This window comes from Spirillospora sp. NPDC029432, assembly GCF_040703975.1.
GTDB lineage: Bacteria > Actinomycetota > Actinomycetes > Streptosporangiales > Streptosporangiaceae > Spirillospora.
In genome coordinates, this window is record NZ_JBEZWH010000010.1 from 54989 (window position 1) to 166914 (window position 111926).

The window sequence follows — 111926 nt, forward strand, 5'->3', positions numbered from 1 at the left end:
GCTGCCCGCTCCGGCCAGCTCGTCCGCGGCGGGGGCCAGTTCCTCGCGCGCGCGTTCCATCGCCGGCCGGTCGCCGACCTCGATCGCCGCACGCGCGACCAGGCACCACAGTGCCTCCTGCAGCAGGTCGCGGGGCGGGTCGGGAACCTCGCGCAGCGCCGCCGCGGCCGCTCCCCGGCGGCCCCGCGCCAGCAGCAGCACCGGCCGCGCCCACGGCTCGTACGGCCCCCAGTCCGCCCCCTCCGCGGGCTCGGCGGGCAGGCCGTACACCAGTCGCAGGCACAGCTGCGCCAGTGGTGACAGGCCGTGCTCCAGGCCGGGCATTCCGGCGCCCTCCAGGCCCGCGGCGGCGTCCCGGTAGGCCGCCTCCGCCTCCTCGTACGGCGCCGTGCCGGACGCGGCGAGCCGCAGCGCCCCGTACCAGCGGGTGAACACGCCCACCAGCGGCAGCTCGTTGCGTTCGGCCAACTGGTCGGCGGCGGCCGCGTGGCGGTCGGCGGCGGCGAAGTCGGCGAGCGCGGCGCGGGACTGGACGCGGATCAGGTGCCCGAGCACCTCGTAGGTGAGCAGCCCGTGGCGGGCGGACAGGGCGACCAGCTCGGCGCCGATCGCGTCCCGGCGCGGCGCCAGCCCGGCCCGCTCGAACGCCTGCATGTACACGCCGTTGAGCGCGAACGCCAGCAGCGCCGGATCGTCCAGCCCCCTGGCCAGCCGCTCCGCCTCGCGCGCCGCCTCGCGGCCGCGCGCCGAGCCGGTGCCGCGCGACTCCAGCGCGATCGTGGCCAGCAGCCGCGCCCGGGACGCCTCGTGCGCGCCCGGCGGGAGCGCCGCCAGCGTCCGCTCGGCCGCCGCGATCACCCGCGCGACCTGCCGCGGATCGTCGGCGCGCGTCCAGTTCGCCGGGACGTCGTACGCGCCGATCACCCGCGCGGTCAGCTCGGCGTCGCCCAGTTCCTCGGCCGCCGCGACGGCCGCGACCCGGTGCTCGCGGGCCGCCGCCAGCCCGCCGCCCCCGGTCACCGCCAGGCCGCGCAGCAGGCCCACCGTCGACTCCAGCCGGGTCCGGGCGGCCGGGCCGACCGTACGGTCGTACGCCGCGGCGGCCCGCGTCCACACCCGTTCCGCGCTCCCCTGGGGATCGAGGTGCTCGGCCTGGTGCAGGATGTCGTCCTCCAGGCGGCGCAGCCGCGGCCCCGGATCCACGCCGAGCTGCTCGACCAGCAGCGTCCGCGCCCTGCGCAGCACCTCCAGCGCGTCGCCCTGCCGGCCCGACCGGTACAGCGCCAGGGCCAGCAGGCGCCAGGCGTCCTCCCGCCAGGGGTGCTCGGCCACGTGCGCGTCCAGATCCGGTACGGCCGCGGCCGCCGGCCCCAGCGCGAGCCGGGCCTCGGCGCGGCGCTCGACGGCGTGCAGCCGCAGCTCGGTCAGCCGCGCGCGGTCGGCGCGGGCCCACGGCTCCTCGGCGAACTCGGCGTACGCCGGCCCGCGCCACCAGCCCAGCGCCTCCTCCAGCCGCGCCAGCGCGTCCCCCGGCGCGAGTCCGGCGGCGGCCGACACCGCGTGCTCGAAGCGCCAGGCGTCCACCGCGTCCGGCTCGGCGCGCAGCGCGTACCCCGGGCCTTCGGTGACCAGCAGGCGTGCCGGGGCGCGCGGCGGGCGGCCGGGCTCCAGCGACCGGCGCAGCGCCGCCACGAACGTGCGGACCGCGCCCACCGCGCCCGCGGGCGGGTCCTCCCACAGGTCGTCGGCCAGCAGGGACGCCGGTACGACGCGGCCGCGGGCCACGATCAGCCGGGCCAGCACCGCCCGGTGCCTCGGCCCCTTCAGGGCGATCGGTTCCCCGGCGCCGTCCCAGGCCGTCACCGGCCCCAGCACCCCGAAAACGACCCGCACCCCCGCGGCCTCCCCTCCTGCTCATCGGATGCTCATCCGTACCCCGCAGGGTGGAAGCACCAGGTCATCTACGGAAAAGAGACGAAACCATGGCAACCGCCATCCCCGGATTCGAGTACCGGCGCGTCCCCGTCGCCGACGGCGTGTCGCTGAACGCGGCCGTCGCCGGGTCGGGCCCCGCGATCGTACTGCTGCACGGCTTCCCCCAGACGCACCTGATGTGGCGGCACGTCGCCGCCGACCTCGCGGCCGACCACACCGTGATCTGCCCCGACCTGCGCGGCTACGGCGCCAGCGACAAGCCGGGCGAGGCCGGGCCGGACACCTACTCCAAGCGCACCATGGCCGCCGACATCGTCGCCCTGGCCCGTGCCCTGGGCCACGACCGATTCGCGCTGGCCGGCCACGACCGCGGCGCCCTGGTCGCGATCCGCGCCGGCCTCGACCACCCCGAGACGATCACCCACCTGGCGATCCTCGACGTGCTGCCGACCCTGGACATGTGGGACGTGATGCACGGCGCGTCCGCCGCCGTCGGCTTCCACCTCTACCTGATGGCCCAGCCGCCCGGCCTGCCGGAGCGGATGATCGCGGCGTCCTCGGACGCGTTCTTCGGCCACTTCCTCGACCTGTGGGCGAACGACCCGGCCGCGATCCCCGCCGACGTCCGGGCCGCCTACCTGGACGCCTGCCGCGGCGCGGTGCCCTCGATCGTCGCCGACTACCGCGCCTCCGCGGGCATCGACGTCGAGCACGACCAGGCCGACCGGGACGCCGGCAACCGGCTGCCGATGCCGGTCACCGTGCTCCAGCAGGACTGGGGCGCCGCCCTCGGCTACGACGCCGTGGGCCTCTGGCGGCCCTGGGCGGCCGACCTGCACCACGCCACCGTCACCTGCGGCCACTTCATGGCCGAGGAGGCCCCCGCCGACATCGTCAAGGCCCTGCGGGACCTCCTCGCCCGCTGATGTCCTCATCGCGCCTTGAGGAACCGCACGTTCCTCAAGGCGTTCTAGGGTTCAGGGAACGGACCTGAGGAGGCCCTGGACCATGATCCTTTTCGAGGACGCCGCCGCGTGGGAAGCATGGCTGGCCGACCACCACGAGACCGAGGGGGGCGTCTGGCTGAAGATCGCCAAGAAGAGGTCGGCCGCCACCTCGATCACCATCGGCGAGGCGCTGGAGGTCGCGCTGTGCTACGGCTGGATCGACAGCCAGCGCAAGTCCCATGACGAGGACTACTACCTCCAGCGCTACTCGCGCCGCCGCAAGGGCAGCCCGTGGTCGCGCGAGAACGTCGAGCGCGTGGAGGCGCTGACCGCCGCCGGCCGGATGCGCCCGCCCGGCCTCGCGGAGGTCGCCGCCGCCCGCGCCGACGGCCGCTGGGACGCCGCGTACGCGGCCCAGCGCAACGCCACCGTCCCGCCCGACCTGGCCGCGGCCCTCGCCGCCGACCCGCGGGCCGCCGCCCGCTTCGAGGCCCTCGACAAGACCGCCCGCTACCTGGTGATCCTGTCCCTGCTCAAGGCCCGTACGCCGGCCGGCCGCGAGGCCCGCCTGAAGAAGGCCCTGGCCGACCTGCGCTGAGATGCCGCCGGGGCTGCCGGTCAAGGCAGGGTGGCCCGGACGGCCTGCCAGGCGCGATCGCTCAGAAGCGCCCGCCAGGAGGCGAACCGTTCGAGGAGATCCGGCCCGTGCTCGGCGCGCAGGTCGCGGTCGGCGCGCATGAGGTCCAGCTCGTTGGCCACGGTGAGTTCGGCGAAGTCGCGCCGGAGCCGCGGCAGGGGGTGGTGCAGCGCGCCGGTGAACCGGTCCCTGAACGGCCCTTCGGGCTCGGCGAGACGGGGATAGGTGTAGCGGCGGTCGCAGGCGGCGTAGAGGTGGACGAGCCGCTCGGCCTCCTCACCGATGAGCGCGGCCAGCTCGTCCCGGCGGGCCGGGTCGCCCAGCGCGGTGGGGAAGCCGTCGGTGCCGTAGAAGGCGTGGCAGAGTCCGGCGAACCGCACCACCGGTCTCGCGCCCCACTCCTCCAGCAGCGCATGGACCCGTTCCAGATGGGCCAGCAAGGTGCCGCCCGGGTGCGTGATCTCGCCTGCGCCACGGGAGGCCAGTGACGCGACCACGGTGGCGACGTCGGGCCCTCCACCGGGACGCTCGCGCAGCATCGAGGTGACCCGCACTGTGCAGACCCGGCGGCCGCGCTCATCGGTGATGACGACGCCGCAGGTCACCAGCGTCCGGCCGGCGTGCGTCACCGTGGCCACGGCCGTGACCTGGCCCGAGCCGGCCGGACGGTGGTGGGTGGCGTTGAGCTCGATGCCGACCGCCATCCGGCCGGGACCGGCATGGAGCGCGGCGGCGCAGGAGCCGACGGCCTCGGCCAGCGCGCACGACGCACCGCCGTGCAGCGTGCCGTACACCTGGGTGTTCCCGCCCACGGGCATCCGGGCCACCACCCGCTCGGCCGTGGCTTCGACGTACTCGATGCCCAGCCGGTCGTCCAGCGCGCTGCTCGCCCCGCCGAGCTCCCGGCTCAGCCTCTCCAGTTCTCCGAGGTCACCGGCCATGTGGCACCTCCTGCACTCGCATCGGTCGGCCACACCATCCTCGAAATCCCCTCAACCCAAGTCAATTCCATAATTTCCTCGCATACACCCAAGGAAATCCTTTGAAGTAGGCCTGGTCATCTGACGGATGCGCGGCCGAGCAGCGCATCCGTAGCGTTCAGTTGTACCGAGCGAGGAGTCGAAATGATGCCAAGGCCCGATGTCCACACCACCCCGGTCGGCGAGCACGACCTGGCGGAATTGCAGGCGCTCGTCCTGGAACTGCAGGAGGGCTTCAACCGCAAGGAGGCGCGCGTGCTGGACCGGCCGTTCGCCGCCGACGCCGTCGTCGTGGTCCCCGACGGGACGATGATCCGCGGCTGGGACGAGCTGTTCGCGTACCACACGGCCCGCCTCGCCACCGCCGCGTCCACCTGGAAGATGCGCTCGGAGACGCTGAGCGTGGTGATGCCCGGACCCGACACGGCCGTCGTGCACTTCAGGCAGGAGATGACCACGCCGAACGGTGACTTCGCCAACCACGGCACCGCCGTCGCCGTCCGCCGGGACGGCCGGTGGTGGATCGGCGCGCTGCACAACACGAACGTCGTGGAATGAAGGAGCCGTCCCTAGACTCGGATCATGCTCAGGCTCGGATTCCCGGTGATCGGAGTGACCGACGTCCCGCGCGCCGTCGCGTTCTGGACGGCCGCGCTGGACCTGGTGCCCACGCCGGAGTGGGAGAGCCCGACCTGGAGGACCCTGGAACACGCGGACGGATCGGGCCGGGCGCTCACCCTGATGCTCAGCGAGTCGCCCGCCCAGGCGCATCCGCGCATCCATCTCGACCTGCTGGTGGACACCACGACCGAGCAGGAGACCGAGGTCGAGCGCCTGATCGGGCTCGGGGCCGCCAGGGCCGGCTGGGACCTGTACCCGCCGGACCCGGACTTCGTCGTCCTCACCGATCCGGACGGCAACGCCTTCTGCGTCGTGGATCTGAGCCGAGCCCCGTCCGGCTCGGCGTGACGCCCGGGTCCCACATCCACCCATCCTCCGACACTGCTTCAACTCGTGTCCGGCAACACCGGTTATGGTGGTTCGATGCGAGCGACGACAACCGGGCGGGTCCTGCACGACCCCAAGGGAGGGTCGTTCCGGTTCGACGCCGGCGCCGTCTGCCTGGACTTCGCCCACACCGGCGGCGAGGGCCGGTACGCGGTGTTCGAGACCCTCCACGAGCCCGCCGACCTGGCGAGATGGCTGGCCGAGCCGCCGCTGGACGCGGCCGTGACCGTCCCGGTGACGGCCGGCGAGCTCGCCGCGGCCAAGACCCTCCGCCAGGCGATCTGGGTCGCGGCGCACGCCCAAGCAGCGCGGCGCACGCTCCCTGCCAGAGCGGTGACCGACATCAACCAGGCCGCGTCCGAACCCCCGCTGGTCCCCCAGCTGGCCGCCGGAACGGCCGGCTGGGCGGCACCGGTACGGGCGACGCAGGCGCTGTCGACCCTGGCCCGGGAAATGATCGAGCTGCTGTCCGGCCCGCTCTCCGGACGCATCCGCGAATGCGCGAGCGACGACTGCCCGCTGGTGTTCGTCGACTCCTCCCGTCCCGGCGCCCGGCGCTGGTGCGCGATGGAACGGTGCGGCAACCGCCACAAACTCCGCGCCCTCCGAGCCCGCCGAGCGACGGACACCTGACCTGCGGGCACGAGACCCGAAACCGTGGGGGCGCCTTTCAGTACCGTCCCTCCGATGAGTTCCGCCACTCCAGCGGGTCTCCACTCCGCACGGTCTCGACGATCAAGGAGGACTTTCGTGGGCACGGTCATCTACTGGATGAACACCTCGATCGACGGCTATATCGAGGCACCCAACGGCGGCATGGACTTCTTCGAGCCGGGCGACGACTTCCACCAGGCGGCGAACGACCACGTTCGCCGGATCTCGGCGTTCCTCTTCGGGCGGCGCCTGTACGAGGCGATGGAAAAGCCCTGGACGCAGGACCTCGGCCAGGAAGGCGCCCCGGCCCTCGAGCGGGAGTTCGCCCAGCTCTACAAGGAGACGCCCCGGTACGTCTTCTCCGACACCCTCCAGACCGCCCCCGAAGGGGTCACGATCGTCCGCCGCAAGGACGCCGTGTCCACGGCGACGCGCCTCAAGCAGGAGATCGACGGCACCCTCCAGCTAGGCGGCCCCGAACTGGCCACGTCCATGCTGGACCTGATCGACGAGTTCTGGGTGTACACGCTCCCCGTGATCGTCGGAGGCGGCAAACCGTACCTGCCCGTCGAAAAGGAACTGCGGCTGCGCCTGGCCGAGCACCGCACCCTGGCCTCGGGCCCCACGTACCAACGCTATGTACGGCCCTGACCGACCAGGAAAATCTTCGCGCGCGGGGTGTACCGGTCCTCAGGGCTGGCATGATGAGGATCATGAAGCCGCTCCGAAGGGATGATGCCGCGTAGGCGGCCTTCCCAGGTCCGGATCTCCAGTTCCTCCCGCGCGCGAGGACGGCCGCGGAATCCGGCCGCGCGACTTCCGCACGCGTCCACCGCGTTGAGGGCGGCGGTCGCACGTGTGGAACACGACCGTCTGTGGCGGGGCGCGATCGCCGACGCCTTGCGCTCGTGGTCGCTGGTGGCCCATCGCCCCAGCCGCGCACTGTCCGGCGGCTGCGGATGCGAACTGTGCCTTCCGGTTCACCGGACCGAAGCGCGAGCGACCCTGGAACTCGCTCTTCACGCGCTCCGTGCGCGACCTGCCCGCGAGCTGCGTCGCCTGGTGGAACCACTCGACGAGCTCTACCGCGCCGGAAGCCACCCCGACCCGCTGGCCTCACACGAGAACGGCTGGTGGGTGCGTCGGTGCTGAGATCGTGCTTGTGGCCGTTCGGCGCTACCTGGGGGGCAGCCAAGATAAGCCTGAAAGGGGCAATGCCCAGGTGAGAGAGGTCTCCCGGCGCCGTCCCTCATGAGCAGTTGCGAGGGGCAGGCTGGTCAGCGGGTGCGGCGGCGTGCGGCGGGGTCGGCGTCGGCGGTGACCTTGGCTGAGGTCTGCTCGCCGAGGCGGACGTAGGTGCCGAGGCTGGCCAGGTGGGCGTGGCGGGATTTGGCCTGGAGTTCGGTGGCGGTGCGGCCGGCGGCTGCCAGATGCTGCAGGGCGGAGTGGCGCAACTGGTGGAGGGTCCAGCCCCGGCCGTGCGGGTCGAGTGCGCGGGTGGCGGTCTTGAACAGGTATTCGGCCCGCGGGTAGGACAGGCGGCCGCGTCCGGTGGCCGGGCAGGTGTCGGCGGCCGCGGGGGCGCGGGGGCCGGAGGTGGGGGCGCGCCGGTCGGCCAGGAACACCGGCCCTGATGTGCGGCCTTTGAGTAGGCGGGGCAGCAGCCGGGCGGTGCCGGTGGCCCAGTGCACGTACTCGATCGCGCCGCCTTTGGAGGTCACGCGGGCGCGGCGGAACTCGGGGTCCAGGTCCTCGATGTTGAGGGAGAGGATTTCTTCGGCGCGGGCGGCGGTCTCGTACAGCATTCGCCACAGCACCCGCTCGCGCAGCCCGTGCGCGTCATCGCCGAACAGCTTGTCGAGGCGGGCGCGGGGGATGGCGCGGTCGCCGCGGCGGGCGGTCTTGCGGCGCTCCAGCCGTCGCGCCGGGTTGGTGGCCAGGAGTTCCCGGCGCTGCGCCCAGGTGGTGAAGGAGGTGAGCGCGGACAGGTGCCGGTTCCAGGTGGCGGCGGCCGCGCCGTTCCACCGGTCCATCACCGCGGCGTAGTCCTCGGGGGCCAGGTCGGCGACGGGGCTGGCGCCGCCGGCGACGTCGATGAGCCGGGCGAGAGTGTCGTCGTAGCTGGCGCGGGTGGTCGCGGCCGGGACCTGGTCCAGGTAGCGGTCGACGGCGGCCGCGAGGGTCGCCGCACCGTGCGGGCCGGGGCGGCCGGGGAAGGCGACGACGGACACGGCGGTGACCTCCGCAGGCCGGTGTGACACATAACGTTGCCGAGTCGCCCCTGCCCGCTCGGCGGCGAGCTGGGCGGACGCGAGCTGCTGCCGGTCAGTGTGACAGGTAATGCAAGTTCTGTGTCACAGCCGCGCGGGGCGTACATGATGACCGCGACGCCGATCAGGCAGACGACGGCGCCGGTGATGTCCCAGCGGTCGGGGCGGAAGCCGTCGGCGACCATGCCCCAGGCCAGGGAGCCGGCGACGAACACGCCGCCGTAGGCGGCCAGGATGCGGCCGAAGTTGGCGTCGGGCTGCAGGGTGGCCACGAAGCCGTAGAGGCCGAGGGCGATGACGCCGGCGCCGATCCAGATCCAGCCGCGGTGTTCGCGGACGCCTTGCCAGACCAGCCAGGCGCCGCCGATCTCGGCGAAGGCGGCCAGCACGAACAGGGCGATGGAGCGGGCGATGAGCATGCAGATGTCACGTTCGGGTTGTTCAGCAGGTACGGGTCAGGATCGCGATGGTCGCCAGCGGTGTCGGGTGGATCGCCCCCGGGCGGGGGGCGGTGGCCCGGGTCAGCCGGCTGGGGCCGGTGCCAGGCGGCCGGTGTGGCTGGGCCGGGGGGTGCCGGTGCGCAGGGCGGGGTCCAGGAAGTGGCAGGCCGGATCGCAGGAGGCGGGCCGGTCGGGTAGGGCGTCCAGGCGGTGCACGGCGGCGCGCAGGGTGGCGGTGAAGGCCCGCAGTTGGGTGATGCGGTGTTCGGCCTGGTCGATCTGGGCGGTGAGCTGGGGGCGTAGCCGGGCGCGGACCTGGGCGCAGGACCCGGTGTCGCGGACCACCAGCAGGCCGGCGATCTCCTCCAGGGACAGGCCGAGGTGTTTGGCGGCCGCGATGAACTCCAGCCGCTCGATGGCCGCGGGTCCGTAGCGGCGGTATCCGGCGGGGGCGCGGTCGGCGGGCAGCAGCCCGGCGTGGTCGTAGTACCGCAGCGTGCTGGCCGAGACACCGGTGTGTTCGGCCAGCTGGGAGATCCGCATCGTGCTCACGGCGCCGACCCTAGACCTTGCAGTCGACTCGAAGGTCAACCCGGTCTCCCCGGCCCGTCGCGGCCGCCCCGGGCAGGGGGCTCGGGGCTTGAGCAGCAACCGAACGGTCAGTGGCGTTAGGGAGCCATGCCGGTTGGGCGTGCCGCCACTCAGCGTTCCGATGCGGGTCGCGCCGACTTCACCGCCGCCGTCGAAGAGGGCGAGCTGGGTCGGGGCGAGGCTGTCGGCGGCGTGCCGGGCGCGGGCGGAGCAGCGCCGGCAGGAGACCGGGGCGGTCGAGACGCGCAGGCGCAGCGGGTCGAGGGTGGAGCGGCAGGCGGCCACGGCGGTGGGCGCCCCATGCCAGACCTGCCCGCCGACGGTGTGGACGACGGTGCGCTCGCCCACGGTGGCGTGTCCGCCGATGAGGTCGCGCGCCTTGTGGAGCAGGCGGACCAGGCGCTCGGCCTCGGCCTGGTTCGGCGGGCATCCCCTCGGGGGCACGGAGGGGTTCATGATCCGGGGTGTGCCCGGCTCTACCGCTAAATCCTGTAGTAATCCTCCTCGCCCCCAGAAGGCGCCTGATTTCTAGTACGCTTGTACTTGTACGGATGTACCAAACATTGGAGTGAAAAAGATGCTGTTCCGCACCTTCGGGCGACGCGCACAGGGGGAGCGCCCATGACCTCCCGCAGGGACCCCGAGGGGCGCCGCCGCGCCATGGTCGAAGCCGCTGTGCAGGAGATGATCGCCAACGGCAGCTCGGCTCTGACACATCGACGGGTGGCCGAACGGGCCCGGGTGCCTCTGGGCGCCACCACCTACTACTTCGCTTCCCTGGACGACCTGCGTGCCGCCGCCCTGCAGGCCATCGTCGGCCAGGCCGACGAGGAGCTGCGCGAGTTGGCGGAGGAGATCCGCGCCTGCGACGGGCGCCCCGAGGGCATCGCCGCCCTGTTCGCCGCCTACCTGGAGGACCGCGAACGGCTGCGCGCCGAGAGCCTGCTCTACTTCGCCGGCATACACAAACCCGAACTGCGCCCGTTCGCCCGGCACTGGGTACTGGGCGCGACCGAGATCCTGCAGGCCTACGCCTCACCCGAAGCAGCTCTGGCCACGGCCGTCTACCTGGACGGTGTCCTCATGCACGCCCTGATCAACGACCAGCCCCTTGACGAGGCATCGCTGAGCATGGCCATCACCGCCCTGATGAGCACTTCCCTGAAGGACCGCACGTGAGTACTCCGCATACCTCCGACGCACCGGGCGCCACCGCCGGACACCTGTCCGCAGGCCGTCGCTGGGGCGCCCTGGCCGTGTTGTCCGCCAGCCTGCTGGTGGTGGTCATGGACATGACCATCCTCAACGTCGCCCTGCCCGACATGGCCGCGGCGCTGTCCCCGACCGCGGCCCAGCAGCTGTGGATCGTCGACATCTACTCGCTGATCCTGGCCGGCCTCCTGGTCACCATGAGCACGCTCGGAGACCGCTGGGGCCGCAAGAAAATCCTCCTTATCGGCTTCGCGATCTTCGGCGGGGCCTCCCTACTGGTCGTCGTGGCCGAGTCGGCCCCCGCAGTGATCGCCGTGCGCGCCCTGCTGGGCGTGGGCGGGGCGATGATCATGCCGGCCACGCTGTCGATGATCCGCAGCCTGTTCACCGACCCCGCCGAACGCGCCATGGCCCTGGGTATCTGGGCGGCCGTCGCCTCCCTGGGAGCGGCCGTGGGACCCATCGTCGGCGGGCTGCTGCTGGAGCACTTCTCCTGGCACGCGGCGTTCCTGGTGAACGTACCCTGGATGGCCGTGGCCGTCGTCGTGAGCCTGTTCCTGCTGCCCGAGGCCCGCAATCCGCACCCCGGACGCTGGGACGCGTTGGCCACCGTCCTGTCGATCGCGGGCATGATCTCCCTGGTGTGGGGCATCAAGCGCATCGCCAAAGAAGGACCGGCCGATACCCTGGCCCTGCTGACGCTGGCTGCGGGACTGGCCCTGCTGGTCTGGTTCGTCCTGCGCTGCCTCAACAGCGACTCGCCGCTGCTGAGGGTGCGCCTGTTCGCCCTTCCCTCCTTCACGGCCGGGACACTGGCGGCGCTGTTCATCATGCTGGCCATGGGATCGGCTCTGCTGCTCGCGGCACAGTGGTTCCAACTGGTGCAGGGGTGGTCGCCCCTGCAGGCGGGGATCGGGCTGCTGCCGATGGCCGTCGCTGCAGCGGTGATCTCCCCGCTGTCGCCGGTGCTGGCCCAGTGGATCGGCGCCCGCACCGTCCTGGTGGGCGGCCTGGCGCTGACGGGTCTGGGCTTCGCAGCCTTGGCCGTGGCTCCCCAACCGCTGTCCTACGTACCGGTCGCGCTCTTCCTGACCCTGCTCGGCGCGGGCATGGGCGCCCTGGCCATCGCCTCGGCGATCATCATGTCGGGAACCCCGGCCGAGCACGCGGGCAGTGCCGCAGCGATCGAGGAGACCTCCTACGAACTGGGCGCGGTCCTGGGCGTGGCCGTGCTGGGTAGCGCAGCGGCTGCCCTCTACCGGGCCGAACTGCCGGCATCCGACCTCGCCGCCGCGGGCCTGGGCCCCAAGGAGGTGGGGACAGCGCAGGAGTCCCTGGGCGGCGCCCTGCACGTCCTGGCCGACCTGGGCCCCGCCGGCGCCGCGGCCGCCGCCCAGGCCCAGGCGGCCTTCACCCACGGCCTGACGCTGGTCGGCGGCCTCGGTGCCGCGATCATGCTGGTTTCGGTGGTCGTGGTGTTCGCCCTGACGCCCAAGGACCTGGACGTGACCAAGGGTCACTGAGGGCTGGAGGGCATCGCGGCCCGGCGAGCACACCGAGCGCTCCCTGATCCTCGACCTGGTACTGGCCCTGGCCGAGGACCGGCGCCGCGACATCGCCCGCAAGACCAAGGACGGCCTGGAGGCGGCCCGCCGCCGGGCCGCGTCGGCGGGCGGCGCCCTGTGGTCGATGACGACAAGCGCGCCGCGATCTGGGCCCGCCGCCGACGCGGGGAATCCATCCGCACCATCGCCGCCGACGTCAAGGTCTCGGTCGGCGTCGTCCACAAGACCCTCGCGGCCGCCGAGGACGCGTAGCCGACTCTGCGGATCCCCGGATCGGAACGGCCGGTGGCGGTTAACCGCGTGTCGACGGCGCGCTAACGCCACTGGCCGTTCGGTTGCTGCTCAAGCCCCGGCTCAGCGAGCGCCGGTGGGTGATGCCGAGCAGGAGCAGCCGCTCGCGCAGCCGCCCCCGGCGGCCTTGCCGGCGGCGCGGCAGGTGCGTCGGCGGCTGCGGTGCACCGCCCAGCCGAAGGTGATCGCGGCGGCGATCGCCAGCACGGCCGCGATCTGCGGCATCGCCGAAGCCAGCGCGGCGGCCGCGCCGCCGCCGATCAGTCCAGCGGCGATCAGGACGGGCAGCGCGCAGCAGGCCACGCACGCCAGTCCCGCCAGCCCGGTGCCGGCGCGCTTGCCGGTTCGCCCGGCCTGGTCCCCGGCGCCGGGCGTGGGGCGGGGTGTGGCCGGTTCTGGGGGCCGATCATGAGCGCGTCTCCACCGCATCGGGGGCGGGCAGGGCGAGGTGCCGCAGGCGGGTCAGGGTGTCCTCCAGCGTCCAGGAGTCGGTGATGCGGCCGCCGGTGATGCGGTAGATGCCGACCTCGTCGATGTTCTCGAACCGGCGGCCGGTGGGCGGGTGCCCGCGCCAGGTCCCGGTGTGGGTCCCCGAGCAGGTGAACCGGCCCACCACCGTCTCCTTTCCGGTGCCGGCGGGTGCGGGTTCGGCGATCAGCTCGACGATGTCCATGTGCACGTCGGGGAACGAGGTGCGGAACGCGCCGATCCAGGCCCGGGCCTCCTCGGCCTGCGCGGGCGCGTACAGCTGGTCGACCAGTTCCAGGTGGCCGCCGTTGAGGACCTCGGTCACCAGCCGCTGCACCACCACCTTGCCGGTCAGCACCCGCACCCCGCCCCGGCGCACCCGGCCGCGCCCTTCGGACCGGTGGTGCCGTCCAGGCCTGCCGGGTCGGCGGGGGCGGGTTGCTGGGCCAGGTCGGCGAACGGCAGCGGGCACTGCTGTTCGGCGGCGCAGGCGATCAGGTCGTCGCATCCGGCTGCCAGGGCCTGGCGCAGCGTGCCCGCGATGACCTGCAGGTCGCCGATCTTGTTTTCGACCTCGGTGAGTTTGGCGCGGGCGCGTTCGGCCAGCCCGGTATCGGGCCGGCGGTGCCGGTGCGTGCCGGCCTCCAGCAGCTCGGCGACCTCGTCCAGGGTGAACCCCAGCCGCTGCGCGGTCTTGATCACCCGCAGCAGCGTCACCGCCTGCACCGGATACAGCCGGTGCCCGCCCGGGGTGCGGTCCGGCCTGGCCAGCAGGCCGCGCCGCTCGTAGTAGCGCAGCGTCTGCCGGCCGATCCCGGCCGCGGCCGCGACCTGCCCGCTGCGTAACCGCCCGCCCGAACCGCCGGTGGGGGAAGAACCGGTCACGGCCGCGCCCCCGTCGCCGCCGTGCTTATCGCGGTGGCGCGGGCGGCCAGCGCGTCCAGGACCTCGATGTGCCGGTCGCCGACACTGACCTGCAGGGCCAGCTCACCGCCGGTGGCGGTCAGGGTGAAGGTGAAGAACGAGCAGCACCCGGTCTCACGCGCCGCCAGCACGGCCACCCGCCCGGCCACCTGCGGCTCGGGCCGCAGCACCATGCGAACCCGGCCCGGCCGCCTGCACGTCGGTTACCGCCTCGGCGAACAGCGCATCGAACTCCGCCACCCGCAGCGGCCACTCGGCCGTCGGCAACGTGCACGCCTCCGGCGCCCACCCCTCGCCCTGACCTGCGCCGACCGGCCCCGCCTGTACCTGATTCAGTTCCATACCTTGACGGTAAACCTGTACCCCAGTACCGGATGCAACCCCCAGCTCCCGGCGGCTTCCCCAACGACCGGTCACGCCACCCCGGCCGCCTGAGCTCCTTAAGTGCTTGTCTTTGAATGGTGATCTTGGAGCTGGCACACTGTCCGGGCCTGAGCAAAAGGACCTTGTGCGCGAGTATTGTCACGATTGGTGATCAGAGGGAAGCTGGTTGTGCCGCGCCTTCACTCGCTTGCGAGGAGGAGCTGGCATGTCTGGGAGCGCGGCCGAGATGGTCGGGAAGGTGACCGCGGACCGGTACCGGGAGTTGGTGGAGCAGGCGCGTCGGCTGGTGGATGAGGCCACCCGGGCGCAGTTCCGGATCGGTGATATCGCGTTGGAGATCGCGCCGATGCAGCGGCATGGCGGCGCGCACCCGGGGGCGGGCGAGGAATCGTACGAGGTGACCGCGGTGCTGGGCGCCTTCGCCCAGGACGTGGGGCTAGCGGCCAGTACCGTCCGCGATTACCGGTGGGTGTCGGCGCGTTGGCCGGAGCCGCGCCGCGCGGCGGGAGTATCGCATCGGGTGCACAGCATCCTGGCGGCGATCTCTGACGAGCGGGCTCGGTGGGAGCGGATCACGCGGCCGCCGGTGCTGGAGCGCACCGGGGAGCGTCGGTGGACCACGGATGCGGCCAGCCGTGTGCTGGGCTGGCAGGTGCAGCGGCCCGAGTCGGCGGGCGAGAAGGTCCGGGCCATTCACGATCTGGCGCGCGATGAGGAGGTGGCGGCTGCGGTGGCGACGGACTTGCTGCGGCGGCCGGCGGTGGCGCGGCAGGCGATGGCCGATGACACCGCCCGTCACCTGGTCAACCGCGCGCAGACCGAGCAGGCGCAGCGGGCGGCCGGGCCGGCGCGCAAGGCGGTCGGGCCCGCCTTGGAGCGGATCCAGCACAGTTTGGGGTTCGTGGATCTGGTGGGGGCGTGCGCGGCGTTCGTGGCCTCGACCGGGCGGATCGTGCCGGGCTTGCGCGGGCAGTCGTTCACCGAGGAGGAGCGTGCCGTGGTGCACCGCAACCTGGCACGGCTGCGGGGCGCGGCCGACTGGGTGGAGGCGGCCGTGGACACCGGCAACACCAGCTTGGACGATGGCCTGGCCGCGCTGCTGCGCGACCAGTAGCCCGCCTGGTCTGGGGCATCACGATGGGCCGCAGCAGACTGGCGGAGAACGTGTGCGGTGAGCAGGTCCGGGTCGCGTTGATGGAGGCGCGGCCGGCCGGGCTGACCATCCCGCAACTGACCGCCGCGACCGGGCTGACGCCGTATCAGGTCCGCAAGGGGCTGCTGTTCATCCGGGAGGTGGGCGCGATGGCGCACCTGACACCGCTGACCTGGTCTCGCGCGAGCGGTTACGCCTTCGCCGATGATCCGGCGGTCTGGCTGGCTTACACCATGGCGGTGCTGCGCGCCGAGCTGACGCGGGTGAACCGGCTGATCACCGCCACGATCGCGCCCTGCGCCCAGTCCTACCCGCATGATGAGGACATTGCGATCGTGATGGGCCAGATCAACGGGGTCCAGGCCACGCTGCGCGCGCTGACCCGGGCGCGCTGAGGCGTGCCTGCGCGTTGCCGGCGGCGCCGCTATCCCTCCGACACCACCGCGGCCGAGTGGGCGCTGATCGAGCCGCTGCTGCCGGTCCCGGCCTGCCTGACCGGGCGAGGCGGGCGGCCGGAGAAGCATCACCGCCGCGACATTGTCGACGCGATCCGCTACCTGGTCGACAACGGTTGCAAATGGCGGGCGCTGCCCGCCGATTTCCCGCCGTTCCAGACGGTGTTCGGCTTCTTCGCCCGGTGGGCGCGCGCCGGCGTGCTCGCCCGCATCCGCGACCGGTTGCGGGCCCGGATCCGTACTGGCCGCGGCTACTGCCGCAACCCGGTCGCGGTCATCATCGACTCCCAGACGGTCCGGGCGGCCGAGACCGTCGGGAAGGCCACCCGCGGCTGGGACCCGGCCAAGAAGATCAATGGCAGGAAGCGTCACCTGGCCTGTGACCTGGGCGGGTTACCGATGGCGGTGATGGTGACCGCGGCCGACCGCACCGACCGCGACATCGCCCGGGAGATGCTGGCGCGGCTGCGGCTGATGCATCCCGAACTCGCCTGCGCCTGGGCCGACAGCGCCTACGCCGGAACCCTGGTCACCTGGGCACACGGCTTTCTGAACCTGACGGTGACGATCGTCGCCCGTCCGGCCGGGACGGCCGGGTTTGTCGTGCTGCCCCGCCGGTGGATCGTGGAACGCACGCTGAGCTGGATTACCCAGGCCCGCCGCAACGTCCGCGACTACGAACGCCTCCCCGCCCATTCCGAAGCGCACATCACCTGGGCGGCGATCACGCTCATGACCCGCCGGCTGGCCCGCACTCTGCTGCCCAGAACATCTTGACTGACCACATTCGAGGGATACCAACATCAACTTCCTGGGCCGCTGTGCCTTCACCCGCGCCGGCTCAGGTACCGGCCTGCGGCCCTTCCACGACCCGGCCCACGAAGCGGATGCTCCCGGCACTTCGATGACAGCGGGCGGCATTCAGGGGCGGAGCCGTTTGGCCCCGCCCCTGGATGCGCGCTAGGGGGCAGGCGACCACGGTGCCGGGGGCGTGGTCGGGGTGGTCATGGGCAGGGGGAGTGATCGGGGTCTGGGCCGGTGGCGCGCAGGGGGATGACGGCGCGGACTTTGCCGCCGGTGCTGTGCTGGACCGGTTCGGTGGCGCGTTCGAGGCGCACATGGCCCAGGTCGTGGCGGGACAGCAGGTCGCGGAGGCGGGTGTCGATCTGGTGCCAGAGGGTGTCGGGGTCGGTGCCGGGGGCGGGGTGTATCCGGATGCGCAGGGTGGTCGGTGCGGTGTGGACGATCTGGAACAGCTCCAGGCCGGGCACCGCTTCCAGCAGCGTGGCCAGCGGCAGCGGGGCCAGCGTGACCGGCGCCTGGTGGTGGCTGCAGGGGCGGGGGAAGGTGAGCAGGTCGGCGGCGCGGCCCTGGACGCGGACGGCCGGGCCGGGCAGGCCGCACGGGCACCGATCGGGCCGGACCACGACGCTGTCGCCGAGGTCGTAGCGCAGGATCGGCTGCAGGTGGTTGGCCAGGTTGGTCAGCAGCACGGTGTGCGAGGGCTCGCCCGGCGGCACCGGCCGGTACTGGGCGTCGACGGGTTCGAGGACGGCCCAGTCGGCGTTGAGGTGCATCCAGTTCTCACCGCAGCCGTAGGACAGGAAGGGGCACTCGTTGCAGGCGTAGCTGGTGCGCACCGTGGCCTTCAGCGCGGCGGCGATGCGCGCGTACTCGCCGACCGGCAGGCCCTCGGCGGTGAGCATCACCAGGGCGGGGTCGATGTGCAGCCGTCCGGCTTCGGCCTCGCCGGCCAGCAGCGCGCCGATGCTGGCGTAGGGGGCCAGCACCGCCGGGCGGAAGGCGTTGAGCTCGGCCACCAGGTCGGCCAGCGGCTGGTGCACGCTGAAGGCGGCGACGTGGGAGCGGCCGCGCAGCCGGGCGGCGGCCACGGTGGAGGCGAAATGCCCGCCCTGGGGGATCACCAGCGCCATCCGGGCGCCGCCGCGCGCGATCTGGGCCACCTCCCGCATGCTCAGCCAGCCGGCCAGCATCCGCGCCATCATCGCCGAGGTCACCGCGGACGCGCGGGCGTCTTGCAGGAAGATGCCGTGCGTGCCGGTGGTGCCCGAGGTGGTGGTCAGTGTGTAGCGGCCGGCGAACCGCTGCCCGATGCGCGCCGGGTCGTCGGCGAAGGCCCGGGCCTGCGCCAGGGTGACGGCCGGGTCGGTGACCCAGTCATCGAAGGCCGCCATCAGCTCGGGCTTGGTCGTGGGCGGCAGCAGCGCCAGGTCGCTCACCGTGGCCGGCAGGTCCCGGTACAGGTGCCGGTAGAAGCGGGAACGGGTGCGCGCCCAGGCCACGAGCTGGGCCAGGCGATCCCGCTGCCGGGCGGCCATCGCCTGCTCGCCGCCCGCCTTGGCGGAGCGGGCGTCGGTGATCAGCCGCAATGTCGAGGTGCTTACAGGAGCCAACTGGAGAAGTCCTTCCCGGGCGGTGGACAACCCGGCCGGGCACCCACAGGGAGACTCGGCCAGGCATGACTGCGTGGCCGAAGGTCTCGCCCACCGGCCGGTGACCGGTCCCCGCCGCCGGAGAACGCGAGGTTCTCAGCGTGTCGACGTGCGGGCGTTGCGGACTACTCCCCTTCGGAGCGCCTCCATCCTTCACACGTTTCGGACATCGCGCAAGTATCAAAATGTGGGCCGGGCGGGCAGGCCGCCGGCGCGAGACAATGCACAGACGATGCCGACCTCCCCCGCGCCCGATGAACCCGGCGCCGAGCCCCCACCGCCGCCCGCCCAGCTCCAGGCGGCGGCCGAGACGTTCGCGCTGCTGGCCAGCCCGGTACGGCTGCACCTGATGTGGCTGATCACCCACCGCTCCTACGACGTCAGCACGCTGGCCGCGCACGCAGGCACCGGCATCGCCACGGTCTCCCAGCACCTGGCCAAGCTCCGCCTGGCCGGCCTGATCACCGCACGCCGGGACGGCCGCCGCACGCTGTATGCGGTGGAAGACCCGCATGTGATCACGCTGATCGGCCAGATCTTCGATCACATCGCCCCCGACGGGAGCCTGGCACCCGACCCTCCCCGGTAAGAGGCCGTGCCCGCCGAGGGTTCGAAGACACCCTCTAAGGCCAACCGGAGGCCGAGCGAGAACAGCGCTGACGGCCAAGAGGCCGTCGAGCCGTCAGGCGGCAAGGTCCAGGGTGGTGAAGTCGACCTCTTTGAGCACCGGGTCGAAGGCTGCGGGGATGAGCGCGAGTTCGTCGGTGGCGTAGGCGCCGAACCGGGTGATGTGGGAGCGCAGGTAGGGCGAGAGGGCGGCGAGCTGGTCGGCGGTAATGGTCCAGCCCTCGGCGACCAGCTGCCGGACGACGTCCATGATGTCCAGCGCGTTGTGGAAGATGACCAGGTTCGCCAGCAAGGTGTTGAGCTTGATCAGCTTCTCCTGTTCGTCGGGATCGTTGTTGGCCAGGATCCCGTTGTTGCCGAAGCTCAGCCAGTGCGCGAACCCGTTGTAGGACTCGACCTTGTTGGTCGCGGCCGTGACCCGGGCGCGAAGCTGCGGGTCGGCCAGGTACCGCAGCAGCGCGACCGTGCGGACGCTGCGGCCGACCTCACGGAAGACCTTGTAGATGCGGTTCTTGCGGGAGTTGGACCGCAGCCGGCGCATCAGCGTCGACGACGACAGTTCGCCCTCGCTGATGGAGATGGCGACCTGCATCAGGTCGCGCCAGTGCCGTTCGATGAGATTCCAGTCGATCACGTTGCGGCCGTTCCCGGCGGTGGTGCGCTCGCCGAACAGCTCGTCGATGTGCCGGTAGACCAGGTGGGAGTTGGCGCGGAAGAAGGTCAGGTCGGCGAAGTTGCGGATGCGGGGCATCAGGTCGAACCCGAACAACGTGGCGAGGGTGAACACCGGCGCCGACTGCCCTTGGGTATCGGCGTGCACGGTGGTGGGCTGGACGGCCGAGTCGTTGGCCAGCAGGCCCTCGATCAGGTGCACCGCCTCCCACACCCCGCACGGAATGAATCGTGAGAACAGAGCGACGTAGGTGTCGGCGACGTAGTGGTAGGCGATGCCGCCCACGCCCCCGTACCGGATCGAGGTCTCGGCCAGCAGGTTGTCGATGTAGGTCTCCACCTGCGTGCCGTCGGCGGCCACCGCGGTCCCGTCGCCCCACGCCTTGACCACGTCCAGCTCGGCGAACGCGTTGACCACGGTGGCGATCGCGGCGTTGAGCTTGGCCAGGTCGATGTGCCGGTTGCGGACCATCGACAGTTCCCGCGCCGACACCCCGGCGATGTGCTTGGCCGCCTCATACGGGCCCATGTTCACCCCGCCGATGAACACCGCCATGCAGTACCGGTCCAGCGGATCGGAGATCTTGGGGTCCGAGCCCGAAGCCGGGCCGAAGTGGTGGTGCCAGCCCAGCCAGTGCGCGGTCCGCGACACGATGCCCAGCAGCGACCGCTCCGGCATCCGCCGCACGATCGCCTCCCCCAGTTGCTCCACCGCGGCCGGCGCACCGGACCCGCGCCGGCGCTTGAGCGTCGGGACACCACCTTCCCCGATCACCAGGTCGGCGTTGTCGGCGTACCCGGCGTCCAGCTCGGCGGCCGCGTCCAGATGCGCGCTGCGCAGCCGCTCGGTGAATCCCGCGGCAGTGTTCGGCAGGCCGACCTCGGCGCAGAACTCATCCAGCAGCGGCAGGCACTGCTCCCAGGTCAGCAGGTTGGCGCGCCAGTCGGCGTACGCCCCGGCCCCGGCCACCGCCACGTCCCCGGTCCGCAGTTCCTCGGCCAAGTAGGTGAACACCATCGCCTCGAAATGCTTGCGCGCCACCATCCCCGGACGGCGCCGGTCGGTGACCGCGCGCTGCCAGTTCCCCGAGGCGAACGCGATCCCCGACATGTCCCACCCCGCCGCGCCGACACCGCCGCCGTCGCAGTCATCGGAGTCCTCGTCGACGAACCGGTCCGCCCCCGCGGGGTCGATCGGGGGCGGGACCGGGATGAAGTCGCGGCGCAGCGCCCAGTGCGCCCGCGCGTGCTCCAACGCCGCCAGCACCGAGTCGTCGGTGGAGGTGGCCACCAGCTCCAGCTTGTCGACCAGCTCGAACATCACCGCCCGGTCCTTGCGGAAGAACCGGTGCACCAGCACCTCGTAGTTGTCGCCGTGGAAGGCCGACACCTCCTCGATGTCGGCCAGCTGGGCGGCGAACCCGCCCGCCCGCCGGACCGCCTCCACCGCGCGCCACGCCCCGTCCTCCCGTTCCGGGGCCGGCCCGGAACCGCTGGCCCCCTCACCAGTGACGTCGCCGTGCCGGGCGTCCTGGTCCACGGCCGCCTCGTCGGGGCGGTCGGGATCCAGGTGCTCCAGCACGCTGCGGTAGGTGCCGATCAACCGCTCGGAAGTCGCGCGCTGCCGCTGGTGGATCTCCTCCAGCTCGGTCTTGGCCTTCTTGAGGTTGCCCGCCACCCGCTTGCAGAACATCTCGGCCAGGTCGTCACGGGCCTGCATCCGCGCGGTGTGCACCAGACACGCCACCAGCGCCAGCCGCTTGGCCGGCTCGTAGTCGCCCATCGCCGCCGCGTCCTGGGCCGCCGCCTCCCCGGCGAAATCGGCAATCTTGCCCGGGGAGATCCCCTCCATCCACGCCGCCGTGTCGCCCAGCTCCTCGACCTGGTCCAGATACTCCGCCTGGGCCTTGAACCGCGACCAGCTCGCGCGCTGCGCGGGCTTCTTGAGCCGGTTGAACATCGACCGGCCACCCGACCCGGCCCCGCCGCTGGAGGTGGACAGCAGGTCCTGCATCCGCTGCTGCCCCTCCGGGCCCATCCGCATCACGACCTGCGCGAAGAGCCCGGCGTTCACCTCCGCGCGGATCCGCGTGGCCATCTCATCCAGCGTCGAGAACCCCGGCAGCTCCAACGACGCCTCCAGCAGCTTCTCCAACGCAATGTTGATCAGGTCCGGTGGGTGGTTCTTCTTCTCGGCCGTCTTGTGGATCGCGACCGCCGCGATCGCCCGCGCACGCTGCTTGTCGTACTTCACGCCCTGCCGCGCCCGGATCTGCTTGCGGTGCAGCTTGGCCGTCCGCGACGCCCCGTGATCCGGATCCACGTCCGGTCCCAGCTCCAGACAGCGCCGGACGTGGTCGACCACCACCTCCGGGATCTCCTCCAGCGAGCAGAACCGCGCCATCTTCTGGAAGCACTTCAGATCCAGCACCTGCGCGAACCACGCCTCAGGCGTTCCGGTCCGCTCCCGCGCCCAAGCGACCTCCTCCTCCGCCGCCGGGGTGAAGAACACGTGCAGCACCCGCGTCGAGGTCAACTTCTTGAACTGCGGGTAGGCAGTGCGCTCGATCGACGTCACTCGCGGGGACCCTTCCGAACCGTGCCGAACCAGGACCCGCGCACCGTAACGAACCGCAACGATCCAACATCACACAGTTCACTGAACTGTGATCAAACCAACGCACACGGTCACCCATCGCCTGCTGGGCCCTTCGCTGACCAGCCCGTTGCCCCTTTCCGGCTTACCTTGGCTGGCCCCCTACCTGCGTTGGGCCGCTTGCTCCTGGTCGTGCGGTTCCAGCGGCGGGCCCGTGAGGGCGGCCAGGGCGGCGGCGAGTTCGGTGGTGTCCGGCGGCCTGCCGTCGACCAGGGCGTGCAGTAGCGCCCCGTCGATGAACGTGGTGACGGCGCGCGCGGCTTGGGGCCCGATGCGGGGTGCGAGGACCTCGGCCAGTCCCTGCGACCACACGCGTGCCGACGCCTGGAGGTCGGGACGCCGGGACGCGGCGGCGCCCCTCGGGATCGCGGCGCCGGCGTCCGGTCAATGCGCACCGCTCAGGTTGAGTGTCACCACCCCGGCCACCACCAGGCCGATCCCGGCGACCTTGGCGGCGGAGAGCGGCTCGTCCAGGAACGCCACCCCGATGATCACAATCAGGGTGGTGCCGAGCGCCGACCACAGCGCGTACCCCACGCCGACCTGCATGCCGCGCGCGATGGCCTGCGACAGCAGCACGAACGCCGCCCCGTACCCGGCCAGGCACGCCACCGACGGCCACAGCCGGGTGAAGCCCTCGGTGCTCTTGAGCAGGCTGGTGGCGATCACCTCGGCGATGATCGCGATGATCAGCAGCAGGTAGGCCATGGGCGCGCCCCTAATGTACGAACGTACATGTGCAAGCGCACGCTACATGACGGCGCCGCCGCGGTCGGGTCGCGTGATGCGTTCGAGCCATCGCCGCAGGAGGGCGGTCTCGGCCGGTTCGAGGGCGTCGCTCCCGGCGAGGTCGAGTTGCGCGTGCAGGCGCAGGGCTGCGGTGTGCAGCGGGTCGGGGTCGTTCCGGACGGGCGGCTCGGTGAGCACGTACGAGAACACGGCGTCGCGCATGCGGTGCGACGGCGCGGGGTCGTCGAACAGGGCGGGCCTGGCGATGTGGTCGAGGGCGCTGCCGACGTTCGCCGACAGGATCAGCTCGGCGGCGCTGCGCGGCTCCAGCTTCAGCGCACCCGCCGCCGCGCACCGCGTGAGCGTGGCCACCAGCAGGTCCATCACGCGGTCTCGCGCCGTTGAGCGCGACCACGGCCGGGGAGTGAACATCAGCTGGTAGAGGGCCGGGTTGTCCCGAGCGAAGGCCATGTGGCCGTCCCAGCCGACGTGCAGATCGGCCACCGGGTCGTTCGTTCGCTCCTGAGCGGCCTTGAGCTCGGCGTACCGCTCGTACCCATGCTCGGCGACGGCGTCGAGGAGGCCGCGCTTGTCGCCGAACAGCCGGTAGAGCACGGGCTGGCTCACGCCGGCCGCCTCGCAGACCGCGCGGGTGGCGATCTCGTGGTCCGAGGAGGTCGCCAGCTGCCGCTCCGCGGCCTCGATCAGCTTCACGCGAAGCGGGTCCGTAGCTGTCATGAATCAATGATACCGCCGGACGATAGCAACGATTCGAAGCTGTGTTATCGTCGGCTTGTAGCAACGATATGGCCGTTTCGTATCAGCGATAGGAGTGATCTCGCATGAGTGATCAGCGTGTGGCCGTCGTCAGCGGCGGCTCCCGCGGGATCGGCAGGGCCATCGCGGTGGCGCTGGCGGCGCAGGGCTACCCGGTCGCGGTGGGATTCCAAGGATCGGCCGCCGCCGCGGCGGAGGTCGTGGAGGAGATCACGGCCGCCGGCGGCCGGGCGATCCCGGTCCAGGCGGACGTGGCGGACGAGGGCGCGGTGGCGGCGATGTTCGACGCGGCGGAGAAGTCCTTCGGCGGCGTCGACGTGGTCGTCAACTCGGCGGGACGGATGTCGCTGTCCCCGATCGCCGAACTCGACCTCGACGATCTGGACGAGCTGCACCGCACCAACATCCGCGGCGCGTTCGTGATGGCGCGGGAGGCCGCCAGGCGCCTGCGCGCCGGAGGCGCGATCGTCAACCTCTCCACGTCCGTGGTCGGCCTGCAGTTCCCGAACTACGGCGCGTACGCCGCCAGCAAGGGCGCCGTCGAGGCGATGACGCTGGTGCTCGCCCGCGAGCTGCGCGGCCGCGACATCACGGTCAACGCCGTCGCACCCGGCCCGACCGCCACCGAGATGTTCCTGGACGGCAAGGACGAGGCCACGATCGACCGGCTCGCCAAGCAGCCGCCGCTGGAACGGCTCGGCACCCCGCGGGACATCGCCGAAGTCGTCTCCTTCCTGGCGGGTCCGGCCGGCCACTGGGTCAACGGGCAGGTCGTCCGGGCGAACGGCGGAATCATCTGAGCCGCCGCCTCACTCTGAACATCCACCCACAGCGCACAATCGGAGAGTCGTCATGCCGTTTGCCAGCCTGAAGGTGCCCGCCGGCACCCTGACGCCCGAATCGAAGAGGAAGCTCATCGACGCCGTGACCGACGCTTATGTCGACGTCTACGGAGAGCGGGCGCGCGCCACCACGCTGGTCCTCGTGGACGAGGTTCCCGACGGCGGCTGGGGTCTGGGCGGAAACGTCCTCACCGCGGAGATGCTCGGCCGGAGCTGACCCCGCGTCCCGGCCGGAAGGAGCCGCGGTCAGTTGGTGATCTTGGTGAGGAAGGCGTTCAGGTTGGCGTGGAGGCGGGCGACCTTCTCGTCCAGGGTGAGGGACTCCTCCATGACTCCCCCGGCCACGGACTCCTTCCTCCCTCGCACGTACAGCGAGCAGTCCAGGTCGCCGCACAGGTACTGCCCCACGGTGTTGCCCTGGCGCCCGGCCTCGCCGGTACGGCGCGCGGTCATCAGCGCCACGCCGCCGCCGGTCCGCGTGGTCAGGCACAGGGAGCACATGCTGCGCGTGGTGAAGCCGCGGCCGCCGCCGGAGGTCACCCGCAGCGCGATGCCGACCAGGCGATCACCACTCTCGGTGATCAGATACGAGCGTCCGGGCGCCCCCGGATCTCGCCAGCCGAGGAAGTCCAGGTGTTCCCACGGCTGGTCATCGAGGTCCTTGGGCAGGCCCAGCCGCTTGGCCTCACCCTTGGAGCAGTTGACGAAGGATGTGCGGATGTCGCTCTCGGTGAGGGGTCTCATGGGTGGCGAGGCTAGTTATCCTGAAGCTATTATGCAAATTCCTAAGTCATTTAGCTTCGGAGGAGGGCCGGATGGCGCGCGCGGGCGTGACCGTCGAGCGACTGATCCAGGTGGCGGCGGACCTGGCGGACGAGATCGGCTTCGAGAACGTGACGGTCACGACGCTGGCGCGCAGCTTCGGCGTCAAGGAGGGCAGCCTCTACTCCCACATCAAGAACATGCGGGATCTGCGGGCCAAGGTGGCGCTGTTCGCGCTCGCCGAGCTCGCCGACGACGCCGGTGAGGCGCTGGCCGGGCGTTCGGGCAAGGACGCCCTGGTGGCGTTCGCGAACGCCTATCGGGACTACGCCAGGAAGCACCCGGGCCGGTACGCCGCCACCCACTTCAGCCTCGACCCGGAGACCGCGGCCGCCAGCGCCGGTGGCCGCCACGTCGAGATGAGCCGGGCGATCCTGCGCGGCTACCCGGTGCCGGAATCCGACCAGATCGACGCGATCCGGCTGCTGGGCAGCACCTTCCACGGGTTCGTGAGCCTGGAGGCGGCGGACGCGTTCCGGCACTCCAGCGACGCGCGCGGCACGGACGCCTCATGGGCGCGGATCCTGGACACCCTGCACTCCGCGCTGTCCAACTGGCCTCCGGCCTGACGCCGCGCCACCGCGGAAGGAGGCGGGCTGGCCGCGTACGGCCGATGCCCGTAGGGTTCCGATCATGGCTTGCCGCATTTCCGAGCTGGTGATCGATTGCCGGGACCCGCAACGGCTGGCGGAGTTCTGGTGCCAGGTGCTGGATTTCGTCGTGCTCGACACCGACGACGACGGCTCGGTGGAGATCGGACCACGGGAGGGGTTCGGCGGGTTGCAGCCGACCCTCGTCTTCAGCCCCAGCACCGAGCCCAGGACGGGCCTGCTGCGGCTGCACTTCGACGTCAACGCCACCGACCGCGATCAGGACGCCGAGCTCGAGCGCCTCCTGGCCCTCGGGGCGCGCCCGGCCGACGTCGGCCAGACCGGCGAGGAGCCCTGGCACGTCCTCGCCGACCCCGAAGGCAACGAGTTCTGCCTCCTGCGAAGGCGCCTGAGCTGACCGCGGCCGGCGGCGCGGACGCCGCCGGCCAACCGGCCTAGGTGAGGAGGTCGGCCAGGGCGCGCGTGCGGGTGGGATGGCGCAGCTTGTTCATCCCCTTGGCCTCGATCTGGCGGATGCGCTCCCGCGTGACCCCGAACTCCCGGCCGATCTCGTCGAGGGTGCGGGGACGGTCGTCGGCCAGGCCGTACCGCAGCGAGATCACGGCCGCCTCCCGTTCCGGCAGGGTGGTGAGCACCGTGTCCAGCGAGCGCCGCAGCGAGGACGCGGCGACCGTGTCGGCGGGGCCGGGCGCGCCGTCGGGGACCACGTCGCCCAACTCGCCGCCACCCTCGCCGCCGTCGTCGAACGGGGTGTGCAGGGAGATCGGCTCCCGGGCGTGCCCGAGGATCTGCTCGACCTTCTCGGCGGTCAGGTCGAGCTCGGCCGCCAGTTCCGCGGTCGTCGGCTCCCGGCCCAGGTCGTGCCGCATGGTGCGGCGGGTGCGGTTCACCCGGTTGAGGACCTCGACCACGTGCGCGGGGAGCCGGATGGTGCGGGCCTGGTCGGCCAGCGCGCGGCCGATCGCCTGCTTGATCCACCAGGTGGCGTACGTGGAGAACTTCAGCCCGCGCCGGTGGTCGAACTTCTCCACCGCCCGCATCATCCCGATGGTCCCCTCCTGGACGAGGTCCAGCAGCGGCAGCCCGCCCGCGGCCGCGTAGCGGCGGGCGATCGAGACGACCAGCCGCAGGTTCGCCTCGATCATGTGGTCCTTGGCGCGGCGGCCGTCGCCGACCTGCCGCTCAAGCGCGGCCCGCTCGTCCGCGGTGAGACGGTCCGCCTCCGCGTCGAGGCGGCGGCCGGCCAGCGTCCCGGCCTCGATGCGGGCACCGAGTTCCACCTCCTGCTGCGCGGTCAGCAGCGGCGTGCGGGCGATCTGCTTGAGGTAGTCGCTCACCGGGTCGGCGGTACGTGCGGTAGCGGTCAAAGAGCGAGTCCCTTCGGTCCTGCCGTACGGCGGGCTCGGAGCGCTCACCGTACGTTGCGACCTAAACTTAGGGCAGACCCACAACCATGTCAAGCATAAATTTATACTCGACCTATGTATAGTGGCCGCATGAGCGAACCGACCACCGGCCTGCGGGCCATGAAGAAGCGCCGGACCAGGGAGAACATCTCGAACCAGGCCACCCGGCTCTTCCTGGAGCGGGGCTTCGACAACGTGACGATCGCCGACGTGGCCGCCGCGGCGCAGGTGGCCAAGATGACCGTCACCAACTACTTCCCCCGCAAGGAGGACCTGGCCCTCGACCTGCAGGACGTCTTCATCGAGATGCCCGTGGCGACCATCCGCGGGCGCGAGCCCGGCGAGTCCGCCCTGGCCGCGCTGCGCCGCGCCTACCTGACCGCGGTCGCCGGACACGACCCGGTCATCGGCTTCTCCGGCCCGCCCTTCGCGCGCATGATCACCGGCAGCCCCGTACTGGTCGCCCGCCTGCGCGACTTCCACGACGAGCGCGAGAAGGCCATGGCCCGCGTCCTCGCCGAGGAGACCGGCGCCGAACCCGGTGCCGTCCTCCCCCGCGTCGCGGCCGCCCAGCTCGGCGGCGTCCACCGGCTGCTGTTCGAGGAGACGCTGCGCCTGACCCTCGAAGAACGCACCAACGACGACATCGCCGCGACCGTCGCCGAGGACGCCCGCATCGCCTTCGGCGCCCTGGAACCCTCCCTCGCCGACTACGCCGTCCGCCCGCCCGCCTGACCGGCGGCCGGAGCACCCGCGCAGCAGGGGAGGGAGTAGTCCCGCCGTCCCTGGTGAGCGCGCCTCACCCCGGGACCGCCCGGGCACCACGGCCACGGACGGGTCGGCTACTCCGGGGTCCGTTCGGGGGCGTGCGCGCGTTCCCGGGCCCTGGCCGCCGCCCGTACCCCCTTCGGCTTGCCCTGGTGCTCCGCGAAGTCGCACGCCCTGAGCAGTTCCCGCCGTACGTACCCGGTGTCGGGATGGTCGGCGCCGAGCGCCCGCTCGGAGCGTTCCAGCGTCCCCTCCAGCACCTCCAGCGCCCGCACCGTGCGGGAGCCGATCGTCAGGGCGACGCCCAGAGCGCACGCCGTGCGCAGGGCGTCCGGATGGTCCGGGCCCACGGCGCGTTCCAGCGCGGCGAGTTCCGCCTCCAGCGCCTTGGCCTCTTCGCGGGACGTCCCGAGCACGCTGCGCGCGTTGGTCGTGTCGTCGAGCGCGCGGAGGGTGTCCGGGTGGTTCGGGCCGAGCACGCGGCCGAGGTGGGCGTGCGTCTGCGCGAGCAGTGCCAGGGCGGTCGCCGGGCGGCCGACCGCCAGGTACGCCTCCCCCACTCGCTGGCGCAAGCGGAGCGTCTCGGTGTCATCGGCCGGCAGCACCGCCTCGTGCTCGGCGAGCACCTCCTCGTACATCGGGAGTGCGCGCTCGGCGGAGCCGGACTCCCAGTGGTGTTCGGCCGCGTGGAAGAGCCGCCCGCGCAGCCCGGGATGGTCGGCCAGCCGGGACGGCGGCGGTTCGGGCCATGACTCCTGGGCCTTCTCGGCCTCGGCCTCCACCTGCGCCAGCAGCGCGGCGGTCTTCCCGCCGAAGCCGTACGGGTTGGCGGCACTGCGAGGGAGCCGGCGGCCGACGTAACGCGTCCGCGAGCCGGTGAGCGAACGGCCGAGCGTGATGATGCGGAAGCGGCCCATCGGCCAGACCGGCACCCAGAGAACGCAGAAGAACAGCCGCTTGACGACGGAGCCGCACCGCGGGCACGGGTCGGCCGCGCCGTAGAAGAGCGAGCCGATCCCGTTGACGGTGTCCGTGTCCGGGGCGAGCCACGCGATGGTCTCGTCCGTGCACGGCCCGCAGAATGGGTGGACGCCCTGCCGGGCCCCCTGACCGGTCGTCTCCATGTCACTCCCGTCACTCCCGTCACTCCCGTGGCTCGCCCGCTCGGCCTGCTGGCGCCGCCGACTCTGCCACGCCTCCGCCCGGCCGTGAAGCGGGTCCGCGCACCGGATCCAGCGGGCGGCGGTCCACGGCGACCGTGACTCGGGTCAGTGCAGGCCGCGCTTGCCCACGGCCCAGAACGGCTTGACCTTGATGGAGCGGCGGTCCCAGCCGCGGTCGCGGACGAGGTGGTCGCGGATCCGCTGGCAGGTGCGCGCCTCCCCGGCCAGGTAGGCGGCGCCTTCGCCGGCGGGCAGGTCAAGATCGGCGACGGCGGCGAGGAGCGTCGGTGAGGAGACGGCCGGTGCGCCGTGGCGGTGGACGCGGCGCAGCCGGTGCGGGCCGGGCATCGGCGGGTCGTGCTCGGGGGACTCGCTCTCCAGCACCCCGTACACGGGGGCGGAGGGTTCCAGCGCCCGCAGCATCGGCCCGAACGCGGCGCTCGCGGTCTCCTCGCCGACGAACAGGTGGAACGGCGCCTCCCGGGTGTGGAAGTCGCCCTGCGGCCACCAGATCGGCACCCGGTCGCCCGGCGCGGCCGTGCGCGCCCATCTCAGGCCGATGCCGTCCCCGTCGTACAGGTGGGCGCGCAGCTCGACCGCGCGCTCGTCCGGGTCGAACTCCCAGATCGTGTAGGTGCGCAGCGTCTCACCGGGACGCAGCAGTCCCGACATCGACCGCGGGTCGTTGAGTTCGACGCGCACGTGCTGCCCCGCGGTGTAGGGGAAGCCGATCGGCTCGTCGGCGACCAGCCGGATGCGCCGCATCGTCGGCGTGATCGTCGCGGTGTCGGTGACCGTGGTCTCCAGGCGGTACTTGGCGAACGCGCCGCCCAGCGGGTTGCGGATGCGGTTTCCCATGTCAGCCCTTCCCTGCGCCGCACCGGCGGCTACTTAGAAGCTCTAGATCTTTTAGAGCCTCTAAGGAAACATAGAGCCGCTAGGCTGTCAACGTCGTCAGGAAGGATCACCAATGGCCGCCCACCCCGCCCGCCGGCGCGAGAGGCTCCGCGAGGCCACGCTCGCCGAGATCCGCGAGGCCGCCCGCGGGCTACTGACCACCAAGGGGGCCGCCGCGGTGACGGTGAACGCCGTCGCCCGCGAGATCGGGATGAGCGGACCGGCGCTGTACCACTACTTCGCCTCGCACGACGACCTGGTCGCGGCCGTGACCGCCGACTTCCTGCACGAGCTCACCACGGCGCTGGAGACCGCCCGCGACGCCCACGCCACCGGCTCGGCCGCCGACCGCCTGCTGGCCACCTGCCGCGCCATGCGCCACTGGGCCACCGCCCACCCCGCCGAGTTCGGATGGATCTTCGCCAGCCCGATCCCGGCCACCGCGTCCGCCCGCCGGCGTCCCGGCACGCCTCGCAACCAGGCCGGCCGCGACTTCGAACTGGTCTTCCTGCGCCAGATCGAAGAACTCTGGGCCCACCGGCCCTTCCCCGTCCCCGAGGATCTGGATCCGTCCGTACGCGAGCAGCTGCGCGCCTACTCCGCCACCCTGGGGTGCGATCTGCCCATCGAAGCACTCCACGTCGCCCTGACCTGCTGGATAAGGCTGTACGGGCTGCTGTGCATGGAGGTCCTCAACCAGCTCGACTTCGCCTACTCCGACGTCGGCCCCATCTACGAGGAGACCCTCCGCGACCTGGCCAAGATGCTCGACCTCGAATACCGCCCCCCCGTCCCCGGTTGAGACCAGCGCCCGACAGGTTCCCCGGCGGTGTGGCGGCGGACGTGGTCGAGTCCGCCGCCACACCGCGGCGCGGGCGTGCGCGCGCTATCGGCGACGCCGGAGGCGCATCACGCGACGGCGGTGCCCTCGAGTTCGACCATCAGGTCGGGGATGGCCAAGCGTGTCACCCCGAGCATCGTGGTGGTCGGCGCCACGCCGGCGGCGCCCAGCCGCGCCGCCAGCACGCCGTAGTGCTGGAACAGCAGGTCGACGTCGGTGGTGTAGACGTTCAGCCGGACGAGGTTCGCCAGGGACATCCCGGCCTCGCCGAGCACGGCCTCCAGGTTGCCGAGGCTCAGCGCCAGCTGCGCCGCCATGTCACCGGCATGCTGGGGCTTGCCCTCGTCGCTCATCGCGGTCTGCCCGGAGCAGTACAGCGTCCGGCTGTGCCCGGAGACGACCTCGCCCTGGTTGAAACCCATCTCCGTCGACCACGTCACCGGGTTGATCGCCGTTCGTTCCATCGCCATATCGGCTCCAATCGATTTCGCTGGGAGGTTGGAAACACGTACGTCCGCGGCACGGAGGCCGCCTCGGACGTCGTGGTGACGAGCCTGCCAACGAATCACGACATCCTTGGTCGTGTATTTCTGGCACAGTCGGTCCTATGCGTGCGGACCGGTTGATCTCGCTGCTGCTTCTGCTGCGCCAGCGCGGCCGGCTGACCGCGGCCACCCTGGCCAGCGAGCTGGAGGTGTCCACGCGCACCGTGCTGCGCGACATCGAGGCGCTGTCCGCGGCGGGCGTCCCGGTCTACGCCGAACGCGGCCGCAACGGCGGTTTCGCCCTGCTGCCCGACTTCCGGACCGACCTCACTGGACTGAACCACGACGAGGCCCTCGCCCTGCTGGTCGCCGGAACGGGCCGCGCCGACCACGTGTACGGCCTCGGCTCGGCGCTCGCTTCGGCCATGCGCAAGGTGGTCGACGCGCTCCCCGAAGGCCATCGGGCCATCGCGAGCGACGCGGCGCGGCGCCTGCTCATCGACCCCGAGACCGACCTGCTCTCACGCCGGTCGGCCGGCCAGGAGGTGCCCGACGCCACCATGGTCGAGGTCCGGCGCGCGGTGCTGACCGGGCGCCGGCTCCGCATGCACTACGCGGCCGCGGGCCAGGCGCCGCAGTGGCGCACGGTGGACCCGATCGGCCTGGTCACCGTACGGGAGCGGGGCTACCTGCTGGCCACGAGAGCCGGTGAGGACCGCACCTACCGGCTGTCGCGGGTGCTGGCCGCCGAGGCGCTCCCCGAACCCGCGCAGCGACCGAACCGGGTCGATCTGGACCGGATCTGGCGGGAACGCTGCGCGCAGTTCCTGTCCGGCGACCAGATCACCGTGCGGGTACGGGTGATCCCGGCGCGCCGCGAGGACCTGCTGAGCACCGCGCTGGCCGTCCGCGCCGAGGAACCCGACGCGGACGGCTGGCTGCGACTGGAGGTGGCCTTCCAGGATTCCTGGCACGCCGAATGGGCGCTGTGGCAGCTCGGCACGAGCGCCGAAGCCCTGGCCCCGCAGTCGCTGCGCACCGCCCTGCACGACCGCGCCGCCGCGGTCGCCGCCCGCTACAAAGTCCCCTCCTGAACGTCGCCGGGTGAACAAGCTCCGCGTCAGCCCCGCCCGAGGACGCAGAACTCGTTGCCCTCCGGGTCGGCGAGGACCGTCCACGGAGCATCACCCTGGCCGATGTCGACGCCGGCGGCGCCGAGACCCTTCAGCCGGGCCACCTCCGCCGCCTGCTCGTCACCGGGATACGGCAGCACGTCGAGATGGACGCGGGTCCACACGGTCCGCTCGCCGGGCGTGCGAACGAACTCCAGGTACGGACCGACGCCCTGGGCCGAGCGCAGCACCGCGCGGTCGTCGGTCAGCTCGTGCAGGGTCCAGTCGATCGCCTCGCCCCAGAACCGGGCCATGGCCCGCGGATCCGCGCAGTCGACCACGACCCTGGCGATCGGTCCGGTGTCCCGGTAGACGTCCCGGGGCTCCAGCACGCAGAACACGTTCCCCTCCGGGTCGGCCAGGACCGTCCACGGAACGTCCCCCTGGCCCACGTCCGCGGGCGTGGCGCCGAGATCCTTCAGGCGCGCGACCAATTCCGCCTGATGGGCCGCGGACGTGGTGGCGAGATCGAGGTGCACGCGATACTTCACGGTCTCGGGGTCCGGGACGGTGACGACATCGACGCAGACGGCGACGGGGTCCGGCCAGGAGAAGCCCACGGGTTCGACGTTCGTTACACCGGGGCCCTCGCTGGAGACCCCCCAGCCGAGCGCATCGGCCCAGAACCGGCCGAGGGCCGAGTCGTTCCGGGCCTTGAAATTCACCTGTACCAGTCGCAGCGCCATGCCGCACAACCCTAAGGCCAGGTGGGAGGGCCCGATGACGCAGCCTGTGGACCCTCCGTCACACCGGGTCGGGCAGGTCCATGAGCGCGAGTTCGGCCGGATCGACCACGGCGATCATCTCGGTGATGCGGCCGCCGGCGACGGTGAACGCGAGGAGGGAAAGCGGGGTGCCGTCCTCGCTCCAGGAGATGACGCCGGGCCGGCCGTCGACGGTCGCCGCGCGGGCTCGTGCCATGCCGCCGGCCAGCCGGGCGCGGGTGGCCACCTCGGTCGCTCCGATCGTGACGAACCTGCCGTCCGGGGTGTGGACGGTGAACCTCACCTCCGGGTGGAGAACCCGCAGCAGCTCCTCGAACCGGCCGTCGCGGGCGGCGGCCAGGAAGGCCCGGACGACCTCGCGCTGCTGCCGTCCCGCGCTCGCCGGCTGCCCGCCGGCCCGCACTTTCCTGCGGGCGCGGCTGGCGAGCATCTTGGCCGCGGCGGCGGACTTGCCGAGAATGGTGCCGATCTCCTCGTGGGGGACGGCGAACACGTCGTGCAGCACGAACGCCAGCCGTTCGTCCGGGCCCAGCGCGTCGAGGACCGTGAGGAGCGCGAGGCCGACCGAGTCCTCCAGCGCCACGAGGTCTTCCGGATCGGGAGCGTCGTCGAGCGTCACGGTGAAGTCGGCCGGCCGGTCGTCGAAGGGGACCGCCGGGCGGGTCCGCCCCGACCGCAGGACATCGAGGCTGAGCCGGCCGACCACGGTCGTCAGCCAGCCGCCGAGGTTGTCGATGGTGCCGACGTCCTGCCGGGACAGGCGCAGCCACGCCTCCTGGACCACGTCCTCCGCGTCGGCGTGCGAACCGAGCACCCGGTACGCGACGGCCCGGAGCCGGTCACGCTGGGCCTCGAAGGCATCGGTGATCGGATCCGTGGGATGCGTGCCTGCCATGTCGTTACCTTCCTCGAAGCGCCTTCGTCACTGGGATGACGGGCACACGCCCCGAAACGTAACCGACGAAGGAGAGCACTCCCCCATGGAGAACCGTCTCAAGAGCAAGAACTCCCTCAACCCCGATCTGTGGACCGCCATCCAGCACCTCCAGAAGGCGATCGCCGCCGGGGGCGTCGATCCGAAGCTGCTCGCACTGGTCCACCTGCGCGCCAGCCAGATCAACGGCTGCTCGGCCTGCGTCCACGCCAGTGTCGCCGGTGCGAAGAGGGCCGGTGACACCGACGAGCGGCTGCACAACGTGGCGGCGTGGCGGGAGGCGCCGTTCTACACAGACGCGGAGCGCGCGGCCCTGGCACTGGCCGAGGCCGCTACCCGGCTGCAGGACGGCGCGGAGGGCGTCACCGACGAGATCTGGGAAGACGCCAACGCCCACTTCACCGAGGAGCAGATCGGCGCGATCAACCTGGAGATCGCGCTGACCAACTTCTTCAACCGGATCAACCGCACCATCAAGGAGCCGGCCGGCAAGACCTGGGGCTGACCCCGGCGCGGCCCTCGACCACCGACCGGGCTCGCCGGGAAAGTCCGTCCCGGCGAGCCCGAGTACCGGTACGGCTCCGGCCCCGACAGCACGCGCAACCCCACCCTCCTGCGCAAGGTCGGACTGCCGCACCTGCCGCCCGCGGTGGCGTGGTCGCCCGACTCCACCAAGGTGCCGGCGCACCGTACCGACGGGCGCGGCGTCCGGCTGACCCACCTGCTGGAGTCCAGGCCCGCCGACGGCGGTGTGCGCGAGCTGCGCCCCCAGCGGTACGCCTGCCCCGGAGACGAGCACCTGCCGCGCGCCGAACTGGTCGTCTTCGATGTGGCGTCCGGAACCGCGGTCCACGCGCAGGCCGAGCCGCTGATCATGTCCCAGCTATCGGCCCTGGAGCCGTTCAGGCCGGCCCGCGCCTCCCGCTCAAGGAGGCTCACGCCCTGTTCCCTGTTCCCTGTTCCCTGTTTTCTCCCAGGGAGGGCAAGGGCCGTGACGTCCTGAAGCAGATTCCTCAAAATTCTGCGCGTTCGGATGTCGAGAACGCGATGGTGGCTCCGTCCCAGGCGTACAAGCGGCCACGACGGGCCGCGCGACCGAGAAGGAGCCCACCATGGCGCTCAAGCGGATGGACAACATCGGCATCGTCGTCGACGACCTCGACGCCGTGATCGCGTTCTTCGCGGAACTCGGCATGGAGCTGGAGGGCAGGACCGTGGTCGAGGGGCAGTGGGCGGCCAGCCTCGTCGGGCTCGACGACCAGCGGGTCGACGTGGCGATGATGCGGACCCCGGACGGCCACGGGCGGGTCGAGCTGGCGAAGTACCACCTGCCGGAGGCGGTCGCCGGCGTACCGGACGCCCCGCCGAACACGCTCGGCATTCGCCGCATCATGTTCGCGGTCGACGACATCGACGACACCATCGCCCGCCTGCGCGGCCACGACGCCGAACTCCTCGGCGAGGTGGTGCGGTACGAGGACGTCTACCGGCTCTGCTACATCCGCGGCCCCGAGGGCATCGTCATCGCCCTGGCCGAGGAGCTCGGCTGACGACCCGCTGGACGAACCGGAAACGACAACGGCAGGAGCGACCATGCGCCCCAATGAGATCACCGAGGTTCTGAACCGGCCGATCAGCCGGGAGCTGCTGGCTCGGGACCTCGCCCGCCTGGCCTACGTCGCCAAGGACGGCACGCCTCGAAGCATCCCGATCAGCTTCACCTGGAACGGCTCGGAACTCGTCATGTGCACGTCGAAGAACGCTCCGAAGCTCCGGGCCCTGAGCGAGAACCCGATGGTCGCCCTGACGATCGACACCGAGGTGCACCCGCCCAAGATCCTCCTCATCCGGGGCCGGGCCGAGCTGGACTTCGTCGACGGCATCCCGGACGAGTACCTCCAGGCGACCAGCTCGTACGAGATGACGCCCGAGCAGCGGGTCGAGTGGGAGGCGGAGGTGCGTTCGCTGTACGGCGACGGCATGGTCCGGATCGTCGTGACCCCGACCTGGGCGAAGCTGATCGACTTCGAGACGACCCTGCCGAGCGCGGTCGAGGAACTGGTCCGCCGGCGGGAGGAGCGCCGGCGCGGTTGAACGGCACGCCCCGGATCGTGCGGGCCTGCCCCGCGCGCCGGGGGCGGCCAGAACGGGGACTCGGCCGCGGACGGCCGGCGCAAGGCGCCGGTGGCCATGTCCACCCGGTCCGTCAAGCCCGGCGACCGGGCACTGCTACTTGACACGTCGAAGCAAGTACTTGCTATCGTGCGTCAAGTGACGACCCCGGAAGACCACATCGAGCTGGTGGCCGAACTGGTCAGGGTGCTGGAAACGCGGCTCCTCGACCCTCTGGAGATCCTGCTGACCTCCGATGAGCCGCTCGAACCGATCCGGGCACGGCTGCGCGTGGAGGCCGAGGTCTGGGCCGTCCAGCTCCTCGGCCCCGACCGGGAACGGGCGACCCTGACCGCGGCCCGCCTCATCGGCGCGCTGTTCCCCGGCGACGCGCCCTTCGACCCGCCCGCCTCGTGGTGGCGTACCGCGCTGGGACGGGCCGTGGCCCGCTCGGCCGGTCACCCCGCGGCGGCGGCCGTGCCGTACTCCACCGCGGGAGCGATGCTGGGCATCACCCGGCAAGGCGTCCACGACCTGGTCAAACGCGGCAAGCTCGACAAGGACCCCAACGGCGGCGTCACCACCTCCTCCATCCGCGACCGGCTCAACCGTCCCCAGGAGAGCATCCGTGCCACCGCAAGAAGTGATCATCGATGACCGTCCGGTGCATCTGGCCGTCCGCGACCACGGCGGCCACGGGTCTCCCGTCCTGCTGCTCCACGGCCTGGGCGGCACGCTCCTGCACTGGGACGCGGTCGCACCGCTGCTGACCGGCGCGCACCGGGTCGTCGCGATGGACCTGCGCGGCCACGGGCTGTCCGGCGACGGGCCCTGGGAGTGGGAGGCGGTGCTGGACGACGTGCAGGCGGTCATCGACCACCTCGACCTGGACGCTCCTCTCATCGTCGGCCACTCGCTCGGCGGCATGGTCGCCGTGCGCTGGGCACTGCGCCACCCCGACGGCCCCGGGATCGTCAACCTCGACGGCCTGCGCTCGGCCGAGACCGCGCCACAGCACTACGCAGGCATCGAGCACGAGGAACTGACCGCGCTCCTGGCGGAACTGAAGGCCGTCTTCGACGCCCAGGCCGAAGCGATGGCGCGGCCACTGCCGGAGGCCCACGCCGCGATGCTCCCCCAGCGGACGCTGCACCACACCGACGAGGGCGTCTACGTGCGGCCGGACGCCGCGCTGGCCAGGCAGATCAGGTACGACCCGTACTTCCAGGACAGCGTCGCGGCGGTGGCCGGCATCCGCTGCCCCGCCCTGTTCGTCCTGGCCACCGAGAACCTCCCCGGCCTGCCGGGCCGCGTCGGCGAGCTCATGCCGGCACTGCGCGCGGGAATCCGCCGCGACCTGCTGCCCCTCACCGCCGAGCGGCCGCACCTGCACGTCCTCGAACTCGCAGGCAGCCACAACATGGTCGCCGAACAGCCCGAGCAGGTCGCCCAAGCCGTACTGGGAGTACGGACACAGACCGCGGCCGAGGCATCCAGGAACGGCGGTTGACGCTGGCAGCGATGACGGCCGGTCGTTCCCTTGGCCGATCCCCCAGCGGAACACCGGCCGCACCGCGTTCCGTGAGCTGTCCCGTTGAGGGCCCCTACCTGGAAGGTGCGAGCCGCCGGCGGGCTCGCCCCCGGCGGCTGGTCACCTCCCGGTGGTAGGCAGCTCTAGGCCGCGCCCCAGATGACGCCCTGGCCAATGTCGTTTCGGAGCGACGCCAAGGCGTCGGCCAGTTGGTGGACGCCCGGTTCCTCGACCGGGTAGTGGCCCGCGCCTTCGAGCAGGACCAGACGCTTGGGGGCGGCGATCCGGTCGAAGAAGGGGCGGCTGAGCCCGACCGGGGTCCAGCGGTCGGCGCCGGGATGGACCAGCAGCACCGGGCAGGCGGTGAAGTCCTCCGGCTCGGTCGCCGGCGCCGAGTCCAGGTAGCTGCGGAGGAAGCCCAGCGGCACGCGTGAACCGCCGCCCAGGCGGTCACGGGAGATCAGGCGCACCAGGCCGGGATCGTTGGCGATCGCGTTCATCCGGGTCACCAGCCGGATCGGCACGCGCAGGTCGTCGGCGAACGGTGCGAGCCGGCGTAGCATCGGCAGCGTGGCCGAGACCGTCCAGCGCCGCCGCCCGACGACGGCGCGCACGTCGCCCCTGCGCGGGTCCAGCAGGCAGGTGGCCACGACGGCCGCGGCCAGGCCGGTCCGGGCGGCCACGTCGTAGGCGAGCATCCCGCCCATGCTCGCGCCGAACAGGACCAGCGGGCGCGCGTCGGCGGCCTTCTCGGCCGCCACCAGGTCGGTGACGCAGTCCACCCAGTCGGGGTAGCGGACCCGGCCGGGACGGGGCACTCGGGTACGGCCGTAGCCGGGCAGGTCGGGCACCAGCACGTCCACACCGAAGTCGGCGGCCATCCCCGCCAGCGGCCAGAGCGCTCCGGCGTGCCCGCCCGCACCGTGCAGGACCAGCAGCCGCAGTTCGGCGTCGGGGCGCTCGACGCGTTCAATGTGCAGGTCCAGGTCGCGCCACCGCCGCCAGGTGGAACGGGGACGCGAGTCCGGGCGCAGGTCTTCGGGCAGGAACCGCAGGTATTCGGCGTGCATGCCACAATTATTCGAGCAATATTCGAATCTGACTACTCGACTTGAGGCGGCCATGTCGACACCCCGCCACCGGCCCCGCCAGCAGCGCTCACGGTTCACCTTCGAGGCGATCCTGGACGCCGCTGCTCGACTTTTCGAACGCGACGGCTACGCGGCGACCACCACCAACAAGGTCGCCGAGCTCGCGGGTGTCTCCATCGGGACCCTGTACCACTACGTCCCCAACAAGGACGCCCTCCTCCACGCGCTGGTCGAGCGGCACATCGGGCAGGGCATGGCCGCATTGACCCGGGTGGCCGAGGAACTCCGCCGTACGGGACCACCGCTTGAGGAGACCGTCCGCGCCCTGATCGAGGGAGTGGTCGGGCTGCACGCCGCCGAACCACGGATGCACCGGCTGCTGTTCGACCAGGCACCCCGGACGCCCGAGGGGATCACGAGCCTGCGCGCTCTGGAGGCGTCACTGGCCGCGGAGATCGAGTACCACCTCAGGCGGCTCGGCGCCGGTGGCACCGACCCGGGCCTGACGGCGTTCCTGCTCGTCCAGGGCGTCGAGGCACAGGTGCACGGCGTCGTACTCGAGCCACCCCATGGACGGTCCGCCGAGACCTGCGTCCGCGCCATCGTCGATCTGTGGGTCAACGCGCTCCGCGCCATCTCCGACCAGCCGGTGACGAAGGACTCGTGAGTCACCCATCGGCGTTCCCTCACGCCCCCGGGTGTTCATCGGCCGTCACAGGGCTGGGGTCGTTCCGCCGCGCGTTCCGGTCGGCCTTCAGCCACGGGCACGGCATTCTTCCTGGTCGGCTCCCTCAAAGCCGATCGGCCGTGGTGCCTACGCCGTGAAGAAATCGGTGAGCGCGCGGCCGATCCGGTCGGGGGCGTTCTCCGTGGGGATGTGATCCGCGTTCGGGATGCGGATGAGCGCTGTGTTGGGGATCTCTGAGGCGAAGCGTTCGGCGTACTCCACCTTCTCGTGGAGGTCGTCTTCGCCCCAGATCAGCAGCTTGGGTGTAGTGGACCGTTGCAGCGCGGGAACCAGGTCGAGCGTGTAGCGGTTGTCGGCCGCGCTCGCCAGGGCCGTCCAAGAGCGGCGGACCCGCTCATCGGTCCACGGATCCACGTAGTCCGCGACCAACTGTGCGGTGGCGGCACCGGCCAGCGCCCTCGTCACCGCCTTGCGGCGGGCGGCGAGCACGCCCTCGGACGTGTCCCCGTCCCGGAACCGGGCCACGTGGGGCGCGGGCCAGGAGTCGTAGAGGACCGAGTTGACCAGGGCCAGCCGGGACACTTCGAGCCGGTCGTGGGCGAGGAGGTGCTGGGCGATGGCGCCGCCGATGTCGTGGCCGGCCACGGCGACAGGCCCGGAGAGGTTCAGCGCGGCGGCGAATCGTGCCACCCAGTCGGCGAGGGCCGGAACCGTGGCGGTCTCCGGCGTGAGCCGGCCTCCCGAGCGTCCCAGTCCGGGGAGGTCGACCGCGAGGGGCCGCAGCCCCGCGTCGGCGAGGTGCTCAAGGACGGGGAGCCAGACACGGCTCCAGTACGTTCCGTGCAGCAGCAACACGGGCGGGCCGCCCTGCCCTGCGGTCAGGTAGCTGGCCGTTTCGCCGTCGACCCGCGCTGCGGTCCTCAGCACCGCCGCTTCGGTGGTTTCACTCATGGGGCCACTGTGACCTGCGCGCGCCGCCGAGCCGAGAGTCTGGAAAGACACCTACAAGTACGATCTTGCCATGAGCCTTCATCGGGTGGTGGCCCTGCTCAACCCGCCTCAGGCGCCCTTCGAACTCGCCTGCGCCACCGAGGTCTTCGGCACCGTCCCGCAGGGTGAGCGGCCCCGCTACAGCTTCCGCAACTGCGCCGAGCACCCCGGCCCGCTGCAGACCACCGCCGGCTACGCGATTCTCGTCGACGCCGGGTTGGAGGCCCTGGAGCAGGCGGACACCGTGGTCGTCCCCGGCTGGCAGCCGGCCGGTGCACCCGCGCCGCCGGCCGTCACCGCCGCGCTCCAAGATGCCCACCGGCGCGGGGCGAGGATCGTCGCCATCTGCACGGGGGCCTTCGTCCTCGCTCAGGCCGGACTGCTCGACGGCCGTCGCGCCACCACCCATTGGCGCGACACCGCCCGGCTCGCCGCCGCCTTCCCCGAGGTGCGCGTGGACCAGGACGTGCTCTTCGTGGACCACGGCGACGTGGCGACCAGCGCCGGAACCGGCGCGGGCATCGACCTGTGCCTGCACCTGGTGCGTTCCGACCACGGCGCGGCATACGCGGCCCAGATCGCCAGGAACATGGTGCTGCCGCCGCACCGGGAGGGCAGTCAACTCCAGTACGCGGCACAGCCCGCGCCGGCCCGGGCGGACGAGTCGTTGGCGCCCGTACTGGAGTGGGCCGCCTCTCGGCTCGACACCCGGCTGACCCTCGCCGGCCTCGCCGAACGCGCCGGGGTTTCCGAACGGACGCTCGCCCGGCGGTTCGCCGAACAGCTCGGCACCAGCCCTGGACGGTGGCTGCTCGCCCAGCGCATCGACGCGGCACGGGTGTTGCTGGAGCAGACCGACCTGCCCGTCGAAGCCATCGCCGCCCGCGTCGGACTCACCTCGGCGGTCAACCTCCGCCGCCGTTTCCGAGCGCATCTGGGCACCACGCCCGGCGCCTACCGACGTACCTTCAGCCAAGTCTGACGGCCGAGCAACCCGAGGGGGAGATCCCTTCGCGCCACCCGACCGACCGGGCTCGTCCCGTGTGGCCGCGGTCGGCCAGGCAGGCCGTTGGCGGCGAGCCGTTCAGACGGCGCGCCGCCAACGCATGTTCTCCGGGACGGGCGGGAGACCGGTCCCTCGATCAGATGCGGGTCGCGGTGGAGGCGTACCCGCCGCCACCCGGGTAGACCCACTCCCCGGTGAGCGTGGTGCCGTCCGCGTCGAAGGTGCCCTCGAAGTACGCCGGGCCGCCCTTCGCCCCAGCCCAGATGATCAGCCTGTCACCCTCCAGTTCGTAGACGTAGTCGAAGGTGTTGCCCGCCGAGTCGTAGTACCGCGACACCACGTCCGCCCCGGTCGGCTCGCCGAACGGGCGCAGGTTGCCGATGATCTCCATGCCGGTGACCGGCTCGCCGAACTGGGTGAGCTCGACGTGCTGGACCAGGAAGAACCGGCCGGGCATCCACTCGTAGCGCACGGTCCCCTCCGCGCCGCCGGTGACCTTCCAGGTGCCGACCAGGCGGTCGAGGGCCTTCATTTCGGGGCTGGGCTGCTGGGTCTCGATCATGTCGTCCTCCTCTGTGGTTTCTCGCCGGTACCTCGGAGACCCCTGCCGGGCTTTGACACCAAATTGCTGTGATCTGGATCACATTCCATTGGCGTCAAAACCCCCGATCCGGATCCGAGGTAGCGAGCGAGAACCCACTGACAAGGGAGGACGTCATGACCGCTCAGACGTCCGGACGCCTGCTGCCGGCCGGGCCGCTCTCCTTCGCGGTCGGCGCCCCTGAGGGACCGGACGCGCAGATGTCCTGGCACGGCGTCGCGCACATGAGCAACCAGATCGCCGTGAACGGCCTGGTCGCCGTCACCTGGACGACCGTCCTCGCGGTGACGCCGCGGCAGGCCACCTGACGCGGCCATAACGTAGCTGCGACGATCAATAAGGAGATCCACCATGAAATACCTGCTGCTCGCCTACACACCGGCCGCCGACTGGGACGCCGCCACCGCCGACGTCCCCTCCGAGGAGGCGCTGGCCGCCTTCGCGACCTACCAGAAGCTGGAGGAGGAGCTGGTCGCCTCCGGCGAGTTCGTCACCAGCGAGGGTCTGGGACACCCGGCGGTCAGCACCACCGTCCACCGCGAAGGTGACAAGGTCGTCGCCACGGACGGTCCCTTCGCCGAGCTCAAGGAGGTCCTGGCCAGCTTCGCCGTGATCGACGTGGCTGGCAAGGAGCGCGCCGTCGAGATCGCCGCGCGCATCGTCGACGCGCTCGGCGAACCGATCGAGATCCGCCCGATCATGGGTGAGGACTTCGCGGCGTGAACCACGAGCTCGAGCACCTGCTGCGCACGGAGGCGCCGCAGGTGCTCGGCGCGCTGGTCCGCCGCTTCGGCCGGTTCGACATCGCCGAGGACGCGGTGCAGGAGGCGCTGCTGACCGCCAGCCAGACCTGGCCGGCCGAGGGCGTCCCCGAGAACCCGCGCAGCTGGCTCATCCGCGTCGGGTACCGGCGCATGGTCGACCTGATCCGCTCCGACCAGGCCCGCCACCGCCGCGAGCAGCAGGCCGGAGCGGCAGAGCTGGCCATGCAGGACCCCGAGCGCCGAGCAAATTCCGCACTCGAAACCGACGACAGCCTGACCCTGCTCCTGCTCTGCTGCCATCCCGCGCTGGAACCCACCTCCCAGGTGGCCCTCACGCTGCGCGCGGTCGGCGGCCTGACCACCGCCGAGATCGCACACGCCTACGGCACCACCGAGCCCACCATGGGCGCCCGGATCAGCCGCGCCAAACAGCGGCTGGCCCGCGCCGGAGCCCGCTTCACACCACCCACCGACGCCGACCGCGACAGCCGTATGGCCGCCGTGATGCGGGTGCTGTACCTGATCTTCAACGAGGGCTACACCGCCACCACCGGCGACCGGCTCGCCCGCGTCGACCTGACCCGCGAGGCCATCCGGCTGACCCGCATGCTCCACGCCACGCTCGGCGGCGACGCCGAGGTGACCGGCCTGCTGGCGCTGATGCTCCTCACCGAGTCCAGGCGCACCGCCCGCACCGACGGCGGTGACCTCGTCCCCCTGGACGAGCAGGACCGCACCCGGTGGGACCGCGACCTGATCGACGAGGGCACCGCTCTCATCGACGGCGTCTGGAACCGCGGCCGGACGGGCCCCTACCAGCTCCAGGCCGCGATCGCCGCCGTGCACTCCGCGGCCTCCTCACCCGACCAGACCGACTGGGCTCAGATCGCCATGCTGTACTTGTGGCTCGAACGGCTCACGCCTACCGCACCGGTCCAACTCAGTCGCGTGGTGGCGGTGGCCCACGCCCACGGACCGGCCCGCGGCCTCGCGCTCCTGGACGACCTCAACCAGCGCCACCACCTGGACCGGCACCCGCTCACCAGGCAGCGGGAGCACGCGGTCCGCGCCCACCTGCTCCAGATGACCGGCGACACCACGCAGGCGGCCGCGCTCTACCGCCAGGCGGCCGACCTGACCGGCAACAAGGTCGAGCAGCGCTACCTGCTCGGCAAAGCCGACGATCTCAGCTAAGCACCGCAAACCAGCCCGGAGGCACCGCGCCGCCCCCTCGCAGAACCCGCACCCGCAGTCACCGAGCCCCTCAAGTTCCGCTACATCACCACCACAGGACGTGGAACCACTACGTCCCAGCGACGTCGCCCAAGCCCCTGTACCCGACGCAGGCTGGTCAGCGGCCACGAACCGCCGGCCCGATACTGATGCCATGGCATCATCCTCAAACAGCTCGACCGACTCCACAGCGTCGCCGTTCACCCGCATCAAGATCCGCGTCGGTGCGCTGGTGTTCTGCCGGGACGAAGTCGCCCTCATCCGTCGCGACCGGCCCGAGTCGACCCACTTCACCCCACCTGGCGGCAACGTCGAGCACGGCGAGGACCTGATCGCGGCGCTGCGGCGCGAGCTGAGCGAGGAACTCCGCCTCGACCCCTCGCAAGCCGGCCGGCCGGAGCTGCTCTGGGTGATCGATCAGATGGTCTCCCGTCCCGGGGCCACCCCGCCGCCACGCAAACTCCACCTGATCTACCGGATCCACGTCTCCCCCGAGGTCCGCGCCGTACTGGCCACCGAGGAGTACGACGAGGTCCCCGGCGGCCACGAGATCGGCTTGATCCAGTGGATCGACTACCGCATGACGGCCGACCTGCCGATCTTCCCGCCGATCGGTGCGGCGCTCGCCGCACTCCCCAGCCCGTCCGCGGCAATCACCGATGCGGCCCTGCCGGCGGTCACCGACGACAACTACGTCTGGGTGTGACCGCTCCAACGGACAGATGCGAACGTGCACAGTGATCAGCGCCCCCCACTGGCGGCACAGGTGCCGGGGAAGATCCAGCCGGGTGTTGGCGCTCAGAGGGCCGCTCTCAATCCTCCGCGTGCTGGTGGCAAGCAGGCGTGCCGACGAGATCTACCGTTCATACACGGGCACCGAGACCATGGAACGAGGGGCATGCTCACGCTGACGGAGATCGCCGAGGAGCCGCGCATTCTGACGTACCGCATGAACCTGCGCGACGGCGCGGAGTTCGTCCTCCGGCCGCTCACCCATGCCGACACGGAACGCCTGGCCGGATTCCTGCGCGGGCTGTCCGCCGAGTCGAGACGGTTCAGCACGTTCGACGGGTACGACCTCGCGGCGGCCCGGGAACTGTGCGCCGCGATCGCGCGCTACGACAAGCTCCGGCTGGTGCTCGAAGAGTCGGCCTCCGGTGGGATCGCCGGCCTCTTCGAGTTCAGCCTCGCCATCACCGCCGGGGACATCGCGCGCTATCGCGCAGCGGGAGTTCGCGTTACCGAGACGACCGATTGCCGTTTCGGGCCCACCCTGGCCGACGCGTACCAGGGGCGTGGGGTGGGGACGGTGGCGTTCCCGTCCCTCACAGAGGTCGTACGGCGGCTCGGCAGGACGAGAATCATCCTGTGGGGAGGTGTCCTGGCCGACAACGTCCGCGCCATCCGCTTCTACGAGAAGAACGGCTTCCAGCACGTCGGCTCGTTCACCGGCCCGGACGGCTCGCGGTCGTTGGACATGATCCTTGACCTCCCGTGAGCGCTCCGCGGGCCAGCCGGTCACGCTCGAGGTATTCAAGCCGCGGGCCCAGGCCTCAACGAATCCCTGTACTGATGGCATCGCCCATCAAGACGTCGTGAGTTCCCCGCGGTCACCTCTGTCGGAGGTGTGGCTGGCACAGGTCGCGCACCTACTCATGGACATCCGGGCCATCCTTCTCGCGCCATTCATCTTCGATGATGCTGAACATCTCGGAGTCTCGCCAACCGTCCCGGATCAGCGCAGTGTGACGGTGACGTCCTTCCCATGTCATGCCGAGCTTGCGGAGCACGCGTGCCGACCCGAGATTCCGCGGGTCACAGGTGGCGAAGATGCGGTGGAGCTTGAGATCCCTGAACCCTCGCGCAAGCAGTTCCTTGCCGATCGCTGTCCCGACGCCCTGTCCCCATACCCGAGGATGGACGGCAAAGGCGATCTCGCCTTGACGTTGCACTTCGTTCCGGATGTGTAGCTCACCCATGCCGACGACATCGCCCTCGACACGCGCCGCATAAGCGAACCGCTGTTGAGGTGATCGCACCCAGGCCTCGACCGCGGTCGCCACGAACGCGCGCGTTTGCTCTTCGGTGTTCGGTCCCCAGGCCTGGAAACGGCAGACCTGGGCGAGGGAGGCCCAGGAGTGGACAGCTCGCCAGTCCGCAAGCTCGATTCTGCTCAAGTTCACCGAAGGCCGAGACACGAGCTGATCTTGCCGGATACTGGACCTTTTCAGCAGTGTCGGTGACGGCTGCTGATCACAGCATGGTCGCGGCCGGAGTGGCGGCCTGGAGACAGCAAGAAACCCCTGGTAGGACGGTTGATCTCTCACAACCCGCCGTCCAGACCAGAGGCTCTGCATGCTTTTGTATCGTGCTTCGCTGCCGTTGTCGCGCCGAACCCTGACCTACGCCGCCGGCGTCGTGCGCCGGCACCGCAAGGCGATCGGCAGCAAGGGCCGGGCACTGCCACCGGGGCTGCAGGCCCTGATGACGCTGGTGCATCTGTGCAAGGGCGAGACGTTCGCCGAGCTGGGCGCGGGGTTCGCCGTCTCCACCTCCACCGCCTGGCGCCATGTCAACGAGACCATCGATGCGCTGGCCGCCCGCCAGCCCACTCTGAACGCCGTGCTGCATCGAGCGAGCCGCGAGCAACTGCCGTACCTGATCCTGGACGGCACCCTCGTCGCGATCGACCGCGTCGCCGCCGACCGGCCGTTCCACTCCGGCAAGCACCGCAGGCACGGAATGAACCTGCAGGTCATCGCCGGGCTGGACGGGGCGCTGCTGTGGGTGTCGGGCCCGCTGCGCGGCGCGGTGCATGGCCGGAGAGGAGAGGGCGAACCGGCGACCTTCGCGGGCGGCCCGGTAGACCAGCCGGCGGGCCACCGTGTAGGCGTATCGGTACGCCCAACGGATTGGCGCCGTGGCGGTGTGCAGCTCCAGCCAGGTGAACTGGACCACGTCATCGGCGTCCAGCCGGCTGGAGGGGACGTCGTAGTGTCGAAGTTTCCGCTCGGCGTAACGGCGCAGCCGGGCCTCTCAGGTCGGCCAGTCGCGGTCGAGTTCGGTCACCGTCACGCCGTTGGAGTCGTCGGCGTGGCCATGCATGGTCTCAGCGGTCACCGCTGGCCTCCGCCCCGGTCGTCGCGGCGCCTTGGATGCGAACGAACCACATTGTGCCGTCCTTCGAGTGGCCTCCCAGCTCGGCCCCGGTCGGCAGTCGAGACACTGCGGTGGCCAGCCGAGCGCGCGCTCGTAGCATCCATACCTCGGCGGCCGCGACGCCCAGGCGTGCCACGACAGGCAGGCCGACGCCCAGGACCAGTAGAAGCAGGGGGTCGATCATCAACAGCACCTTTCGGTCGGACGGCCGCTTCTGCGGTGATGCGGCGTACGACCAATACGGGCTCGATGGGGCCGGATCCGTTACACGGCCGCGCGAGTTTTTCTCCGCGTGGCTTGCCGTGGGTCCCGTTGTCAGCTGCGGTGTCGGTGAGCACGGGTGCTGCGTGGCCTGCCAGGCCGAGTACCTGGCCCAGGCCTGCGACGCCGCGGTCGACGAATGACCGTCCGGCCCTGGCCCGTGGGCTGAGGGAGCTTACGCTCCGCCCCCTGCCGCCTGGCCGTCGGGGCCGGGAAGACGGGGATGTCTCCGAGCTCGCACAGGGTCTCGGCGGGTGCGGAGAAAGCGATGGCGTAGCGTCCCTGGCAGTTGATGTGGGCGTGGCCGAGCGGGCTGAGCCGGGCGGCGTCCTCGTCTTTGACCGGGATCCCTTGGGCGCACAGCCGGTCGACGGCCGCGGACAGGTAGCGGGAGTTCCACAGGGTGACGGCGTTCACGACCAGCCCGAGCGCCGCTAGTTGATCTTCTTGCCCATCGCGGTAGGCCTGCCGGATCTGGCGGTTGCCGCCGTGGCAGATCTTGCGGGCCAGACCCTGCCGGGCCTCCTGGACGGTGAGCTGCTTGTTCAGCGTGCGGCGGTAGCCGCCATCGATCGGGTCCAGGATGTCGAGCAGGTGGAGCGTCTTGTCGATGCGCCCGTACTCGGCGAACGCCTGCCCGAGCGGGGTGGGCCGACCGTTGCGGGAGAACATCCGCAACAGGTCATAGGCCCGGACCTGGTTGGTGACCAGCGATCCGGTGACCCGGGTCATGTCCGGCCACTGGGTGTGGATCCTCTGCCGGTTGATCTTGTTGTCGGGCGCTCGCTTCCAGCGGGCCGTAGCTGTTGCTGGTGCCGTCGGGCAGGTCGGCGCGCCAGAACCGCTGGTCGCCCAGGTCGGCGAAGCGGGGCGCGAACCGGTAGCCGAGCATGGAGAAGATCCCGAACACCATGTCCGAATCGCTGGCATGGTCGGTGTGACGACCTCGGGCCGGGGACCGGCGTCGATGTTGATCAGGCAGTCGAGGATGAACAGGGAGTCGCGCGGGTGCCCTCTGCCCGATACCCATCACCTGGTCGTTGACGGCGTTGAGCAGCGTGATCCCGCGCTTGTAGCCGAGGTCGACGTGGCGCTGGTTCAGCGAGGAGCGGCGCACGCTGTCGAACCGTTCCGTGGACCAGCTCCTCAGGACGTCCCCCACCATCGGCGGCTTCCTGCACGCCTGCCTCGCTATGCAGGACCGGAAGCATGTGGCCCAGGTCGGCCCAGAACTCCTGAAGGCCGGGCGAGGGGCAAGGTAGGTGGTCAGCCCCTGGTCGCCTGGTGCGGCAAGCCACAAAGCGGGCGGGGGTCAGCTGCGGTCTGGGTGGATGGTTTGTTCGTCGTGGTCGCGGAGCATGCGCATGACGGTCGCCGGTGAGGGGTGCCGGCCCTTCTTCTTGCCGGTGGTGATGACGAGGCGGGCGGCGATGTCGCGGAGGCTGAGGTTCTGTTCGCGCAGGTGGAGGGCGTGGGAGAGCATGGCGTCGTCCGTGACGCCGGCGCCGCCGATGGTCTTGCCGCGGCTGCGGGCGGACTCGTGGCCTTCGAGGGTGCGGTCGCGGATGTACTCGCGTTCCATGCCCGACAGGGCGGCCAGCACGGTGAACACGATCCCGGCCGGGTCGTGCGATCCCTGTAGTTCGCCGGTGAGGAACTCCAGGGCGATGCCCGAGGCTCTGAGCTGTTCGGCCAGCGCGGCCAGTTCGATGCCGCGGCCGAGCCGTTTATGCTCGTGAACGACGAGGGGTGACCGCGACCCCGGAGGCCCGCATCTCCTGGGCGAGGGTGACGACCTTGTCGAGCTCGGGCCGCGTCCTGGCGCGGGTGGAGATCTTTTCGGCGAAGATCCGGGTGACGCCGGCGCCCTTGAGCGAGTCGAGCCGGGTGTCCAGGGACTGGCGGAGGGTGGAGGCGCGGGTGTAGCCGATCCGCGCGTGCCCGGATAGTTCGGCGCCGGCGGCCGCGGGGCGGGGCAGGGCAGCTCGACCCACACCGATCCGGGCTTGCGCACCGGCGGGGTGGGGACGTTCAGCGCTTTGGCCAGAGCGGGCACGAGCCGGAACCGGGCGGTGTGGTACTGCAGGGCAACCTTGCCCTTGCCGGTGCGGCACGGCGTGTTGGCCTATGAAACACCGGAGACCCGGACGCCTCGGCCCTCCGCTCGCAGCGGCCGAACGCCGTCGGAGATCCTCGTTGCTGATCGCGGCAGATCAGTTCCTCGCTTCGCGGACGTCCTTCCCGTGTTCGGCGAACGCCTTGAAATCCTGCATGTGCTGTTGCGACTGCTTGTGGAAGGAGCCGGGCATCAGAAGCCCCACCAGGCGCATCAGCAGGCCGCTGAATCGGTATTCGCTCTCGCTTTCCCAGAGCGTCGTCTCCGGATTGGCTTCGGTCAGCCGATCGCGCACGACGCTCCACATGCCCGCGCCGACGATCTCGCGGTCGAAATGAACGACGCTCTCTTTCGGGATCCCGTGCAGGTCGGCCGGATCCCGACGTGTGATCGTTTCGGTGCACTCGATCTTCCGTTGCCCCGACTGCATCACGACCCGCGACTTGGTACCGAGCTGCCCGTGTATCCCATGCACCGGCTCGTGCAGCACCAAGCCCCGCAGCCACTTCGGTAGGTGTGCCGGGTCGGCGAGCAGCTGGGCCACACTCTCCCGAGGCAGGGCGATCTCGATCGAGTTGGTGTACCTCATCGCGCATTCTTTCTAGGTGTGGGACAACATGCTGTTGTGCTGCTCGTCCTGCTCCTCGACGGAGAGGTCTGACATCCGTTTCGCGATTGACAATTCTCATCGGCGGTGCAGGCCCCAGGAACGACCGCAGCGGGGATGTCAGGTCGGGTCGGGTGCGTAGAACTTGGTGGTGGCCTCGACTGCGGCCGCGACGTGCTCCGGTTCGCCACCGGCGGCCAGGTGAGCCTCGCCCCAGGCCGCGGCGCTGCGCCGGATGAACTCGCGCCCTTCGGGCGACTTCTGGACCCCCTCGTGGTCGGCGGTCTCGCCAGTGGCCAACAGCTGGGCCAGGGCGAGGAGACGCAGGTCCCAGCCAACGCCGCCGGCACCGGGGCCGTAGGTCGGGAAGAGGGGCTCCTCGACGACCGCTGCGTGGATCAGTTCGAATTCGGTGTCGCCCGTCGGGCCTGGGACCAGGCGCACTTCCACCTCGCTCGTGCCGGGCCAAGCGTCGGCGTCCGGCCCGTAGAGCCAGGACACCTTGAGCAGACGTGGCGGCTCGCACCGGAGGATCTCGCCGTGCTCACCACCGTCCAGCTCGAACTTCCCGCCTAGCCGCAGGTCTCCGGTGACCGGTTTCAACCAGCGATGCAGCCGCTCGGGGCTGGTCAGGGCGTCCCAGACGTCGTCGATCTGCGCTTCGTATCGCCGCCGCACCTCGATGGTGTACGCGTCGCCGGCGGGCACGCTGCCCTTGCCCATTGCCCGGCGCGCGGTGGCCAGTTCATCCAATATGTCTTTCATGTCATGTTCCCTTCGCTGATGGATCGGTCTTGTCCGCATCGGTGCCGGGCTCGGCCGGTCGGGTGGGCTCCCCGCCAGCCGGACTCCGAGCTGCACGCCTGCCCCGGGCCAGCTCGGTTTCCAGGGCGTCGAGGCGTTGTTCCCAGAACCGGCGAAACCGGTCCAACCACGCGTCAACCTCGCTCAGCGGCGCGGGCTCGATGGCGTAGAACCGGCGAGCGCCCTCAGCCCGCACCGACGCGAACCCGCTGTCACGCAGCACGCGCAGATGCTGGGAGACAGCGGGCTGGGAGAGTCCGAATTCGGCCCGGATCACGTCCGTGATCGCGCCAGAGGTCTGCTCACCGTCGGCGAGCAGCTCCAGAATGCGCCGGCGCACCGGGTCGCCGAGGATGTCGAACGCGTGCACGAACAAGAATCATACCAGTCCCCACTTATATAAGCCAGTGCTGGTATCCTGACCCACGTTCGGCTTAGAGTTCGTTCGCGGATTCTGCGATAGCAGACGAGCCCCCGGGGCAGGGTCACGCGGCGGTGAGGTCGAGGCGGGTGTCCATGTCCAGGTGGAACCGGCCGTAGGGGTTGACGTGCGCCCAGAACAGCGGCGATAGAGCCCGGCGGTCCTCCTCGGTGAGCTTGCCGGCCCACTTCGGATCTCGCAGGACGGCTTGCAGAAGCTGGGTGTTGATGAACACCAGAGACGATTGCAGCAGGTGCAGGGCGAGCATCGACACCTCGGCGTGTTCGCGGTCGGCTCCGGTCAGGACGCCTTCGCGGCCGTAGAAGATCTTGTCGTTCGCGCCGTTCCAGTTCTCCACGACCTGCAGACCGCTGTTGATCTCACGGCGCAGCTGCTCGTCGGCGAGGTAGTCGCAGGCGAAGATGGTGCGCACCACGCGGCCGAGTTCTTCCAGGGCCAGATAAAGACAACCAGACAACTACAAGATCATCTTTACACACGTCGAGTTCAGGAGTGCGGGTCAGGTGGTGTCCGGCTCCGCCCCGGTCGCGCTGTCGGCCGGCGGGACCGTCGGCGGCGGCTTGATGGTCTGGGAGTGCTCGGCGCGGATGGCGCGTTCGAGGTTGATGGCCGCGGTGGCGCGGGCGGTGTCGCGTTCGGCGGTGAGCGCCTCGATCCGCGTGTGCAGCCGGGTGGTCTGGGTGAGCAGGCTCTCGCGGGCGGCGGCGCGTTCGTGTGCGGCGTGCTCGGTCGCCTGCTGGGCGCGGGCGTCGGCGGCGCCGGCCCGTTCTTCGGCGTCCTGGGCCTTCTGCTCGGCGGCGGTGAGCGCGGTGCGCAGGCGGGTGAGCTCGTCACGGGTGGCCGCCAGGTCGGTGACGGTGGCGGTGAGGCGGGTCTGGGTGTCGGTGAGGCGGCCGGTCTGCCGGTCGAGTTCGGTGCGCAGGGCCTGTAGCTCCCGCAGGTGTTCCCGGTGGGCGTTGTCCAGGGCGCGCTGCGCCTGGCTGCGGGCCTGTTCCAGGTCGGTACGCGTGCGGCGCAGTTCCTCCTCGGCCGCGCCGAGCCTGGTCTCGGCCGTGTCGGCGCGTTTGGCCGCCTGCTCGGTCTCGCCTTGGGCCCGCAGCACCGCGCGCTGCAGGTTGTCGGCGGCCTGGTCGGCGCGGGCGGCGCGTTCGTCGGCGGTGCGCTGGGCCTGCTCGGCCTCGGCAGCGCGTCGGCCGGCCGCGGTGGCGGCGCGGTCGGCGGCGTCGGCGCGCTGGTCGGCCTCGGCGGTGGCCGCGCGCAGTTCGTCGGCCTCGGCCTCCAGTTCGGCATTGCGGGCCAGGACCTGCTGCTCGAGTTCGCCGAGCCGGTCGGTGAAGGTGGTGAACACCTGCGCGAGCTCGGTCAGTGCCGGGGTGTGGGCGGCCAGGTGGTCGGCGACGTCGCGGTGCAGCCGGGTGACCGCGGAGGCCTGCCCGCTGCGGCGGGCGTTGTTGTAGTCGGACCGGCAGGTCTTGGGCGGCGGGCAGTACTCCCGGGGCCGTCCGCCGGCGCGCCGGGGTGGCGGCAGCGGCGTCCCGCACTGCTTGCACCGCCCCCGTTCGGCGCGCTCCTCCTCGCTGCCACCGGCCTGCGCGGCGGGCTGCGCTCCGGGCTGGGCATCGGGTGCTGCGCCGGGCTCCTGGTCGGCGGGCGCCGCGGCGCCGGGACTCCGTGCGCCCTCGCCTCCGGCGGGACCGACGCTGGACGGGGCCTGGGGAGATGGGTTTTCGATCACCCCTCCACCCTAACAAATCAATCGCATCAGCAAACGTTTCGGCTAACGATTGAGCTGATTGGTTTGTACGGCCAGCGCATAAACCAGGTTATGCGCTACACTCACCTCCATGATCATCTTGCGGGCCGCGCGGCGGGGCGGCGACACGTGCCCTGCCGGTCTCACCAGACCCGGCGCACGTCGCACCGACGGGGCGACAGTTCGGTCGGCGGCCCAGCCACTCGCGCCGGTCCCTCACCGCCGAGCCCATCCCCGCCGCGGCGAATCACCTCCGACAAAACCCCAGGTCAGTCCACAGTTCAGGGGGCCGCACGTCAGCGACTTCGGACACGCGCCGGGGGCACGGCCGCCGCAGGGCGAGTGAAATCGGCGGCCACGGTGAAGCCCGCCAGAGGCGCCGACCCGGCGGGCGCGCCGGTGTCCTGCGCGCAACCTCGCGGACCGGCGTCCCGCCCGCGCACCCCGGGTCCGCGCATCTCACAGCGACCCGTCACTACCGACCTTCCTGGAGCCCCCGTTGAGCGCATCTGACGCCGTCGATGACGAGCCCGGCGGGCCGCCACCCGCCGGCCCGCCGGGCGAGCCGCCGCTGCAGGGCGTGGTGCTGCGCACCCCTCCCCCGGCCGCCGTCCCGGCGGCACCCACCGGCGAGGCCGCCGCACAAACAGGACAGCAGGACAACCTGCCCGGCCCGTCGGCAGCGGCGCCGCTGCCCGCCGGCGCCGGTGGTGGGCCGCTGGCGCGGCCGCCGACGCCGCTGGCTGCCGACGCACTGGCCAAGCTCGACGCCGACCTGGGCCAAGTGCAGGTGGCCCGTACCGGCGGCCGCCGCGTCTACCGGCGCCGCATCGACCTGCTCGCCGAGGCCTGCACACCGGCCACCTTCGCGCTGGTGCTGGACTGGCTCAGCAGCACCCGGCGCGCCTCGGTGGCCACCAAGCGCACCTACGTCGACGACCTGCGCCGCATCTGGGCGCCGCTGGCCCGCGAACTCGGCCACGAGGCCTTCTTCGTCGGCTGCCTCACCCGCGAGCACGTGCGGATGTGGCGGCTGCGCCAGGAAGCGGCCGGTATCGCCCACCGCAGCATCAGCCGCTACCTCGCCTGCCTGTCCTCCCTGCACGTCTACGCCGCCGGACACCTGACCCCCACCCCGGCCAACCCGGTCAGCCAGGACGACCGGCCCCGCATCCCCTCCGGCCGCACCACCGCCTCCACCCCCGTACTGGAGGACCACCAGGTCCGCGCGGTGGCCGCCGCGGCACGAACCGAACTGGACCTGCTGGTGGTGATGCTGCTGTACAGCCTCGCCGGCCGGGTCACCGAGATCTGCGCCGCCGACGTCACCGACCTGCACCGCGACGGCGACCGCAGCATCCTGCACGTCACCCGTAAGGGTGGTAAGCAGCGGGCCCTGCCGCTGCTGTCCGACTGCGCCCAGCTGCTGCGCCGCCACATCGGCGCTCGCACCCGCGGACCGCTGCTCATCGACGCCAAAGGCGACCGCCTCGACCGCCACGACATCGACCGCATCAGCACCCGCCTGGGTCGCGCCGCCGGCGTGCTGCCCGGCCGCGACCTCACCCCGCACGTGTGGCGCGCCTCCCGCATCACCCACATGCTCGACAACGGCGTCCCGCTCGCCGACGTCCAGGAGTTCGCCGACCACGTCGACCCCGCCACCACCATCGGCTACTGGGAACGCCGCAACCGCAGCCAGCGCGCCGCCGCCCACGTCGACCAGGCCGCCGACCTCTTCACCACCGCCCTCGGCAAGCACCCGGGCGCCCCAGGCGAGACAGAGACGCGATGAGGACCGGCGAGCCGCCGCGCGATCGGCAACCTGCTTGAGCGCCGTGTACGACACCGCAGATGCGGCAGCGATCAGCGGCGGGCCCGGCCCCGACTCGGCCGACGACGCCAGCGCGTCGGCGCGCGGATGGGAAAGCTAGACCCGCTGATCCCACTGGTGCGGGGCGGGTCCGCACTCACCAGATACCCAGGTGGTCCGTAGTTGCCCTGAGCCGACACGGCCTGCACGGCCCCGGCGCCCCGCCGCTGGCCCGCCGACATCGGCCACGCCCGCGATCAGGCCACCACCCTGTTCAACCAGGCCCCGCCCACCCGACACCGACCCCGAACACCGGCCGGCTTGGCGGACCCCTGCTCCCGCACATCACCGCACTGGCCGACCACGCCACCCCCTGACGCCGACACCACCGACCTTGCGCTCCTGCTCAACTGGACCGCGTCGTTCCTGCACGGCCAAAGTGGGGTCCTTCCTACCGGGGCGGCACGGTCAGTCCGTCGGCCCCTTCCCGGACGGCATCATTACGTCTTTCGCCTTCACCAGCCATCTGCTGCCGGCCGGGATCGACGCCTCCATAGGCACCGTCGGCGACGCGTTGGACAACGCGCTGATGGAATCGGCGATCGGCTTGTACAAGACCGAACTGATCAAGCCCCGCCGCCCCCGGCGGCACCTCACCGGGGTCCGAGTTGGCCACCGCCGAATGGGTGGACTGGTACAACACCACCCGCCTGCACGGAGAGATCGGCCACATCCCACCCGACGCACACGAAACCAACTACCACATCACTGCTGAAAAAGGCTTACTGGTGCTCGCCGTCGACGAGAAGAGCCAGATGCAGGCGATCGACCGCACCGCCCCGATCCGCCGATCATGCCCACCACCCCGGCCCGGACGACCCACGGTTGAGGAAACGCTGGGGAAACACTGGCCTGAGTAGATCTGGTGAACATGCGCGAAGCCAGAAAGTCCAGTACTACCCACCATCGCGTCCGCCGCCATCCCGACAGTTGGTCGGTCAACTGAAGCAATCAGTTCGAAAGGAATGGCGCATCGTGTACAGGTTCTTGCGAGCCATGGTTTCCACCTCCTTGTTGGCCGCCTCCGCCGTAGTCGTTACTGCCATGCCGGCCCATGCAGGACAGTATTTTATGAGCACCAATGACAGCGGCATGGCCGGAGGTGGAGTCGTATTTACCGCCGATGGCGACCATGTTCGCCTGTGTGACACCCAGGCGGACGACGCGTACGTGAGGCTCCAAGTCTTCAACGTGACCAAAGACCCCAACCAACTCGAATACACAATGAATGCGACCGCGGGCGAAGGTATATGCTTCGACGTCCAAGCGGACATGGGACAACCTTGGAACCTCGCCGAGAAGCACTGTTTCCACTTCCGGATCTGGCTGGTCAAGGACGGAGAGTACGTCGATGGCAGCGAGAACAACGAATGGTGGCGAAACTACAACAACGATGAGGCGAACTGCCGAGGGGTCAACTGAACGGCCAAATCGCTGTTCCGGCCACCTGAGGACACAAAGATTGGAGGATCTCCATCATGCGCGCAAGATCAGGAACTGTCGCATCGATCGCTCTGCTGGCAGGTGTCGCGGTACCGCTCATGGCCGCACCGGCACAAGCGGCAGAGTACCGCATGGACACACCGATTTTCGGAGGGTTTGTGGAGTTCGTCGCCAAAGGCGACAAGGTCAGGGTGTGTGACACCATCATGGATGACGCCTACGTGAGACTCCAGGTCTTCAACGTGACCAAAGACCCCAACCAACACGAATATACGATCAAATCGGCTCCTCAGGACTCGACCAACGAATGCTTCGCCGTCAACGCGAGCATGGGACAACCCTGGAACCTCGCCGAAAAACACTGCTTCCACCTTCGTATCTGGCTGGTCAAGGACGGAAAATACGTCGATGGCAGCGAGAACAACGAATGGTGGCGAAACTACAACAACGACGGCGCCAAGAACTGCTCGGGAGTGAACTGAGCTCGCCCCTCCAGTGCCCTGACCCATTAGTTCTTTGTTAGTCGGCAGGCTGGGGGGATGCCGAGCCCGAAGCTGGACCGGCGGTGTTGTCCGATGAGGAACGGTCGGTGCTGACCGGGTGGGTGCGCCGCCGTAAGACCTCGCAGGCGCTGGCGTTGCGGGCGCGGATCGTGCTGCTGTGCGCCGAGGGCGGCACGATCGCCCAGGTGGCCGGGCAGGCCGGGAACTCGCGCAACACGGTGTCGAAGTGGCGGTCGCGGTTCCTGGCCGATCGGCTGGAGCTTGAGCGACGAGCCGCGCCCGGGCCGGCCATGCGTGATCACCGATGAGCAGGTCGAGCGGGTCGTCACCGCCACACTCGAGGAGACGCCCGGTGCCGACACGCACTGGTCGACGCGGTCGATAGCCTCGGCGACCGGGATTTCGCAGTCTGCGGTATCGCGGATCTGGCGGGCGTTCGGCCTCAATCCCCACACCGTGCAGACCTGGAAACTGTCGACCGACCCCAGTTCATCGACAAGGTCCGCGACGTGGTCGGCCTCTACCTGAACCCGCCCGACAACGCACTGGTGCTCGCCGTCGACGAGAAGAGCCAGATGCAGGCGATCGACCGCACCGCACCGCACCGATCCTGCCGATCATGCCCACCACCCCAGCCCGGATGACCCACGACTACGTCCGGCACGGCACCACCAGCCTGTTCGCCGCGTTCGACCTGTCCTCCGGCTCGGTGATCGCCCAGCATTATCGGCGGCACCGCCATCAAGAGTTCCTGCGGTTCCTCAAGTTCATCGACGCCGCCGTCCCCAAGAACTGGACCTGCACCTGGTGCTGGACAACTACGCCACGCACAAGACCGAGGCCGTCAAGCGGTGGCTGATCCGCCACCCCCCGGTTCCAGCTGCACTTCACCCCGACCAGCTCATCCTGGCTCAACCTCGTGGCGCGCTGGTTCGCCGAGCTCACCAACCGCAAGCTGCGCCGCTCGGCCCACCGCAGCGTGGTCGAACTGGAACGCGACGTCCGCGGCTGGGTCAACGAGTGGAACACCGACCCCAAGCCGTTCGTGTGGACCAAGACCGCCGACGAGATCCTCGAAACCCTCGCCGCATACTGCCAACGAATTAACGGCTCAAGACACCAGAATGGATGGCGCCTCACCCAAACCCTCGCCGAGCACGACGACGGCCGGTGGAAGCTGCCTCCCAACACCTACCTTGCCCCAGCCGGATCCTCAGGAGTTCTTGGCCTACCCGCCTAGCAGGCCGGGCGGCCCTCTAGCCAGCGGTAAGTGATCAGAATGTTCATCCGGTGCAGCGAGCGCACCAGGGCCCGGTAGGGCTCCGGGGCGTCGGGGACCGGCTCGATGCCCCACGTCGGCAGTTCGTCGTACATCGCCTCGACGGGGACGCCCTCGCGCCGACCGCGGTCGACGGCGGCGGCCATGCTCTCCAGGTAGTGAATCCACGCCGAGACACCCGGCTCGGCCGGGCCGAGGAAGCCGTGCCCGGGAACGATGGTGTCCACGTCGAGCAGCGCCCGCATGGTGCGCAGGCTGCGGGCGTAGCCGACCGGGTCGCCGATCAGCGCCATCGGCGCGACCCCGTACGGCAGGACGAAGTTGCCGGTGAAGGCGATCTTGGCGTCGGGCACGTGGACGACGGTGTCCCCGGAGCCGTTGCCCGGGCCCAGGTGCCACAGGTGGACGACCCGGCCGCCCAGGTCGATCTCGCAGAACCGGTCGACGACCACGTCGGGCCTGCGCCAGGCCACCACCGTGTCCAGGGAGTCGTCGCCGTACATGCTCTCCGAGCGCAGGCGCTTCTCAGCGTCCAGGTCGGTCATGGCGGCCTTGTTGATCCGCGAGGAGAAGAGAGTGACGTCCCGGCCGAACGCGGTGTTCCCGAACGTGTGGTCGCCGTGGTAAGTGGTGTTGACCAGGTAGCGGACCGGCTTGCCGGTCAGGCCCGCCGCCACCTCCTGGATGTGCCGGCCGACGGCCGGGGTGATCCCGGCGTCCACGACCAGCGCCGCGTCCCGGCCGACGATCAGGCCGTTGTTGTCTTTGGGAACCTGGTTGGCCATCAGGGCGTACACGCCTCCGGCGAGCTCGCGCGGCTCGAGCCGCAGGCCCTGCGGGCTGAGGTTCGGGGCGATGAAGCCGGGCGGGCGGTCGCTCATCTCGTGCACCACGGGCAGGTGGTCGTACATCAGGAGTTCCCTTCGGACAGGATCGCGCTGAGGAAGAAGCGGACGTGCAGGTCGACGAGCCGCTGCGCGGCGGCCAGGTCGTCGGGGGTGGCGTCGGCGTGCAGGTGCAGCAGGCGGGGCACCTGGAGCGGCGCGAACAACTCCCACACCATCTGCCGGGGGTCCATGTCCGTGCGTACCAGCCCGGCCCGCTGCCATCGCGCGAACGGCTCCTGGAGCCGTTCGCGGGCGGTCTCGATCGCGGCGGCCAGGCCGCCCAGTCCCGCGTCACCGCTGCCGTCGCGCAGCAGGACGCTGCTGAACCGGCGGGCCCGGGGGGCGGACCAGCCCGCCATCACGCGCTCCACCAGTTCCGGCACCGCCCGCCGCGGCCCCGCCCGTACCAGGGCATCCACGTCCACGCGCAGGGCCTCGAACGAGGCCGGCCCCGCCTCGGCGAACAGGGCGTCGTAGATCGCCTGCTTGCTCGGGAAGTGGCCGTAGATCGCGCTGTCGCGCACGCCGACCCTGGCGGCGATCTGCCGCACCGTCGTCGCCGCGAACCCCTGCCGCGCGAACAGCTCCAGCGCCGCGTCCAGCAGCAGGTCACGGGTCGCGGGGCCCGTGCTCTTGGGGGGCCGTCCCGGCCCTCTGGGCCGGCCGGCTCGGGTAGTCGCAAGATCGTCCACGGCTCTATTGAATGAGCGCTCATTAAATTTGTCAACGCCGTGGGCGACCGTGGCGTCTTCGAAGGAACAACGCACATGCCGCTGTCCAGCTCCGACCCGTCCGCACTGCACGACCCGGCCGGTTTCGGTGACAGCCACGTCGCCCGGGTGACCTCGGGCGAGCTCGTCCTGATCGCCGGGCAGTACGCCTGCGACCACGAGGGCCAGGTGACCACCTCTGACTTCGCCGGGCAGGTCGACCAGGCCCCGGCCAACCTGGGGCACGCACTGGAGTCGGCGGGGCCCGGCTACTGGGACGTCGCCCAGCTGCCCACGTTCATCGTCGACCACGACGAGCAGAAGCTGGGGAACCTGGCCGACGCCCTCCGGCGGATCCGGGGCGACGAGCCGCCGCCCCAGAGGCTGCTCGGCGTCGCCGCGCTGGCGCTGCCCGGCATGCGCTTCGAGGTAGACGCCGTCGCCGTGCGCCCCTGACCGGGGTCCGGGGACTCTACTGACGGGTAGCTACGCTAAGGACGGATCCGCGGGCTCGGCTTGGGGCAGGGTGATCGAGGGGGCGGGATGCTCGGGCCGGGCAGCAGGGCGGCCAGGGCGGTCCGGATGGCGGCGCGGCTGACGCCGTGGGCGCGGGCGAGCGCGGCGATCGAGGCGCCTTGTTCAGTGTAGGCCGACCGCACCGCTTTCAACTGGGGGCCGGTGAGGGCGGGCGGGCGGCCACGGTAGCGGCCTTCGGCCTCGGCGGCGGCGATCCCTTCGACCGTGAGCTCGTTTTGGACGTCGGGGCTTGAGCAGCAACCGACCGGCCAACGGCGTTAGCACGCCGGGCTGCCCGGAGATACCGCCGTCCACCGTTCCGATGTGGGTTGTGACGATGGATGGTGGCGGCCGTGATCTCGATTGACTCGCTGGCCGGTTCCGCTCGCAGAAATGACCCATTTCCAGAACGCGGGCGGTCCCCTTCTCCACTGCCCGGTTCGTCCCGTCTGCCGGATTCTGGCGGTCGCCCGGGGTGGTCACCCGCAGCAGCTTGGCCAACCGCGCGACCTTCGTGAACCGGCCGGTGTGGTAGGTCCCGGCCACCGCGCCCGAACGGGACCGGCACGGCGATCCCGGTTCGACACCGCATCGCGGGCACGGGTGACGTTCGACCTCATCGGCGTCACGGGGACGGCCGGGCCGGTGGCGGACAAGGCGCCCGTAGCGGGCCTCGGAACTCGTGTCTTTGGAAACCGGCCGACGCTGCCCACCGCTCCCCCAGGCCGGAGGCGGTTGCGTGGGGACGTGTGCAGTGCCTCGGGGCGGGTGAGGCGCACCTGGACCGCGCCGTCGGGCAGGTCGGCCGCCAGGCGACCCACCACCGACCTGGTCTGGGTGCGGGCCGTCCGCCACATCCCCGTCGACGAGTGGGTCATCTGAGGTCCCCGTGAAGCCTCTGTTGCCGGGCTGACCGCGGCGGCTAGGTGTACTGACCACAGAGGTTGTGGACGTGGCGACATACTGTCGATGATGTTGGAATGAGGGAGGGCCTCCGGGTTCGGTGTGGATTGCGACATCTACGCCGATCGCCAGGAGGCCCTCATGCCCCACCGTAACGCCCCGCTGACCGAGACCGGGCGCCTGCGCCTGGCCCGCTGCGTGGTCGAGGACGGCTGGCCGCTGCGCCGGGCGGCCGAACGCTTCCAGGTCTCACCCACCACCGCCCAGCGCTGGGCCGCCCGCTACCGCACCCACGGGCAGGCCGGCATGGCCGACCGCTCCAGCCGCCGCACCACAGCCCCCGGCGCACCCCCACCCGCACCGAACGCCGCATCATCAAGATCCGGGCGCTGCGCCGGTGCGGCCCGGCCCGCATCGCCGACCAGCTCGGCCTCAACCCTGCCACCGTTCACCGCGTCCTGACCCGCTACGGGCTGGCCCGCCTACGCCACCTGGACCGCGCCACCGGCCGCCCGGTCCGCCGCTACGAGCACTCCCGCCCCGGCGACCTGGTCCACGTCGACATCAAGAAACTCGGCAACATCCCCCCACAATCCGTGACCGTATGGGCGCTCCAGGCAACTACCTGTCGGTAATGCCGAACCGTGACCATCTGACCACTCTCGGACACAAAGCCCTGCATCGACCTGCGACTCAGTCCTTAGCGTAGCTACCCGTCAGCAGAGTCCCCGGCCCCCCTCTCCGCCGAACCGCGCCGGTTGTCCGCTGGCGGCGGGCCGTCATGGCCTTCGGCCTGCGCACCCCCGCTGCCTCCCCCGGAACCGGCCCACAAGTTCGCCACCACAACCGGTTGAGCAGCAAGGAGAGACCGATGGCCGACCAGGGGGTCTTGCTCCAGCAGCCGCTGCAGATCCACGACGGGCTGGACCCCGGAGACCGGCGGGCGGCCGTCGATCACCAGGCTGGGCACGCTGGTGACGCCGTGCTCGGCCGCGCGGTGTCGGTCGGCGCGTACCTGTTCGGCGTAGTCGTCGCCGTCCAGGACGGCGCGTACCTCATCGCCGTCCAGTTCGGCCTCACTGCCCAGGCGCTGCAGGACCTGCGCATCGGCCACGTTGCGACCCTCGGTGTGATGCCCGTGCAACAGCAGTTCCATCATCTGATCGGCTCGGCCGCGTTCGGCGGCCAGCTTGACCAGCCGGTGTGCATCGAAAGTGTTCACCGGGCGAGCCAGATGCAGGTTCAGCTCCAAGCCCTCCGCCGCGCCCAGCGACCGGATCCGGGCGATGCGGGCAGGCGCCTGCTCGCCCCACCAGCCGGCCATGGCCTCGGCGGCGGTCGGGCCGGGGATCCGGCCTTCCTCCGGAGCGAGTTCGTAGCCGCGCCAGAGGATCTCGACGTGGCCGCGGCCGGTGTGCTGGGCCAACGCGGCCGACAGGCGTCTCTTACCGATGTAGCACCAGGGGCACAGCACATCGGCGTACATCTCGAGTCTCATGAACACCCCTGATTAGTTGGTCGTGGCCGGTGTTGACGTGTTCGCCTCGTCCGGCGGCGTGGTGGATGGTGGTGTACGGCCGCCCGCCACCGGGGTTCGGCGATCAGTCATCCAGGCGCCGGGGACCGGGACCGATCTCCCGAACCACGGTGTAAGTGGGCGCTCCGGTCATACGCGGTTCGGCCTTGCCGGACAGGGCCTCCAGCGCTTCGCCGATGGCCGCCATCCGGCCGTCTGTGTCGGAGGCCTCCACGAAATGGCGGTAGTCCGCCTCGCTCGCCCAGTGCACGATGTTGTACACGCGGGTCCCGTCGGTGCTCACATGGAAACGGGCGGAGCGGTAGCCGGGATAGAAGCGCACCCACCGCTCCTGGATCTCCGCGAAGGCCTGCACGAGCTCACGCTGCGTGTCAAAGCCATCAACGGTGTAGTCAATGATCGAATAGAAACCGGAGTCCGTGCTCACGGACACACTCCTCAAGGTCGGATGCGGGACGACCCCGCTCGCGTCATCCTGCAATCCCAACCGCGGTTGAGGTCAAACACGCCCCTCCGGTGGAAGCGTGACCGACCCCGCGAGACTGGCAGGAGCGGCCTTGGCCGCACTCACCCAAACCGACCCCGCCTACCAGCCCGGCTACGAAACGCCGACACCTCGGCCACCGGCGCCATCTGCCTGAACTCCAGGTGCCGCGCCTACTACGGCCAGGGCCCCGAGTCCGCACCGGAGTCGCACATCACCGCGGACGCACCGCCCTTCTCCCTGGCACATGGCGACCAAGGACACGCTCGTGCCCGTAACGGATGCCCGCCACTTCACCGACCGGCTGCGCCTTGCAAGACAACAAGGGCCGCGGAACCGCTTGGAAGCGGGCGGAGTGTTGCTGGCCTGTTCCCGGTCTGATCCTGGCCGGTAATCGATCAGAATTGGCCGTTGTCCGTGCCCGTGTCCAGCGGTCGAAGCGGCCGTGCACCCTGCGTTGGCCGTGAGCACAACCGGTGCGTGCCAGAGCGGTGAAAGACCACACCGTTCTCCTCGCCGACCTTTCTCCCAGACCGGTTACAGTTGCACCGCCACCATGGCGAACAGCGGGGAGAGGGGTGGCTGGATGGCGGTCGATCCGAGTGGAGACGGACTGAAGCGACTCCTGGAAGAGGACCCCGGGGGGCCGGTCGTGATGCTCAACCTGCTGCGTTTCCGTGAGGGCGGGCAGGCAAGCTATGCCCGTTACTCTGAGGCGCTCAGTACGACGATCCTCGAACGCTACGGCGCCGAGGTGCTGTATTACGGCAAGGGCTCGACCGCTCTGGTCGCCGAAGACGGCCAGGCGTGGGACGCCGTCCTGCTCGTGCGTTACCCGTCCCGTACGGTGTTCTCCGAGATGGTCGCCGATCCGGATTTCCAGGCGGTCGCGCACTACCGGACTGAGGCTCTCAGCGAAGCGGTGCTCCAAGCCACCATTTCCCGAGGCTAGGGGTACACGTCGTTTGCGGCTGCTGAAGCAGGCACCCCATGGCCATGCTTGCCCGGCCCACCACGTGCTGACCGGCGGCTCGTCTCCCGGTCCACCACTCGGGAAACGCCCCCTTTCCATGGCCTGGTCCGCCGCTCGGTGTCTCGAGCCGGGTGCACCGGTGACGTCAAGAAGTGACGTCGACGGGGCACTCTTTGCGCTCGCCCAGGTCCGCCCGCAGCTCGACGAATGCCTGGAGTTCGGTGTTGTCGAACCATCTGCTACGGCGCAGCACCTTGGTCCTGAATGCCGCCCTCGGCGGCTTGCAGCCACTGGCAAGCGATCCTGGACGCGGCGTTCGCGGTGTTCGCGCGGTACGGACACCACGCGCAGGCTGGTGTGGACGTGATCGCGGCAGAGGCGCGCGTGGCGAAGGCGACCGTCTCTACTGCGACGAGCGTTCGCGGGCGATGCGGCGGCTGCCAGCGGCCGAGGCCGGGCGGTTTCCCGACCTCCCCGACATCGTCCAGGGCCAGGTCGCCGACCGGATCGCGCCGGCCCTCGCCAACCGGCTGGCGCGGCTGTCGCCGGCCGGCCGGCTACGCAGCCCCGATCCGCTCTTGGCCGCCGAGCAGTTCCTCGCGCTCCTCCCCGCCCGGCGGAGACCCGGTCACGGCTGGGGACGCGGGACCTCCGGACGAGGAACCGCGGGAGGTGGTGAAAGCGGCGCACGGACGTTCCTCGCCGCCTTCACCGAGGTCAGGCGTGCTTCCTGAGGATCTCGAAAAGCGCCGCGATGGTGTGGTCGCGGTGGCCCTCGGCCACGGCCCGTCAGAGGTGGCCGTGCAGGGGCGCCAGGGAGGAGCCGTCGGTCGTCGGCGGCGCCCTGGAGGAAGGCGATGAGGGCCGGGAGCAGCGTGCCGCCGACGGGCGACTCGTACAGGACCTGCGCACCCGCCTTCGCGGCGGCGACGGTCCCGCCGCCCGTCGTGATCAAGGAGCCGGGTGGCCGCCCGGCGTCCGGAGATCGGCCAGGACGCCGTCGACGCACTGCTCGGCGAGGGCACGGGTCAGCGGCAGGTGGCCGAACAAGGCGCGGTAGTAGAGCGGGGCGGCCAGGGCGTCGAGGACGAAGTCCATGTCGAAGTCTGCGCGTATCTCGCCGCGGCGGGCGGCCGAGCGCAGGGTCGCGGCGGTGGTGGCGCGACGGGGATGGAACACCTGGTCCCTGAACCGCTCCGCCAGTTCGGGGTCTGCCGCCAGGTCCGCGACCAGGGCGGGTAGGACGTGGCCGAGCGCCGTGCCGACCAGCGCATCGACGATCGTGGTGATGCCCGCCACCAGGTCGGCCCGCAGGTCACCGGTATCAGGGGTCGGGTGCAGGCCGAGCCCGTCGGCCACGGCGTCCACCACCAGGTGGCGTTTGGACGGCCACCGCCGGTAGACGGCGGGACGGTGCACCCCCGCGCGCTGCGCGACGGCACCCATCGACAGCGCGGGGTAGCTCACCTCGCCCAGCAGTTCGACGGTGGCGTCCAGGACCGCCCGGTCGATGCGCTCATCCCGGGTGCGCCCGGCCATCAGAACACCGGCCTGGGCACCAGGACCACGCGCCAGCCATCGGGGTCAGCGAAGGTGAGGGCGCCGTTATCGGTCCAGTACGGGTTCTCGGCCGGTACAGGTTCGTGTCCGGCCGCGGCGAGCCGTTCGACCGCGTCGTACATGTGCACCTCGCCGGTGAAGTAGAGCACCAGCAGGTTGTCGTCGGTGGGGGCGGCGCAGGGGCTCCCGTCCGTGTGCGAGGTGAATTCGAGGTGGTAGTCCGTGCCGGGCAGGCCGAGCATCACGCCGTCGTATCCAGCGTGGCCGTTGAACCGGTAGAGCTCGCGCAGGCCAAGGTGGTCGCGGTAAAAGGCGACCACTTCGTCCAGCTTGTCGGTGGGCCGCGCGACGCGCACCTGGGCGACGGCGAGGCCGTCCGGCCATGCTCCCGTGTCGATCGTCATGGAAATACGGTACATGACGTACCGGTACATGGTGAACCGAAATATGGCAGTACTCGACTCCCATCTCATCGCGCCACAGGCGCATATAGCGTCGTCCCCGGCGCCGGGTGGGGGATCGAGCCGGTCAGGCGGGTTGGTCGGGCGGCAGCGCGGCTCACTCCGTGCGTACGAGCAAGCTCCGCGATCGGAGCGTCCTGGTCGGTGAACGCCGACCGCACCTCCTGGGGGACGGCCGGAATACGCCAGAAAGGGATCACGGACCAGTGTTGTAGCTGGTTGATCGTTAGCGTGCCTCGGTCGGCGGGCCGTGGATGATGCGGTGGATGGTGGAGCGGCCGACGCTGTACTCGGTCGCCAGGTCGGCCAGCGACACCTCGCCCTCGGCGTAGCGGCGGCGGATGGACCGCCGCGCCGACTCGGGGAGTTTGGGCTGCTTGCCTTTGAGCTTGCCGTTCTTCTTGGCCAGCGCCATGCCCTCGCGGGTGCGCAGGTGGCCCAGGTTCGCCTCGAACTCGGCGACCATCGCCAGGGTCTGCAGGAACAGCCGGCCGAACGGGTCGTTCCAGTCGTAGACCGACCCGCCGAGCCCGAACAGCACCTCCCGCTCGGACAGGTCGGTGAGGATCTGGTTGGCCTCGGCCATGTTGCGCGCGAACCGGTCGAACTTGGTCACGGTGAACACGCTGGCCGGCCACACCGCGGCGAGGGCCTGGTCCAGGCCGCCGCGGTTGCGGCGGGTGGTCCCGGAGAAGCCCCGGTCGATGTAGATCCGATCTTGTGGGACGCCGAGCGCGAGCAGCTGCTCGGTCTGGACGACGACGTCCTGCTCGTCGGTGGAGCAGCGGGCGTAGCCGACCCGGACGGCGCCGGGAGCCGGGACATTCGCGGCGTTCACCCTCAAGTGTTCCGGATAGGGCCCCGTCACCGGGACAGTTCGCGGAACACTCTTACGGAACACCTCGACCTGGGGCGCCGTCCCAGCCGGCGGGTGTTCCGGTGGGGGATCCTCTTACGGAACAGCCCCACCCCACCCCAGTCAAGATCGTTCTCAGTGCCAACGGCTGTCCGCAGCACCGAGGCCGGTACCGGCGCGCGGGAGCACATCGCCGAGGCGGTCGACCTGCTGACGGCCGCCCACGAGGCCTACGCCGACATTGTCGACCCGACGGCCGGCCGACGATCCCGACGCCCCCGTGCCCACTCCGCCCCGGCCCTTACGTCTATCTCGCCACGGGATGAGACGGGGCGAGGTGGGCCGGCGGCCGCCACTGCATTGCCTACGCGAAGATGCCGGCCACCAGCACCATGCCGAGTGCGACGAACGAGAGGATCGACTGTGCCACGGTGTAGACCTGGAATGCTCCGCGTGTGGTCAGTCCGAGCAGGGTCTTGAACATCCAGAAGGTGTTGTCGCTGACATTGCCGCCGAAGCTGGCTCCCGCTGCTGCGGCCAAGGCGATGAGTACCGCTGGTGTGCCCAGGTCGGCCATGGCCGGGGCGATCAGGGCCGCGGCGGTGATGGCGGCTACGGACCCGGAGCCCTGCGCGAGTCGGAGCAGTGCGCCGACCGCCCAGGTCAGCAGCAGCGGGAAGGACGCGTTGGCGGAGAACAGTCCTTCGACGATGTCGGCGACGCCGATTTCCACGAGGACTTGACCGAGCGAGCCGGCCACGCCTGTGAAGAGCAGGATGACGCCGCTGGCGCTCGCGCCGTGGGCGATGACTTCTTCCACTCCGGCGCGGCCGAGGGTCGGCAGTGCCAGGACGATCGCCAGGATGAGCCCGATCAGCAGGGCGACGACGGGGTTGCCGAGGAAGACGACGAGCCCGGTGCTCGTCCCGACCGCTTCGGTGATCGTGTTGACCACGATCAGGATCACCGGGACCAGTACCGGCAGCAGCATGAGGGCCAGCGGCTTTTGCGACGTGGTCGCCGTGGCGGTCGTGCCGGTTCCTGTGCTCAGGGACGGACCGTTGCCGCCGGTGGCGCCGGGGCGGTCGTCATGGTGGCCGGACGCACCGACGATTTCGCCGCTGTCTTCGTCGTAGTCGGCCAGCGGGTCCACGTCTTTATCGGGGTTCCAGGTTCGTCCCATGAGCATGGTGTGCAGGACGATGCTGATCACGATCGCGACGGCGCCGAACGGGATGCCCCAGAGCAGCATGGTTCCCAGCGCGATGTCGAGCGATCCGGCGACGGCCAGGGCCGCCGCCCCGGGAAGCACCATCAGCAAGGCCACTTCGAGGCCGATGGCGAGGGCGCCGGCAAGGGGGGCGACGCTTCGACCGGTGCGCACGGCGATGGACCGGGCGATAGGCGCAAGCATCACGAGTGCGACGTCGAAGTAGATCGATGGGAAGACGATGCCGGATGCCAGCCCGAGGGCGTGTGGCGATCGCTTTGCGCCGACGAGCCGCAGGAGTAGATGAACGACGCGTTGCAGGGTTCCTGTCGCCGAAAGCAGTGAGCCGATCAGTACGCCGAAGCCGATGATCAGCCCCACCTCGGCCATGAGCGCGCCGAAGCCCTCAGTGATCGCGGCGGGTGTGTCCTTGAAGCCGAGGCCGGAGGCCAGGCCGAGGTAGAGCGCCCCGACCACCAGGGCGATCACCGGATTGATTCGCGCCCAGACGACCATCGCCACGATTCCCGCGATCGTGATCCCCGTGTGGATGAGGACTGGCCAGTTCTCCATCGCGTTCTCCCACAGCTAACGCCCGAGCGGCGGGCCCGGACCCGTGGACCGGGACACGCCTCACGAGGGGCAGGCGTTCTGCCTCGCGGGGGTCGAGGTCTCGCTCCTGCGACCCACGTCACATGGTCGAGCAGTATGTTGACTGTTAACAGTCGATGTCAACAGCCAACTCTGCGGTGAACGCGTGCGGGGTCAGTTGCGGGAGTCCAGCGCGGCGGCCAGGCTCTGGGCCGCCGCCTCCATGTGCTCGGTCACCAGGCGGCTCGCTTCGGTGACGCCAAGGTCGCGGATCGCCTCCACGATGGTGGCGTGGCGGTCGGCGTCCATGTTGGCCAACGCCTCGGCGCGGCCGACGCGCACGATGGTCGCCCGGATCAGGCCCTCAAGGCTGCTCCAGGTGCGCAACAGGGTCTGGTTGCCCGAGACCTCGCACAGTGTGTGATGGAAGGCGAGGTCGGCTTCGAGCTGCTCTGCAGGGTCACCTTCGGAAGCCCGCAACCGGTCGATGGCCGCCTCGAGCCGCTCAAGGGCCAGTTTGTGGCCGTCTTCGTCCGGCGACTCGATGATGGTGCGCACGGCGAGCGACTCCAGAGCGGCACGGACGCGGAACACCTCGTGGATCTCGCCGCTGGTGACCCCTCGAACGCGAAGCCGGCCGCGATAGTCGGAGGTGACGAGACCCTCCTGCTGCAGATGCCGCAGCGCCTCTCGAACGGTTCCCCGGCTGATCCCGAAACTCTCGGCCAGCTCCACCTCGCTGAGATGCTCGTCCGGCTCGAACTCACCGGAGATCAGTCCGGCTCGTAGCGCGTGCAGAGCCCGCTCACGCAGAGTGCTGCGTTCCAGGCCCTTGATGTGTTTTCTCTGCACGCCATCACGATAGGCCATTGGCTAACTGTTGACAGTTAACATTACAGCCCCTCTAATGGGCTTCCAGGCGGAGCCCCGCAGTGGCGGGATGACGCATGAACCAGCTGGATGACCTGGAGTGACTGAGATTTCTGGAGTGCCAATGACCGCGCAGTACACCGCCGTCGTCACCGGCGCCGGCTCCCGCCGAGGGATAGGACGGGCCATCGGGCACGCCCTAGCCGCCGACGGCTGGCAGGTGGCAGTGCTCGACATCGATGAGGCCGCCGCCAAGGACGCTGCCCACGAGATCGGCAATGAGCACAACGTGGCCACGATCGGTGCGCTGTGCGACGTGACCAGCGAAGCCTCCGTCCGCACCGCGATCGGCGAGGCGGAGAAGGCGCTGGCCCCGATCGGAGCGGTGGTCAACAACGCCGGGATCACCTCACCGGCCCGCTTCGTCGATGTCTCCAAAGCAGAGTTCGACCGGATCTTCGCGGTCAACGTCACCGGTACGTTCCTGGTCACCCAGCAGGTGACCCCGGCGCTCATCGAGCGTGGCTTCGGCCGGATCGTCAACATCTCGTCGGTTTCCGCGGAGCGCGGCGGCGGAGTGTTCGGCGGTGCGCCGTACTCGGCGGCCAAGGCGGCCGTGCTCGGCTTGACCCGGGCACTCGCACGCGAACTCGGGCCGGACGGCATCACGGTGAACGCCGTCGCGCCGGGACTCATCGAGACCGACATCACCGCGGGCAAGCTACCGCCGGAGCGGAAGTCCCAGATGATCGCGGAGACTCCCGTCCGCCGGCCCGGCACTCCGCAGGACGTGGCGGCACTGGTGGCCTTCCTGTGCCGCAACGAGACCGGCTACATCACCGGCGCCACCTACGACATCAACGGCGGATCGCACATCCACTGAGTGCGGGACGGAGGAAACCGAGATGGTCACCACGACCGATGCACGCACCGCTACGCCGGTCGATCCCCAGCGCGTCCAGAAGGTCCAGGAAGCCGCGAAGCGCATCCGGCGGCGAGCCCTCGACATGGGCGAGGTGCAAGGGCAGGGCTACATCGGCCAAGCCCTGGGAGTCGCCGACGTGCTCGCCGTCGCCTACACCGACCAGCTGCGTCTTCACCCCCAAGACCCCTCCTGGCCCGACCGGGACAGGTTCCTGCTCTCCATCGGGCACTACGCGATCGCCCTCTATGCCGCACTGGCCGAGGCCGGCGTCATCGCGGAATCGGAACTGGAAACCTACGGGGCCGATGGCAGCAGACTGCCGATGTCCGCCATGGCCACCTACACCCCTGGCGTGGAGATCAGCGGCGGTTCACTCGGTCACGGGCTCGGCATCGCGGTCGGGATGGCGCTAGGACTGCGCCACCAGGGCAACGACACGCCGCGCGTCTTCAACCTCCTGTCCGACGGAGAACTCAACGAAGGCTCCACCTGGGAAGCGGCGATGTCGGCCGCGCACCACCGGCTGGGGAACCTCACCGCGATCGTCGATGTGAACGCCCTGCAAGCGGACGGCCCGACAGACGGCGTCATGCGCATCGAACCGGTAGAGGAGAAATGGCGCGCCTTCGGCTGGAACACCCAGCGCGTGAACGGCAACAGCGTTCCCGACTTGCTCCGCGCCTTCGACGCCGCCGCCACCACCGACGCCCATACCCCGGCCGCGATCATCTGCGACACCAAGGTGGGCAAAGGGGTTCCGATGCTCGAAACCCGCGAGAAGGCCCACTTCATGCGGGTCGAAGAGCACGAGTGGCAGACCGCACGCGACCAGTTGGAGGCACAGGCGCGATGACCACCGCTTCGACGCGAAAGCTCACGACTTCGGCGATGATCGCCTCCTTCGTGGAGGAGGGGCAGGAGACGGTGAGCGCGCCCTTCGGGCACGCACTCGCAACCCTCGCAGAGGAAAGACCCGATGTCGTCGGTATGAGCGCTGACCTGGCCAAGTACACCGACATGCACATCTTCGCCAAAGCGCATCCCGACCGCTTCTACCAGATGGGCATGGCCGAACAACTGCTCCTCGGTGCCGCGGCCGGGATGGCCGAAGTCGGGCTCGTGCCATTCGCCTCGACGTACTCGGTCTTCGCGACCCGCCGCGCCTACGACTTCCTCTGCCTCGACATCGCCGAGCCGGGCCTGAACGTCAACATCGTCGGCGCTCTCCCCGGGCTGACCTCCGGCTACGGGCCGAGCCATCAGGCGACCGAGGATGTCGCGATCCTCCGCGGTATTCCCGGACTGACGATCGTCGACCCCTGCGACGCCGTGGACATCGAGCAGGCCGTGCCCGCGCTCGCCGCTCACGCAGGCCCGACCTACATGCGGCTGCTCCGCGGCAAGGTACCGAAGGTACTGCACGACTACGACTACCGCTTCGAACTCGGCCGCGCATCCCTGCTGCGCCCGGGCAACGACACCCTATTGATCTCGACAGGCCTGCAAACAATGCGCGCTCTCTCGGCCGCAGAAGATTTGGAGCGCGACAACATCGATGCCGCAGTTCTCCACGTGCCAACGATCAAGCCGCTCGACGTGGACACGATCGCCCATGAATGCGCCCAGGATCGAGTGGTCCTCACCGTCGAGAACCACAGCGTGGTCGGCGGACTCGGCGAAGCCGTGGCGAGCGCCCTGGCCTTCAACGGCAGCCCCCGCGCCATCCGACCGATAGCGCTTCCCGACGAGTTCCTCGCGGCCGGCGCGCTACCGACGCTTCACGACCGCTACGGCCTGTCGACTAAGCGAGTCGTGGAAGCGGTACGCAACGGACTCGCCTGATCCGGCCCTGTGCCTGCCGAGAACTACGTCCGTGCAGGTGAGAGGTGCAAGGGTGACGGGCTCTGACCCGGCTTCGGCATCAGATCGCCGTGCTGGAGCGCCAGCCAGCCGGAAAGCGGGTGCGGTTCACTGCGGCGAACCGGGCGCTGCTCGCGGCGCTGCTGCACCCGATGGCCCAACACCGCCAATCCCTAACACCGGCTCGGTCAGCACCATCTACTTCGCCAAGACGAAGCTCCGAGGCCAGGCCCCGACCCGCTCCACCTCGCCGCCGTCTTCGACCTCGACCCCAAGACCGCCATCCGCTACGCCGAGAGCGCCCGCGCCCTCCTCACCACCCATGCCGAGGAACAGAACCCGCCAGTCGAGACGAACCCAAGGGTCCACACCCCACATAGACCTGAAGGCCCTCAGGTTCGCCCTGAGAAACCTTCAGTTCGCCTGAACTCTGGGAACTCACGGGGCTTGCAGCAACCGAACGGCCAGTCACGTTAAGGAGCCCGGGGCGGGCGCCTCTTGTCGTGACTGGCCGTTCCGATGCTGTATCACGGGCCGGGATGAGCCAGGTGAGCCCACTCTTCGCGCGAACATGAAGCAGCTTCGCTGGCGTGGAGTCACCGGCCTTGGAACGAACGTAGAACCACCCGGCCCCCGCGGCCATCCGCCACCAGCCGAGGCCGGGTCACGACACCAAGAGATGGGGCGTCCTCGACGAGTCGCCGAACCAACGGCGAGCACCGGGTAGCGCTGCCCGCACCGGCGACCCCAGAGCCCGCTCAGGTGGTCGGTGTGAACAGCACGCGGGGTTCCAGGTCCAGGCGGGTGGCAGGGGTCTGGTCGGGCGGGGCGAGGTTGAGGGTCCAGTTGCCGAATCGGCGGATGGTGTGGGTGATGTAGGGCGAGACGGTGGCCAGGTCGTCGGTGTCGACGGGGTGGCCCTCGGCGGCGAGGGCGTTGGCGGCGTCGGTGATGTCGCAGGCGGTGGAGTAGATGACGCAGTTGGCGATCAGCTCGTTGAACTTGACCACCTTCTCCTGGTGGTCGGGGTCGTTGTGGCCGATGAGCTTGCCGCCGAACATCAGCCAGTCGGCGAAGCCGTGGAAGGCCTCGGTGCGGTTGGTGATGGCGGTGATCTGCTCGCGCAGCGCGGGCTCGGACAGGTAGCGCAGCAACGTGATGGTGCGGATCGCGCGGCCGAGCTCGCGGAAGGCCCGGTACAGGCGGTTCTTGCGCGAGTGGTTGCCCAGCCGGCGCAGCAGCGTCACCGACGACAGCTTGTTCTCCCGGATGGAGATCGCGGTGCGCAGCAGGTCGCTCCAGTGCGTCTCGATCAGCTTCCAGTCCACCGCCGCCTCGCCGAACAGCGAGTCGATGTGGCTGTAGCGGACCGTCGCGCTGGGCCGGAAGAACACCAGGTCGTGCCAGTTGCGGATCCGGGGCAGCAGGTCGAAGCCCAAAAGGGCGCCGAGACCGAAGACCGGCAGCGACTGGCCTTGGGTGTCGGCGTGGATGGTGTCGGGCTGGATGTCCGAGGCGTTCTTCAGCAGGCCCTCGATGATGTAGACCGCCTCCCACACCCCGCACGGGATGAAGTGGGAGAACAGCGCAATATAGGTGTTGGAGACGTGCCGGTAGGCGATCCCGCCGTACCCGCCGTACCGGATGCTGGTCTCGGCCAGCAGGTTGTCCTCCCAGGTGTCGATCTGGGAGCCGTCGGCCGCCGCCGACTTGCCGTCGCCCCACACCGAGGCGACATCAAGGCGGTTGAAGTGGTCGATGACGTCGACCGACGCCGCGTCGATCTTGGTCGCGGTGGTGTGCTTGTTGCCCGCCAGCGACAGCTCGTGCACGCTGACCTGCCCGCGCATGTGCGCGGCGACCTGGGTCGGCCCGAGCAGGGTGCCGTGCGCGAACGCGGTCAGCACATACCGGCCCATCGCGTCGCGGAGCTTGGGGTCCGAACCGGACGCGGGCCCGAAGTGGCGGTGCCATCTCAGCAGGTAGGCGGTCCGGGTGAGGACGTCCAGCAACGCCCGCTGCGGCAGCCGGTCGTGGATCGCGGCCTCCAGCGCCAGCGCCGAGGGTCGCCGCTCGGCGCCCTTGCGGCGGCGCAGCACCGGACGGCCGCCCTCCAGCAGCAGATCGGTGTTGCCCGGATAGCCGGCGTCCACCGCCGCGGCGACGGCGGCGAGCTCGTCGCGGTAGTGCCGGGTCAGCGCTGCCGCCTCGGTCGGGATCCCGGCCTGCGCGCAGAACGCCTCCACCAGCGGCCGGCACTCCTCCCACGACATCAGCTGATCGTGCAGGTTGGCGTAGGAGTCCGACCCCGCCACCGCGATGTCGCCCGAGCGCAGCTCGGCCGCCAGGTAGGTGAACACGCACACCTCCAGGTGGCGGCGCACCAGCATCCCCGGCCGCGCCGGGTCCCGGACGGTCTTGCGCCACTGCAGCGAAGCGAAGGCGTCCACCTCGATCGACAACGTCACCGCGACCGGCTCCCCATCCGGCCCCGGCCGCTGCACCACGATCTGCTCAGGCACCAGCGCGGCCTTGGCGCCGCGCAGCGCGGTCAGGAACTCCACCGCATCCAGCACGCTGCGATCGGCGCTGGTGGCCTCCAGCTCCACCGCCTCCACCAGGGTGAACAGCGCCGAGCGGTGCGAGCGGTAGTGCTGGTCCAGCAGCGGGAAGTAGTTGTTGCCGTGATGGGCCGACACCGCCTCGTGCGCGGCCGTCAGCGCCTCCACCCCGCCCGCCTGCTCCAGCGTCTTGAGCACCAGCCGCCCAGCGTGCTCGGCGGCCTGCCGCTCATCAACCGGCGCCCCCGTCACCGCCGCCGCGCCCGCTCCGTCCGGCCCGCCCACCACCACGTCCCGCGCCGCCGTCCCGACGCCTGTCCCGGCGCTCGCTTCCCGAGCCGCCGCCAGCACCTCGCCGAACACGCCCAGCAGCCGCTCGGAGTCGGCGCGGTGCGCCTCGCGCAGCGCCTCCAGGTGATCGCGGCCCCTCTTGTGGATCGCCGCGATCCGCTTGCAGAACATCGTCACCACGTCGTCGCGGACCCCGGTCGCGACCGTGTGCACGAAACCGGCCAGCAACGTCAACTGCTTGTCGGTGCCCACCTTGCGCATGTCGGCGGCGTCGGTGACCCGCGCCTCCCCGGCGAAGTGCGCGGCCTTCCCGGCCGGGACGCCCTGCAGCCAGGTCCCGGTCGGACCGATCGCGTCAAGGTCGGCCAGCAGCGCCAAGCGCTGCTTGAACTTGCCCAGCGATGCCGCCTTGGCCACGTCTTTCAACCGGTCGAACTCGCTGCGCCGGCTCACCGGATCGACCACCAGCAGCCGCGCCAGCCGCGCCCTGGCCGACCGGTCCAGACGCCCGGCGACCAACCCGAAGAACCCGGTGTTGACCTCCGCGCGGATCGAGGCGGCCATCGCGTCCAAGGTGGTGTAGCCCGGCAGCTCGCACCGCTCGCGGACCAACTCCTCCAGCGCCACGTTGATCAGGTCGGCCGGGTTGTCCTTGGACTGCACCGCCCTGCGGATCGCGGCTTCGGCCACCTGCCGGACCCGGGCCGCCTCGTAGGACACCCCCAGTCGCTTGCGCACCAGCGCACGGTGCCGTTTGGCCGAGGCAGAAGCCGCTTGCCGCAGCGCCACCTCATCCTCGGCGAGCCCCAGCACCTGACGTACACGCCCCGCCACCACTGGCGGGACCTCGGCCAGCTTCGGGAAGTACCCCAGCCGCTGGTAGGACTTCAACCACACCACCAGCGCCAGAAGGTGATGCTCATCATCCGTACGCGACCGCGCCCACTCCACCTCGGCCCCGGTCGGCGTGAACGACTCCGCCAACTCCCGCGCCGACAACACCCGCGCAAACCGCGGATACGCGGTCCGATCGATCGAGGTCACCCGCAACCCCCAGGACCGCCGCCAACCCGACGCCGATCACCCTAACGATCAACCGTCAGAGGCGTGATCCCTTTCTGGCGTATTCCGGCCGTCCCCCCTCCTCAGGCAGGGCCCAGTCTGTGTGGGGTGGCCGAACGCGGTAGCGTCAGCCCGGGCCGCCAGGGCTTCGGCGGCGATTCCTTGCAGACGAACACTGCGCTTCAGAGGATCGGTGGTGAGCCGGGACCAGGTCGTCGCATCCAGGCCTCCAGCAGCTCGGCCACCTTCCCAGGGGTAGCCCAGCCACTGCGCGGTCTTGATCACACGCAGCAGCGTCCCCGCCTCAGCCGGATACGGCCGGTGCCCGTCCTGGAGAGCGGCCCGGCCGGTCCAGCAGGCCGCGCCGCTCGTAGTAGCGGTCCGGGATCTTGCCCTTACGATCCACTGCGAAAACCGCCGGCCGCATCGCCGGTGTGGACCGTTCAGAGCGCGCCGGGCAGGGACGGGGAAGTCTCCGGTGGTGTGTCGGCCAGGATGTCGAAGGCGAGGCCGCTGGAGCCCTCGCCGCGGCCGGCGCCGCGCCGGGCGCTGAGCCATACGACGACGCGGCCGTCGCGCCAGCGGGTGCGGTTGTAGGAGACGGCCAGCCGGGTGCCCGCCTGCGGCACTTCCTCCTCGTTGATGAAGTACTGCTTCCCATCGTCGAAGCCTTGGCGCAGCAGCGTGGTGCGAGGCCGGACCGGGCGGCCGTCGACGGCGCTCGGCATGGCCGCCCGCTGGAGCTGGATCTCCCGGTTGTCGCCCGCGACGTGCACCGGTATGAACGGGATCCACTGCTCGGGGATGCTGTTCATCGCCACGTACGAGATCGGCGCGCGCGGCGGGTCCTCCTCCGCGAGCACCGGTGTCGCGTGCTCGGCCAGCCGCTTCCGGAACGCGACGACCTCGGCGGCGGCCTCGCCGCCCCGGCGCGGCTCACCGGTCGGCATCCGGACGGTCTGCTCGATCCCCCAGACCAGGTTGGCGTTCTCGTCGCGGATCAGCAGGACCTCCTCCAGCACCGGGCCGTCGGCGACCTTCGGCACGCTCGGTGGCAGGAGCAGGTCCGTGTCGGCGGGTACGTGGTCGTCGCCGATGGTGTCCAGGGTGAACATGGACCAGCGCTGCCAGTCCTCGTCGTCGCCGGCGCCGGCGGGGGTGACCCACAGCTTCGCCCCGAAGACGTCGGTGACGACCAGGCCGCGGATCGTGGCGACCGTGCCCGCGGGCAGGTCGCAGGGAATCTGATACCAGTCGTTGCTGAAGACCAGCGCGAACTCGAGGAAGATCAGCCGTGCGAGGTCGGTGCTGTCCGGGCGTACGGCGGCGAAGTTTGTGCGCCCGTCCTCCAGGGCCCACCACCGCGGCAGCGGCATCCCCGAATAGCGGACCGGCGCGGGGAACACCGTCCGGCTGAGCGTCTTCTCCGGCGGCTTCGTCCCGCCCAGTCTCGGGCCGGGGTCGACGGAGAAGGCGTGCCAGTCCAGCTCGCCGCCGGGATACTCCTGCGCGGTGAGGACCTTCTCGCCCCCGCCGGGAACCGAGGCGGACACCGAGAACCGGTGCTCGAGCCTGCGCGGATCCCAGGCGGCGTTGCCGTCGGGCCGGGCGGCCGTGGCGCCGGTGGGCTGGTCGATCAGTCCGTCGAACCATGCGACCAGCCGCTTCCCGAGGTTCACCAGCCGGGCGTGATGCAGCAGCGGGACCGTCTCGATGCCGTCGTCGGCGTCCCCGCCGCCCTTGACGTGGAGGTAGAGCCGGTAGCCGTCCATCCGGCGTCCGGCGACCGTCTGCATCATCGCCCAGACCTCGGGATGCGCCAGCCTGGAGATGTCCTCGTCCTGGGGCCGGTTCGGGTCGGGGAGCGCGATCGAGTACTTGTCGATGTACTGCCCTTCGAAGTCGAGGACCTGGCCGAGCAGTCCCGCCTGGCCGAGCAGTTTCAGCCACCGGTGGCCGAGCATCAGGCGCAGGTCGAAGGCGATCTCCTCGTCGCCGAACGCGAACGGCGGCCGCCGCCGTTCGGCCACGGTCTCCAGCGGCCGGTCGGTGGGCAGGTCCTCGGCCGGGCTCCCGTGCGACCGGAACCGCGTGGGCCGCGACGGGGCGACCGAGTAGGTGGCGGTGACCGGGGACCCCCCGTCCGTGCCGCGGAACTCGCCGAGCTGCCACTGCCGGGTCAGCATCCACAGCGGGTCGCGCACCTCCGCGCGCAGCGCGCGGTCGAAGTCGGTGGTGCGAGGGCGGCCTTCCAGCCGGTTCCACACACCGACCGTCGGGTGGGCCCGACCGGCCAGTTCGGCGTCGAAGGACGGCGGTGCCGACTCATTCATGGGCGGCCTTCCAGCGCAGGTTGGCGATCGCGAGATCGGTGCTGATGGTGATCTGCCGCCGGGTCGCCGACATGACCGTGGCCGGGAGCAGGTGCGCGTACGCCGTGCCGTCGAGATGCTCCGGCTCGACGGCACGGGTCTTCGCCATGGCGAACGTCTCGGTGATCGCGTCGACGAGGTCGCCGGGCGTCCAGTGCCCGGCCGGGTCGCGTACGGGCGGGACGACGAGCAGCATCGCCTGCGGCGGTTCGGCGTCCGGGCGGTCGTAGTGCAGCGCGATACCGGTGGTCTCCCGCTCGGACGGGATCACCTCGGTCCATTCGTCGAACACCAGCCCGCAGTGCTGGTCGCCGGTCAGCCCCGCGGCATAGTGCGCGGTGAACAGCAGCCGGTCCTCGCCGAGCTGGCCGGGCAGGTTCGGGTCCTTCGCGAACTCCATGGCCAGCCAGTGGTCGCCCGCGACGTACGGCAGTTGGATCGGCGCCAGCGCCGGTTCCTTCCAGCCGAGGATCCCCGTGCCGAGCAGCCCGCCGGGCCCGAGCAGCGCGTTGGCGAGCAGCACGACCTTCTCCCACAGCCGCGGCTTCTCCCGCACCCGGGCCATTCCGTGCAGCCAGTCGTCGACCGGGAAGTCCCGGGCGGGTTTGAGGTGCGCGACGAGCTTGTCGCTGTCGCCGCGGGCCTTGCGCCACTGCTGGATGACCGGGCTCGGCGGGGTGAAGTGCGGTACGGCCAGCACGTCCTCGCCGAGCAGTGCCTTGAGCGCGTCGGTCGCGGCGCGGACCCGGTCCGGTCCGGTGACGGCCTTGTCGTGGATCCCCAGCGCCGCCGTCGCGGCCGCGGCCCGCGCGCTCAGTTCGTCCTTCAGCTTCCCCGCCCGGGTGAGCAGCTCCCTGCCGTACGCGACGACCTGGTCCTCGTGGGGTGTGAGGTCCAGCCCGGCCGGGTCGTAGTCCGTCAGCGGCAGCTGCGCCGCGACCTCGGCGAGCAGGCCGCTCAACGTCGTCTTGGTCGTCTTGGCCACCTGCCTCAGCCTCCCGACGCGGGTGTCGAAGTCCTGGCGCAGGTTCGCCAGGCGCGTCCGCAGCTGGGCCGGGGTGGCCGGGCGCGGGCCGGGTCTGGTGGTCAGCAGCCGCTCGGCCTGCTGAAGAATCCGGAACCGCTCCTCGACCGAGGTGGACGACGGCAGCTGGTCGTACCGGACGATCAGCGCGTCGGCGTCGGCCAGCGCGCGGCCCATCCGCGCGGCGGTCTCGGCGACGGCGGCCAGGACGGCGGCGAACACGCCGCGCCGCCACAGCGCCAGCTCGCCCCAGCCGCTGCGCACCAGCCCGAACGTGCCGGCGGCCACGATCAGCCTCGCGTACCGGCTCAGGAAGGTGTCGATCCCGCTGATCACGTCCGCGCGGACCGGATCCCCGTCGGCCGGATAGAGCTCCGCGAGGTCGGCGATGAAGCCGGCGGTCTCATCGCTCAAGGCGGTCAGGGACTCCAGTACCTTGGCCGGGCGTTCCCGGGGCACCGATACCGCGTCGTCCGCGGCACGGTCGACCGGTGCGCTTCCGGCGGCGGGGGCCAGGTCGCTCGACCGCAGCGGCCGCGCCGTCGTCAGCAGCGACCGCAGCGCGGCGACCAGGGGCGACAGCTCGAAGAAGCCGACCTTGCCGGCGAATTCGGGGTCGTCGGCGACGCGCTTGGCGTACTCGATCGTCAGCTCGGCGTCCGGGCGCGGGCGCACCTTCTCGATCACGACGCCGAGGATCCGGTCGTCCAGGTCGGTCATCGCCGGCTCGTCCGCCGGGCGCAGCGCCCAGAGCAGGTCGATCGGCTGCAGCCCGGCCTCCTCCTGGGTCACCAGCCGCCGCTTCCTGCTGCCGTCCACGGGATTCCGCCAGGTCACCAGCGCGGCCACCGCCGACGGCCTCGGCAGCACCGCGGGCAGCCAGGCGTTGACCGCCGGTTCGGCCCTGGCCCGCGGGTTGTTGCGGCCGAGCAGCGGCGCGCCGTGGTCCGGGGCGAGTCCGGGGGCCAGCTGCAGACCGAGCCGATGGGTCAGGGTGGTCCCGCTGCGCGGGGTTTCGACCACGGCCGGTGCGGGCGGGAGTCCTTCCTTCGCGTAGGCGTCCAGCGTCGCCGACGCGCGTTCGGTGTTGCCCTGCAACGCCTGATGCGCGCCTTCGGCCACGGCGAGGTCGGACAGCGCGTCGTGGACGTTGCGCAGCGCGGTGATCTCCTTGCCGATGTCGCCGACCACGGACGGGGGGTCGGCGGGCTCCAGATCCGTGAAGCCGAACGGGTAGTCGTCCGGCAGCCCTGCCTCCCGCAGCGCGTTCACGTGCCGGAGCAGCGACAGTCCGTCGATCACGTTGCGCGCCTCGACCAGCCTGATGCTCCCCGGGCCGTCGGGGTCGTCCGGCGCCGGCGCCGTCTCCTCGATCTTGTTGGCCCGCAACGGGAACTTCAGCCGCAGCCCCGCGATGAACCTGTCCAGGCCGGCGTTGCGGTCGTGCAGGCCGCGCTCGAAGCGGTAGCCCAGCAGGGCGCCCAGCGACTGGCCCTGCCGCATGCCGTCCAGGATCGCCAGGGCGAGCCGGACGCGTTCGGAGCTCAGGTTCACCGCGAAGACGCCGGGGTCCTGCGGTGTGCCGTTGGCGAGGTAGCCGGCGCGCAGCACCGCGGCCGTCCGCGCGTGGTTGGGCGACGGCGCGTGCACGTACCCGCCGTTCAGTGGATCGTGCGGGATCGGGGCGGTCCCGAAAACGGTGGTGAGGTCCGCGGGCACCGGGACGTGGGCGGTCTCGCCGGTCTTGCGGACGATGTTCTCCAGCCAGCCGTACGCGCCGAGATGCACGCCGCGTTTCGGCGGGGCGGTGCCGTCCGGGCCGAACCGCAGTTCGGCCAGCCGCTCGTTGGCCAGGCCCAGCCGCCACGCGTCCAGCCGGTAGGTGGCGCAGTCGATGTGCTCGGCGAGCACCCGTTCGAGCCGGGCGGTGGGCAGGTCGGCCAGGAGGCCGAGTGCCTCGATCTGCTCCTCGAGGTCCGCGGTGGCGGCCAGGCCCGTTCCCAGCACCGTGCGGATGTACTCGTGCACCAGCACGTCCTGGCCGCCGGTCATCGCCGGGTCCTTCGAGTACAGCTTGCGGTACCGGCTCTCGCTCGGGATCGGATCGGCCGGGGTGGAGATCTTGACGTGGACGAAGGGCGCGTCCCGCGGGTCGGGCACGCCGGCCCCCGGCGAACTCAGGGCGAGCCGCCGCGCCGCCTCGGCCCAGCCGAGCAGCACCGCGTGCCGCGCCAGCAGGTACAGCAGCGCCGCCGGTGGCCGGTCGTCGAGAAAGCCCTCCTCCTTGCGCACCTTGTCCAGGTCGGTGCGGGCGTGGTCGGCGAGCCAGCGCAGGTGGTTGCGGCCGTCGGCGGTGTAGGCGCGGACCGGGTCCACCTCCGACAGCGGGCGGTCGTCGACCAGCGGAGCCAGCAGCGGATGGTGGACGTCGGTGAACAGCCGTCGCAGCAGGTCGGGGTCTGCCGCCGGGTCGCTCGTCGGGCGGCCGAACCGGGCGAGCAGCGCGCGGATAGGCTGCGGCATGCCCAGCTGCGCCTCCAGCGCGTCGGGCACCTTGGGGCCGAGCGCCCGCAGGTTCTCCCGGTTGAAGATGTCCTCGACGCTCTGGGCGTAACGATGGTGGTACTCGGCCGACGTCGGGTGCAGCGCCAGGATGTCCAGCAGCTTCTGGTGCGGGTCGTCGCCCGGCCCGTCGAGGTGCGTGACGTGCACGAGCGCGTCGGACCAGTCCTTCGCCACCGCCTTCAGCACCACGTTCAGCGCCTCGCGATGTCTGGCCGTTGCGGGCCAGGCCAACCGGGAGAACACCGTCGTCGGCAGGATCCCGTACGGCTGCCGCCCGATCTTCACCGTGGGCAGCGGGCCACGCCCGGACACATGGTCGAGGAAGAACTGCCTGGTCTGCGCGATCTGCTTGTCGTCGAGCACGCCGTGCATCAGCGACTGCAGGTAGTGTCCCCAGGTTGCCGGCCACAACGCGGTGTGCGCGGCCCGCGCGTCGCGCCGGTCGGTGCGCTCGGCGTTCGGCACCCCGGCCAGCACCGCCGGGTCGAGTCCGAGCAGCTCGGCGAACCACTGCCCGTCGGTCTTGGTGGTCCAGTCCGTGCCGGCGGCGGCGAACCCGGCCGCCGTGGCCAGCCCCGACTCGGCCTCGGCCCGCGCGTCCTGGCCCGCCGGAGCCTGCTCGGTGTTGTTCGTCGGGGTGCCCTGGGGCAGCAGGCTGAACCCGGCCGGGCTGCGCAACTGGTCGGCGAGCAGTCCGCCGAGCGCCGACGCGGACTGCTCCGGCGTGGCCTGCTGCCGCAGCCCGAGCACGACCAGCCGGTCGATCCGGTTCCGGAAGGAGTCCTCGAGGGGGATCCGCAGCCCCATCCCGGCGGCGACCGCCTCGTCGAAGTCGGTCAGCCAGCGCAGCGCGGGCGGCACGGACAGCCTGCCGGTGGTCTCGTCGATCTTGAGCTGGTTCCCGCTGGTCTCGCCCGGGTCCGGGCTCACCGCGAGCTCGGCCCGCACCGGGCCCCCGGTCCTGGAGAACACCAGCCGGTCCCGCACGTACCCGAAGACGGTGAACCGGTCGGGCAGCAGCGACGCCTTCGCGGCCACGGTCCACGACCGCGGCGCGATCTGGTCCGCGGGCGGCGGGGGCAGCACCAGGAACGCCACCATGACGTCGTCGCCGCGGCTGACCGGTGCGTTGTCCACGCCGAACGGACGCCGGGCGCGGATCGCGGCGGCCCGGCTCGCCCCGACCGACGCGAGCAGCATGATGTCGGCGTCCCGCAGCTTCGCGCGGTCTCCGTGCGCGCGCCAAACGGAGCTCCAGTAGGTGACGGCGGGCTGCCGGTCGTTCGCCGCCGGCGGGGCGGGGCTGACGACCACCAGCACGGTCGTGCCGGACGGCACCCCGAGCGGGCGTTCCGCGGGGTTGGCCGGCGTGCGGTCCCGCAGCAGCCAGCCCGCGCGTCCGGCCGGGACCCGCGCGACCAGCTCGTGCCAGGCGGCCTGCTCGCCTACCGCCGAGCCGCCGGACGCCCAGAGCGCGGTCCAGTAGGCGTCCAGCGCGGCGAGCTCGGCCCGCGTGGGTCGGGGCTCGAACTTGTCGATCGACCACTCGTCGGGGAACACCCGCACCAGCAGCTGGGTCTCGGTGAACCGGGTCTCCACCCGGACCGGGCCGAGCAGTACCGGGAAGTCAAGACTGAGGTCGGGCATCCGGCAGCATCTCCTGTGCGTGTACGGCCACCAGAACCGGTGCCTGGAAGAGGATGTAGGCGACGTCCGCGGAGCTGATGTCCGACTGCCAGGCCTTGACCTTCTCGTCGTCCGCGCGCTGCTCCCGCTTCTCCTGGTCGTCCTCGTCGTCGTTGAACGGGTCGAGCACGACGCGGATGTCCGCGTCGAACCGGATGAAGCGGTGCCGGGCCTGCGGATCCACGCGGCCCCACGTCAGGTCGTTCCACACCTCGACCGGGGTCTGCGGGCCCGGCGGGTCCTCGTCGACGCCGAACCGCGGATCGCCCGGACGCTCCTTCAGCACGAAGAACCAGCCGAGGTCGCCGCCCTTGCCGCGCGCCTCGTCGGCGTCCAGGTCGAAGCCGAGCAGGTAGATGTCCGGCTCGACCTTGGCCTCGTAGATCGGCAGCTTGACCAGCTCCGGAGGCGGCGGCAGGTTCTGCGGGAGGTCCGCGGGTACGCGCTCGCCGCTGGTGTCGGGCTTGCCGTTCACCACGGGCCAGGCGGCCTTGTGCGCGTAGATCGCCGCGGTCGGGTACTTCTTCAGCAGCTCGCCACGGATCACGAGGACGAGGTCGTTCCTTCCCCGCGGCCGGTTGGTGTTCTCGCCCAGCGGCACGGTGGTGCCCCACTTGTGGATCGGCGGGATGTCGTACAGCCGCTCGCGCCGGTCCGCGTCGCTCTCCCCCGGCTCCGCCGGCACCGCCCGCGGGTCCCAGAACTGCCGGAACGGCGTCCCGCGCTGGTCGGTCGGGTACTCCCGCCAGAGCATCTCGCGCGCCAGCTCGTGGTTGAGCCCGACCAGATAGGACTCGATGAACCGGCGGTTGTTCTCCAGCAGGGTGATCGAGTTCGCCGGGAGCAGCCCGAGGTTGGGCACGAACGTGTCCACCGACATCTTCAGGAGGTCCTGGTACATCGGCATGTTGAACACCGGGTAGGCCATCACCTCGGTGAGCTCGCCGTCGGCGGGCTTCAGCCGCTCGGGCAGGTTCAGCGAGCCGAGCAGGTTGTCCACGACGGTCTTGTCCGAACGCAGGCCGGTCTTGACGTCGATGGTCGCGTCGATCACGTCCAGCTTCGGCGGGGTCTCGACCTGGCCGCCGGTGGCGGCCGCGCCCCAGCCGTCGTGGAGCTCCCGCAGCGCGCGCTTGAACGCCTTGGCCTCGTCGCTGTCGTGGTCTCCGACCGGCGTGGTGACGGTGTCGCGGTAGTCCCGCAGTTTGAAGAGGGGGTTCAGGGCCAGGATGTCGACCGGGTCCCCGACCGGTTTGGGCGGAAGCTTGTCGTCCAGCTCCGCCGGGGTGACGACGGCGGACGGGGTGCCCTTCGGCCGCGCGGCGGCGACCTGCCGCTCGTCGATGCGGGACACCAGCGTCTCGGCCGGCCTGGCCTCCGGGAATTCGAGCACCTTCATCAGCCGCGCCCCCGGCCGGGTGATCCGGCGCATCGCCGGGGAGACCGGGGCCGCCGCCACCCGGCTGCGCGCCACCTTGAACCCGACCGCCAGCTGCTCGCCGGGCTCCACCCGACCGGACAGCCCGGTCGACCCGGATGGGCGTTCGACCACCCGGGCATGGGCGGGCGCGGTCAGGGTCAGCGTCCTGGCCGAGGGCAGCGGCGGCACGGGCTCGGTGGCACTGGGCGGCGGCGGGGGCACGACGGGCAGGTCGATGTGCTTGGCGTGCAAGGAGGTTCCGACCTCGCGGGCCAGCTGCGCGGCCCGGATCCGGGCGTTCGCCCGCTGGACGTCGCCGAGCTGGCCCCAGGCGGCGGCCATGAGCTCGTCCTGCCGCGCCTGGACGACCTTGGTGCCGAACTGCGCGGCGACCCGGAAGCGCGGGTCCAGGTTGAGCCGGTGCACCCAGTTGCGCAGCACGGTGTCGCCGACCGGGGCGCCGCCGGCGTCGGTGAGCAGCCGCGGCGTGAGCGCGTGCCAGCGCCCGTACAGCGGGGGCGTGATCACCGGGTCTGTCTGGGCGGCCAGATCGGAGATCCTCGCCGCCAGGTCGGCGTTCGCCGCCGCCGGCGGCCGCTGCTGGTAGGCCTCGGCCAGGTTGATCAGCCCGGCCATCGCCTTCTGCCACTGGTTCGGGTACTGCGGCGCCGGCGGGGCGTTCAACTTGTAGTAGTTGTCCCAGTTCTCCCAGGCGTCGATGTGCTTGTCGGAGTCGGGCAGCCGCAGGGCACCGCCGAGCCGCAGCACCCCGTCGGGCTTCGTCGGTGTGGTGACGCCCGGCAGGCCGAAGCCCGGCCCGCGGTGCGCGTCCATGTCCCGGCGGCCGACAGGCTCCGCGGCCCGGGTCGGCCGCAGCAGCCGGACGAGGTACTCGAAGTCGCCGACCGTGCTCGTGGTGAACGACCAGCGATGGTAATAGGGCAGCAGGCCCGCGGCGGTGTCCTGCGGAACGCCCCAGCTCGGCGTCAGCGCCGGGATCCGCCCCGGCTCGATGCCGAGCCCGGCCCGCCGCCCGGTCTCGAACGCCGGGACCAGGAACGCGTGGTAGCCCGTGCCGGGCGACAGATGCCGCGGGCAGATCACCCGGGAACACGCGCTGTCGGGTCGCTCGCGCAGCACCCGGCCGAGGTTGGCCAGCGCCGGCCCCATGCCCTCCGGATCGTCGATCGCCAGCGGGATGTCGAGCTCGCCGTTGACGTGGACGTGCGCCCACGCCCCGAGCTCATGGGGCGGCTGCAGCGCCCGCGCCTGCTTGACCAGGATGTGGGGCAGCGGCCGGTCCGGCAGCGCGGCGTCCTCGAACTCCGCCTCGGTGAGCACGACCAGCGCGAGCCAGGGCGCCAGCCGCTTCGTGCCGCCGTCCGGCGGGGCCGGGCTGTACCGCCAGGGGAAGTCCTCGTCGTAGAACTCGATGTGCGCCAGGTAGTTGGGCTCGAAGTTCGAGATGGACGGCCGCGGTTCGGTCCGCGAGATCGCCCGCGGATCCACGCCGATCACGTCGCCGGGGCCGTAGATCTGCAGCTGCTGTTCGACCAGGCGGCTGGGTGGCGGGTCGCCCGGCTTGAGCGCGTCCCCGGTCAGCTTCAGCTGGACCTTGATGGCGGCCCGCGGCGCGGTCCCCGGGTCGCCGCCGATCCGGGTCGAGAGACCGGTTCTCAGCCAGGGCAGGAAGGAGTAGGCGCCGGCGGTCACGAGCCGCTCCCCCGCCGTTCCGCGGACCTGGTCAGCTCGATGGCCTGAGCCGCCGCGGCCAGCCCGGTGCGGGCCACGCCGCCGGCGACGAGGACCTTGCCCCCGGAGGCCGCGGCGGCGAAGCCCCACCGGCCCTCGGCCAGGCCCGCCACCTTCGTCCAGGTGCCGGCCGCGTACTCCAGCGCACTGCGGTATCCGGCCTCGTTCACGGCGTCGTCGGTGCCGCCGACCACCAGCACCCGCCCTGAGCCCAGCGAAACCGCGCGGTGGAACGCCCGCCCCCCGGGCATCGGCGCGGTCTCCTGCCAGCTCCCGCCCCCCGACGACAGGGTGAACACCTCGGCGGTCGCGCGGGCGAACGGGTCGAAGCCGCCGTCACCGGACGCCCCGGGTGCGCGGCCGCCGGTGACCAGCACGGTGGTGCCGGATAGCGCCGTCGCCGTGTGCGCGCTGCGCGGGTGGCGCAGGCTCCCGGCCGGCGTCCAGGTCTTCGCGTCCGTGTCGTACAGTTCGCAGAAGGCCAGCGCCGGATCGTCGGCCGTGCCGACCGGCACGCTGCCGCCGCAGACCAGCACCTTCTTGCCGGCCTGCAGCTCGACGGCGGTGTGCCCGGTGCGGGCGTCGGTCATGTCCGCCGCCTTGGTCCAGGTCTCGTCGGCGGGGTCGAACAGCTCCGCCGAGCGCAGCGCCATGACCGTGCCGCCGGGCCGGACCGTGCTGCCCCCGGCGACCAGGACCTGGCCGTTCGACAGCAGCACCGCGCTGTGCCCCCAGCGGCCCGCGGCCATCGGGTGCTTGGTCGCGTTCCAGGTGCGGTGCTCGGGGTCGTACAACTCCGCGGTGGCCAGGGCGGGCGCGCCCGGCCCGCCCTGCCCGCCGGCGACCAGCACCTTCCCGCTCGGCAGCAGGGTCATGGTGTGCAACCGCCTGGCGGTGCCGAGCAGGACGGGGGCCGACCAGCTTTCCTGCTGCAGGTCGTACACCGCGCTCTGCTTCACGCCGGCGGACGCGGCGTCGGCGCCGCCGGCCAGCAGCACCTTCGTGCCGTCCTTGAGCACCACGGCGGCGTCGTGCTGGCCGTGCCAGCTCACCGCCGCGGCGTAGTCGGGGGCGGGCGACCACGAGTCGGCGGCCTCGAGAGTGGCGGTGGTCATGGTGTCGAACCCTCCGGCGAACGTTCGTGGTAGGTCATGGCAGGTAGATCTCGGCGGTGGCGGCGAGCTCCGCCGGATCGGGGCCGGGCGCGGCCGCACCGGCCAGCGCCAGGCCGCCCACCGCGAGCACGCGGCCGTCGGCCAGGTCGACGGCGGCGAAGTCGTAGCGGCCGACGTCCAGCGCGCCGGTGGCCGTCCAGGTGCCGGAGCCGGCGTCGAAGACCGCGGCGCCGCGGTAGCCGGCGGTGGCACGCGGCCGGCCCGTCCCGCCGAGCACGACCGCACCGGTGGGCGTCCGGACGCTCCGGTGCCCGCTCCGGCCGCCGCCGGGCAGGTCCCCGGCCCGCGACCAGGTCCCGGTGTTCGGGTCGTACAGCTCGGCCGTGGCCAGGCTGTCCACGCGGTACGGCATGGCGGGGACGGCGTCGCCGCCGGTGACCAGCACCCGGCCGTCCGCCAGCACCGTCGCCTGGTGGCCCTTCCGCGGCGTGTGCAGGCTGCCGGTCGGTGTCCAGGTCCGCGTCGCGGGGTCGTAGAGCTCGCAGAACGCGACCGCGCGCTCCCCATCGCCGGTCGGCAGCGCGCCGCCGATGACGAGCACCCTGTCCGCCCCGCCGACGTCGATCAGCACGGCCTGATGTCCTGTACGGGCGCAGTCCATCGGCGCTGTCTCGGTCCACGTCAGCGTGCCGGGGTCGAGCAGCTCGGCCGACGCCAGCGCGGCGCCCCGGGACCCGGTACCGCCCGCGACCAGCAGCGACCCGCCGATCACGGTCGCGGAGTGCCCCGATCTGGCGGTCTTCAGGGCGCCCTGCGGGGTCGCCGGGGTCGTCGGGGTCGTCCATGTTCCGGCGACCGGCTCGAACACCTCGGCCGAGGTCAGCGGCGCGGCGTCGGCGCCGAGCCCGCCGGCGGCCACGACCCGGCCGTCCGCGAGCCTCGTCGTCGTGTGCCGCCACCGGGCCGTCTTGAGGGGCCGCGTCCCCTCGGCCCAGGTCGCCGCGACGGGGTCGTACACCGCGGCGGTGGCCACCGGCTTCCCGGCGGCGTCCGCGCCGCCCGCGATGAGGACCTTGCCGCCGGTCAGGCGTACCGCGTCGGTACCCGAGACGGTGAACGGCGGCGGGCTCGCGACCGACCAGGTCCCCGGCCGGGCCGCCACGGCACCGCCGGCCTCGGCCTGGCGCAGGACATGCAGCCGCCCGGCCAGGCCCGGGTCCGCGCGGACCCAGTCGGCCAGGGCGTCGGCCGCCGTCGCCTCGCTGCGGAAACTCGACGTGGTGAGGCCCGCCGCCGCGGGCGGGAACGCCTGGAGGTTGTTCCGCCGGTACGCGACCACGAAGCGGTCGCCGGTGACCTGCACGGTCTCGTCCGGTGCGAACGGCTGCCGCAGCCGGGCCTCCCGCTGCGAGAGCGGTGAACGGGCGGTGCTGCTGCCCTCCAGCAGCCGGCCGAACACCGCCGGATGCGGGCTGTAGAGCCTCGCGGGGCGCCGCGTCCGCGCCCCGCCCGCCAGCGAGACCGCGCGCCGGGCCTCACGCGCCGTCGTCGTCGGCGGCTTGTTGTCGATGATGTGCAGCTCGTACCGCGCGCTGCGCCGGACCACCCGCGGGGACGCGATCGCGCCCTTGTCGGCGGTCAGCTCCAGGCCGGCGTCCTGCTTCTCGTACGCCGCGCGGGACAGCTTCGCGGCGTCGTCCATGTCCTGGAACTGGGCCATGGCGAACCGGTCGTCGGTGGCCGACACCCGTACCAGGCCGCTGCCCGGCACCGGCGCCACGCTGAACCGTTTGCCGTCGCTCGGCCGCTGCGCGCCCACCCGGTCGATCCGGACCTCGAGCGGGATGGCCCGCTGATGGATGAACAACGTGCCCAGCGGGTGCAGGACCAGCTCGTCGCCCGGGGGCAGCTGCCGCAGCGTGACCAGCGGGTTGGTGCCGCCCGCCGGCAGCCGGGTCCGCCAGCCCTCGGCCTTGCGGACCTCGGACTCCAGCAGTGCCAGCACCTCGACCGGGGGCACGGTGGTGTTGCGCTCCTCCCCCCAGGAGATGTCGAAGTCCGCGGAGATCTCGAAGAACAGCAGGGAGATCGAGCCGCGGCCGTGCGCCCGCCACGGCGCCGGGCCCTCCAGCTGGAACCGCAGGTCGATGCTGAACAGGCCGACCCCGAACGCTTTCAGCGAGACGCCGGCGGAGATCTGGATGAGGAACGCGAACGGCGAGAACCGGAACAGCGCGTCGAAGGCGAGGTGCCCTTCCAGGCCGAAGTCGTCGAAGCCCAGCCGCAGCTCGGCCTTCGCGCCGAACTGCACCGTGTTGCTGGTGACCGCGAAGTAGCCGGACACCCGGATCAGCCGGCCCGGCGCGTTCAGGATGTCCATCGACACCCGCGGCGGCACCGGGAACGGCAGCGGCGGCGGCTTGAAGGACGGGTGGAACCCGCCGACCGAGAGCACGAAGTCCGGGTTGTCGCCCATGTAGACGAGCAGTCCCATACCGCCGTCGATGGTGATGGTCAGGACGCGGGAGTCGACCAGCCGCGCGAAGAACCACAGCCGCGACTTGTCGACCTCGAACGCACCGATGAAGTTGACCTGCAGCACCAGCAGCGGCACGTCCTCGCCGGGCAGGACGCACTTGAGCACGCCGAGGATGGCGATGTTGCCCGGCGGGATCTCCACGATCACCCCGAGCGACACGCTGACCAGCGTCGGCGTCCCCCAGCCGATCTTCGCCATCGGCCCGACGAGGAACCGGCCGTCCTGCGGCGGGAAGAACTTGCGCAGGTCGCTGATGATCCGCGGGGCGTTCGCGATCACGTCCCGCGGGAACATCACCGACTCGATGGACCCGCTGGCCACGCCCTCGGCGAGCGCCTTGAAGTCCATCCTGCGGTTCAACCCGAGGATCCCGCCGACGCCGAGCAGGGTGAACCCGAACCCGAGCTGGATCCCGCCACCGCCGAACTCGGCGGTCAGGACGATCAGCAGCGAGAACCCCTCGGTGCCGTCCGGCATCCGGGTGGTGATCAGCCCGATCGCCTTGACCTCGATGAACCCGGCGAACTCCAGCTCCAGCGCCCCGGCGTACTCGCCCCGGTCCGGATCGAAGTACAGGTAGCCGCCACCGGCCACGATCCCGGCGTCGAGCTTCAGCCCGACGCCCTTCGGCGACTTGAACGCCAGCGAGACGTCGAGCGGGCCGAGATTGCCGTCGTGGTCCGGCCTGGCCGCCAGGTTCGCGGTCAGGCCGATCTGCTCCACCACGGCCTGGATCGGGCCGAGCTCGGCCTTGAACGCCGCCCCGAGCCCGATCGGCACGCCGTCACCGTCCGGCGAGGCGGAGATCGTCAGCGACTGGATCTCCACCGGGCCCAGATCGATGTGGGTGGGCACCTGCAGCTCGAGGTTCGACGTTCCGCGGAAGTAGAACCCGTTGCTGTGCGATATGCCGACCGTGAGGTCGGCGCCGACGGTGAACCCGGCGTCCGGCAGGATCGTCGCGATGAACCCGTCGGCGCCGCCCGGGGAGAAGACGAACTCCAGCCCGGTGAGTTCGAACTCGGCGTAGACGTCCACGCCGTCGCCGTCCGGGCGCACTCCGCCGGCCGCGCCGATCTTCCGGAACTGCAGCCTCGTGCCGTCGGCGCTGCCGACGATCAGCTTCGGCGGGACGTCGGCGTTCCCGCGCTCGACGACCGCCTCGATCGAGCCGTTCTTGCTGCTCGGCGTCCCGCCGTCGAAGCCGACGACGGTCTCGATCGGCCGTCCGGGCCGGACCCGCAGCGCGATCCCGCCCCGCAGGTCCAGATCGCTCCGGACGGTGAGCGTGACGTCCGGCGTCAGCGGGAGGCCGACGCCCAGGCTGCCCGCGAAGTACGGCAGCAGGGCCAGTCCTGGCGGTGCCCCGCCGGCGCCGGGCAGCTCCACCAGCCGCACCTCGGCGGCCAGCCGCTGGTCCTGGGCGAGCATCCGCTCGAAGACGACACCCTTGATCGCCGGGACCGGCGGCGAGGCCGGGCCCACCGGCGTCCCCTGGACCGCCCCCGCGATCGCGGACGCCAGGGCCTGCACGGAGAACTCCACCCCCATGCTCGACAGCAGGTTGTCGACCTGGGACGCCAGCGCCGTGAAGTCGAAGTCGGGCCCGCCCCAGCCGAAGGCGTCCTTCAGCACCTGCGGCGGATCGCCGAGCAGGCGGGGCAGGTCGGCCAGATCCAGCGAGAGGTGGACGTACGGCGGGCGTGCGCCCGCCGACGGCGCGAAGCCCGCCTTAACGACGCCCAGGCTGCGCAGAGCGAACGCTACGGGCGGATGGAAGCGCTGCAGGTAGGTGATGACCAAGAAGTCGATGAGCTGACCGGGGAACTTCTCGCGGAACCCGTCCGCCAGCAGCGCCTGCGGGAACGCCGAGTCGGGCGCGTCGGCGATCCCCCGGATCCCGTTGACGACGCCCTGCACCGCGCCCAGCGCCCGCGCCACGTTGTCGGCGGAGAAGTCGGCGGAGACCCCGGTGGACAGCCCGCCGCCGACATTGAGCCCGCCGTCGCCGAGCAGCCCGCGCAGCGCGTCGTAGAGGGTGTCGAGTTCGCCGCCGAGATCGGCCAGCGGCGGCGGGACGGCCTCCACCCGCCACCCCATCTTCTGCGTGAACGCGGTGAAGGCGTCCGGCGAGCGCAGCGCGTCGCGCAGGGGCAGCATCGCCTGCCCGACCTCCGCCATGATCCTCTCGAACATGCCCGGCCCGGCCATTCAGAGCGTCCCGAGATGCATGGTGGCGCTGAGAGCGGCGTGGTAGCTGGGGTCGACCCGGTGGACGATCAGCCACTTGCAGACGTCACAGAACGCGCCGCCGTCTTCGAAGATCCCGGACCAGAACGCCGGCTGCTTGTCGCTGTTGCGCATCCTGCAACGACCGGCGGGCCGGTAGAAACCACCGGCGAATGCGTTGGCCCCTTCGAACACCCCCAGTGTCTTGGTGGAGTCGCAGGGCGGGAAGAACCCGGGTATATCGATCGGCTTGTCGTCCTCTACCCGGGCGTGCACATGGTCGGGATCCCGGTTCATCGGGCTTCTGTTGGCCACCAGCCACTGCTGCACCTTCTCGTCCACCACCTCGACCGCCTGCCCGCCGATCATGAGCGGGGCGTACAGCACGGAGCCGCGGTCGAACTTCGGGAACGGAGGTGTCGCGTCGATGAGCACGATCGTGCCGAGCGACTCGTCTATAGCGCCTATGTGCAGTCCGACCAGGAATTGGCTGGGGTCCGGGCTCAGCGGAAGCAGCTGCCTGTTTTTCCCGAGCTTGAAGTTGCGCAGGCGGACCTCGGCGCCGTCCTTCTTCGCCTGGACCCACTTGCCGATGTAGCGGGGGTCGATCGCGACCTTGATACCGCCCTCTACGTTCACCGACTCGACGAGGAGCTTCGCGGACAGGCTCATCAGGGGCAGGTGAAGCCACTTGAGCTTGGTCGGGTCGATCAGCCTGCTGGGCTCCGGGGCGGCGCGCAGGAATCCGAGTACCGACAGGTTGTCATGGACGAGGTCGGCGGTCTGTGCGGCGGAGTCGCCGTCGCCGTCCTGGAACTCGTACTCGTCGCCCAGATTGAAGGTGTGCCCGAACTCGTGGGTGACCGTGTCGACGAGGTCGGTGAGGTCCGGCTGGACCGCACCCTGGGGGTTGCGGCGCATCTCCCGCTTGTCGACCAGGTCGGAATACGCGATCGGGAGGGTGAGCTTCCTGTCCATCGTCTGCACCGCGAGGAGCCCGCCGAGGTTGGTCCCGCCTTTGAGGTCGTCGTTGGCGACTATCGCGACCAAGCCCAAGCTGAGCTGGGGCTTCGTGGGATTGGACGCCGGCACCCAGTTCTTGCCGATCACGGAGAACGGCGCGTAGGCATACCTCAGGCCGCCGAGGTACCGCATGATCGATGTGCCCGGGCTCGCCCCGGTCTCCGCGAACAGTTCCGGCGGATGCCGCCGCGGGTCCGGCGAGAGGCGCCGGGTGACCTGGAAGCCGTAGAACTCGTACACCCGGGCGATGAATTTCTTCAGCTCGTCGGACGCCGGCTCCGAGTCCGTCGGCGGCCGGGGCACTGGAGCGGACGAACCCGACAGCCGATCGGCCGGGCGGCTGCCGAGATACAGTCCGAACACCGTGTCCCGCGCGTGCAGGATTCCAACCGCGTCATGGCTCCTCCATTCAGAGAGGAGCCCGGGAGTTATCAGGGATTCGTCGAATTCCAAGCCCTGGCGCTTCCAGATGTTCACGAGATCGAACCGGCTCTCGTTGTGCATCGGCAGGCCGACCCGGGCGACCAGCTCCTGCAAGGTGTAGACCCCCGGCCGGCTGTTCTCGTTCCTGTTGAACGGAATAGGCCGCGCCTGGGTGAGATCCGCGTCCGTCACGCGGAAGCCGCACGTGAGCAGATGCTCTTGCGAGGGGATGAACGCCTTGAAGACGTTGAAGCTGCCCTCCAGCATCGGGTACGGCTCATGCCTCGGCTTGTCGAACATCTCACGCACGGTCTTCGTGACGACCTCGTCGAAGAGCTTGCGGTCCTCGTCGGTGTCCCGGAAACCCTCCGAGAGAAAGAGGACATTGTGCATGTCGTCGGCGTGCGGAACATCCGGGGTCTGGATGGGATATAGGTCCGGGCGGGACCTCGTGTAGTCGAACACCCGCACCGGCAGTTTTGCCGTCTTCCCGAGGAAGGACCCCGTGATATGGGTGGGATCGGCCGTCTCGGCGAGGCCGCGTAGCCGGCCCTGCGGGGTGATCGCGAGCTTCGCCGGCTCGTCGGGAGTCAGCGTCACGTACCGGTGGCCCGTGATGTCCCCGATCCGGTCGGCGCCGGTGGCGTCGTCGCTGAACTTCGCATAGATCGACGGCTGCGCGTGCGCGATGCCGGGACGCGTCGCGGTTCCGGCGTCCAGCGCCGTGGTGATGGAGTCGTTCCCGAACCACCACGCCGTGATCTGGTTGTGCACCTGGAGGCGCCCGACGATGTACGCCGTCTCCCAGCGGGCCTGGAACAGGTACACGCCGGGAGTCGCCGCGGTCACCAGTCCGGTCGTCGGCTCGATCTTGGGCAGACCGTCGAGACGATGGCCCACCTCGTTGTGCGGCGCGAAGAACTCGAACGTGCACTCGGCGGTGACATCCTCGAGGCTGTAGCGATCGGGTACGTCGGGATCGAACAAGCGGTCCATGACGGCCACCCGGAGCGCCGGCGTGCCGGACAGCGCGACGTGCATATCGCAGTGCGGGAACAGCACCAGGTCGAGGGATTCAGGGGCCATGCCCGTCCCCATGAGCCGACAGGGAGGGGCCTTCGCCGAACACGGTCCGCCGGCCCGGTGGCGGCCCACCCGGTCGGCTCGCGTCGCTCGGATACGACCAGATCATGTCGCCCATCCCCGTGCCGACGTGGAAAGCGGGCCCCCACCCGCGTCACCGACCACCAACGCCATGACAACCCCCTTGACACAGCCCTCGGGCGTCAACGTGCCAGAGGAGTGAACCGGGTGCCCCTTTTCGAGGCCGCAACTGCTCTCCCGTAGCCACGAAAGCCCGGTCAACGGTGCTGACTCCGCAGCGATTGTCCTGGTCAGCGCCTGCGAAGCCGGCTGAACGGCTCCACATAGGCGACGCTACTGAGCGCCCGGTCTGCCGGTTGCAAACGCATGACACCAGGACCACAAGCTCAGGTAACGGTCTGGCCCACCAGTTGGATGCCGCCCCGGCACCAGCGACACAATCACCAGTGGCCCGCGCGTCGCGCCGAACTGTTGCGCGGACCTCTCCCCCACGGCGGCTCACCATCACCGAATGCGGCCGTGCCGTGAACGTCAGAGCGGTCTGACCATCAGCCGAGGTAGCCGTCGAAGACGTTGCAGCAGAGGCGGCCAATCGTTACGCGGAGCAGCGTCGTGGGCATGGTCGGGAGCGGTAGAGCCAGGTCGGATCGCACACTACGGTGACCCCGGCCGGGAACGATGTCGCCCGGAAGCGACCCGTGGCCACGCCGAGGCGATCCTAGGAGCCGCCGATGTCCGAGAACCCGAGCAATGCACGACCGCCGGTCGTCGACCGCGCGACCTTCGAGCGGCAGTTGGAGGAGCTGCGGGCGAGAGAGAAGGCCCACACCCGCGAAGGCGACGCGATCGCCGCCGCCCGCCGCAGGCTCCCGATGGTCGAGGTGGCCGCGGACAGCCCGCTGCTGGGGCCGGACGGCCCGACAACGCTCCTGGACGCGTTCGAGGGACGACGCCAGTTGATCGCCTACTACTTCATGTGGTGGCCCGGTCGGCCGGCCGCTGAGCAGTGCGAGGGCTGCACCTGGGTGATGAGCCACGTGGGCGAGCTGGCCTATCTGCACTCCCGGGACATCACCTTCGCCGTGTTCTCCCAGGGACGGAACACGGCCTACGGCTTCGCGGACGCGCAGACCTCGTACGAGGAATCCCTGCGCTATCGCGCCTTCATGGGCTGGACGATGCCGTGGTACTCCGCCCAGCCGTCCCTCGATTCCCTTCTTACCGGCCGGGAGCTCGGCCTGTTCCACCTTGTGTGCTACCTGCGCGACGACGATCGCGTCTTCGAGACGTACTGGACCAAACGTCGCGGCGCCGAGGCCGTGGACAACAGTTACGCGCTCATGGACCTCACGGTGTTCGGGCGCCAGGAGGACTGGGAGGACTCACCGGCAGGCTGGCCGCGCCGTGGAAGCGCCATGCGGACCCTGGGCGGGGCCCCTGACTGGCCGCCGCTGTGGGAGTGGCCGGGTGGACGTCCCACGGCGCAGTGGCCACGTGTCGACCGCGGCATCTCCGATGACTTGGGCGGCACCGACACGGGCCCGGCGACCGAGCCCGGTCACTGCCACTGACAGGGGCGATACGTCACGAGGTTCGACGGCGGCCGCGGAATCGGTGTCGGCGGTGATGCGGGCGTTCCTGAAGGTCATTTCCACTCTTGCGGGGATACCCGCCGCGCCTCCCGGTCCATCTCGGGGGCCGTCTGTGCCAGATCGAACAGCGTGAAGACGCCGGGGTCCATGAACGCGACGATCCGGTCGATGCCGGCAGGTGACAGGGTGAGCACGTGGAGTGCGTGGGCGCGGAAGCCGCCGTCCCGGTGCCGGTGGTAGAGCGCGACGGCGGGTTGTCCGTTGGCGTCAGCGCGGACGGTGCGTATCCGGCCGGGGGCCGGCAGGCGAGGGGCCAGGAACCTGGCGATGGTGTCCCGGCCGGTGAACCAGGTGGGGATGGGCGGCATCTCGAAGGTCGCCTCGTGTGCCAGCGTCTGCGTCAGCAGGTCGATGTCGGACGTTTGGAACGCGGCGATGTAGCGCCGGAGTAGCTCGCGCTTGCGGTCTTCGGTGGGTTCGGTGACGTTCAGTCCGGAGTGCGGGAGGTCGTCCAGTCGCGTTCTGGCGCGTTGCAGGAGGCTGTTGACGGATGCGACGGTGGTGTCGAGCAGCTCGGCGACCTCGGCGGCACGCCACGCCAGCACATCGCGCAGGATGAGCACCGCGCGCTGTCTGGGCGGCAGCACCTGCAGGGCGGTGATCAGCGCAAGGCGCAAGGTCGATCGATCGGCTATCACCTCGGCGGGGTCTCGTGTCTCGTCGGACACGGGGGTGGGGAAGGGCTGCAACCACGGCAGGTCCAGCCGGCGCGGTCCGGGCGGCGCCGCAGGGTCGCCGCTGGGTGCGCCGAGCCCGGACGGCAGCGGGCGGCGCCCGGCCTGCTCGGCAGCGCGGAGGCAGGCGTTGGTCGCGATCCGGTACAGCCACGTTCGCAACGAAGACCGGCCGCTGAACGTCTCGTAGGAGCGCCAGGCACGCAGATAGGTCTCTTGAACGAGGTCTTCCGCATCGTGCGCCGACCCGACCATCCGGTAGCAGAGGCTCAGTAGATCGTTGCGGTAGGGAGCCGTCAGGCGGGTGAACTCCTCAACCGACCTCACTGTCCGCGTCACGGCGACTCCTGTCCGCTTGGGCCGATCGTCGTGGCCTCGGTACGGCCAGGCCAGGCCGCACCCTTGCCGCTGAGCGCTGGCCACCCCGACGTGCTGTCCACCTGGAAATCCCGCCGCCGCGTCTGGAAAGCGCTCAACCGGCGGCCGCCTCCTCTGTTTCCTGGGCCTTGCGGATCTCGTAGGTGTCGAAGACCACCACATCGGAGATGATCTTCCCGTCCCGCAGCACCAGGTGATCGACGACGCGCAGCGTTCCGAACGGGACGGTCCTCATGTTGTAGATCACCATCGCCTGTCCGGCGTCACCCAGCGCCGCGATGACGTCCACACCTTCGACGATCCGCGTGAACTCCCCGATCACCGCCGTCACCGCGTCGATGCCCTCGGCGCGCACCCGCGGGCTCTCGAACACCACGTCATCGGCCAGACATTCCGCGACCGTGACCATGTCACCGGCCCCGAACGCCTTGATGAACGCCGTCGCGACCTCGGCGGCCGCCATGCGATCTGTCATGAACCTCTCCAACTATCGATTCCTGCGCTGAACCCGGTCACCGCTGAGGGCATCGCTCACGGACTGAGGAAGCGGTAGGCGCCGACCAGGGTCGCGGCACTGCGTCCCGGTCCGTCGGCGGCGCGGTCCTCGAGTTCTTCCTGGAACCGCCTGAACGCGCTCAGCCGGGGCAGGGGGTCGTCCTCTCCCTCGATTACGGCGATGTGGACGAACGTCACGCCGTCGGCCAGCCGTAGCGTGGCGTACCGCAGCCCGCCCGGCTCTTCTGCGGCGAGCTGCTCGAACACCCGCTCGACCAGCTCCTGGTTGGCCTCTGCGGCGGCCTCGTTCACCTGGTACTTCACGACCACGGTTCTGCTCACGGGCTCTCCTGACGTGTTCGCCGGTGTTACTGATCCGGCGACCGGCCGGAACTCATCGGTCCGTTACGGCCGGTGCACGGATGCGGATCGTTCTCAGGCGGCGCGCCGGGGGCGCGTCGCGGTCGAGTAGTCAGAGATCGGCCGCGACGAGCGGATGGCCGGCACCAGCTCGTCGCGGATGAAGTCCTCGATGCGGTACGCCGCCGGGGCCGCGGGCGGGAACTCGTCCGGCGGTTCGGTCCCCATCGCGGTGGCGATGGCCCAGGTCTGGTTGAGCAGTGTCGCGAAGCTGCGTCCGGTGCCGGCAGCCATGAGGTCCGCGATGTCGGCTTCGGCGGATACCTGCGCCACCCCCACGGGACTGCCGAGGTGCTCGCCGATCAGCCCGGCGATCTCCCTCATCGTGATGGGGCGGACGGGATGGACCGGTGCGGTGCTGACTCCACGAAAGTGCAGATCTTTGAGAAGACCTACGGCGACGGCCGCGACATCGCGTGCGCTGACCAAGCGGAGGGTGACGTCGGTGCCCAGGGGCGAGCTGAGAACGCCGCTTTCCCTCATTGGTCCCAGGAAGTAGTACAGGATCTCGAAGAAGCTCGGCGGCTGGACATGCACCAAATTGAGGCCGGCCACCTGGTTGAGGATGGACTCGATGGTCGCGTGCCCGGCGATCAGTCCGCCCACACGGTCGTCGTCGGCCCCCTGCGTGCTGATGAACGCCGCATGCCGCAGGCCGGCCTGCGCGGCGGCCGAGGCGTAGACCCCGGCGATCCTGCGCTGGTAGCGGGGAAAGTCCGGTGCGGCGGGATGCGGCGGAACGATCAGCAGGGCACCGTCGGCGTCGGCGAAGGCGTCCTCCACGTAGCCCCGGTCGGCCAGATCACCGACGAAGACATCGGCGCCGGCCGCCTCCAGTTCCTTCAGACGCTCACGGTCGCGGCCCATCACGCGGCCGCGGTGGCCGGCCCGAAGAAGCTCGTGCGCCGCATATCCACCGACATGCCCGGTCGCCGCGGTCACCGCGTAGGTTCGTACGTTGTCCATCAGCTCTCCAGCGTTTCGAATCGTCCACCTGAATAGATCCGGTGGACGTCCCGAACTCATCGCCGGGATCAGCGATGGACGCCGGTGCGGGCTGGGCATGGGCAGCCTCTTCGCGCCCAGAACGAGCAGAGCGGTCAGCGGCCCCGATCGGTACTACCTTGGCTCCCCCCATGACCATCGCGACAACCTGGCAGGCTGGTGCATCCCGAGTTCGGTGGCGGCGCGTTGTCGGAATCCTCGTGCCTTCGACAACACGGAGAATCACAGGATGCCCAGGAGCCATCCCCCGGAGTTTCGCCGCAAGGTGCTGGATCTGGTCAAGGCTGGACGAGCGAACGGCCCGGCCCTTGAGGGGCCGAGCCGGTAGGGCTCAGTTGTGCGTTCCGATCCACTCGAAGAGCGGGCTGGTGAGGTCACCCGTACGATCGGCACGGACACCGTCGTCGCCGATCTCGGCCCGCAGGTAGGTGTAGTACGCCGCGCTGTACAGCGTCCCACCGGTGTAGTGGAAGACCTGGCCATAGGCGTTGTTCACGCACGTGCTGGTCCAGGTCGCGTTGCTCGCGGTCTTGTTGTCGGTTGTCAGGCAGCGGCCGGTCGCCCGGTTCTTCAGCATGTTGTTGCTGGTGCCGATCCAGTCCCACTGCTGGTTGGTGCTGCCTGTACAGGTCGTCAGCCAGGCGGCACCGGAGGTCCCGCCGGTCAGGCAGTTGAAGGACGCCAGGTTCTGGAACGTCCAGTAGACGGGGGCAGCCTGTGCAGGGCTGGAGAACAGGGCCAGGGCGGCCCCCAGGACGGCATTGAGCGCCAAGACCACGGCGGTGCGCCGAGCAAGAAGGAAGCGTCGCATGCCGTGACCGTGATCAGCATGTGTGAACACAGCACGTCGAGGCGGCGTACGGCGCGTCCCGTGACGGTGAACGCCAGGCGCCTTGGCCGCAACCGGTCGCGGGGCGCGACCTGTTCACTACCGAGGACCCGACCGAAACCCGCTCGCGCTGGCGCCTCGGCTATCTGGCCGACTTGTGAGCGCGTACTCGGGCGAAGCGGGACGGCACGTCCTCCCGACTACGGGGATTGATTTCCGGCAATGCCTTATCGGAGGTGATCCCCTCCGAGCGCCCTCCCTGAGCATGATTGAGATTCGCCTGGAGCCCACGAGAGGCCGATCATGACCGCCCCCCGGGACCCTCAGCCCGAAGAACCGCCCTCGGAAGAGAGCACCCCCGCGCACAAGGAGCGCAGCAAAGACGAGCGTGCCGCCAACCTCGACAAGATGATGGCTCAGGCGGCGTCCGGGCAGGACAACGAGGTCACCGGACCCGAGGTGGAGAACCAGCCGGCTCCACCAGACGCTAATTCGCCGAGTCCGCCATCGCCTTGGCCGTGGCCCGCCCCGCCGCCGCTCTTCCCTCATGAGGGGCTGCCCGTCACACCGCCTGAGGCTCAGTTCTCTCCCCCGCACCATCATCCGGGCCAATCCGCCCCCCAGAGCGGCTTCCCCGGCTTTCCCGGCATCCCCTGGGACACCGTCTTCGACGCGGTCATGTACGTGAACGCCGCGATCCTCGGCGGAGTCATCGGCAACCGCTCCGACGCTGGAGTCGTCGCCACCTTCCGCTGGCTGGCGCGCCGCCGACGCCGATCGCTTCCGGACCCGCTGACCGACGAAGAACTCATGGAACGAGCTATTGATGCGGCAGTCCGGCACGGCTACCCCCGCCGCCGCCTTCGCCCCTTGGAGGTGTCGAGAGGCGGCAGTGCGACGCTTCCTGTGGCCCTGCTCCGGGTCACCTGGAGCAAGACCGTGCTGGTCGTGCGCGTGGACACCGTGCATCCTAACCGTAGCCTGGTCGATCCCGTGAGGTTGTTCCCACCGCACAAGCCTTGACGCCGCACCTGCCAGGCCCGTCACGCTGGAACGGGCCGCGCCCACTGTCACAAGCGCGGATCACCGGTCTGTTCGCAGTCAAGGCGCCGCTTCACGAGACGACGTTCTGGCGAATGCTGTAGGAGACGTGCCCGGATGGGTGAGGTCGAGCCCGGAGTTGAAGCCGCCGAGCCCTGTTATGTCAGTGGTGCCGTGCACAATCGGAGACCGGTCGGGAAGAAGAAGGAGTTCACGGTGGCGCTCACGAACCGGCAGGTGGCCGGTCACGCCTTCCTGAAGGGCATGTACGACGACGGGTACTTCCCCGATCATCTCGTCGACAAGGGGAAGGCGATCTTGCTGGGACTGTGCGAGCGGATCGAGGCCGAGCGACCGTCGGACCTGGCGGCCTTGTACACGCTCACGCAGGCCGCGACGGAGGAGTTCAACGCGCTCGCGGAAGAGTTCTACGCCGCCGACAGTGAGATCGAGACCGTTGCCCGAGAGCTGATCGCCGAAGACTTCGGTTTCGTGGCGTCGGTATATGGCTACCCAGAGGCTGATGTGGAGAAGTTGATCGCCACTCGCGACTGGTGAACTCGGCGGCCGCCGGATCGTGACACGACCGCCGTTCGATCAATGCCCGATGAGGGTGTGCGGGCGGCGCTGTCGGGGCGGTGCCGCAATTGCGGATCGAGCCGCCGGGCAGGATCGAGCAGATCGTGCGTTCGTGCCGGGCCCGGTTCGAGCGGTCGTTCTGCGAGCAGGTGACGGCCCGGTTGTCGGCCGAGTCGACCGCGGCTCTGCTGGAGCCGGCCAAGGGCGCGGACGGGTTCTTGGCAGAGTTGAAGTCCGATCCGGGGCGGCTGGGGGTGGAGACGTTGCTGGAGGAGATCGTCAAGCTGCGGCGGGCCAAGGCGATCGGGTTGCCGGCGGATCTGTTCGGCGGGTTCTCCGAGCGGCTGGGGGCCTCATGGCGGGCCAGAGCAATGGCCTCGCCCCCCTCCGATTTCGCTGCCAATCGGGAGCCGGTGCGGCTGACGCTGCTGGCCGCACCGGCGTGGAGCCGGACCGCCGGGATCACCGACGCGTTGGTGATCTGCTGATCGGGCTGATCGGCAAGGTCAATACCAAGGCTGAGCGCAAGGTCGAACAGGCGATGTTCGCTGAGGTTGTGTTGAACAACCAGTGATCTCGCTGAGGCAAGAACCGTGTGGAACGCCGCTTTGCCGGTAGGATCGTCTCTGCCTGATCGACCAGTCGATCTCGTGACAAGTGGTGATAGCGGATGGACACGGAGTCGTTTCAGCGCACCTGGAGACGCTTCGCGACCTGGCTCGCCGAGAACGTGCCGGAGGACCATGCCCTGCTCAGCCCTCCGGCGAGTGACGCGCAGATCGCCGCCGTCGAGGCCGCGTACCAGATGGAGTTGCATCCCGAATTGAGGGCGCTGTTGCGGCTGCACAACGGTACCCGCTCGGGAGGCGACCCCTTCGGACGGTTTCTGCCGCTGGGACACAAGTTGATCGGTACCCAGAACATCGTTGGGTTCCGGGACATGTTGACAAGCCCGGAGATGCGCGGCTCCTACCCGCACGACAGTGTCGAGGGCCACCCTCATTTTTGGGTTCCGTTCGCCGAGCCCAAGGATGGCGGTCTCGCCTTCATCGATCACCACCCGGGACCGACCTACGGGCATGTGTACGAGCTCGGTATCGGTTCGGGCGCCATCGATGCCCAGCAGTGGGCGCCCAGTCTCAGCGCGCTCTTCGCAGCGCTGGCGACGGCCGTGGAGACCGGCGTTCCTTTCCAGGATTATCGCCCCGCTCTCGCGGAATTCCTGAAAGCTCCCGCACCCGGCCTCTCCCACGCCGTCGGGCTGCGATTCCTCGACTGGAGGATCGGGCCGGAACCACCGCCCGATGAGCATGCCTTTATCGTCCACCAGGTCATCGGGCCTCGCCACGAGTAAGTACCTGTTGAATGATTGCCGATCAGGTTGGGTGTGGGACGGTTTGTGCGGGTGTGTGGCACCGTCCCCGGGCGGGCGACTCATAGCGCGGGCGGGGCGTCGGCCCTGAGCAGGGCGAGCAGGTCGCCGGTGGAGGGTGCGTTCTGTTCGGCTCTGCGCCGCCGCCAGGCCCGCGTCCGGCAGGCCGGCGAACCTCCAGCAGCTCGCGCAGCGCCGGCACCAAGAGGAATCGCGCCGCATGGTATTTGGAGGCGACCTTCCCTCCCCGCGACCGGCACGGTGACGGTGCCATCACCCCGCAGTTGGGGCAGTCGTAGCGTTCGACCGCCTCGGCGGCTTCCTCCGGTGCCGGCTCTACCTGGCCAGTCTCGCAGAATCGGTCATTCTGTGAGCGCAGAGAGTGACGGCCGCTACGCGTAGCTACTCTTGCCCCTGGTCGCACGGACCTGGGTGGAGGGCGCCTAGAGCGACGATGGCTGCGCCCGTTGACGGGCTGCGGCTTCCAGGTCGCGGTTGCCCTCCTCGTACAGCACCCGGACACGGGAGGAGCACAGTTTCCATCCACCGTCTCGCCGTGTGAGGCCAAGGGTGTAATGACAGCCGATCACCCAGATAGGGGCATCGGCGGCTTCGGTGATCAGGTGGGTGACACGGGCGTCGAACCGCGCCGTCGCCTCGGGTTCCTCGCCCGGTTCGACGACGATCGGACCCAGCAGGTGTTGCGTGGCATCGAAACCGGGGAGGAAACTCCGCAGGCCCGACACGAAATCGTCTGCGGACACCAGTTCCGGACCACCCTGTTTCGACGGGTAATCAAGATCAATGGAATCCGTCGTCAGTGCGCCGATCGTTTGCCAATCATGCGCGTCCAGCGCATGAAAGAGCCGAGTCGCCACTTCCGCGATCGCTATCTTCTCAATGGGTTGCACCATTTCGCTCCTCCGCTCGGATGGTCGCCTGGCCGGTGGTACGGACATGCCGTACCGATGTCCGGGGCGGCTCCCGGCCCTGGCACGCTGGGATGTGTCGGCAACCCTAAGGAGGCCCTCCGTGGCTCACCAAACGGTCAGCTACACAGCGACCGAGTTCCTGCACAGCTGCCCGGGCCCGGTGGTCGAGCCCTCCCCGTCGTGCCCAGTAGAGATCACCCTCGCCGCGATACGCGGACGGTGGACCGCCCTGGTCATCCTCGAACTGCTGCATGGCCCGCGCAGCTTCAGCCAGCTCGCACAGGCCCTGCCCGCACTCTCGGACAAGGTCCTCACCGACCGGCTGACCCAACTGGTCGAGGCCGGCGCCCTCGATCGGCACCGCACGCCGGGCTGGCCACCAAGAGTGCGCTACGCCCTCACCGAACGCGGCAGCGCCCTCGCACCGGTCCTGCAGGCGCTGTGGGAGTGGGGCTCGACCACCACAGCCCCTCGGTCGCAGTAGGCAACAACCAACGCGAGCTGGGGCCGGCCCAGTCCACGGTGTCCAAGCACCTGGGCCGCCTGCGCGGCTGCGGGCTGGTGGACTACCGCGCCGAGGGCCGCCAGACGTTCTACTTCATCGCCGCCCCACCCCAGGGGACATCGGGTGGGGCAAATGCGGGCGTCGGGCAGCAAGTCCCGCGTTCCTTGTCCGAAGCCGACCATCGCCCGGCCCGCGTGGCCGCCGACGCATCACTGCCGTGACCTGCGCAGGTTTCATCGATCTGACCGCGAACGGGGCGCGGCCACGTCGTTATCCCGGTCGGCCCGACGCGTGTCGCGCTGGTCTTATCCCGCTGTGTCCGCACCGGGATCCGTTCGGGAGGCGGGTGCCGTGTACGCCCCCGTGACCTGCGGCGCTCTCTCTACTTTGGCCCTGGGGTCACGTTCGGGAGAACACCGCCGGGATGTGCGAGCAGCTCCCCTCGGTCATCACGGATGAGGCCCGCATCGCATCATCCGCCACTCCCCTTGATCCCGCGGAGGGGCGGGCTGCGTCCTGTCAGTGGCCGATCTTGTCCAGCTCGGCGAGTTCCTCGTCGGAGAGCGAGAGTCCCGCACCGGCGACATTCTCGCGCAGGTGCGCCACCGACGACGTGCCGGGAATGAGCAGGATGTTCGGCGACCGCCGGAGCAGCCAGGCCAGGGCGACCGACATCGGCGTCGCGTCCAGCCGGGCGGCCACGGCGGAAAGCGCCGCGGACTGCAACGGGGTGAAGCCGCCGAGCGGAAAGAAGGGCACGTAGGCGATGCCCTTCTCCGCGAGTTCGTCGATCAGCTCGTCGTCCTGGCGGTAGGCGAGGTTGTACATGTTCTGAACGCACACGATCGGCGCGATCGCCTGCGCCTCGGCTACCTGTTCCGCCGTCGCGTTGCTCACTCCGAGGTGCCGGATCAGGCCCTGCTGTTGGAGTTGGACAAGGGTCTCGAAGGGCTCGGTGAGCGAGCCGGGCCGGGGGCCCTGAGCGTCGCCGAGTCGCAGATTGACCACGTCGAGCGAGTCGAGGCCGAGGTCCTCGAGGTTCTCGTGGACGGCGCGGCGCAGCTCCTCGGGACGCCGGGCGGGAGGCCAGCCGCCCTGCTGATCGCGGACCGCGCCGACCTTGGTCACGATGTGCAGCGCTTCGGAGTAGGGGTGCAGCGCTTCACGGATCAGCTGGTTGGTGACGCGCGGGCCGTATGCGCCGGCGGTGTCGAAATGGGTGATGCCGAGGCCGGCGGCCTCGCGCAGGACGGCGAGTGCGCCGTCGCGGTCGGCGGGCGGGCCCATGACTCCGGGGCCGGCGAGCTGCATGGCGCCGTAGCCGAAGCGGGTGACGGTCAGATCGCCCAGGGTCCAGGTGCCGCCGGGCAGTGACGCGGAGGATGCGTTGATGGGTTCGCTCATGCCGTCGATGCTCGCTCGCGGACAGGCGGCGCCTCCAATATCGATGCAGTGGCCTGTAATACCTGGCAGGTATCACCGAGGTAGTTTGTGGCCATGGACGCCTTGGAGACCCGTGAGCTGAGGTACTTCGTGGCCGTCGCGGAGGAGCTGCACTTCGGACGCGCCGCCGAACGCCTCGGCATGGCCCAGCCACCGCTGTCCCGGGCGATCCAGCAGCTCGAGCGGCGCCTCGGCGTAGGCCTGCTGGTGCGCGACCGCCGCGGCGTCGCCCTGACCGGCGCCGGAGAGATGCTGCTGCACGAGGGCCGCGCAGCCCTCGACGCGATCACCGCCGCCGCTCGCCGTACCCGCCGCGCCGGTGGCGCGGACAGTCCGGACGGCCCCCGCAACCGCCTGGTGCTGGCGGTGAAAGCCGGGGCCTCTCACGAACTGCTGCACAAGCTCCTCGACGCCTACGCGGCCGAACCCGACGCCGCCGAGATCGAGGTGCTGCCGAGCGGCACGTGCGAGCAGGAGGAGATGCTGCGCGATGGCCGCGCTGATGTGGCGCTCATGCACGCGCCGTTCAACTCCCTCGCCGGGTTCGACAGCGAGGAACTGATGACCGAGGGGCAGATCGCCATCCTGCCCTCCGCGCATCCCCTCGCCGCGCGGAGGACTCTGTCACTGGCCGACGTCGGCGACATCCCCGACCTGCCGCTCGCCCGCTGGGCTCGCCGCGGCACGTACCCGCCAGGCCCGGGCCCCGAGATCCACGACCAGACGCAGCTGGCCCAGCTGATCGCCCTCGGACGCACCGTGGCCGTCTTCCCCGACTCCGCCCGCGCCTGGCTGTGGGCCGAGCACACCGCCGTCCCCCTGACCGACGCACCCCCCGTCGTCACCCACATCGCCTGGCCCGCGCACAGCCGCTCCCTCGCCCTCGCCGGGCTGATCCGCACGGCCACACGGCTATGACGCGCCGTCCTGCTTGACGCACCGGCACCGCCTGACCGTCGCCCCTCACACCACACCGTGGACGTTCCTTAGCCCCGCACCCATCGGGGCGGTGGAGGAGATTTTCGGGAGGGGTTGTCCATTCCGGTCAGGGTCGTTCGTGGTGAGGGTGTACGGCGTCGTGAGCACCTGAGGAGCCCGAGATGGACCAGACCCTTGCCTGGCTGGAGGCCGAACGCCTCGATCTGGCCGCCTTCCTGGACGGCCTGTCGCCCGCCGAATGGGCGGCGGAGTCCCTGTGCCCCGGGTGGACCGTGCGCGATGTGGCCGCCCACCTGACCCTGTCCACCCGCGTCACGCTCCCCGCCACGGTCAAGGGCATGATCCGGGCCCGGGGCGACTGGGACCGGATGACCGGCGACATGGCCAGGGAACGTGCCGCCCGGTTCGAGCCCGCCGAACTCGTCGCGCAGATCCGCGAGACGGCCGGCTCGTCCCACCGCGCCCCCGGCGCCGGCCTGCTGGACCCTCTCGTCGACACCCTGGTACATGGCCAGGACATCGCGCGTCCCCTCGGCCGGACACGCCAGATGCCCATCGGGCCCGCCGCCGCGGGGCTCGACCATGTTCGCGCCAGCCGCTTCTACGGAGCCCGCAAGCGCCTGCGCGGACTGCGCCTGACCGCCACCGACACGGAATGGTCGGCCGGAGACGGGCCCGAGGAGATCCGGGGCCCGATCGGCGACCTCCTTCTCATCGCGACCGGCCGCCGTGCCGGCCTCACCGGCGTGTCCGGGGCGGGTCTCGACCGCCTCACCGCGGCCATGCAGCCCTAGGACCTATCGGCCGGCGTGACCGCGTCCGGCCACGCCGGGGGGCCGCGTACGGGTGAGCATGGCGGTATGCGGCGTCCAGGGATGTTGTTCGCGCCGTCCCGCAACGGCGTGGGGGGCTGAGCGGTGGACGGCGAGCCACGCTTCAAGGTCCATTTCTGTGCCGCCGAGGGCGGGGTGCGCGTCGCGTACGCCACGGTCGGTCACGGTCCCCTGCTGGTCATCCCTCCCGCCTGGATCAGCCATCTGGAGTTGCTGTGGCAGGACCCGGCGGTGCGTGCGCTCCTCGTTCCGCTGGCCGCGCGCCGGACGCTGGTGCTGTACGACAGGCCCGGCTGTGGCCTGTCGGATCCGTGGCCGGGCCGGCAGACGGTGGACACCGGGGCGCGGGTCCTGCGGACGGTCGTCGACCATCTGCGGCAGGATCGTTTCGAACTGCTGGGGGTGTCGACGGCCGCGGTGGCGTCGCTGGCCTTCGCCGCCCGGCATCCGGAGCGCGTCGAACGGCTGATCGTCTACGGTGGCTACGCCGACGGCCGCCAGGTGGCGTCCGCGCGGGTCCGGGCGGCGCTGCTCGAGCTGGTACGCGCCCACTGGGGACTGGGTTCGGACGTGCTGGCCGACATCTTCATGGCCGACGCCGACACGGAGGTGAGGGCGCGCTTCGTCGACCTGCAGCGCGGCGTGGCCACGGCGGAGTCCGCCTGCGAACTGCTGGACCAGTGCTACGAGGCGTGCGCGGAGGACCTGCTGGACCAGGTGGTGTCGCCCACGCTGGTGCTGCACCGCCGCGGCGACCGGGCCATCCCGCACCGGCTCGGACGTGACCTGGCCGCGCGGATCCCCGGGGCACGGCTGGTGACGCTCGCCGGGCGCAGTCACCTGCCCTGGGCCGGGGACTCCGCCCAGGTGGTCCGCGCGATCCTGGAGTTCCTGGGCGAGGCCGCCGCGCCCGCGGACGATGTGCTCACTCCCCGCCAGCTCCAGGTCGCGTCCCTGGTCGCGGACGGGTTGAGCAACCGCCAGATCGCCCGGAGCCTGGGCATCGAGGAGCGTTCCGCCGAAGGCCATGTGGAACGGATCCGCCTCCGGCTCGACGTCCGTTCCCGCGCCCAGATCGCCGCCTGGTGGGCTCGGCGCGGACGTTGAGGCCCCTCCCGCTCGGCTCCGTGCCACCGGCCGTAGAGTAGCTGTGCGTGCTCGCGGTGACGCTTCGTGGCCGCCTGGTCGGGCCGGCGAGCATCGTGCGCGTCAGGGCTTCGTCGCCGAACCTCCGCTCCACCTGGAGCGGCTTGCTCGGATCAGCGGCCGGTTCCACAACCTGAACAGGAATCTTCTGATCGCCCATGCTGATCGTCCAGGCGGCGCACTGGGTGTGCACCTGCCGCAGGGCCGCCATCCAGGTCACCGCGTCCCCGGCTGCGCGCTGCGGTCCCCAGAACGGGCGGTGGGCGGCACCCGGCTGAACAGCCGCCCGGCGAGGTCGGCTCCGATGATCGCGCCGTTCCGGTCGCGGGTGAAGAAGCCGCGCTGTCCGGTGAGGCCGCCGCCGGTGACGATGTACTCGTCGCCGTCGCCGGGGAGCAGACCGAGACCGGCGGCCGGGAGATCGGCGGGCATCTCGGCGTCGGAGGCGGCGCGGAGTTCAGGCTTGATCGCGCAGGCGATCGTGAGCCCGGAGGCGTCGGTGTCGATGGTGATCGTCATCATCTCGTTGGCGTAGTCGCCCACGACCTCACGGGCGCGCTCGGCGTCGAAGGGCAGCGGTTCGGGGGCTCGGTCGATCACCCCCAGGTAGTGCTCCAGCGCCCAGTGGACGATGGCCTGGTTGAGTTCGAGGCCGCGGTCGGGACCCTCGTTGGAGGCCACGACGACGGCGAAGTCGCGTTCGGGGACCAGGCGCAGGTCGGCGAACTGGCCCCTGGCCGAGCCGCCGTGTTCGACGATGCGGACGCCGTCGGTGTCGCGCAGGAACCAGCCGATGCCGGTGGCGTCGCCGAGCGAGGTGCCCCGCAGTTCGACCGTCGGCTGCTGCATCTGGTGGAGCACCTGGGCGGGCATCACGCGGGCGCCGGTGTCGGAGCGGCCGTACGAGAGGTGGAAGCGGGCCCAGCGCAGCAGGTCGGCCACCGAGCCGATGGCGCCGCCGCCGGGGTTGTTGGCGCGGCTCTCCTTCCAGGGCGCCAGAGCCGTCAGTGCGCCGTCCTGGCCGCGCTCGTGCGGGGCCGCGAAGGACCGGGACAACGCTTCCTCGAGCGAGTAGGTGGTGTCGGTCATTCCCAGCGGCTGGAACAGCAGCGTGGTGACTGCCTGGTCGAAGGCACGGCCGGTGACCTTCTCGATGATCCGTCCGGCCAGGTTGTAGGCCGTCTGGCTGTAGGAGGGCCGGCCGCCGGGCCGGCCGATCAGCTCCGACTCCTTCAGCCGTGCCACGTAGTCGGCCAGCGCGTCGTCTCCCTTTCCGGTCTCGGCGCTGAACCGCCAGTCCAGCCCGGCGGTGTGGTTGAGCAACTGCAGCACCGTGATCTTCGCGGCGTGCTGCTCGTCGGCGAGTTCGAGCTCGGGCACGTACCGGCGCACCGGCGCGTGCAGCTCGACGCGACCGTCGGCGA

At 70.7% G+C, this 111926-nt stretch carries 108 protein-coding genes and 8 pseudogenes (2 of these 116 running past the window's edge); 56 read left to right on the forward strand and 60 right to left on the reverse strand.

The window, feature by feature from the left end:
- Window positions 1–1893, reverse strand: partial view of an AfsR/SARP family transcriptional regulator gene (locus tag AB0881_RS10525; RefSeq protein WP_366615996.1) — the 5' portion only. The gene continues 66 nt to the left of window position 1, outside the view; the window shows 1893 of its 1959 coding nt (coding positions 1–1893); it begins with the start codon at window positions 1891–1893; the stop codon falls past the left edge of the window.
- 89 nt (window positions 1894–1982) lie between these two features.
- On the opposite strand from AB0881_RS10525, the gene AB0881_RS10530 reads away from it, so the two are divergent.
- Together AB0881_RS10530 and AB0881_RS10535 are read left to right on the forward strand one after the other, a co-directional pair.
- Window positions 1983–2861: an alpha/beta hydrolase gene (locus AB0881_RS10530; protein WP_366615997.1), complete on the forward strand. Its 879-nt coding sequence runs from the start codon at window positions 1983–1985 to the stop codon at window positions 2859–2861.
- Between the two features lie 82 nt (window positions 2862–2943).
- Entirely contained in the window at window positions 2944–3480 is a 537-nt protein-coding gene (locus AB0881_RS10535) for a YdeI/OmpD-associated family protein (RefSeq protein ID WP_366615999.1), read from the forward strand.
- A 20-nt stretch (window positions 3481–3500) separates the two neighbouring features.
- On the opposite strand, the gene AB0881_RS10540 is transcribed toward AB0881_RS10535, so the two are convergent.
- Together AB0881_RS10540 and AB0881_RS10545 are read right to left on the reverse strand one after the other, a co-directional pair.
- A complete protein-coding gene (locus AB0881_RS10540; protein WP_366616202.1) occupies window positions 3501–4058 on the reverse strand; it encodes a DUF6817 domain-containing protein in 558 nt (185 codons plus the stop codon).
- Window positions 4047–4460: pseudogene (locus AB0881_RS10545) on the reverse strand (PaaI family thioesterase); the annotation flags it as partial. The gene AB0881_RS10540 and the pseudogene AB0881_RS10545, both read right to left, overlap by 12 nt.
- A 186-nt stretch (window positions 4461–4646) precedes the next feature.
- Here AB0881_RS10545 and AB0881_RS10550 point away from each other — a divergent pair.
- The 4 genes from AB0881_RS10550 (at window position 4647) to AB0881_RS10565 (ending at window position 6812) form a co-directional block, all read left to right on the forward strand.
- Window positions 4647–5057: an SgcJ/EcaC family oxidoreductase gene (locus AB0881_RS10550; RefSeq protein WP_366616001.1), complete on the forward strand. Its 411-nt coding sequence runs from the start codon at window positions 4647–4649 to the stop codon at window positions 5055–5057.
- A 24-nt stretch (window positions 5058–5081) separates the two neighbouring features.
- The gene (locus AB0881_RS10555; RefSeq protein ID WP_366616002.1) at window positions 5082–5468 is read left to right on the forward strand and encodes a VOC family protein; all 387 of its coding nucleotides are present in this window, start codon (window positions 5082–5084) and stop codon (window positions 5466–5468) included.
- A gap of 75 nt (window positions 5469–5543) precedes the next feature.
- Window positions 5544–6140, forward strand: a complete 597-nt coding sequence (locus AB0881_RS10560; protein ID WP_366616004.1) for an ABATE domain-containing protein — start codon at window positions 5544–5546, stop codon at window positions 6138–6140.
- Between the two features lie 117 nt (window positions 6141–6257).
- Window positions 6258–6812: a dihydrofolate reductase family protein gene (locus tag AB0881_RS10565; RefSeq protein WP_366616005.1), complete on the forward strand. Its 555-nt coding sequence runs from the start codon at window positions 6258–6260 to the stop codon at window positions 6810–6812.
- Between the two features lie 626 nt (window positions 6813–7438).
- Here the strand turns inward: AB0881_RS10565 and AB0881_RS10570 are convergent.
- From AB0881_RS10570 to AB0881_RS10580, 3 genes and pseudogenes are all read right to left on the reverse strand, one after another.
- The gene (locus AB0881_RS10570) at window positions 7439–8392 is read right to left on the reverse strand and encodes a tyrosine-type recombinase/integrase (RefSeq protein ID WP_366616007.1); all 954 of its coding nucleotides are present in this window, start codon (window positions 8390–8392) and stop codon (window positions 7439–7441) included.
- A 128-nt stretch (window positions 8393–8520) separates the two neighbouring features.
- Window positions 8521–8850, reverse strand: a pseudogene (locus tag AB0881_RS10575) (YnfA family protein); the annotation flags it as partial.
- 102 nt (window positions 8851–8952) lie between these two features.
- Window positions 8953–9906, reverse strand: a complete 954-nt coding sequence (locus tag AB0881_RS10580; RefSeq protein WP_366616008.1) for a MerR family transcriptional regulator — start codon at window positions 9904–9906, stop codon at window positions 8953–8955.
- Between the two features lie 177 nt (window positions 9907–10083).
- Here AB0881_RS10580 and AB0881_RS10585 point away from each other — a divergent pair, with 177 nt between their 5' ends.
- From AB0881_RS10585 to AB0881_RS10595, 3 genes are all read left to right on the forward strand, one after another.
- The gene (locus AB0881_RS10585) at window positions 10084–10641 is read left to right on the forward strand and encodes a TetR family transcriptional regulator (protein ID WP_366616009.1); all 558 of its coding nucleotides are present in this window, start codon (window positions 10084–10086) and stop codon (window positions 10639–10641) included.
- A complete protein-coding gene (locus AB0881_RS10590) occupies window positions 10638–12197 on the forward strand; it encodes an MFS transporter (protein WP_366616011.1) in 1560 nt (519 codons plus the stop codon). The genes AB0881_RS10585 and AB0881_RS10590 overlap by 4 nt, the downstream gene beginning before the upstream one ends.
- A 159-nt stretch (window positions 12198–12356) precedes the next feature.
- Complete coding sequence (locus tag AB0881_RS10595) at window positions 12357–12491, forward strand: hypothetical protein (RefSeq protein ID WP_366616012.1); 135 nt, start codon at window positions 12357–12359, stop codon at window positions 12489–12491.
- 102 nt (window positions 12492–12593) lie between these two features.
- On the opposite strand, the gene AB0881_RS10600 is transcribed toward AB0881_RS10595, so the two are convergent.
- From AB0881_RS10600 to AB0881_RS10615, 4 genes are read right to left on the reverse strand one after another with little or no spacing between them, the layout of a single operon-like run.
- Entirely contained in the window at window positions 12594–12959 is a 366-nt protein-coding gene (locus AB0881_RS10600) for a hypothetical protein (protein ID WP_366616014.1), read from the reverse strand.
- Window positions 12937–13356 carry an ester cyclase gene (locus AB0881_RS10605; protein WP_366616015.1) on the reverse strand — a complete coding sequence of 140 codons (420 nt, stop codon included), beginning with the start codon at window positions 13354–13356 and terminating at the stop codon, window positions 12937–12939. The genes AB0881_RS10600 and AB0881_RS10605 overlap by 23 nt, the downstream gene beginning before the upstream one ends.
- The gene (locus AB0881_RS10610; protein WP_366616017.1) at window positions 13350–13883 is read right to left on the reverse strand and encodes a MerR family transcriptional regulator; all 534 of its coding nucleotides are present in this window, start codon (window positions 13881–13883) and stop codon (window positions 13350–13352) included. Before AB0881_RS10610 ends, AB0881_RS10605 begins: the two co-directional genes overlap by 7 nt.
- Window positions 13880–14095: a hypothetical protein gene (locus tag AB0881_RS10615; RefSeq protein WP_366616018.1), complete on the reverse strand. Its 216-nt coding sequence runs from the start codon at window positions 14093–14095 to the stop codon at window positions 13880–13882. Before AB0881_RS10615 ends, AB0881_RS10610 begins: the two co-directional genes overlap by 4 nt.
- A gap of 416 nt (window positions 14096–14511) precedes the next feature.
- On the opposite strand from AB0881_RS10615, the gene AB0881_RS10620 reads away from it, so the two are divergent.
- The 3 genes and pseudogenes from AB0881_RS10620 to AB0881_RS10630 all read left to right on the forward strand — a co-directional run.
- Window positions 14512–15420, forward strand: a complete 909-nt coding sequence (locus AB0881_RS10620) for a DUF6192 family protein (RefSeq protein ID WP_366616020.1) — start codon at window positions 14512–14514, stop codon at window positions 15418–15420.
- A gap of 23 nt (window positions 15421–15443) precedes the next feature.
- Complete coding sequence (locus AB0881_RS10625) at window positions 15444–15854, forward strand: hypothetical protein (RefSeq protein WP_366616022.1); 411 nt, start codon at window positions 15444–15446, stop codon at window positions 15852–15854.
- 3 nt (window positions 15855–15857) lie between these two features.
- Window positions 15858–16670 (forward strand): annotated as a pseudogene (locus AB0881_RS10630) (IS5 family transposase); the annotation flags it as partial.
- A 248-nt stretch (window positions 16671–16918) separates the two neighbouring features.
- Here AB0881_RS10630 and AB0881_RS10635 read toward each other — a convergent pair.
- The gene (locus AB0881_RS10635) at window positions 16919–18328 is read right to left on the reverse strand and encodes a hypothetical protein (protein ID WP_366616023.1); all 1410 of its coding nucleotides are present in this window, start codon (window positions 18326–18328) and stop codon (window positions 16919–16921) included.
- Window positions 18329–18599: 271 nt separating this feature from the next.
- Here AB0881_RS10635 and AB0881_RS10640 point away from each other — a divergent pair, with 271 nt between their 5' ends.
- Entirely contained in the window at window positions 18600–18956 is a 357-nt protein-coding gene (locus AB0881_RS10640) for a metalloregulator ArsR/SmtB family transcription factor (RefSeq protein ID WP_366616025.1), read from the forward strand.
- A gap of 93 nt (window positions 18957–19049) precedes the next feature.
- Here AB0881_RS10640 and AB0881_RS10645 read toward each other — a convergent pair whose 3' ends face one another.
- The 4 genes from AB0881_RS10645 to AB0881_RS10660 all read right to left on the reverse strand — a co-directional run bounded on the left by AB0881_RS10645 (window position 19050) and on the right by AB0881_RS10660 (window position 23789).
- Complete coding sequence (locus AB0881_RS10645; protein ID WP_366616026.1) at window positions 19050–22244, reverse strand: Tn3 family transposase; 3195 nt, start codon at window positions 22242–22244, stop codon at window positions 19050–19052.
- Window positions 22245–22424: 180 nt separating this feature from the next.
- Window positions 22425–22688, reverse strand: coding sequence for a hypothetical protein (locus tag AB0881_RS10650; RefSeq protein WP_366616204.1), 264 nt, complete (start codon window positions 22686–22688; stop codon window positions 22425–22427).
- A gap of 18 nt (window positions 22689–22706) precedes the next feature.
- Window positions 22707–23030, reverse strand: a complete 324-nt coding sequence (locus tag AB0881_RS10655; protein WP_366616028.1) for a multidrug efflux SMR transporter — start codon at window positions 23028–23030, stop codon at window positions 22707–22709.
- A gap of 42 nt (window positions 23031–23072) precedes the next feature.
- Window positions 23073–23789, reverse strand: a complete 717-nt coding sequence (locus AB0881_RS10660; protein WP_366616029.1) for a TetR/AcrR family transcriptional regulator — start codon at window positions 23787–23789, stop codon at window positions 23073–23075.
- A gap of 104 nt (window positions 23790–23893) precedes the next feature.
- On the opposite strand from AB0881_RS10660, the gene AB0881_RS10665 reads away from it, so the two are divergent.
- On the forward strand, window positions 23894–24628 hold the full coding sequence (locus tag AB0881_RS10665; RefSeq protein WP_366616031.1) for an SDR family oxidoreductase: 735 nt from the start codon (window positions 23894–23896) through the stop codon (window positions 24626–24628).
- Window positions 24629–24680: 52 nt separating this feature from the next.
- Complete coding sequence (locus AB0881_RS10670) at window positions 24681–24887, forward strand: 4-oxalocrotonate tautomerase family protein (protein ID WP_366616032.1); 207 nt, start codon at window positions 24681–24683, stop codon at window positions 24885–24887.
- A 29-nt stretch (window positions 24888–24916) separates the two neighbouring features.
- Here the strand turns inward: AB0881_RS10670 and AB0881_RS10675 are convergent, their stop codons facing one another.
- A complete protein-coding gene (locus AB0881_RS10675) occupies window positions 24917–25414 on the reverse strand; it encodes an FBP domain-containing protein (protein WP_366616033.1) in 498 nt (165 codons plus the stop codon).
- Between the two features lie 71 nt (window positions 25415–25485).
- Here AB0881_RS10675 and AB0881_RS10680 point away from each other — a divergent pair, with 71 nt between their 5' ends.
- Together AB0881_RS10680 and AB0881_RS10685 are read left to right on the forward strand one after the other, a co-directional pair.
- Window positions 25486–26061: a WHG domain-containing protein gene (locus AB0881_RS10680; protein ID WP_366616035.1), complete on the forward strand. Its 576-nt coding sequence runs from the start codon at window positions 25486–25488 to the stop codon at window positions 26059–26061.
- 64 nt (window positions 26062–26125) lie between these two features.
- Complete coding sequence (locus AB0881_RS10685) at window positions 26126–26500, forward strand: VOC family protein (protein ID WP_366616036.1); 375 nt, start codon at window positions 26126–26128, stop codon at window positions 26498–26500.
- Window positions 26501–26537: 37 nt separating this feature from the next.
- Here the strand turns inward: AB0881_RS10685 and AB0881_RS10690 are convergent, their stop codons facing one another.
- Window positions 26538–27470: a sigma-70 family RNA polymerase sigma factor gene (locus AB0881_RS10690; protein WP_366616037.1), complete on the reverse strand. Its 933-nt coding sequence runs from the start codon at window positions 27468–27470 to the stop codon at window positions 26538–26540.
- A gap of 129 nt (window positions 27471–27599) precedes the next feature.
- On the opposite strand from AB0881_RS10690, the gene AB0881_RS10695 reads away from it, so the two are divergent.
- Entirely contained in the window at window positions 27600–28244 is a 645-nt protein-coding gene (locus AB0881_RS10695) for a TetR family transcriptional regulator (protein ID WP_366616039.1), read from the forward strand.
- Window positions 28245–28351: 107 nt separating this feature from the next.
- On the opposite strand, the gene AB0881_RS10700 is transcribed toward AB0881_RS10695, so the two are convergent.
- Together AB0881_RS10700 and AB0881_RS10705 are read right to left on the reverse strand one after the other, a co-directional pair.
- Window positions 28352–29401 (reverse strand): tetratricopeptide repeat protein, encoded by a 1050-nt coding sequence (locus tag AB0881_RS10700; protein WP_366616041.1) that lies wholly within the window; start codon window positions 29399–29401, stop codon window positions 28352–28354.
- A gap of 144 nt (window positions 29402–29545) precedes the next feature.
- Window positions 29546–30298 (reverse strand): siderophore-interacting protein, encoded by a 753-nt coding sequence (locus AB0881_RS10705; RefSeq protein ID WP_366616043.1) that lies wholly within the window; start codon window positions 30296–30298, stop codon window positions 29546–29548.
- Between the two features lie 112 nt (window positions 30299–30410).
- Between AB0881_RS10705 and AB0881_RS10710 the strand changes: the two genes are divergently transcribed.
- Window positions 30411–31139 carry a TetR/AcrR family transcriptional regulator gene (locus AB0881_RS10710; RefSeq protein ID WP_366616044.1) on the forward strand — a complete coding sequence of 243 codons (729 nt, stop codon included), beginning with the start codon at window positions 30411–30413 and terminating at the stop codon, window positions 31137–31139.
- Between the two features lie 107 nt (window positions 31140–31246).
- Here AB0881_RS10710 and AB0881_RS10715 read toward each other — a convergent pair whose 3' ends face one another.
- A complete protein-coding gene (locus AB0881_RS10715) occupies window positions 31247–31642 on the reverse strand; it encodes a RidA family protein (protein WP_366616205.1) in 396 nt (131 codons plus the stop codon).
- Between the two features lie 143 nt (window positions 31643–31785).
- Here AB0881_RS10715 and AB0881_RS10720 point away from each other — a divergent pair, with 143 nt between their 5' ends.
- Window positions 31786–32757 (forward strand): WYL domain-containing protein, encoded by a 972-nt coding sequence (locus AB0881_RS10720; protein ID WP_366616045.1) that lies wholly within the window; start codon window positions 31786–31788, stop codon window positions 32755–32757.
- Window positions 32758–32783: 26 nt separating this feature from the next.
- On the opposite strand, the gene AB0881_RS10725 is transcribed toward AB0881_RS10720, so the two are convergent.
- A complete protein-coding gene (locus AB0881_RS10725) occupies window positions 32784–33521 on the reverse strand; it encodes a VOC family protein (RefSeq protein ID WP_366616047.1) in 738 nt (245 codons plus the stop codon).
- Between the two features lie 58 nt (window positions 33522–33579).
- Window positions 33580–34455 carry a sigma-70 family RNA polymerase sigma factor gene (locus AB0881_RS10730; protein ID WP_366616048.1) on the reverse strand — a complete coding sequence of 292 codons (876 nt, stop codon included), beginning with the start codon at window positions 34453–34455 and terminating at the stop codon, window positions 33580–33582.
- Between the two features lie 85 nt (window positions 34456–34540).
- On the opposite strand from AB0881_RS10730, the gene AB0881_RS10735 reads away from it, so the two are divergent.
- From AB0881_RS10735 to AB0881_RS10760, 6 genes are all read left to right on the forward strand, one after another.
- Window positions 34541–34999 (forward strand): carboxymuconolactone decarboxylase family protein, encoded by a 459-nt coding sequence (locus AB0881_RS10735; protein WP_366616050.1) that lies wholly within the window; start codon window positions 34541–34543, stop codon window positions 34997–34999.
- Window positions 35000–35143: 144 nt separating this feature from the next.
- Window positions 35144–35497 (forward strand): DPP IV N-terminal domain-containing protein, encoded by a 354-nt coding sequence (locus AB0881_RS10740; protein ID WP_366616052.1) that lies wholly within the window; start codon window positions 35144–35146, stop codon window positions 35495–35497.
- Window positions 35498–35606: 109 nt separating this feature from the next.
- Window positions 35607–36044, forward strand: coding sequence for a VOC family protein (locus AB0881_RS10745; RefSeq protein WP_366616053.1), 438 nt, complete (start codon window positions 35607–35609; stop codon window positions 36042–36044).
- A 43-nt stretch (window positions 36045–36087) separates the two neighbouring features.
- On the forward strand, window positions 36088–36588 hold the full coding sequence (locus tag AB0881_RS10750; protein ID WP_366616054.1) for a pyridoxamine 5'-phosphate oxidase family protein: 501 nt from the start codon (window positions 36088–36090) through the stop codon (window positions 36586–36588).
- Window positions 36589–36765: 177 nt separating this feature from the next.
- Entirely contained in the window at window positions 36766–37263 is a 498-nt protein-coding gene (locus AB0881_RS10755) for a hypothetical protein (RefSeq protein ID WP_366616056.1), read from the forward strand.
- Window positions 37235–38116, forward strand: a complete 882-nt coding sequence (locus AB0881_RS10760) for an alpha/beta hydrolase (RefSeq protein ID WP_366616057.1) — start codon at window positions 37235–37237, stop codon at window positions 38114–38116. The genes AB0881_RS10755 and AB0881_RS10760 overlap by 29 nt, the downstream gene beginning before the upstream one ends.
- Window positions 38117–38280: 164 nt before the next feature.
- Here AB0881_RS10760 and AB0881_RS10765 read toward each other — a convergent pair whose 3' ends face one another.
- Entirely contained in the window at window positions 38281–39207 is a 927-nt protein-coding gene (locus AB0881_RS10765) for an alpha/beta hydrolase (RefSeq protein ID WP_366616058.1), read from the reverse strand.
- 52 nt (window positions 39208–39259) lie between these two features.
- Here AB0881_RS10765 and AB0881_RS10770 point away from each other — a divergent pair, with 52 nt between their 5' ends.
- Window positions 39260–39895: a TetR/AcrR family transcriptional regulator gene (locus AB0881_RS10770; protein ID WP_366616060.1), complete on the forward strand. Its 636-nt coding sequence runs from the start codon at window positions 39260–39262 to the stop codon at window positions 39893–39895.
- Window positions 39896–40042: 147 nt separating this feature from the next.
- On the opposite strand, the gene AB0881_RS10775 is transcribed toward AB0881_RS10770, so the two are convergent.
- Window positions 40043–40867, reverse strand: a complete 825-nt coding sequence (locus tag AB0881_RS10775; protein ID WP_366616062.1) for an alpha/beta hydrolase — start codon at window positions 40865–40867, stop codon at window positions 40043–40045.
- A 70-nt stretch (window positions 40868–40937) separates the two neighbouring features.
- On the opposite strand from AB0881_RS10775, the gene AB0881_RS10780 reads away from it, so the two are divergent.
- Window positions 40938–41888 (forward strand): helix-turn-helix domain-containing protein, encoded by a 951-nt coding sequence (locus tag AB0881_RS10780; RefSeq protein ID WP_366616063.1) that lies wholly within the window; start codon window positions 40938–40940, stop codon window positions 41886–41888.
- A gap of 160 nt (window positions 41889–42048) precedes the next feature.
- Here the strand turns inward: AB0881_RS10780 and AB0881_RS10785 are convergent, their stop codons facing one another.
- Window positions 42049–42474 carry a hypothetical protein gene (locus tag AB0881_RS10785; RefSeq protein ID WP_366616065.1) on the reverse strand — a complete coding sequence of 142 codons (426 nt, stop codon included), beginning with the start codon at window positions 42472–42474 and terminating at the stop codon, window positions 42049–42051.
- Window positions 42475–42629: 155 nt separating this feature from the next.
- On the opposite strand from AB0881_RS10785, the gene AB0881_RS10790 reads away from it, so the two are divergent.
- From AB0881_RS10790 to AB0881_RS10810, 5 genes are all read left to right on the forward strand, one after another.
- A complete protein-coding gene (locus tag AB0881_RS10790; RefSeq protein ID WP_366616067.1) occupies window positions 42630–42821 on the forward strand; it encodes a hypothetical protein in 192 nt (63 codons plus the stop codon).
- A gap of 43 nt (window positions 42822–42864) precedes the next feature.
- The gene (locus AB0881_RS10795) at window positions 42865–43236 is read left to right on the forward strand and encodes a YciI family protein (RefSeq protein WP_366616068.1); all 372 of its coding nucleotides are present in this window, start codon (window positions 42865–42867) and stop codon (window positions 43234–43236) included.
- Entirely contained in the window at window positions 43233–44471 is a 1239-nt protein-coding gene (locus AB0881_RS10800; protein WP_366616069.1) for a sigma-70 family RNA polymerase sigma factor, read from the forward strand. Before AB0881_RS10795 ends, AB0881_RS10800 begins: the two co-directional genes overlap by 4 nt.
- 193 nt (window positions 44472–44664) lie before the next feature.
- Window positions 44665–45216 carry an NUDIX hydrolase gene (locus AB0881_RS10805; RefSeq protein WP_366616071.1) on the forward strand — a complete coding sequence of 184 codons (552 nt, stop codon included), beginning with the start codon at window positions 44665–44667 and terminating at the stop codon, window positions 45214–45216.
- Window positions 45217–45408: 192 nt separating this feature from the next.
- Complete coding sequence (locus AB0881_RS10810; protein WP_366616072.1) at window positions 45409–46008, forward strand: GNAT family N-acetyltransferase; 600 nt, start codon at window positions 45409–45411, stop codon at window positions 46006–46008.
- Window positions 46009–46159: 151 nt separating this feature from the next.
- Here AB0881_RS10810 and AB0881_RS10815 read toward each other — a convergent pair whose 3' ends face one another.
- Entirely contained in the window at window positions 46160–46687 is a 528-nt protein-coding gene (locus AB0881_RS10815; protein ID WP_366616074.1) for a GNAT family protein, read from the reverse strand.
- 178 nt (window positions 46688–46865) lie between these two features.
- Between AB0881_RS10815 and AB0881_RS10820 the strand changes: the two are divergent.
- Window positions 46866–47327: pseudogene (locus AB0881_RS10820) on the forward strand (transposase family protein); the annotation flags it as partial.
- A 292-nt stretch (window positions 47328–47619) separates the two neighbouring features.
- On the opposite strand, the gene AB0881_RS10825 reads toward AB0881_RS10820, so the two are convergent.
- The 10 genes from AB0881_RS10825 to AB0881_RS10870 form a co-directional block, all read right to left on the reverse strand.
- Window positions 47620–47853: a hypothetical protein gene (locus AB0881_RS10825; RefSeq protein WP_366616075.1), complete on the reverse strand. Its 234-nt coding sequence runs from the start codon at window positions 47851–47853 to the stop codon at window positions 47620–47622.
- Window positions 47854–47984: 131 nt separating this feature from the next.
- Window positions 47985–48662: a Tn3 family transposase gene (locus tag AB0881_RS10830; RefSeq protein WP_366616077.1), complete on the reverse strand. Its 678-nt coding sequence runs from the start codon at window positions 48660–48662 to the stop codon at window positions 47985–47987.
- Complete coding sequence (locus tag AB0881_RS10835) at window positions 48613–49095, reverse strand: Tn3 family transposase (RefSeq protein ID WP_366616078.1); 483 nt, start codon at window positions 49093–49095, stop codon at window positions 48613–48615. Before AB0881_RS10835 ends, AB0881_RS10830 begins: the two co-directional genes overlap by 50 nt.
- 147 nt (window positions 49096–49242) lie before the next feature.
- On the reverse strand, window positions 49243–49641 hold the full coding sequence (locus AB0881_RS10840; RefSeq protein WP_366616207.1) for a recombinase family protein: 399 nt from the start codon (window positions 49639–49641) through the stop codon (window positions 49243–49245).
- A gap of 16 nt (window positions 49642–49657) precedes the next feature.
- Entirely contained in the window at window positions 49658–49924 is a 267-nt protein-coding gene (locus AB0881_RS10845) for a recombinase family protein (RefSeq protein ID WP_366616209.1), read from the reverse strand.
- A gap of 219 nt (window positions 49925–50143) precedes the next feature.
- Window positions 50144–50635: an SRPBCC family protein gene (locus AB0881_RS10850; protein WP_366616079.1), complete on the reverse strand. Its 492-nt coding sequence runs from the start codon at window positions 50633–50635 to the stop codon at window positions 50144–50146.
- A 138-nt stretch (window positions 50636–50773) separates the two neighbouring features.
- The gene (locus AB0881_RS10855; RefSeq protein ID WP_366616080.1) at window positions 50774–51418 is read right to left on the reverse strand and encodes an SRPBCC domain-containing protein; all 645 of its coding nucleotides are present in this window, start codon (window positions 51416–51418) and stop codon (window positions 50774–50776) included.
- A 1-nt stretch (window position 51419) separates the two neighbouring features.
- Entirely contained in the window at window positions 51420–51827 is a 408-nt protein-coding gene (locus AB0881_RS10860; RefSeq protein ID WP_366616082.1) for a metalloregulator ArsR/SmtB family transcription factor, read from the reverse strand.
- Between the two features lie 115 nt (window positions 51828–51942).
- Window positions 51943–52356 carry a Tn3 family transposase gene (locus AB0881_RS10865; protein WP_366616084.1) on the reverse strand — a complete coding sequence of 138 codons (414 nt, stop codon included), beginning with the start codon at window positions 52354–52356 and terminating at the stop codon, window positions 51943–51945.
- Between the two features lie 42 nt (window positions 52357–52398).
- Window positions 52399–53634 (reverse strand): hypothetical protein, encoded by a 1236-nt coding sequence (locus tag AB0881_RS10870; protein WP_366616086.1) that lies wholly within the window; start codon window positions 53632–53634, stop codon window positions 52399–52401.
- Window positions 53635–54151: 517 nt separating this feature from the next.
- Here AB0881_RS10870 and AB0881_RS10875 point away from each other — a divergent pair.
- The 5 genes and pseudogenes from AB0881_RS10875 to AB0881_RS10895 all read left to right on the forward strand — a co-directional run.
- The gene (locus tag AB0881_RS10875; protein WP_366616087.1) at window positions 54152–55447 is read left to right on the forward strand and encodes a tyrosine-type recombinase/integrase; all 1296 of its coding nucleotides are present in this window, start codon (window positions 54152–54154) and stop codon (window positions 55445–55447) included.
- Window positions 55448–55967: 520 nt separating this feature from the next.
- A pseudogene (locus AB0881_RS10880) lies at window positions 55968–56181 on the forward strand (integrase core domain-containing protein); the annotation flags it as partial.
- Window positions 56182–56596: 415 nt separating this feature from the next.
- Window positions 56597–56947: a hypothetical protein gene (locus AB0881_RS10885; protein WP_366616089.1), complete on the forward strand. Its 351-nt coding sequence runs from the start codon at window positions 56597–56599 to the stop codon at window positions 56945–56947.
- Between the two features lie 56 nt (window positions 56948–57003).
- Complete coding sequence (locus tag AB0881_RS10890; RefSeq protein ID WP_366616090.1) at window positions 57004–57450, forward strand: hypothetical protein; 447 nt, start codon at window positions 57004–57006, stop codon at window positions 57448–57450.
- 83 nt (window positions 57451–57533) lie between these two features.
- Window positions 57534–58591 (forward strand): annotated as a pseudogene (locus tag AB0881_RS10895) (IS630 family transposase); the annotation flags it as partial.
- A gap of 116 nt (window positions 58592–58707) precedes the next feature.
- Here AB0881_RS10895 and AB0881_RS10900 read toward each other — a convergent pair.
- Entirely contained in the window at window positions 58708–59661 is a 954-nt protein-coding gene (locus AB0881_RS10900; RefSeq protein ID WP_366616092.1) for an MBL fold metallo-hydrolase, read from the reverse strand.
- Window positions 59661–60329: a helix-turn-helix domain-containing protein gene (locus AB0881_RS10905; RefSeq protein WP_366616093.1), complete on the reverse strand. Its 669-nt coding sequence runs from the start codon at window positions 60327–60329 to the stop codon at window positions 59661–59663. Before AB0881_RS10905 ends, AB0881_RS10900 begins: the two co-directional genes overlap by 1 nt.
- 75 nt (window positions 60330–60404) lie before the next feature.
- Here AB0881_RS10905 and AB0881_RS10910 point away from each other — a divergent pair, with 75 nt between their 5' ends.
- Both AB0881_RS10910 and AB0881_RS10915 read left to right on the forward strand, forming a co-directional pair.
- Window positions 60405–60803: a RidA family protein gene (locus tag AB0881_RS10910; RefSeq protein WP_366616094.1), complete on the forward strand. Its 399-nt coding sequence runs from the start codon at window positions 60405–60407 to the stop codon at window positions 60801–60803.
- A 1104-nt stretch (window positions 60804–61907) separates the two neighbouring features.
- A pseudogene (locus AB0881_RS10915) lies at window positions 61908–62353 on the forward strand (leucine zipper domain-containing protein); the annotation flags it as partial.
- A gap of 122 nt (window positions 62354–62475) precedes the next feature.
- On the opposite strand, the gene AB0881_RS10920 reads toward AB0881_RS10915, so the two are convergent.
- Window positions 62476–63264, reverse strand: a complete 789-nt coding sequence (locus tag AB0881_RS10920; RefSeq protein ID WP_366616096.1) for a DsbA family oxidoreductase — start codon at window positions 63262–63264, stop codon at window positions 62476–62478.
- Window positions 63265–63367: 103 nt separating this feature from the next.
- Entirely contained in the window at window positions 63368–63730 is a 363-nt protein-coding gene (locus AB0881_RS10925) for an antibiotic biosynthesis monooxygenase (protein WP_366616097.1), read from the reverse strand.
- Window positions 63731–64373: 643 nt separating this feature from the next.
- Here AB0881_RS10925 and AB0881_RS10930 point away from each other — a divergent pair.
- Window positions 64374–64739, forward strand: coding sequence for a DUF1330 domain-containing protein (locus AB0881_RS10930; RefSeq protein ID WP_366616099.1), 366 nt, complete (start codon window positions 64374–64376; stop codon window positions 64737–64739).
- A gap of 449 nt (window positions 64740–65188) precedes the next feature.
- A complete protein-coding gene (locus AB0881_RS10935; RefSeq protein WP_366616100.1) occupies window positions 65189–65494 on the forward strand; it encodes a TetR/AcrR family transcriptional regulator C-terminal domain-containing protein in 306 nt (101 codons plus the stop codon).
- Between the two features lie 217 nt (window positions 65495–65711).
- Here AB0881_RS10935 and AB0881_RS10940 read toward each other — a convergent pair whose 3' ends face one another.
- The 5 genes from AB0881_RS10940 to AB0881_RS10960 form a co-directional block, all read right to left on the reverse strand.
- Window positions 65712–66299 carry a TetR/AcrR family transcriptional regulator gene (locus AB0881_RS10940; RefSeq protein WP_366616102.1) on the reverse strand — a complete coding sequence of 196 codons (588 nt, stop codon included), beginning with the start codon at window positions 66297–66299 and terminating at the stop codon, window positions 65712–65714.
- Window positions 66299–66724, reverse strand: coding sequence for a VOC family protein (locus AB0881_RS10945; protein ID WP_366616103.1), 426 nt, complete (start codon window positions 66722–66724; stop codon window positions 66299–66301). The genes AB0881_RS10940 and AB0881_RS10945 overlap by 1 nt, the downstream gene beginning before the upstream one ends.
- A gap of 283 nt (window positions 66725–67007) precedes the next feature.
- Window positions 67008–67619: a recombinase family protein gene (locus tag AB0881_RS10950; RefSeq protein ID WP_366616105.1), complete on the reverse strand. Its 612-nt coding sequence runs from the start codon at window positions 67617–67619 to the stop codon at window positions 67008–67010.
- Between the two features lie 382 nt (window positions 67620–68001).
- The gene (locus tag AB0881_RS10955) at window positions 68002–69420 is read right to left on the reverse strand and encodes an SLC13 family permease (RefSeq protein WP_366616106.1); all 1419 of its coding nucleotides are present in this window, start codon (window positions 69418–69420) and stop codon (window positions 68002–68004) included.
- A gap of 192 nt (window positions 69421–69612) precedes the next feature.
- Complete coding sequence (locus AB0881_RS10960) at window positions 69613–70308, reverse strand: GntR family transcriptional regulator (protein WP_366616107.1); 696 nt, start codon at window positions 70306–70308, stop codon at window positions 69613–69615.
- A gap of 124 nt (window positions 70309–70432) precedes the next feature.
- Between AB0881_RS10960 and AB0881_RS10965 the strand changes: the two genes are divergently transcribed.
- From AB0881_RS10965 to AB0881_RS10975, 3 genes are read left to right on the forward strand one after another with little or no spacing between them, the layout of a single operon-like run.
- A complete protein-coding gene (locus tag AB0881_RS10965) occupies window positions 70433–71191 on the forward strand; it encodes an SDR family NAD(P)-dependent oxidoreductase (RefSeq protein WP_366616108.1) in 759 nt (252 codons plus the stop codon).
- A gap of 22 nt (window positions 71192–71213) precedes the next feature.
- Window positions 71214–72086: a transketolase gene (locus tag AB0881_RS10970; protein WP_366616109.1), complete on the forward strand. Its 873-nt coding sequence runs from the start codon at window positions 71214–71216 to the stop codon at window positions 72084–72086.
- Window positions 72083–73075, forward strand: a complete 993-nt coding sequence (locus AB0881_RS10975) for a transketolase C-terminal domain-containing protein (RefSeq protein ID WP_366616111.1) — start codon at window positions 72083–72085, stop codon at window positions 73073–73075. Before AB0881_RS10970 ends, AB0881_RS10975 begins: the two co-directional genes overlap by 4 nt.
- A gap of 776 nt (window positions 73076–73851) precedes the next feature.
- Here AB0881_RS10975 and AB0881_RS10980 read toward each other — a convergent pair.
- The 7 genes from AB0881_RS10980 to AB0881_RS11010 form a co-directional block, all read right to left on the reverse strand.
- Window positions 73852–76989, reverse strand: coding sequence for a Tn3 family transposase (locus tag AB0881_RS10980; protein WP_366616113.1), 3138 nt, complete (start codon window positions 76987–76989; stop codon window positions 73852–73854).
- A 461-nt stretch (window positions 76990–77450) separates the two neighbouring features.
- Window positions 77451–79340 carry a hypothetical protein gene (locus AB0881_RS10985; RefSeq protein ID WP_366616115.1) on the reverse strand — a complete coding sequence of 630 codons (1890 nt, stop codon included), beginning with the start codon at window positions 79338–79340 and terminating at the stop codon, window positions 77451–77453.
- Window positions 79333–84615, reverse strand: coding sequence for a hypothetical protein (locus AB0881_RS10990; protein ID WP_366616117.1), 5283 nt, complete (start codon window positions 84613–84615; stop codon window positions 79333–79335). The genes AB0881_RS10985 and AB0881_RS10990 overlap by 8 nt, the downstream gene beginning before the upstream one ends.
- Window positions 84596–87787: a hypothetical protein gene (locus AB0881_RS10995; RefSeq protein ID WP_366616118.1), complete on the reverse strand. Its 3192-nt coding sequence runs from the start codon at window positions 87785–87787 to the stop codon at window positions 84596–84598. Before AB0881_RS10995 ends, AB0881_RS10990 begins: the two co-directional genes overlap by 20 nt.
- On the reverse strand, window positions 87784–88941 hold the full coding sequence (locus tag AB0881_RS11000; protein WP_366616119.1) for a kelch repeat-containing protein: 1158 nt from the start codon (window positions 88939–88941) through the stop codon (window positions 87784–87786). Before AB0881_RS11000 ends, AB0881_RS10995 begins: the two co-directional genes overlap by 4 nt.
- Window positions 88942–88975: 34 nt before the next feature.
- Window positions 88976–93676: a DUF6603 domain-containing protein gene (locus AB0881_RS11005; RefSeq protein WP_366616121.1), complete on the reverse strand. Its 4701-nt coding sequence runs from the start codon at window positions 93674–93676 to the stop codon at window positions 88976–88978.
- A 15-nt stretch (window positions 93677–93691) separates the two neighbouring features.
- Entirely contained in the window at window positions 93692–96241 is a 2550-nt protein-coding gene (locus AB0881_RS11010) for a M64 family metallopeptidase (protein WP_366616123.1), read from the reverse strand.
- A gap of 749 nt (window positions 96242–96990) precedes the next feature.
- Between AB0881_RS11010 and AB0881_RS11015 the strand changes: the two genes are divergently transcribed.
- Window positions 96991–97830 (forward strand): DUF899 family protein, encoded by an 840-nt coding sequence (locus tag AB0881_RS11015; RefSeq protein ID WP_366616124.1) that lies wholly within the window; start codon window positions 96991–96993, stop codon window positions 97828–97830.
- Window positions 97831–97904: 74 nt separating this feature from the next.
- On the opposite strand, the gene AB0881_RS11020 is transcribed toward AB0881_RS11015, so the two are convergent.
- The 5 genes from AB0881_RS11020 to AB0881_RS11040 all read right to left on the reverse strand — a co-directional run bounded on the left by AB0881_RS11020 (window position 97905) and on the right by AB0881_RS11040 (window position 101655).
- On the reverse strand, window positions 97905–98924 hold the full coding sequence (locus AB0881_RS11020) for a sigma-70 family RNA polymerase sigma factor (RefSeq protein ID WP_366616126.1): 1020 nt from the start codon (window positions 98922–98924) through the stop codon (window positions 97905–97907).
- 133 nt (window positions 98925–99057) lie between these two features.
- Entirely contained in the window at window positions 99058–99438 is a 381-nt protein-coding gene (locus tag AB0881_RS11025) for a nuclear transport factor 2 family protein (RefSeq protein ID WP_366616127.1), read from the reverse strand.
- Between the two features lie 56 nt (window positions 99439–99494).
- Window positions 99495–99800: a hypothetical protein gene (locus AB0881_RS11030; protein WP_366616128.1), complete on the reverse strand. Its 306-nt coding sequence runs from the start codon at window positions 99798–99800 to the stop codon at window positions 99495–99497.
- 93 nt (window positions 99801–99893) lie between these two features.
- A complete protein-coding gene (locus tag AB0881_RS11035; protein WP_366616130.1) occupies window positions 99894–100844 on the reverse strand; it encodes an NAD(P)H-binding protein in 951 nt (316 codons plus the stop codon).
- 370 nt (window positions 100845–101214) lie between these two features.
- Window positions 101215–101655: a ricin-type beta-trefoil lectin domain protein gene (locus AB0881_RS11040; RefSeq protein ID WP_366616132.1), complete on the reverse strand. Its 441-nt coding sequence runs from the start codon at window positions 101653–101655 to the stop codon at window positions 101215–101217.
- Window positions 101656–102015: 360 nt separating this feature from the next.
- Between AB0881_RS11040 and AB0881_RS11045 the strand changes: the two genes are divergently transcribed.
- The 4 genes from AB0881_RS11045 to AB0881_RS11060 all read left to right on the forward strand — a co-directional run bounded on the left by AB0881_RS11045 (window position 102016) and on the right by AB0881_RS11060 (window position 104686).
- Window positions 102016–102735: a hypothetical protein gene (locus tag AB0881_RS11045; protein ID WP_366616134.1), complete on the forward strand. Its 720-nt coding sequence runs from the start codon at window positions 102016–102018 to the stop codon at window positions 102733–102735.
- Window positions 102736–102870: 135 nt separating this feature from the next.
- Window positions 102871–103311, forward strand: a complete 441-nt coding sequence (locus AB0881_RS11050) for a DUF5713 family protein (RefSeq protein ID WP_366616135.1) — start codon at window positions 102871–102873, stop codon at window positions 103309–103311.
- An 89-nt stretch (window positions 103312–103400) separates the two neighbouring features.
- A complete protein-coding gene (locus AB0881_RS11055) occupies window positions 103401–103820 on the forward strand; it encodes a hypothetical protein (protein WP_366616137.1) in 420 nt (139 codons plus the stop codon).
- Window positions 103821–104002: 182 nt separating this feature from the next.
- Window positions 104003–104686, forward strand: coding sequence for an SMI1/KNR4 family protein (locus tag AB0881_RS11060; protein ID WP_366616139.1), 684 nt, complete (start codon window positions 104003–104005; stop codon window positions 104684–104686).
- Between the two features lie 461 nt (window positions 104687–105147).
- On the opposite strand, the gene AB0881_RS11065 is transcribed toward AB0881_RS11060, so the two are convergent.
- Complete coding sequence (locus AB0881_RS11065) at window positions 105148–105618, reverse strand: nuclear transport factor 2 family protein (RefSeq protein WP_366616141.1); 471 nt, start codon at window positions 105616–105618, stop codon at window positions 105148–105150.
- Window positions 105619–105736: 118 nt separating this feature from the next.
- On the opposite strand from AB0881_RS11065, the gene AB0881_RS11070 reads away from it, so the two are divergent.
- Window positions 105737–106120, forward strand: coding sequence for a helix-turn-helix domain-containing protein (locus AB0881_RS11070; protein ID WP_366616143.1), 384 nt, complete (start codon window positions 105737–105739; stop codon window positions 106118–106120).
- A pseudogene (locus AB0881_RS11075) lies at window positions 106078–106248 on the forward strand (ArsR family transcriptional regulator); the annotation flags it as partial. The gene AB0881_RS11070 and the pseudogene AB0881_RS11075, both read left to right, overlap by 43 nt.
- Window positions 106249–106660: 412 nt before the next feature.
- Here the strand turns inward: AB0881_RS11075 and AB0881_RS11080 are convergent.
- Window positions 106661–107545 carry an aldo/keto reductase family oxidoreductase gene (locus AB0881_RS11080; protein WP_366616144.1) on the reverse strand — a complete coding sequence of 295 codons (885 nt, stop codon included), beginning with the start codon at window positions 107543–107545 and terminating at the stop codon, window positions 106661–106663.
- A 93-nt stretch (window positions 107546–107638) separates the two neighbouring features.
- On the opposite strand from AB0881_RS11080, the gene AB0881_RS11085 reads away from it, so the two are divergent.
- From AB0881_RS11085 to AB0881_RS11095, 3 genes are all read left to right on the forward strand, one after another.
- Window positions 107639–108502 (forward strand): LysR family transcriptional regulator, encoded by an 864-nt coding sequence (locus AB0881_RS11085; RefSeq protein ID WP_366616146.1) that lies wholly within the window; start codon window positions 107639–107641, stop codon window positions 108500–108502.
- Window positions 108503–108684: 182 nt separating this feature from the next.
- Window positions 108685–109317, forward strand: a complete 633-nt coding sequence (locus tag AB0881_RS11090; protein ID WP_366616148.1) for a maleylpyruvate isomerase family mycothiol-dependent enzyme — start codon at window positions 108685–108687, stop codon at window positions 109315–109317.
- 123 nt (window positions 109318–109440) lie between these two features.
- On the forward strand, window positions 109441–110463 hold the full coding sequence (locus AB0881_RS11095; protein WP_366616149.1) for an alpha/beta fold hydrolase: 1023 nt from the start codon (window positions 109441–109443) through the stop codon (window positions 110461–110463).
- A 255-nt stretch (window positions 110464–110718) separates the two neighbouring features.
- Here the strand turns inward: AB0881_RS11095 and AB0881_RS11100 are convergent, their stop codons facing one another.
- Window positions 110719–111926 carry the 3' portion of a serine hydrolase domain-containing protein gene (locus tag AB0881_RS11100; protein ID WP_366616151.1) on the reverse strand. It continues 229 nt past the right edge of the window, so the window shows 1208 of its 1437 coding nt (coding positions 230–1437); its start codon lies off the right edge, out of view; its stop codon occupies window positions 110719–110721.

Coding starts and splice junctions, on each gene's coding strand:
- AB0881_RS10960 (WP_366616107.1), bottom strand. CDS start 70,308: ATGGCCTATCGTGATGGCGTGCAGAGAAAACACATCAAGGGCCTGGAA.
- AB0881_RS10850 (WP_366616079.1), bottom strand. CDS start 50,635: ATGAGGTACACCAACTCGATCGAGATCGCCCTGCCTCGGGAGAGTGTG.
- AB0881_RS11010 (WP_366616123.1), bottom strand. CDS start 96,241: ATGGCCCCTGAATCCCTCGACCTGGTGCTGTTCCCGCACTGCGATATG.
- AB0881_RS10745 (WP_366616053.1), top strand. CDS start 35,607: ATGGCGCTCAAGCGGATGGACAACATCGGCATCGTCGTCGACGACCTC.
- AB0881_RS11085 (WP_366616146.1), top strand. CDS start 107,639: ATGGACGCCTTGGAGACCCGTGAGCTGAGGTACTTCGTGGCCGTCGCG.
- AB0881_RS10665 (WP_366616031.1), top strand. CDS start 23,894: ATGAGTGATCAGCGTGTGGCCGTCGTCAGCGGCGGCTCCCGCGGGATC.
- AB0881_RS10615 (WP_366616018.1), bottom strand. CDS start 14,095: ATGGTGCTGCGGCCCGAGCCGCAGGTGGCCGGGCGGGTGGCCGTGCTG.
- AB0881_RS10855 (WP_366616080.1), bottom strand. CDS start 51,418: ATGAAAGACATATTGGATGAACTGGCCACCGCGCGCCGGGCAATGGGC.
- AB0881_RS10680 (WP_366616035.1), top strand. CDS start 25,486: ATGGCGCGCGCGGGCGTGACCGTCGAGCGACTGATCCAGGTGGCGGCG.
- AB0881_RS10975 (WP_366616111.1), top strand. CDS start 72,083: ATGACCACCGCTTCGACGCGAAAGCTCACGACTTCGGCGATGATCGCC.
- AB0881_RS10535 (WP_366615999.1), top strand. CDS start 2,944: ATGATCCTTTTCGAGGACGCCGCCGCGTGGGAAGCATGGCTGGCCGAC.
- AB0881_RS10730 (WP_366616048.1), bottom strand. CDS start 34,455: ATGGCAGGCACGCATCCCACGGATCCGATCACCGATGCCTTCGAGGCC.
- AB0881_RS10530 (WP_366615997.1), top strand. CDS start 1,983: ATGGCAACCGCCATCCCCGGATTCGAGTACCGGCGCGTCCCCGTCGCC.
- AB0881_RS10885 (WP_366616089.1), top strand. CDS start 56,597: ATGAGCACCAATGACAGCGGCATGGCCGGAGGTGGAGTCGTATTTACC.
- AB0881_RS10765 (WP_366616058.1), bottom strand. CDS start 39,207: ATGCACGCCGAATACCTGCGGTTCCTGCCCGAAGACCTGCGCCCGGAC.
- AB0881_RS11025 (WP_366616127.1), bottom strand. CDS start 99,438: ATGACAGATCGCATGGCGGCCGCCGAGGTCGCGACGGCGTTCATCAAG.
- AB0881_RS10900 (WP_366616092.1), bottom strand. CDS start 59,661: ATGTACGACCACCTGCCCGTGGTGCACGAGATGAGCGACCGCCCGCCC.
- AB0881_RS10625 (WP_366616022.1), top strand. CDS start 15,444: ATGGGCCGCAGCAGACTGGCGGAGAACGTGTGCGGTGAGCAGGTCCGG.
- AB0881_RS10805 (WP_366616071.1), top strand. CDS start 44,665: ATGGCATCATCCTCAAACAGCTCGACCGACTCCACAGCGTCGCCGTTC.
- AB0881_RS10585 (WP_366616009.1), top strand. CDS start 10,084: ATGACCTCCCGCAGGGACCCCGAGGGGCGCCGCCGCGCCATGGTCGAA.
- AB0881_RS10910 (WP_366616094.1), top strand. CDS start 60,405: ATGCCGCTGTCCAGCTCCGACCCGTCCGCACTGCACGACCCGGCCGGT.
- AB0881_RS10785 (WP_366616065.1), bottom strand. CDS start 42,474: ATGATCGAGACCCAGCAGCCCAGCCCCGAAATGAAGGCCCTCGACCGC.
- AB0881_RS10750 (WP_366616054.1), top strand. CDS start 36,088: ATGCGCCCCAATGAGATCACCGAGGTTCTGAACCGGCCGATCAGCCGG.
- AB0881_RS10985 (WP_366616115.1), bottom strand. CDS start 79,340: ATGAATGAGTCGGCACCGCCGTCCTTCGACGCCGAACTGGCCGGTCGG.
- AB0881_RS10890 (WP_366616090.1), top strand. CDS start 57,004: ATGCGCGCAAGATCAGGAACTGTCGCATCGATCGCTCTGCTGGCAGGT.
- AB0881_RS10790 (WP_366616067.1), top strand. CDS start 42,630: ATGACCGCTCAGACGTCCGGACGCCTGCTGCCGGCCGGGCCGCTCTCC.
- AB0881_RS11060 (WP_366616139.1), top strand. CDS start 104,003: ATGGACACGGAGTCGTTTCAGCGCACCTGGAGACGCTTCGCGACCTGG.
- AB0881_RS10970 (WP_366616109.1), top strand. CDS start 71,214: ATGGTCACCACGACCGATGCACGCACCGCTACGCCGGTCGATCCCCAG.
- AB0881_RS10710 (WP_366616044.1), top strand. CDS start 30,411: ATGGCCGCCCACCCCGCCCGCCGGCGCGAGAGGCTCCGCGAGGCCACG.
- AB0881_RS10655 (WP_366616028.1), bottom strand. CDS start 23,030: ATGGCCTACCTGCTGCTGATCATCGCGATCATCGCCGAGGTGATCGCC.
- AB0881_RS11090 (WP_366616148.1), top strand. CDS start 108,685: ATGGACCAGACCCTTGCCTGGCTGGAGGCCGAACGCCTCGATCTGGCC.
- AB0881_RS11050 (WP_366616135.1), top strand. CDS start 102,871: ATGGGTGAGGTCGAGCCCGGAGTTGAAGCCGCCGAGCCCTGTTATGTC.
- AB0881_RS10620 (WP_366616020.1), top strand. CDS start 14,512: ATGTCTGGGAGCGCGGCCGAGATGGTCGGGAAGGTGACCGCGGACCGG.
- AB0881_RS10550 (WP_366616001.1), top strand. CDS start 4,647: ATGCCAAGGCCCGATGTCCACACCACCCCGGTCGGCGAGCACGACCTG.
- AB0881_RS10660 (WP_366616029.1), bottom strand. CDS start 23,789: ATGACAGCTACGGACCCGCTTCGCGTGAAGCTGATCGAGGCCGCGGAG.
- AB0881_RS10670 (WP_366616032.1), top strand. CDS start 24,681: ATGCCGTTTGCCAGCCTGAAGGTGCCCGCCGGCACCCTGACGCCCGAA.
- AB0881_RS10770 (WP_366616060.1), top strand. CDS start 39,260: ATGTCGACACCCCGCCACCGGCCCCGCCAGCAGCGCTCACGGTTCACC.
- AB0881_RS10945 (WP_366616103.1), bottom strand. CDS start 66,724: ATGACGATCGACACGGGAGCATGGCCGGACGGCCTCGCCGTCGCCCAG.
- AB0881_RS10780 (WP_366616063.1), top strand. CDS start 40,938: ATGAGCCTTCATCGGGTGGTGGCCCTGCTCAACCCGCCTCAGGCGCCC.
- AB0881_RS10555 (WP_366616002.1), top strand. CDS start 5,082: ATGCTCAGGCTCGGATTCCCGGTGATCGGAGTGACCGACGTCCCGCGC.
- AB0881_RS10600 (WP_366616014.1), bottom strand. CDS start 12,959: ATGCGGTGGAGACGCGCTCATGATCGGCCCCCAGAACCGGCCACACCC.
- AB0881_RS10795 (WP_366616068.1), top strand. CDS start 42,865: ATGAAATACCTGCTGCTCGCCTACACACCGGCCGCCGACTGGGACGCC.
- AB0881_RS10700 (WP_366616041.1), bottom strand. CDS start 29,401: ATGGAGACGACCGGTCAGGGGGCCCGGCAGGGCGTCCACCCATTCTGC.
- AB0881_RS10720 (WP_366616045.1), top strand. CDS start 31,786: ATGCGTGCGGACCGGTTGATCTCGCTGCTGCTTCTGCTGCGCCAGCGC.
- AB0881_RS10965 (WP_366616108.1), top strand. CDS start 70,433: ATGACCGCGCAGTACACCGCCGTCGTCACCGGCGCCGGCTCCCGCCGA.
- AB0881_RS10705 (WP_366616043.1), bottom strand. CDS start 30,298: ATGGGAAACCGCATCCGCAACCCGCTGGGCGGCGCGTTCGCCAAGTAC.
- AB0881_RS10675 (WP_366616033.1), bottom strand. CDS start 25,414: ATGAGACCCCTCACCGAGAGCGACATCCGCACATCCTTCGTCAACTGC.
- AB0881_RS10560 (WP_366616004.1), top strand. CDS start 5,544: ATGCGAGCGACGACAACCGGGCGGGTCCTGCACGACCCCAAGGGAGGG.
- AB0881_RS11005 (WP_366616121.1), bottom strand. CDS start 93,676: ATGTTCGAGAGGATCATGGCGGAGGTCGGGCAGGCGATGCTGCCCCTG.
- AB0881_RS11080 (WP_366616144.1), bottom strand. CDS start 107,545: ATGAGCGAACCCATCAACGCATCCTCCGCGTCACTGCCCGGCGGCACC.
- AB0881_RS10695 (WP_366616039.1), top strand. CDS start 27,600: ATGAGCGAACCGACCACCGGCCTGCGGGCCATGAAGAAGCGCCGGACC.
- AB0881_RS10715 (WP_366616205.1), bottom strand. CDS start 31,642: ATGGAACGAACGGCGATCAACCCGGTGACGTGGTCGACGGAGATGGGT.
- AB0881_RS10825 (WP_366616075.1), bottom strand. CDS start 47,853: ATGATCGACCCCCTGCTTCTACTGGTCCTGGGCGTCGGCCTGCCTGTC.
- AB0881_RS11035 (WP_366616130.1), bottom strand. CDS start 100,844: ATGGACAACGTACGAACCTACGCGGTGACCGCGGCGACCGGGCATGTC.
- AB0881_RS10830 (WP_366616077.1), bottom strand. CDS start 48,662: ATGACCCGGGTCACCGGATCGCTGGTCACCAACCAGGTCCGGGCCTAT.
- AB0881_RS10990 (WP_366616117.1), bottom strand. CDS start 84,615: ATGCCCGACCTCAGTCTTGACTTCCCGGTACTGCTCGGCCCGGTCCGG.
- AB0881_RS10835 (WP_366616078.1), bottom strand. CDS start 49,095: ATGGTGGGGGACGTCCTGAGGAGCTGGTCCACGGAACGGTTCGACAGC.
- AB0881_RS11000 (WP_366616119.1), bottom strand. CDS start 88,941: ATGACCACCGCCACTCTCGAGGCCGCCGACTCGTGGTCGCCCGCCCCC.
- AB0881_RS11065 (WP_366616141.1), bottom strand. CDS start 105,618: ATGGTGCAACCCATTGAGAAGATAGCGATCGCGGAAGTGGCGACTCGG.
- AB0881_RS10540 (WP_366616202.1), bottom strand. CDS start 4,058: ATGCTGCGCGAGCGTCCCGGTGGAGGGCCCGACGTCGCCACCGTGGTC.
- AB0881_RS10955 (WP_366616106.1), bottom strand. CDS start 69,420: ATGGAGAACTGGCCAGTCCTCATCCACACGGGGATCACGATCGCGGGA.
- AB0881_RS10810 (WP_366616072.1), top strand. CDS start 45,409: ATGCTCACGCTGACGGAGATCGCCGAGGAGCCGCGCATTCTGACGTAC.
- AB0881_RS11015 (WP_366616124.1), top strand. CDS start 96,991: ATGTCCGAGAACCCGAGCAATGCACGACCGCCGGTCGTCGACCGCGCG.
- AB0881_RS10640 (WP_366616025.1), top strand. CDS start 18,600: ATGCCGACCTCCCCCGCGCCCGATGAACCCGGCGCCGAGCCCCCACCG.
- AB0881_RS10735 (WP_366616050.1), top strand. CDS start 34,541: ATGGAGAACCGTCTCAAGAGCAAGAACTCCCTCAACCCCGATCTGTGG.
- AB0881_RS10935 (WP_366616100.1), top strand. CDS start 65,189: ATGCGGCGGCTGCCAGCGGCCGAGGCCGGGCGGTTTCCCGACCTCCCC.
- AB0881_RS10920 (WP_366616096.1), bottom strand. CDS start 63,264: ATGAGACTCGAGATGTACGCCGATGTGCTGTGCCCCTGGTGCTACATC.
- AB0881_RS10930 (WP_366616099.1), top strand. CDS start 64,374: ATGGCGGTCGATCCGAGTGGAGACGGACTGAAGCGACTCCTGGAAGAG.
- AB0881_RS10685 (WP_366616036.1), top strand. CDS start 26,126: ATGGCTTGCCGCATTTCCGAGCTGGTGATCGATTGCCGGGACCCGCAA.
- AB0881_RS10775 (WP_366616062.1), bottom strand. CDS start 40,867: ATGAGTGAAACCACCGAAGCGGCGGTGCTGAGGACCGCAGCGCGGGTC.
- AB0881_RS10725 (WP_366616047.1), bottom strand. CDS start 33,521: ATGGCGCTGCGACTGGTACAGGTGAATTTCAAGGCCCGGAACGACTCG.
- AB0881_RS11045 (WP_366616134.1), top strand. CDS start 102,016: ATGACCGCCCCCCGGGACCCTCAGCCCGAAGAACCGCCCTCGGAAGAG.
- AB0881_RS10940 (WP_366616102.1), bottom strand. CDS start 66,299: ATGGCCGGGCGCACCCGGGATGAGCGCATCGACCGGGCGGTCCTGGAC.